Here is a 114,042-nt window from a genome sequence, read left to right on the forward strand (position 1 = left end):
CGCTTCCCAAATTGAGACCTCAATGGTGTCACCTATCCCTAATTGCTGCTGAAACGCAACACCATCACCGAGCGTCGATACGAAATCCGCGCGGGCTCGTTCAGAATACAACTTGCGAGCGACGTCGTCCGTCACATCGACGATCTGGATGCCGGCCGCATTGGAACCACTCGCCGCCTGATTGATCTGGGCACGATTGGGCCCCGAGGTAGGGATTGAGGAACACCCGAACAGGAACAACAGCCCACCGAGCAATCCCGCCCGGAGAGCGTTACGAGACAAACTCGACATTTTTTCGAACGTGATAATTTATAAGGTCGGCGCGAATTGTCTCACGTTGTAAAATGAAAGAGAACGTTGCCAACAAAAAAACCACGCTTTCCGCGCCCCTAGGGTAGCGAAAATTGTTCAAACTACCACAACATTCTTGCAATTTCGTGTCGACCATTTTTCTGGACATCTCCCGGCTTTTGTCGCGCCTCTATGACGGATTACTGCCGACCGGCGTCGATCGCGTCGGCCTTGCCTATATCGAAAGGTACGGCGCGCAGGCGAGAGCAGTGCTCAGCGAGCGCGGCTTTTCCGTTGTGATGTCGAAAAATGAGTCACAGCGTGCGTTCGACTTGCTTACCGCGCAGACACGCAACCGCGTCGCTATATCCAAACTCGTGGCCCGGGCCGTGATCGGTCAAGTGCGCCACCAGTCCACGGGTAGCGGCATCCTGTTGCATACAAGTCACGCCGGAATGGAACACCGGCGCTACTATGAGGCGATGCGCAAGAACGGAATCCAGACGGCCTTCGTCGTTCACGATCTGATCCCTCTGACACATGCGGAATATTGTCGCCCCGGCGTAGACGCAATCCATCGGAATCGAATTCATACGGCTCTGCGACATGCGAATGGTCTCATTGCCAACTCGCAGGTAACACTCGACTCGCTGATCGCCGAAGCACGCCGCGCAAACATTACGCCACCGCCGAGCACCGTGGCCAGATTGGCGTCTGGCGTCATACCATTTCGACGCTCAAGCTGCCCCATCGACACACCGTATTTCGTCATGCTGGGCACGATCGAACCGAGAAAAAATCACTGGTTCATCCTGCACGTTTGGCGAAAACTTGTTGAGCAACTCGGCAAATTGGCACCCAAGCTGGTCATCATCGGTCGCCGTGGCTGGGAATGCGAGAACGTTACGGACATGCTCGAACGATGCGAGCGACTCAAGGGGACCGTAATCGAGGAGCAGGAATGCTCCGATGAACGTTTGCATACATGGCTTCAACATGCACGCGCCCTCATCTTTCCGTCGTTCGTCGAAGGCTACGGAATGCCGCTCGTTGAGGCGCTTGCTCAGCACGTGCCTGTCCTCGCAAGTGACATCGATGTGTTTCACGAAATCGCTGCAGATATTCCCGACTACCTCGATCCATTGGACGGTCCTGGTTGGCTCGACCGAATCCATGCCTATTCGGCGGCCGACAGCCCACTGCGAAGCGCACAACTACAGCGAATCAAACTGTTTCGGGAGCCTACCTGGGCCGAACACTTCACAAAGGTTGATCACTTTTTGGCAACGTTGGAAAAATGAGCAGAGCGACTGCCGAATTCGACAGCGCGAATTGCGCGAAACGATGCGACGCACCCTCCTCGGGCACCATTCCCCCTCGCCGCTCGCGCGCTTCGGGATCGCATTACATTCGCATAAACACATGGTACAAACGCGTAGCATGCCGGATGACCGGCGATCCATCGGCCGCTGTCTGGCCGACCGCAATGATGCCGCGCGACAAACGCACAGATCCGATCGTGTCGTGGTTTGCCCCCTCACTGTCAAGCCTTACGCCAGAATCATGGATCGAAGCAATCGATAACGAACTGGTCGCTGATCTCACGGCTGGATCCTCCGACCTCATCCGCGTATTGATGAATCGAGTCAGCAACACTCACGTATTCGATCATATACATCGACTGAATTGCTGCCCCCATGTGCTGCAAACTCCGACGGACAAAGTACGCGTCATGCTGATCGACGAACCATCGTCGGTCGACGGAATCGACCTCTCTTCCACACAACGCAAAGCCCGCTTCCGTCAAATGGTCGAGGTGGCCCGGGAAACCCACCCCGATGCAGAGTTCTGGCTAGCGCAATCAGCAGCGTCAGGCCACGGACGATGGCTATCCTCGTCCACAACGCATCTGCCGCATGGCTTGCGTCGACTAAGCCGTGACGATTCCCTTGGCGCGTCACTCAGCCACTTCGATCATGTATATACGGTCTCCGCTCCCGAAGGTATGCAGGCACTGCTGTCCCGCGTCCCGCTGCATGTATTCGGCATGCCGTACTATGCGGGATGGGGGTTGACTGACGATTACAATCAGCAACCGGACCGCGCTGCGCGTCCAACGCTCGCGGCATTGTTTGAGGTGGTTTTCACGCGACTTGCGTTTCATCTGGATCCTGCCACTCACTCACCTGGCTCGCTGGACGCCCTGCTAGACTCGATCGACCTGCAACGAGCTGTCGTGCGTCGATTCAGTCATCTTCGGCATGTCGTTGGCATCAGCTTTCAGCAATGGAAACGTCCGTTTGTTACACCGTTCCTGAGAGCCGGCGGAGGCAGCCTCCGCTGGACGCATCACCCCGAAACACTCAACGCGAACGAATGCGCGGCTCTATGGGGCGCTCGCAATGCGGATGCGCTGCCCAAGGGCTCAACCTATGTGCGAATCGAAGACGGCTTCATTCATTCGACCGGCCTCGGCTCTGACATGAATGCGCCGTACAGCCAAGTCATCGACAGTTGCGGTCTGCATTTCGACCCTACCGCCCCCAGCGATCTAACCGCGATATTGAATGAGACGGACTTCGACGATATCGAGCTCGCCAGGGCTGCGGCATTGAGGGTAGAAATCGTGCGCAGCGGCCTTACAAAATACAACCTGGGCCGTCGCGCACCGACATGGCGCCCTCCCGTTGGGCGAACAATCGTACTCGTCGCTGGTCAAGTTGCCGACGATGCGTCCGTTCTGCTCGGAACCAAGACAATTCGCACAGCAGAACAGCTTCTTCAGGAAGTGCGCGCGCGCCGCACCGATGCATTCATCGTCTACAAACCTCACCCGGATGTCATGTCCGGTAATCGAAACGGACTGATCGATGCGGCGCGCTTCGCCGATATCGTGGATACCGAAGCTGACATGATTTCACTGATCGAAGCTGCCACCGAGGTACATACACTGTCATCGCTCGCGGGCTTTGATGCGTTGCTGCGCGACAAAGCGGTGTACACCTACGGGCTTCCCTTCTATGCCGGATGGGGATTGACTCACGACGAACAGGCACCGTTGCCATGGCGCCAACGTACGCTGACGATCGATATGCTGATAGCCGGTGCACTGTTGCGATACCCGATCTATTGGGATTGGCGGCTTAGCCTGTACACGACCCCCGAGGCGGTCGTCAGACAGCTTAAGCACAAGGCCTCCCGACAGTTGAAGCGCATTCGAGAAGATCCAACGCGTCCGTTCTTGAAAGCCTTCAGGTGGTCCCGAAACGCACTGTCGCACATTGCATGGCGCTACCGTCAATATCGGGAAAAATCACTCGAAGCGGTACGGGAAAATTAATCTCTGGCTCGAGTGGCGTTAAAATGCCAAAAACCCTTAATGGCCGTGCGAAGCCAATTCGATTTACAATTGGGATAAAATCATGAAAATCTACCCTGTAATCCTGTGCGGCGGAAGCGGCACACGCCTGTGGCCAATGTCCCGCGGAGGCTACCCAAAGCAATACCTTAAATTGACGGGTGATCACACGCTTGTTCAGCAAACCGCACTGCGGACGAATGGCATTCCAAATGTCTCGGCTCCGATCATCGTCACCAATAATGAGCAGCGTTTTCTAGTCGCAGAGCAGCTGCGACAGATTGGCGTCACGCCGTCATCAATCGTGCTTGAACCGATTGGTCGCAATACGGCACCGGCAATCGCCGCCGCCGCACTGCTCGCTCAGCAGGAATCCCCAGATGCATTGGTTCTCATACTGCCATCCGATCACGTGATCCTCGACGAAGCGGCATTCGCCACTGCAGTCCAGACAGCAGCCGAATTCGCCGCGGATCAATATCTCGTTACATTCGGTATCACACCCACGACACCGCACACAGGATATGGCTACATCCGCCGCGGCACGTCGCTTGCGGGTTCAAGCGACGTGTACAAGGTCGAGTCGTTCGTCGAGAAGCCGAACGCAGAAACGGCGGAACACTTCGTCAACGACGGTGGCTACTACTGGAATAGCGGTATGTTCATGCTGAAAGCAGCGAACTACATGACGGAGTTAGGCCGTCATGCGCCAGATATCGCACGCCAAGCGGAACTCTCGCTTGCATCAGCGGTACGCGACGATGATTTCATCCGCCTCGACGCAGAATCTTTCTCAGCCAGCCCAAGCGTGTCAATCGACTACGCGGTCATGGAAAAGACCGAGCGCGCAGCTGTAGTCGGCGCTGCCGACCTCGGCTGGAATGATATTGGATCATGGAGCGCTCTCGCTGAAATCGCCGAAAAAGACGAAAACGGCAACGTGATTATAGGCGACGTTTACGCGAACTCCGTGACGAATTCATACATCCGCACGGAACACCGCATGGTCGCTGCAATCGGCTTGACCGATATTGTGATCGTCGAAACGGCGGACGCCGTGCTGATCGCACATCGCGACAAGACTCAGGACGTGAAGAAAATCGTCGAGTGGCTCAACGCGTCAGACCGGCATGAATCAGTCACGCATCGCCGCGTCGTGCGTCCCTGGGGGTCGTATGAGGGCATTGATCAAGGCGATCGCTTCCAGGTCAAACGGATCGTCGTCAATCCAGGCGCCCAACTCAGCCTTCAAATGCACCATCATCGCGCGGAGCACTGGATTGTCGTGAAGGGAACAGCACTTGTCACAAATGGCGACAAGGATATTTTGTTGACGGAAAATCAATCGACCTACATCCCACTCGGCACGACACACCGCTTGAGAAATCCCGGCAAAATTCCGCTCGAGTTGATTGAGGTGCAGTCAGGTGCGTACCTCGGTGAAGACGATATCATACGCTTCCAAGACACATACGGCCGAGTGTCGACGCAGTAGAATCGCGGCAGCAGGCAGGTTAGCCACCTCGGCACAACGCTGCTTCCGCATACGGGGTCGCGCGAATATTCGTGCTACCTCGTTTTTCTTTTTTCGCTAATAGCGTAGATGCAAGATAATTGGTGGAAAAAGGAACAGCTCGAACTGGTGATCGACCGACTTGGACAGCAAATTCCACAAAAAGCAATTTAACAAGAATCACAAACATCGCTAACAATAAAGTGCCGCTTGCAGGTATTGCGGTAGCACTGGACACGTCAAGAGGATGACATGAGGAAAACACTATACATCGCAAGCGAGGTCCGCTCCGGATCGACGTATATTGCAGAATCCATTTCGTACTATCTCAACGAGCGATTTGGATACGAATTCTGGGATTTGGCACAGGAAAAATTTTCCGACTTGCACGAGAATTCAACCGAACAAAATATTATGGAAATTCAGAGTAACTTGTATCTGAATCCGGAGGGATGGGCGTCATCCAAGGTAATGTGCAAAGCGCTATCCATCATAAAACGAGAATCAAGGAAATCAGAAATTGTCCAGGATGCCTTTTTCGGCCAGAACGCATACTGGATTGTAATTAGACGAAAAAACAAGATACAGCAAGCAATCAGCCTGGCAATGGCAAAAAAATCCGGACTCTATCATTTTTATGGCAATCCCGAGGACGCCCCAGACAACGGTATCAGCTCGGATCCGGCGGAAATCGAAGAATCGCTGAAATCCGTCTTACTCTCCGATATCTATCTTGAATCGTTCGCTAGCACACTCCCCGATGATCGTTGCATAGAAATCTACTACGAAGATTTTCTCAAAAATAATGGAAATAACATCAACAAAGTCAATGATTTATGCAATTTCACGACCGATGAAGAAATAACGGGTAAATTAAATCTTGCAAAAATCAAGCAAACCGCCCAAACCGAAAAGCAGGCAACCAAGGCCAAATTCATTGACTGGCTCCTAGAAAATTACCACTGAACTACACCACATCACCGGTTCTGCTTTGCAACGAAACAACGGCGCGAAGCAGACTGGATGGCTCCACCGGCTTGCTGCGAACTCAAACAACAGAACACACGGCGGATATATGGCGCGCTCGGCTTGTGATTTTATTTGCAGCCAATGATGCCCAATCGCGATCTCACTCATGGTTCTCGACTGTACCGGTAGGTCGCTCAACACACATGATGTCTGGAATCGGAAACGCGGCGGGTGGAGTCGGTACCTGTCGATTGAACGCCAACACCTGTGTGCAGGACAGGTACAAGAATGAATGTGCGCTCGACATCTGTCGAGAAGTAATCGACATGCCGCCTTGCCGGGAACATTGACTGCGCCCATCAAAGAAATCAAAGTAGGCGATAGTGCAAACGCATCCCGGACATGAAGTTCAAACTCGAATTGCAACCATACTTAGGTTGCTCCCCCAGCGCATGTCGCGGTATAAGAAACGCGGCGCGTCGTCTCGCACGCGCCCCTTCCCCCCGGAGAACGCATGATCGATCTCGCCACCGCCCAGCAATTCCTGATGACCCGCGGCCTCGACTTCGGCCTCAACCTCCTCGCCGCGATCGTCTTGTGGTTCGTCGGCCGCTGGGCGATCCGCATCGGTACCCGCCTGCTCGGCAAGGTCGTGCGCCGCAGCGGCAAGGTCGACCCGACACTCACCGACTACCTGACCTCCGTCGTCGGCGTGCTGCTGACGATCCTGCTGATCCTCGCGATCCTGCAGATCTTCGGCGTGCAGACCACCTCGTTCGCCGCACTGCTCGCCGGCCTCGGCCTCGCGATCGGTACCGCCTGGGGCGGCCTGCTCGCGCATTTCGCCGCCGGCGTGTTCATGCAGGTGCTGCGTCCGTTCAAGATCGGCGACGTGATCAGCGCGGGCGGCGTCACGGGCACGGTCAAGGAGCTCGGCCTGTTCGGCACGACGATCGTCACGCCGGACAACATCGTGACGATCGTCGGCAACAACAAGATCTTCTCGGACAACATCGCCAACTACAGCGCAACGTCGTATCGTCGCGTCGACCTGACCGCGAAGATCGCGAACGGCGTCGATGCCGTCGACGCGATCAACCGCCTGAAAGCGTCGATCCAGCAGATCCCGAACGTGCTGACCAGCCCGGCGCCGGACGTCGGCGTGCTGCAGTTCACGCCGGAAGGCCCGCTGCTGTTCGTGCGCCCGTCCACGCAACCTGAAAACTACTGGCAGGTGTACTGCGACACCAACCGCGTGATCCTCGAAACGTTCCGCGACGCGCAATACCCGACGCCCGAAACGCCGCTCTTGCATCGCAGCGCATGACGGCAGCACCGGACGAAAAAAAAGCGTGGCACCCGCCACGCTTTTTTATTGCCTGAAACCGAAGCCTCCGGGCTTACCGCCCGCCCGTCTTCTGCGCGTTATCCGACTGCTTCCCGCGCACCAGCTTCCACACCGCGCCGAGCGCGACCGGCACGATCGCCGCACCGATACCGACCAGCACGATCACGTTCAGGTACTGGCGGATGAACGGGATGTTGCCGAAGAAATACCCGAGCAGCACGAGCAGCAGCACCCACACCAGCGCGCCGATCACGTTGAAGAGCTGGAAGCGCGCGACGCTCATCGACGACGCGCCCGCGACGAACGGCGCGAACGTACGCACGACCGGGATGAAGCGCGCGAGCACGATCGTCTTGCCGCCGTGCTTGTCGTAGAACGAGTGGGTCTTCTGCAGCGCGGCGCGGTCAAGGAAGCGCTCGAGCACCGGGATATGCGTATTGAACACCTTCGGGCCGACCCAGCGGCCGATCAGGTAGTTCACGGTGTTGCCGGCGATCGCCGCGACGAGCAGCAGCACGATCAGCGCGCCGACGTTCATTTCGCCCGTCGCCGCGAACGCGCCGCCGATGAACAGCAGCGAATCGCCCGGCAGGAACGGGAACACGACGAGCCCCGTCTCGCAGAACACGATCAGGAACAGCACGAGATAGACCCACGCGCCGTACTGCCGGATGAAATCGCCGAGGAAGGCGTCGATATGCAGGACAAGGTTGACGAAATGAAGCAGCGTATCCAAATGCGATTCCTCGAAGGCGATAGGGCCGGAACGGCCGAAACAGGCCAGACTTGGCGGAAGCGCCCGCCGGCCAAGGCGGCGCGCGAAACGGAGCCATGATACCGAAACTACCTTAAGGCTCCGTGAAAAAACGTAACGCTCCGGCGCCCCGGCACGCATCCGCCGCCTCGCTATAATTCGGCCATGTCCGAAATCACCGAAATGGCCGCGGGCGACACGCCCGCCCCTGCTCCGCGCCCGCTGCGCGCGATCCAGCCCCTGCCCGACCAGCTGATCAGCCAGATCGCCGCCGGCGAGGTCGTCGAACGTCCGGCGTCGGTCGTCAAGGAGCTGCTGGAGAACGCGATGGACGCCGGCGCCACGACGCTGCGCATCGTGCTGGAAGAAGGCGGCGTCAAGCGCATCTCGATCACCGACGACGGCTGCGGGATTCCGCCCGACGAGCTGGCGCTCGCGCTGATGCGCCATGCGACCAGCAAGATCCGCTCGCTCGAGGAGCTCGAGGCGGTCGCCACGCTGGGTTTCCGCGGCGAAGCGCTCGCGTCGATCGCGTCGGTGGCCGAGATGTCGATCACGAGCCGGACGGCCGATGCCGCGCATGCGATGAAGATCGACGCGCAGACGGGCGTGCTGTCGCCCGCCGCCGGTGCGACCGGCACGACGATCGAGGTGCGCGAGCTGTACTTCAACACGCCCGCGCGGCGCAAGTTCCTGAAGAGCGAGCAGACCGAGTTCGGCCACTGCCTGGAAATGATCCGCCGCGCGGCGCTCGCGCGGCCGGACGTCGCGATCTCGGTGCTGCACAACGGCAAGGCCGTCGAGCACTGGAATGCGACCGAGCCCGCGCAGCGCGTCGCGAAGATCCTCGGCGACGGCTTCGCGACCGCGCACCTGCCGCTCGACGAGCAGGCCGGCCCGCTCGCCGTCTACGGCTGCGCCGGGCTGCCGACCGCAAGCCGCGGGCGCGCCGACCAGCAATATTTTTTCGTGAACGGCCGCTTCGTGCGCGACAAGCTGCTGACGCACGCGGTGCGCGCGGCCTATGAGGACGTGCTGCACGGCGACCGCTACCCGTCGTACGTGCTGTTTCTCGACCTGCCGCCGGAAGCCGTCGACGTGAACGTGCATCCGTCGAAGATCGAGGTACGCTTCCGCGATTCGCGCTCGATCCACCAGTACGTGTTCCATGCGGTCCAGCGCGCGCTCGCGCGCCATGCGGGCGCGTCGCCGGAAACCACGGCGGGTGGCCATGCCGCGCATATCGAACCGGCTCCGCGCGGGCCGTCGTCGTTCCTGGACACGCCGCTCGGGCAGAGCCAGGGCCACGCGACCGGCAGCATGGGTGGCACGGGCGGCAGCGGCTTCTCGTCGCCGTCGTCCTCGTCGGCAGGCAACACCTGGATGCGCCAGGCGCGGATGACGCAGGGCACGCTGCCCGTCGCGCAGCCGCTCGCGCTCTACGACGCGATGTTCGGCCGCAAGGATAGCGGCGCCGGCACACCGGACGGCACGACCACCATCGCGCGCGACTCGGCCGATACGCCGCTCGCACCGCTGCCCGGCTTCACCGTATCGCCGATCGCCGCCACCGCGCACGACGAGCAGCCGCTCGGCTTCGCGCTCGGCCAGATCCACGGTATTTACGTGCTCGCGCAGAACGCGCACGGGCTCGTGATCGTCGACATGCACGCGGCACACGAGCGGATCCTGTACGAACAGTTCAAGAACGCGCTCGCCGACCGCTCGGTCGCCGTGCAGGCGCTGCTGCTGCCGATCTCGATGACGGCCACGCCGGTCGAGATCGGCACGGTCGAGGAAGAGCGCGACACGCTCGAATCGCTCGGTTTCGACCTGGCGGTGCTGTCGCCGACGACGCTCGCGATCCGCGCGGTGCCGGCGCTGCTGAAGGATGCCGACCTGCAGTCGCTCGCGCGCGCGGTGCTCGCCGACCTGCACGCGTTCGGCGGCTCGCGCGTGCTTACCGAGCGCCAGCACGAACTGCTCGGCACGCTCGCCTGCCACCACGCGGTGCGCGCGAACCGGCGCCTGACGCTCGACGAGATGAACGCGCTGCTGCGGCAGATGGAGGCGACCGAACGCGCGGACCAGTGCAATCACGGCCGGCCGACGTGGTATCAGCTCACGCTGAACGATCTCGACCGCCTGTTCATGCGCGGACAATGAGCGCTTCACCGCAGACCTCTCCGACGACGATCGCCTGCCTGCTCGGCCCCACTGCCTCGGGCAAGACGGCCGCGGCGCTGGCGCTCGCCGCGCGCCGCCCGATCGAGATCGTCAGCGTCGATTCGGCGCTCGTCTACCGCGACATGGATATCGGCACCGCGAAGCCTTCGCGTGAAGAGCGCGCGAGCGTGCCGCACCACCTGATCGACATCATCGATCCGGCCGACGCGTATTCGGCCGCGAGTTTCCGCGCCGACACGCTGCGCCTGATCGGCGAGATCGCCGCGCGCGGCCGCACGCCGCTGCTCGCGGGCGGCACGATGCTCTACTACAAGGCACTGACGCAGGGGCTCAACGACCTGCCCGGCGCCGATCCGGACGTGCGCGCGACCCTCGATGCGGAAGCCGCACGCGATGGCTGGCCCGCGCTGCACGCGCGACTCGCGCAGGTCGATCCCGACACGGCCGCGCGGCTCGCGCCGAACGATTCGCAACGGATCCAGCGGGCGCTCGAAGTGTTCATGCTGAGCGGGCAGCCGATGTCGGTACTGCTCGCCGCCCCGCGACGCAACGACGATGCAGCCGCCGCTTACCGCTTCGTGCCGGTCGCGCTCGAGCCGTCCGATCGCGCGGTACTGCACGCACGGATCGCGCAGCGCTTCGATGCGATGCTCGACGCGGGCTTCATCGACGAAGTCGAGCGGCTCCGCCGTCGCGAGGATCTCCATCCCGACCTGCCGTCGATGCGCTGCGTCGGCTACCGGCAGGCATGGGAATTCCTCGACGGCGACACCGACTACCGGACGATGCGCGACAAGGGCATCTTCGCGACGCGCCAGCTCTGCAAGCGCCAGATCACCTGGCTGCGCGCGATGCCGGAGCGGATCGTCGTCGACTGCATCGCGCCGGACGCCACGGCCCGCGCGCTCGACGCGCTCGAACGCGTGCTCGACGGCGGCACGCCGGCCTGACCGTCAGCCGCGCGCGCGTGCTGCCAGGCGCGCGCGGGCGCCGTCGACGATCAGCGCGACGCCGCGCTCGAACGCTTCGTCTCCGCCGCGTGCACGCAGCGCGGCCCAGCCCTTGGCGAGCAACGGATACTCGGCCGCGTCCGGCAGCGGCGCATCGGCCTCGCCTTCGGGTTCCGCCTGTTCCTCCAGCACCCATCCAACCACGAAGCGGCCCAGCGCATACATCACGTCGACCGCCTCGTCCGGCGCGAAACCCGCTTCGCCGAGCAGCGCGACCTTGCGTTCGATCGAGCTGAAATGCAGCGCCCGCGGCCGGGTACCGGCATGCAGGCGCGCGCCGTCGCGATAGGCCAGCAGCGCGCGCCGGAAACTGCGCGCGTTGTCGAGAAGCCACGCATCCCACGCCTCGCCCGGCCGCGGCAGCGACGCATCGTGCCGCTCGAGCATGATCGCCTCGGCCATCGCGTCGAGCAGTTCGGCCTTGTTCCGGAAATGCCAGTAAAGCGTCGGCGACTGCACGCCGAGCCGCTCGGCGAGCCGCCGCGTCGACAGCCCATCGATGCCGACTTCATCGAGCAGGTCGAGCGCCGCGCGCAGTACCGTGTCGCGCGTCAGCCGCGCCCCTGTGTCCTTCATCTCTATCACCGATAGGGAAAGTTGTGGAATAATCGCCACTCTATCACCGATAGAGTTACACCCTTGAATCCGTCCCTGATTGCCATTCTGGCCACGGTCCTGCTCGACGCGATCGGCGTCGGGATCGTGATGCCGATCCTCCCCGGGCTCCTGCGCTCGCTCGCCGATGCGGGCAGCACCGACACCCACTACGGGATCCTGCTCGCGCTGTACGCATTCGCGCAGTTCCTGTGCGCACCGCTGCTCGGCGCGCTGAGCGACCGCTTCGGCCGCCGGCCCGTCCTGCTCGTGTCGCTCGCGGGCGCCGCGCTCGACTACCTGCTGATGGCGCTCGCGCCGACGCTCGCCTGGCTCTACGTCGGGCGGCTGATCGCGGGCATCACCGGCGCGAACGTCGCGGTCGCGACTGCATACGTCACCGACGTCACGGCCGAACCCGACCGCGCGCGACGCTTCGGCCAGCTCGGCGCGATGATGGGCATCGGCTTCATCGCGGGCCCGTTGATCGGCGGCCTGCTCGGCGCGCTGCATGTGCGCGCGCCGTTCGTCGCGGCCGCCGTGCTCAACGCGCTCAACCTCGTGCTCGTCTGGCGCGCGCTGCCGGAATCGCGGCCGCGTTCGGCCCGCAAAGGCCAAACGGCCGGCGCGCTCAACCCGTTCGCCAGCCTGCGCCGGCTGACCGGCTCACCGGCGCTCGTGCCGCTGATCGGCATTTACGTGATCGTGGCGCTGGTGTCGCAGGCGCCCGCCACGCTGTGGATCCTGTACGGCCAGGAACATTTCGGGTGGTCGACACCGATCGCGGGGCTGTCGCTGGCAGGCTACGGCGCGTGTCACGCGCTCGCGCAGGCTTTCGCGATCGGGCCGCTGATCGCGCGGCTCGGCGAGCGCCGCGCGCTCGCACTGGGCCTCGCGGGCGACGCGCTCGGGCTCGTGGCGATTGCGTTCGCGACCGCCGCGTGGGTGCCGTTCGCGCTGCTGCCGCTGTTCGCGGCGGGCGGCATGACGTTGCCGGCGCTGCAGGCGATGCTCGCGCGGCAGGTCGACGATGCGCGCCAGGGTGAACTGCAAGGCGCGCTCGCGAGCGTGGCGAGCCTGATCGGTGTCGCGGGGCCGCTGGTCGTCACCGCAACCTATGCGGCGACACGCGCGACCTGGCCGGGGCTCGTCTGGGCCGCGGCCGCGCTGCTTTATCTGCTCGTCCCGCCGTTGCTGGCCGGTGCCCGGCCAGCGGGCGCGGCGCGGCCGTCCGCCTGAGCGCCGGCCGGCACCGTCACGCCCGCCGCCGTGCTCAATGCGCGAGCGTCACGAGATTGGCATCGCGGACGAGCTGCCAGCGGCCGTCGGCCTTGCGGAAGATCGTCAGCGTATGGCCCGAACGGCGGATCGTCTCGCCGCCCGGCGGAGTCGCCTCGATCTCGATGAAATTGCGCATGTACGCCCAGTCGCCCAGCACGCGCAGTTCGTCGATCCGGTAACGGCCGTCGATCGTCGGCGCGGGCCCGCCCCCGGCGTTCGCGTCACGCGATGCGGCCGCAAACGCCGCCTTATCGAACGGCGGCCTGCCGGCCACCATGAAGATCGCGTCGTCGGCGATCAGGTCGAGCACGGTCGCCAGGTCGCCGCGGCGGCTCGATACGAACCAGTTGTCCACGAGCTCACGGATCGCGCGTTCGTCTTCGGTCATCGTCGCTCCTCCTTCATCGGCGCGCGCCCGTACGCCGCGCGGCGCCCGAAAAAAAAGCCGCCCGGATCGACTCCGGGCGGCTTTCCTTGCTGCATCTGCTGCGGCCGTGCGTCAGACCACGACGGTCTGCGCCTCGCCTTCGCGGGTCGCACGGACGGTGCCGATCTTCCACACCTGTTCGCCGGCGGCGGTCAGGTCGGCGATCGCTGCGTCGGCATCGGCCGCCGAAACGATCACGGCCATGCCGATCCCGCAGTTGAACACGCGGTGCATTTCCGCGTCGGCGACGCCGCCGTGCTCCTGCAGCCACTTGAACAGCGGCGGCAGCGGCCACGCGTTCTGGTCGAGCTCGGCGGTGAGGCCTTCGCGCAGCACGCGCGGAATGTTCTCGACGAGGCCGCCGCCGGTGATGTGCGCCATGCCCTTCACCGACAGCTTCTGCATCAGCGCGAGCAGCGGCTTCACGTAGATGCGCGTGGGTGCCATCAGCGCGTCGGCGAGCGAGCGGCCGTGGAAATCGGCCGACAGGTCGGGGTTCGCGCGCTCGATGATCTTGCGCACGAGCGAGAAACCGTTCGAGTGGATGCCGCTCGATGCGAGGCCCAGCACCACGTCGCCCTCGGCGATCGTGCTGCCGTCGATGATCTTGCTCTTCTCGACCGCGCCGACCGCGAAGCCGGCCAGGTCGTATTCGCCGTCCGGGTACATGCCCGGCATTTCGGCCGTTTCACCGCCGATCAGCGCGCAGCCGGACAGTTCGCAACCCTGCGCGATGCCCTTGACGACCGTTGCCGCGGTATCGACGTCGAGCTTGCCGCACGCGAAGTAGTCGAGGAAGAACAGCGGCTCGGCGCCCTGCACGAGGATGTCGTTCACGCTCATCGCGACGAGATCCTGGCCGACGGTGTCGTGTTTGTTCAGATGAAAGGCCAGCTTGAGCTTGGTGCCCACGCCGTCGGTGCCCGACACGAGCACGGGCTCCTTGTACTTCTTCGGTACTTCGAACAGCGCGCCGAACCCGCCGATGCCGCCGAGCACGCCGTCGCGCAGGGTTTTCTTCGCAAAAGGCTTGATCTTGTCGATGAGCGCGTCGCCCGCGTCGATGTCGACGCCTGCGTCGCGATAGGACAGACCTTGGGCGTCGGGAGCGGATTTCGGAGGATTCATGGGGGAATGCGAGAAGGTCGGTAAAATGCGATTTTACCCGAAGCCGGCCCGTTGGCCGGAATTCCCAGCACCGAATCGTCAGGGATTGCATCTTGGTCAACACGTCCCCGTTTTCATCGCCGAGCGAACCGCGCCGAAACCGGCGTGGCGCCGTGCGTGCGGGCGCGCGTGAAGCCCGCGAAGGCGCAGTTCCCGGCGCGTGCCCGGCGTACGGCACGCGTATTTTCAACCGACCCGCATTGTGACTGTTGTGTCCCGTCAACTGACGCTCGATCTCGGCACGCCGCCGCCCGCCACGTTCGACAACTTCATCATGAACGATGAGAACGACGAGCTCATCTCGCGCCTGCAGAAGCTCGACCTCGCGCTCGCGGCGGGCCCCGTGCCGGACCGGTCGTTCTATATCTGGGGCGAGCCCGGATGCGGCCGCACCCATCTGCTGCAGGCGCTCGTGAGCGACGCCTCGTACGGCTATGCGCGTTATCTCACACCGCAAAGCCCGCTCGGCGCGTTCACGTTCGACCCGCGCATCGGCATCTACGCGATCGACGACTGCGACCGGATGAGCGACACGCAGCAGGTCGCGCTGTTCAACCTGTTCAACGAAGTGCGCGCGCACCCGTCGAGCGCGTTCGTCGCGGCGGGCCCCGCGGCGCCGCTCGCGCTCGACGTGCGCGAGGATCTCCGCACGCGCCTCGGCTGGGGGCTCGTGTTCCACCTGTCGCCGCCGTCCGATGCCGGCAAGATCGCCGTGCTCAAGCTCGCGGCGAAGGAACGCGGGATCGCGCTCACCGACGACATCGCCGCCTACCTGCTGACCCATTTCCGCCGCGACATGCCGAGCCTGATGGCGCTGCTCGACGCGCTCGACCGCTTCTCGCTCGAGCAGAAACGCGCCGTCACGCTGCCGTTGCTGCGCCGCATGCTGGCGCGTCCCGGCGACGACATCACCCCACCGGGCACGGGCCCGAACCGCTTCGAGTAAAATGCGCTTCCATGACTAATCTGGCACTCTTTGACCTCGATCACACGCTGATCCCGACCGATAGCGACCACGAATGGGGCCGCTTCATGGTGAAGCTCGGCATCGTCGACGCGGAAAGCTTCTCGCGTCAGAACGACCAGTTCTTCGCCGACTACAAGGCCGGCAAGCTCGACATCCACGCGTACCTCACGGCGATGCTCACGCCGCTCGCGAAGTATTCGCGTGCGCAGCTCGCGCAATGGCACGAGCAGTACATGCACGAGGTGATCCGACCCGCAATGACGCCCGCCGCGCTCGAACTCGTGCGCAAGCACCTCGATGCAGGCGACCTGTGCTGCGTCGTGACGGCGACCAACGAATTCATCACGCGCCCGATCGCCACCGCGTTCGGCGTCGACACGCTGATCGCCTGCGAGGTCGAGACGACCGACGGGCATCCCGATTCGCCGTACACGGGCCGTCCGACCGGCACGCCGAGCTATCGCGAAGGCAAGATCGTGCGGACCGAAGCGTGGCTCGCGTCGCTCGGCAAGCAATGGAGCGACTTCACGCACACCTACTTCTACAGCGACTCGCACAACGACATCCCGTTGCTCGAGAAAGTCACCGACCCGATCGCGACCAACCCTGACGACACGCTGCGCGCGCATGCAAGCAACCGCGGCTGGCGCATCCTCGATCTCTTCTGAACGTCGTGATCAAAAAATTCATTCGCAAACTGCTCGGCCAGGACGAAACCGAGCAAACCTCTCCCGCAGCGGCCCCGGCCGACGAAGCGGCCCCTGCTACCCCGCGTGCCCCGAAAGGCGCCCGCGGCGGCACGAAAAAGCCGCGCAGCAACCATGAGCCGACCGTCGTGCCGGCCAGCGTGCACGGCATCAACCCGGCGCTGATCTCGAAGAATGCCGTGCGCGTGACCGACACGCTGCAGCAGGCGGGCTTCCGCGCCTTCATCGTCGGCGGTGCGGTACGCGACCTGCTGCTCGGCATCGCGCCGAAGGACTTCGACGTCGCGACCGATGCGACGCCGACCGAGGTGCAGCGCCTGTTCCGCCGCGCGCGCCTGATCGGCCGCCGCTTCCAGATCGTCCACGTGCAGTTCGGCCAGGAACTGATCGAGGTGTCGACGTTCCGCGCGCTGGTCGACGCGCCGCCCGAGGCGTCCGCGGCAACGGCCGAGCCGCCGAGGCGCCTGAAGCGCGACGAACTCGATCGCCGCACGCATGCGGTCGATGCGAGCGGCCGCGTGCTGCGCGACAACGTGTGGGGCGAGCAGCACGAGGACGCCGCGCGCCGCGACTTCACGATCAACGCGATGTACTACGACCCGTCGACGCAGACGGTGCTCGACTATCACGACGGGATGGCCGACGTACGCGCCCGCCTGTTGCGGATGATCGGCGATCCGGCCACGCGCTTCCGCGAGGATCCGGTGCGGATGCTGCGCGTCGTGCGCTTCGCGGCGAAGCTCGGTTTCGAGATCGAGCCGCACACGCGCGAGCCGATCAACGCGCTCGCCGACCTGATCAACAACGTGCCGGCCGCGCGCCTGTTCGACGAAATGCTGAAGCTGCTGCTGTCGGGCCACGCGCTCGCGTGCCTGAAGCAGCTGCGCAAGGAGGGTCTGCATCACGGGCTGCTGCCGCTGCTCGACGTCGTGCTCGAACAGCCGCAGGGCGAAAAGTTCATCACGCTCGCGCTGAACAACACCGACGCGCGCGTGCGCGCCGGCAAGACGGTATCGCCGGGCTTCCTGTTCGCGACGCTGCTGTGGCACGACATGCGCCAGCGCTTCGAGCAATACACGGCCGAAGGCGAAATCCCGGTGCCGGCGCTCCATCGCGCGATGGACGACGTGCTCGACATGCAGACCGAGAAACTCGCGATCCACAAGCGCTACTCGGCCGACATGCGCGAGATCTGGGGCCTGCAGCTGCGCCTCGAGAAACGCTCGGGCCGCAGCGCGATGAGGCTGCTGGAACACCAAAGGTTTAGAGCGGGGTATGATTTCCTCCTGTTACGCTGCGAATCCGGCGAGCTCGATGCGGAAGTCGGACAGTGGTGGACGGATTTCATCGAAGGCGACGCGGCCGCTCGCGAGGCATTGCTCACGCAGGGCGGCTCGAAGGAAAAATCGCCCCGCAAGCGGCGCCGCCGCGGCGGTGCGCGAAACCGCAAGCCGGGTGAAGGTGCCGCCGAGCAGGCACCGGACACCTCGGGCGGTTCCGACGACTGACGCGCACGACGGCGAACGACGTAGGAAGTGATGCCATGACGGTTGCATATATCGGACTGGGGGCGAATCTCGGCGATGCGCGCCAGACCCTGAAGGACGCGGTGGTGTGCCTCGCGCAGCAGCGCACCATCTCGATCCTCGGCAAATCGAGCCTGTATCGCACGGCGCCCTTCGAAGCGGGCGGCGACGACTACTACAACTGCGTCGTCAAGCTCGACACGACGCTGTCGGCGCGCGAGCTGCTCGCGCTCTGCCAGAAGATCGAACATCACTTCGGCCGCGAGCGCCCGTATCGCAACGCGCCGCGCACGCTCGACCTCGACATCCTGCTGTTCGGCGCCGACTCGATCGACGAACCCGACCTGATCGTCCCGCACCCGCGCCTCACCGATCGCGCGTTCGCGCTCGTGCCGCTCGTGGAGATCGAGCCCGCACTCGACATTCCCGCGCGCGGCCGTGCCGATACCTTCCTCGCCGCCGTCGCGGATCAGCGCGTCGAGAAGGTGCAGACCTGCCAGTGCCTGATGCAGAAGGCGCTCGCCGCCAGCGCAGACGCCGACAAGAACCGCTGCCGATGACCCCGACACCCCTCACCGTCACTGCGCCCGACCTGCGCGCCCCGCACCGCTATCTCGTGATCGAAGGCCCGATCGGCGTCGGCAAGACGACGCTCGCGCGCCTGCTCGCCGAACGCTGGTCGATGCAGACGCTGCTCGAGCGCCCGCAGGACAACCCGTTCCTCGAACGCTTCTATCGCGATACCACGCGCTACGCGCTGCCCGTGCAGCTGTCGTTCGCGCTGCAGCGTGCGCAGCAGGCACGCGAGCTGATCGGTGCGCTCGAAACGGGCCGCCCGGTCATCGCCGATTTCATGCCGCAGAAAAACGACATCTTCGCGCGGCTGAACCTGCCGGAAGACGAGTGGCAGCTCTACCGTTCGGTCGCCACGCACGTGGACGTGCCGCAGGCGCCGTCGCCCGACCTCGTCGTCTACCTGCAGGCGAGCCCCGAAGTGCTGTTCTCGCGCATCCAGAAGCGCGGGCTGCCGATGGAGCTGCAGATCAGCGACGCGTACCTGCGCTCGCTCGTCGACGCGTACAACGAATTCTTCTACCACTACGACCGCACGCCGGTGCTGACGGTCGCCGCGGAACACCTGAACCCGCAGGATTCCCCCGAAGATCTCGCCCTGCTGGTCGAGCGCATCGAGACGATGCGCGGCCGCAAGGAATTCTTCGTCAAGGGCGAGACGACGCGCTGACGCGTCCTCGCCTGTCGTTCCTTACCCATCCGAACCGGATTTCCCATGACCTATCTCCAGGAATCGAGCCGGCCTGCCGTCACGGTGCCCAAGCTGCAGGCAATGCGCGTCGCCGGCGAGAAGATCGCGATGCTCACCTGCTACGACGCGAGCTTTGCCGCCCTGCTCGACCGTTCGGGCGTCGACGTGCTGCTGATCGGCGATTCGCTCGGCAACGTGCTGCAGGGCCAAACGACCACGCTGCCCGTCTCGCTCGACGACATCGCGTATCACACCGCCTGTGTCGCCCGCGCGCAGCCGCGCGCGCTGGTCGTCGCCGATCTGCCGTTCGGCACGTACGGTACGCCGGCCGAGGCGTTCGCGAGTGCCGTCAAGCTGATGCGTGCCGGCGCGCAGATGGTCAAGCTCGAAGGCGGCGAATGGCTCGCCGAGACGATCCGCTTCCTCGTCGAGCGCGCGGTGCCCGTATGCGCGCACGTGGGCCTCACGCCGCAATCGGTGCACGCGTTCGGCGGCTTCAAGGTGCAAGGCAAGACCGAAGCCGGTGCCGCCCAGTTGCTGCGCGACGCGCGCGCGATCGAGGATGCGGGCGCGCAGCTCGTCGTGCTCGAAGCCGTGCCGACGCTGGTCGCCTCCGAAGTCACGCACATGCTCAAGATTCCGACGATCGGCATCGGCGCGGGCGTCGACTGCTCGGGCCAGGTGCTCGTGCTGCACGACATGCTCGGCGTGTTCCCCGGCAAGCGGCCGCGCTTCGTGAAGGATTTCATGCAGGGTCAGCCGAACATCCAGGCGGCCGTCGAAGCGTACGTGCACGCGGTGAAGGATGGTTCGTTCCCTGGGGCGGAACATTCGTTCTGATCGGGAGGGCAGCGCCGCGGGCGCGCTGTCGGCGATCGCCGACGCACACTCGCTGACGTGGCCGGCAATGCGGTACGCCGTTTCTCATACTGCATTGTCGGACAACGTGTACTTTCTAACTCGTCCTATTTCCGCTCTTCTTCGTCGCTGCGACCATCAAGCCTTCGTCAATCGAAGGCGTGTGAAAGATGGCTCATGTGTATGAAAAGGCAGCTGACCTCGTCGGGCAAAAGCTGGCAGGCGACGGAGAATGCGTCGCACTGGTCAAAATTTATACGTCCGTCGGCCCCACCGCCATCTGGCGACCGGAAAGGAAGGCAGCGGGCGACCGGAGTATCCGCGTCGGGACCGTCATTGCAACTTTCGAGAACGATCGCTACCCAAGCCGATCGCATGGCAATCATGCTGCGTTCTATCTGAGCCAGGATGTACGCGGTATCTACGTCGTTGAACAATGGCGCTCACTCAAGGCAATTCAGAGACGATGCATTCCGTTCAAAGGCAAGGACAAAAATGGCCGTTACATCGATCCGAGCAATAACGCCGATGCATTTTCGGTCGTGAAATGACGATGCGCATCCGCCAAGCACCGTATCGGCAGCTCGCCATCGCCATGCTCGCATACGGTCCGCTCATCACGTTACCTGCGTCCGCTGCGACAACAGATTGCCCCGCACGCGTCGCCGTTACTCAGCAGCTCGACGGTCAACCACCCGACGGCTGGAAAAACTTCGACACGCAAAGCACATATCCGCTTGCCAGCGTCACCTTCTGGTCGGGGCCACCGGACCGGATGACTTCGTTGCTGCCGAACCGCTCGCGCTCCGAGTCCCAGAGCGACATTTATGTCTGGTCGCTCGCCGAAAACCGTGAAGACTACTGGGTCTCATGTGACTACGGCAATACGAGCGTCGTGATCGCACGGCCGCTCGGCAAACAGGCACAGACTTGCGTCGCGCGTTACAGGCACGGGCACGCCATCGTGCAAAGCTGGCAATGTACGCCGCGGAAATAATCCGCGTTCAGGTCGGTGTTCAGCCGTGAATCAGCCGCGCCACCATCGGCCCGCGCAACGCGTTGCAGATCATCAACTCATCCGCGTTCAGCACATCGTCGAGCGTCAGCGCACGCTCTTTTGCGCCTAGTGCCGGATCGTCGAGCAGTACACCACGCATCACGCCCGGCAGCACGCCGGACGCCAGCGGCGGCGTTCCCCACTGGCCGTCAAGCTTCACGAACACATTCGAGCGCCCGCCTTCCGTCACCTCGCCGCGCTCGTTGACGAACAGCATGTCGAAGCACCCGAGCGCCTCCGCCGCCTGCCACGCGCGATCGTATTCGGCGCGGCGCGTCGTCTTGTGCAGCAGCAGCGCATCGCTCGCACGGGTCGATGCGAAGCCGTGCGCGGACGCCAGCAACACGCCGACCGGCCCCGCCGGCAGCGGCTTGAGCAGTGCCGCGACGATCTCGACCGTGCCGTCCTTCGCGAGCGCGAGCTTCATCCGGTAGGTGACGTCGCCGTCGAGCGCCGCGCAGCGCGCGTCGATCTCGCGGCGTAGCGCCTCGGGGTCGAAGCGGAAGCCGAATGCATCCGCGCTACGCTGCAGCCGCGCGAGATGACGATCGAGGTGCCGGATACCGTCCGCACGCGTGGCGGCGGTCGTTTCGAACAGCTGGAAGCCGGGATCGGCATCCGTCAGGAATCGTGCTTTCAATTCGCACTCCGCATATTCGTCGGCCGCGACACTGTCGAGCACGATGCCCGCGCCGACCCCCATCGTGCCACGGCGCCGGCCGGCGATTAGCGTTGCCGGATTGCGTGCTTCGGCACCGGTCGCACCTTCACTGGTAGCACCGAGCGTCAGCGTCCGGATCGCGACCGACAGGCAAAAATCGCCACAACCGGCGAGGCGCTCACCCGGCACGTCGGAATCGGCGCCTTGCTTAGCGGCGTCAAGCCAGCCGATCGCGCCCGTATAGAGGCCGCGCGGTGTCGACTCGATCGCATCGATCAACTGCATCGTCTTGTACTTCGGCGCGCCCGTGATCGATCCGCACGGAAACAGCGCACGCAGCATCTGCGCGAACGTCGTCCCTTCGCGCCAGCCGGCCTCGACCGTCGACGTCATCTGCCACACCGACGCATACGGCTCGACGGAGAACAGCGCCGGCACGCGAACCGTCCCGGTGCGCGCGATCCGCGATACGTCGTTGCGCAGCAGGTCGACGATCATCACGTTTTCCGCGCGGTTCTTCGGATCGCTCGCGAGGAACGCGGCCGCCGCCGCATCGTCGCGAAGGTCGGCCGAACGGGGTGCGGTGCCCTTCATCGGCCGCGCGCGCAGCACGTCGCCGTGCTTCTCGACGAACAGCTCGGGCGAACACGACACGACCCACGCCCCGTCGGGCAACGCAACCAGCGCGCCGTAGCGCACCGGCTGGCGCGCACGCAGCCGCCGGTACAGCGCGAGCGGCGTGCCGAACACATCGAAGTTCAGCCGGTACGTGTAGTTGACCTGATACGAATCGCCCGCGCGCAGCGCGTCGTGCACCGCGGCGATCGCCGCATCGAACGCATCGCGCGACACGCTCTTCGCGACATGCGCGACACCCGCGATCGACGGCGCGTCGCTGCCGCCGTCCTGCCGCGCGAGCCACGCGTCGACTTCGTCGCGCGACAGGCGTTCGCAGCGCGCATACAGCAAAAAGCGCAGCGGGGCATGGCCCGGCTGCGCCCGTTGCAGGTTGCGTCCGAATTCGTAATCGCCGACGACGACCGCATGCAGCCCGTCGCGCAGGTCCTGCGCCACCGCCGCATCGACTGCGTCGAGCCGCGCCGGATCCGTGCACACGCGTTCGCGCACGAATCCCGAATACAAACGACTCGACCGCGCGGACGCGGTCGAGTCGCAATCGTCCAAGAGCGCGAACGACGCGCTCTCGTTGCCTTCAGTCATGCTGTTACTCGAGTTACTCGAAGAAGCTCTTCACACGGTCGAACCAGCTCTTGCTCTGCGGGCTGTGACGCGCGCCGCCCTCGGCCAGCGACTTCTCGAACTGCTTGAGCAGGTCGCGCTGGTTGTCGGTCAGCTTCACGGGCGTCTCGACCTGCACGTGCACGTACAGATCGCCCGCGATGCTCGAACGCAGCCCCTTGATGCCCTTGCCGCGCAGCCGGAACGTCTTGCCCGACTGCGTGCCTTCCGGCACCGGGAACGATGCACGGCCGGCCAGCGTCGGCACCTCGATCTCGCCGCCGAGCGCGGCGGTCGTGAACGGGATCGGCATCTGGCAGTGGAGATCGTCGCCGTCGCGCTCGAACACCGAGTGCGGCTTGATGTGGATCTCGACGTACAGGTCGCCCGGCGGCCCGCCGTTGATGCCCGGCTCGCCGTTGCCGGCCGAGCGGATGCGCATCCCGTCGTCGATCCCGGCCGGGATCTTCACTTCGAGCGTCTTGGTTTCCTTCACCTTGCCCGACCCGTGGCAATGCACGCACGGCTCGGGGATGTAGGTGCCCGTGCCGTGGCACTTCGGGCAGGTCTGCTGGATGCTGAAGAAGCCCTGCGACATGCGCACCGTGCCCTGGCCATGACAGGTCGGGCAGGTTTCCGGCTTCGTGCCGGGCTTCGCACCCGACCCGTGGCAGACCTCGCACGACACCCAGCTCGGCACGCGGATCTGCGTGTCGTAGCCGTGGGCGGCCTGCTCGAGCGTGATTTCCATGCTGTAGCGCAGGTCGGCACCGCGATACACCTGCGGGCCGCCACGGCCGCCGCGCGCGGCGCCGCCCGCGGCCTGGCCGAAGATGTCGCCGAAGATGTCGCCGAACGCATCCGCGAAGCCGCCGAAGCCCTGTGCGCCCGCACCGCCCATGTTCGGATCGACGCCCGCATGGCCGTACTGGTCGTACGCGGCCCGCTTCTGGCTGTCCGAGAGCATTTCGTAGGCTTCCTTCACCTCCTTGAAATGCTCTTCCGCATCCTTGTTGTCCGGATTGCGGTCAGGGTGATACTTCATCGCAAGCTTGCGATATGCCTTCTTGATTTCGTCGTCGCTCGCATTCTTCGCGACGCCCAGAACCTCGTAGTAATCCCGTTTCGCCATATCGATTCACTGTGCCGCCACGCATCGCGCACGCGGCGGCTCCTTTCGCCCGCAGTAAAGTCTCTCGACTCGTCTGGCGCTGCGCCCGTCCGCGGACGGCTCGTGCAGCACCCGCCAAAAAACAAATGTGCCCGGAGGGCCGCAAAGCCCGCCAGGCGTGGAGTCGATCCGGCCATCCGGAAGGAAAGACAGACCGCTTGTCAGCCAGCCCGTCAGCCGCGCCGCGCGCGTGTTGCGCGCGCGGCGTGCGGCACCGGGGCAACCCGGCTTAGTCCTTCTTCACTTCCTTGAACTCGGCGTCGACGACATCGTCGGCAGCCTGTTGCGCGCCGCCCGCGTGGGCCGCACCTTCCGCTGCACCCGCTGCGCCGGCCGCACCCGCTTGCTGGGCCTGCATGTCGGCGTACATCTTTTCGCCGAGCTTCTGCGAAACCTTGCCGAGTTCCTCGACCTTCGCGTCGATCGCAGCCTTGTCGGCCGACGTGTCCTTCAGCACTTCCTCGAGCGACTTCAGCGACGCTTCGATCGCTTCCTTCTCGCCCGCGTCCAGCTTGTCGCCGTACTCGGTCAGCGCCTTCTTCGTGCTGTGGACCAGCGCATCGCCCTGGTTGCGCGAATCGGCCAGCTCGCGCAGCTTGTGATCTTCCGCTGCGTTCGCTTCCGCGTCCTTGATCATCTGGTCGATTTCAGCCTCGGACAGACCCGAGTTCGCCTTGATCGTGATCTTGTTTTCCTTGCCGGTCGCCTTGTCCTTCGCGCCGACGTGCAGGATGCCGTTCGCGTCGATGTCGAAGGTCACTTCGATCTGCGGCACGCCGCGCGGTGCGGGCGGGATGCCTTCGAGGTTGAACTCGCCGAGCAGTTTGTTGCCGGCTGCCATTTCGCGTTCGCCCTGGAACACCTTGATCGTCACGGCGCCCTGGTTGTCGTCCGCCGTCGAATACACTTGCGCGTGCTTCGTCGGGATCGTCGTGTTCTTGCTGATCATCTTCGTCATCACGCCGCCGAGCGTCTCGATACCGAGCGACAGCGGGGTCACGTCGAGCAGCAGCACGTCCTTGCGGTCGCCCGACAGGACCTGGCCCTGGATCGCCGCGCCAACCGCGACGGCTTCGTCCGGGTTCACGTCACGGCGCGGGTCCTTGCCGAAGAACTCCTTCACCTTCTCCATGACCTTCGGCATGCGCGTCTGACCGCCGACCAGGATCACGTCGTCGATGTCCGACACCTTGACGCCTGCGTCCTTGATCGCGATGCGGCACGGTTCGATCGTGCGCTCGACGAGATCTTCCACCAGCGCTTCCAGCTTCGCGCGGGTGATCTTCAGGTTCAAGTGCTTCGGGCCCGACGCGTCCGCCGTGATGTACGGCAGGTTGATTTCGGTCTGCTGGCTCGACGACAGCTCGATCTTCGCCTTTTCAGCGGCTTCCTTCAGGCGCTGCAGCGCGAGCACGTCCTTCGACAGGTCGACGCCCTGCTCCTTCTTGAACTCGCCGATGATGTAATCGATGATGCGCTGGTCGAAGTCTTCGCCGCCGAGGAACGTGTCGCCGTTGGTCGACAGCACTTCGAACTGCATTTCGCCGTCGACGTCCGCGATTTCGATGATCGACACGTCGAACGTACCGCCGCCGAGGTCATACACGGCGATCTTGCGGTCGCCCTTCTCGGCCTTGTCGAGGCCGAACGCGAGCGCGGCTGCGGTCGGCTCGTTGATGATCCGCTTGACTTCGAGGCCCGCGATGCGGCCGGCATCCTTGGTTGCCTGGCGCTGGCTGTCGTTGAAGTACGCCGGCACCGTGATCACGGCTTCCGTGACCGGCTCGCCGAGGTAGTCTTCGGCCGTCTTCTTCATCTTGCGCAGCACTTCCGCCGAAACCTGCGGCGGCGCGAGCTTTTCGCCGTGCGCTTCGACCCATGCATCGCCGTTGTCGGCCTTGATGATGCTGTAAGGCATCAGGCCGATGTCCTTCTGGACTTCCTTCTCTTCGAAGCGGCGGCCGATCAGGCGCTTCACTGCGAACAGCGTGTTCTTCGGGTTGGTCACCGATTGACGCTTGGCCGGCGCGCCGACGAGCACTTCGTTGTCGTCCATGTAGGCGATGATCGAAGGCGTGGTGCGCGTGCCTTCCGAGTTCTCGATGACCTTGACCTGGTTGCCTTCCATGATGGCAACGCACGAGTTCGTGGTGCCGAGGTCAATACCGATGATCTTTCCCATTTTTCCTAATCTCCAGAAATGCTTGTTTGCTGCGCAAAACCCCTCGTTTTGGGGCGGTTTCGCGCGCCAGAATTCAACTCTGTTCCCGAAATGCGTCCGGCCGATCCGTTTTCAAGACCCGCCGAGCGATGCGGATATTAAATTTTTTCAATCGCCGCCGGCTAGGGGATCGCTGCCCGCCGCTGCGATTTTCGCGCGCGCCGCCGACACGGCCGCCTGGAACTGCGCGAGGCCATGCCAGCCCGTCGCGCGGCCGAGCCGCTTGCCGCGGTGGAAGAAGAACCAAGTCGGCACACCGTGCAGCCCGAAGCGGCGCCCCAGCTGGTGGTGTTCGTACACGTTGCAATGGAACCACTTCAAGCCCAGCGCGCGGATGGCGTCGGGCTGGGCGAGCATCGCCTTCTTCGCGATCTCGCAGTTGAAGCAGTCGACGCCCCAGAAGAACACCACCGCAAGCGCGTCCCCCGCGCCGTCGATCGCCGCGTCGAACGTGCCGGCGTCCAGCGCCTGCATGTCGAACGCGTCAAATGCGGCCGGATCGACGCCGGCGGGCACCATCGCGACGCCCTTACTTCGGCTGCGAGACGGTGACGAGCGCCGGACGCAGCACGCGGTCGGCGATCGTGTAGCCTTTCTGCAGCACCGTGACGACGGTGTTCGGCTCCTGCTCGGCCGGCACCATCGAAATCGCCTGGTGCTGGTGCGGATCGAACTTCTCGCCGACCGGGTTGATCGCGACGACGCGGCCCTTCTCGAGTGCGCTCGTCAGCTGGCGCAGCGTCAGCTCGACGCCTTCGCGCACCTTCGCGATGTCGCCGGACGTGTCGTTGACGGCTGCTTCCAGGCTGTCCAGCACGGGCAGCAGGTGCTCCGCGAAGCTCTCGATCGCGAACTTGTGCGCCTTCGAGACGTCGTCCTGCGCGCGGCGGCGGACGTTCTCGGTCTCGGCCTTCGCCCGCAGGTAGCTCTCCTGCAGCTCGGCGACCTTGGCTTGAGCCTCCGCGAGCGCCGCGTCGGCTGCTTCGGCGGCGGGAGCAGCGCCTTGCGCCGCCTGCTTCTCGCTGCCGATATCTTCGGCCGATTGGGTAGACGGGTTCTCTTGCGTGTTTTCCATGTCGCTGAAAGTCGATTAGAGGTTGAAGCCAAATCGGCAACCGCCGGACCGTATACCCGGCGGCACCGCACATTGCTGGTGCAAATAAGGGTGAAAACTGCGATTTCAAGAGGGTTATTCGCCGGCATTCTCCAATGCCGCGAAACAACCGCGCGTCGCACCGGTGCATCGCACGCATAGTCCGCCAAAGCAGGCGAAACGGGCTGTAACAACGCTTACCTGGCAAGTACTAGCTTGGCACAGTCCCGCTGCACTACACTCCACTCAAGCGTCGGAAAAGCGTGTTTACCCTTAGCTGACCGACGCCTTACAACCACCACCTGGCGCCGTTTTCACCCCTTCTCGAGGGGAGTACCGTGAAACTGACCTTTGCGATATCGGTGGTCGCGCTGGTACTCATTGCCGGCACCACCACCATCTGCCTGTCGGGAGCCGTCACCGACCGCACGACCGAATACGGGAGCGCGCGGGCGACGTTCGACCAGATGTTCAGCTCCCACCAGAAAATCTGTCGATGATGCGCCGGTCGCGCTTCGTCGGCCGGCCGTGCAATTCGGCCGCCGGCTCGCGATACGTGCGGCGCCGCTCCAGTTCGGCGAGCCGTGCGGCCCGCCCCGCTTCCGTTTCCTCGTAAAGCGTCTGCGCGACGCTCGCCGGCCCGCGCACGTCGCACACGCCGAGTACGGCAATGTGCCAGACGATGCCGTCGATCGCAATTTCGACCTCGTCGCCCACGCGCACTTCCTTCGCCGGCTTGACTGCAGCCCCGCCGATCTTCACGTGCCCCTTGTCGACCGCATCGGTCGCAAGCGAGCGCGTCTTGAAGAACCGGGCCGCCCACAGCCATTTGTCGATGCGCAGCTTCGCGCCCGGTTCGGTCGAAATCTTGTAATTCATCGCACCTCACCCACCGTTTCGGGCTGCGCGGCCTTGACCGGCCAGCCCTGCAGATTCTCGGCGACGATCTCGCCGAGCGCGCCGATCCACGCGGGCGCGCCATTCAGGCACGGAATCCGGTGGAATGCCTTGCCGCCACCGGCGAGGAACTCGTCGCGCACCTCCATGCCGATCTCCTCGATCGTCTCCAGGCAATCGGCCGTGAAACCGGGACAGAACACGTCGGCCCGCTGTACGCCGGCCTCGCCGAACTCGCGCAGCGTCGGCGCGGTATAAGGCTGCAGCCATTCGGCCTTGCCGAAACGCGACTGGAACGTGACGCGGCACTCGGTCGTCGACAACCCGAGCGCGGCCATCAGCAGCGCGCCCGTCTGCTGGCACTGGTCGTGATAGGGATCGCCGAGGTCGAGCGTGCGCTTCGGCACGCCGTGAAAGCTCAGCACGAGCTTGTCGCCGGCCGCGAAGTCCGGCCGGCCGTGCTGCGCCCAATACTGGCGCACCTGCTCGGCCAGCGCGTGGATATAGGCCGGATGGTCTGCGTAGTGCCGTATCGTGCGCACCTCCGGCTGGTTGCGCATGCGCGAGAGCGCGTCGAATGCGGCGTCGAATGCGGTGGCCGTGGTCGACGCCGAGTATTGCGGATACATCGGCATCAGCAGCACGCGCTCGACGCCGGCGCGCTTGAACTGCGCGAGCGCGTGCGAAATGTTCGGACTGCCGTAGCGCATCGCGTAGTCGACCTGCACTTGATAACCGTTCGACGCGAGCAGGTGCCGCACGCCGTCGGTCTGGCGCACGGTATGCACGCGCAGCGGCGAGCCCTCGGGCATCCAGACGGCCGCGTATTTCTTCGCGGACGCGCGGCCGCGCAGCGGCAGGATCAGCGTGCGCAGCAGCACTTGCCAGATGGCCTGCGGAATCTCGACGACTCGCGGATCCGACAGGAATTCGGCCAGATAGCGCCGCACGGCACGCGGCGTGGGCGCATCGGGCGTGCCGAGATTGATCAGCAGCACACCGATGCGATGGGCGGCCGCGATACTCGAAGGCGGCTCAAGATCGAAACGCATGGGCAAGAACGTGCTCGGGGCACGGGACCGGACGGCTCTCAATTATAGCGGGCCGCCTCGCGCCGGTCGGCTGGCCGTTCGGCCGACTGTCGGCCCACGCGGCGCCGCGGCACGATGACGGGGCGGGATCGGGCTGGGCTCGCAGGCTACTGCTGGCTCAGCGTGAGCGACAGCAGCCGCGCGGTGATGTCGACGATCGGGATCACGCGGTTGTACGCCATGCGGGTCGGGCCGATCACGCCGAGCGTGCCGACGATCTGCCCGTTCACCTCGTAAGGGGCGGTAACGACGCTCATTTCCTCGATCGGCACGAGCGTCGATTCGCCGCCGATGAAGATCTGCACGCCCTGGGCGTGGCTCGACACGTCGAGCAGTTGCAGGAGGCCCGTCTTTTGGTCGAATACGTCGAACAGCTTGCGCAGCCGCGCCATGTCGGACGAGAGATCCGCCACCTCGAGCAGGTTGCGCTCGCCGGAAATCAGCACGGTGTCCTCGGTGTCGGGCACCTCGGTGCTGGCCGTCACGGCCGCATGCATCAGCGTGGTCATGTCGCCGCGCAACTGGTCGATCTCGTCGCGCAGGCGACGGCGCACCTCGTCGAACGACAGTCCGGCGAAATGCGCGTTGATGTAGTTGGACGCCTCGGTCAGTTGCGACGGCGAGTAGTCGCGCGGCGTCGCGAGCATCCGGTTCTGCACGTCGCCCTCGGGCGTCACGATGATCAGCAGGATGCGCTTGTCCGACAGGCGCATGAACTCGATCTGCTTGAACACGTGGCTGCGGCGCGGCGTCAGCACGACGCCCGCGAACTGCGACAGGTTCGACAGCACGCTCGCGGCGGCCGCCACGACGCGCTGCTGCGGCTCGCCGGCCTGCAGCGTGTTCTGCACCTGCCGCGCGACGGCCTCGGCGTCGATCGGCACCTCGACCGTCAGCATCGTGTCGACGAACAGCCGGTAGCCGCGCGGCGTCGGCACGCGGCCGGCCGACGTGTGCGGGCTCGACACGAGGCCGAGTTCCTCCAGGTCGGACATCACGTTGCGGATCGTCGCCGGGCTCAGCTCGAGCCCGGAGTAACGGGACAACGTGCGCGATCCGACTGGCTGACCGTCGGCGATATACCGTTCGATCAGGGTTTTCAGGAGGGTTCGTGCGCGAGGATCTAGCATGGTGGAAAATTTTAGCGCAACCGCGCGACCGCGGCGAGTGGCGTCGGCCACCGATGCGCGGGCCGACCCGATCCGGCCCCGTCAGCGCACAGCCGGTTCTTTTCGTCAACGAGCTATGGTGTAATGCCGGCATGAAAACCGGTAATCAGTTCAACACTGTCGCGCTCGTCGGCCGGAGCAACACGCCGAACATCGCCGAGCCGCTCGCCACGCTGGCCGCCTGCATCGCCAAGCGGGGCTTCGAGGTCGTCTTCGAAGCCGAGACCGCGCGCGAGATCGGCATCACCGGCTACCCGGCGCTGACCCCGGCCGAAATCGGGGCGCGCGCCGACGTGGCGGTCGTACTGGGCGGCGACGGGACGATGCTCGGCATCGGCCGTCAGCTCGCGCCATACAAGACACCGCTGATCGGGATCAACCACGGGCGGCTCGGCTTCATCACCGATATCGCGGCCGCCGACATGCAGGCACTCGTCCCGGTGATCCTGTCGGGCAAGTTCGAGCGCGAGGAGCGCTCGCTGCTCGAGGCCCGGATCATGCGCGACGGCGAACCGATCTACCACGCGCTCGCGTTCAACGACGTCGTCGTGAACCGCAGCGGCTTCTCCGGGATGGTCGAGCTGCGCGCGTCGGTCGACGGCCGGTACATGTACAACCAGCGTTCGGACGGCCTGATCGTCGCCACGCCGACCGGCTCGACCGCTTACGCGCTGTCGTCGGCCGGCCCGATCCTCCATCCGCAGCTGCAGGGCATCGTGCTCGTGCCGATCGCGCCGCACGCGCTGTCGAACCGGCCGATCGTACTGCCTGACGATTCGAAGATCGCGATCCAGATCGTCGGCGGGCGCGACGTCAACGTGAACTTCGACATGCAGTCGTTCACGTCGCTCGAGCTGAACGACACGATCGAGGTGCGCCGCTCGAAGCACACGGTGCCGTTCCTGCACCCGATCGGCTACAGCTACTACGCGACGCTGCGCAAGAAGCTGCACTGGAACGAACACGCCTCGAACGAAGACGACAAGGCGTCCTGACGCCGCTCCGCCCGACACCATGCTCCGCCACCTCTCGATCCGCGACTTCGTCATCGTCGCCGCGCTCGATCTCGAATTCGACAGCGGCTTTTCCGTCTTTTCCGGTGAAACCGGCGCCGGGAAATCGATCCTGATCGACGCCCTCGCCCTCGCGCTCGGCGAACGTGCCGACGCGAGCGTCGTGCGCACCGGCTGCGGCCGCGCCGACATCACCGCCGAATTCACGCCGCACGACCGCGTCGCGCGCTGGCTCGACGAACACGCGTTCGACACCGAGGACACCGTGATGCTGCGCCGCGTGATCGACGCGAACGGCCGGTCGCGCGCATTCATCAACGGCACCAGCGCGACGCTCGCGCAGCTGCGCGAACTCGGCGAAATGCTCGTCGACATCCACGGCCAGCATGCGCACCAGCTGCTGATGCGGCCCGACGCGCAGCGCGAGCTGTTCGACACGCACGCGGGGCTCGTCGCCGATGCGGCGAACGTCGCGCGCGCGTGGCGCGTGTGGCGCGACGCGACGCAGGCGATCGAGGCCGCGAAGGCGCACGAGCGGGAGCTGCAGCTCGAACGCGAAAAGCTCGCGTGGCAGCTCGCCGAGCTCGACAAGCTCGCGCCGCAGCCCGGCGAATGGGACGAAGTCAGCAACGAGCACAAGCGCCTGTCGCATTCGGCGAACCTGATCGACGGCGTGCGCGGCGCACTCAACGCGTTGTCCGAGGCCGACGACGCGATGCTCGCGCAGCTCGGCGCAATCGTGTCGAAGCTGCGCAGCCTGGCCGACTACGACACCGCGCTCGGCGACGCGCTCGCGTCGCTCGAACCGGCCGAGATCCAGCTGCAGGAAGCCGTCTACTCGCTGTCGCACTATGCGCAGCGCGTCGATCTCGATCCCGAGCGGCTCGCGCAGGTCGAAACGCGCCTCGATGCGCTGCACTCGACCGCCCGCAAGTTCCGGTTGCCGCCCGACACGCTGCACGAAGAACACGCGGCACGCCGCGCGCAGCTCGCCGCGCTCGACGCGGCCGCCGATCTCGGTGCGCTCGAGGCGACGCAGGCCAAGGCGCGAGAGGCCTACCTCGCCGATGCCGGGCATCTGTCGAAGGCGCGCGCGCAGGCCGCCAAGGCGCTCGGCACGGCCGTCACGGCCGGCATGCAGGAACTGTCGATGGCGGGCGGAAGCTTCGAAGTCGCGCTCGTCCCGCTCGCCGACGGCGGCCCGCACGGGCTCGAGCAGGTCGAATTCCGGGTCGCCGGCCACCCCGGCGTGCCGCTGCGGCCGCTCGCGAAGGTCGCGTCGGGCGGCGAACTCGCGCGGATCAGCCTCGCGCTCGCGGTGATCGCAAGCGCGGCGAGCCCGACGCCGACGCTGATCTTCGACGAAGTCGATACGGGGATCGGCGGCGGCGTCGCCGAAGTGGTCGGCCGCCTGCTGCACCAGCTCGGGCGCGATCGCCAGGTGCTGTGCGTGACGCACCTGCCGCAGGTCGCCGCGCGCGGCGACCACCACTTCCAGGTCGCGAAGGGCGCCGACGAGCGCGGCGGCACGGTGTCGACGGTCGTCGCGCTCGACCGCGCCAACCGGATCGAGGAAGTCGCGCGGATGCTCGGCGGGCTCGAGATCACGGCCACGACGCGCAAGCACGCGAAGGAAATGCTGGCGGCCTGACGCGGGCATCGCATCGGCCGAATGCAAAAAGACCGGCGCATGCGCCGGTCTTTTTTCCGCACGGCCGCTCGCCCGATTGCGCCCGCCCTGCTCCACGAATTCGAACACCCGATTCGAACGTCCGATTCGAACGCCCGACTCAAACGCCCGTTTCAGCCGTCCCGAACACGCGCGCCCACAGCGCCGTCACGGCTGCGCGCTCGTCGGCCACCACGGCCGGATCGACCCGCGCCTTCTCCATCCCGTCGAGCCGCAGCTTGTGCTGCAGCTTCCGGTACTTCCGGTAGGCCGCGCCGACGCGCTCGGCCTCGTCCTCGCCCATCAGCCCGAAGCGCGCGACCTCGCGCAGCAGCGCGATGTTGCCCGTGTTGCGGATCAGCTCGGCGTCGCTCGACGCGTGCAGCAGCACCCAGTACTGGACGATGAATTCGATGTCGACCATCCCGCCGCGATCGTGCTTCAGGTCGAACAGATCGGTCTGGTTCGGATGGCCGGCAAACACCTTGCCGCGCATGTCGACGATCTCCTTCGCGAGCACGCCGCCGTCGCGCGGCGTCGTCAGTACCTGCTGGCGGATCGCCTCGAAGTCCGCGCCGATCTGCGCGTCGCCCGCGCTGTAGCGGGCACGCGTCAGCGCCTGGTGCTCCCACACCCACGCGGTGTTCGCGGCGTCGCCCTCGCGCAGCTGGTAGCGGCGGAACGCATCGAGATCGGTGACGAGCAGCCCGGCCTCGCCGTTCGGCCGCAGCCGCAGGTCGATGTCGAACAGCGCGCCGGCCCCGGTCGCCGTGGTGAGCCACGTGATGAGCCGCCGCGTGAAGGTCGTGTAGACGTCCGCCGAGCGCTCGTCCGCGTCGTCGTACAGGAAGATCAGGTCGAGATCGGATGCGTAGCCGAGCTCCTTGCCGCCCAGCTTGCCGTACGCGATCACCGCGAACTTCGGCACGTCGCGATGGCGTTTCGCGAGCTGGGACCAGACGACTTCGATCGTCACGTCGAGCACGGCGTCGGCCAGCTCGGACAGCCGGTCGCTCACGTGCTCGACCGACAGCTGCCCGGCCAGGTCGATCAGCAGGATCCGGAACACCTCCGCGTGCTGCGCGTGCCGCAGCAGGTCCATCTGCTGCTCGGGGCCGTCGGCCGCCGCGAGGCGCGCACGCAGCGCGTCCTTGAACGCAGGCCAGTCGAACGGGCTCGCGATCGCCTCGTCGTCGAGCAGCTCGTCGAGCAGTTGCGGGTGGCGGATCAGGTATCCGCCGCCCCAGCGCGTCGCGCCGAGCACCGACAGCACGCGGTCGAGCGCGGCCGGATACTCGGTCAGCAGCGCGAGATAGACGCCGCGCCGGCTGACCGTCTCGAGCAGGTCGAACAGGCGCACGATCGTGTCGTCGCGGCGTGCGGCGTCGATGTTCGGCGCGGCCTCGAGCGCCCGCTGCGCGACGCTGTCGAAGCGCTGCCGGCTCTTTTCCGGCAGGCCCATGTAGCGCGTCGATTGCCAGATCGCACGCAGCCGCGCGAGCACGGCGGCCGGATCGGCGAAGCCGAGGCCGTCGAGGCGCGCGACCAGCGCATCGTCCTCGCCGTCGTCGCCCAACGCGCCGCTCCAGATCCATGCGGCGGCCGTGTCGTCACCCGCCGCGCAAGGGCCGCCGCCCTTCACCTTGTCCGCGAAGATCTGGTCGAACTGCGCCTCGACGAAGTTCCGGTGCTCATCCAGCACCGTCATCAGCGCCGCGTAGTCGGCAAAGCCGAGCGATGCAGCCAGCGCCGCGCGTTCATCCGGCTCGACCGGCATCGCGTGCGTCTGCGCGTCGTTGCGGTACTGCAGCCGGTGTTCGAGCGTGCGCAGGAAGTTGTAAGCATCGGCCAGGCGCGCGCACACGTCCTCGCCGATCAGCCCGCGCGCCTGCGCATGGCGCAGCACCGCGAGCGTCGGCCGCACGCGGAATTCCGCATCCTGGCCGCCCCGGATCAGCTGGAATACCTGCGCGCTGAACTCGATCTCGCGGATCCCGCCGCGCCCGAGCTTGATGTCGTCCGACTTGTCGGGCCGCATCGACGCGCGGCGCGCGGCTTCCTGCCGGATCTGCTGGTGCAGCGAGCGGATCGCGCCGATCACGCCGAAATCGAGATAGCGGCGATACACGAACGGCTTGACGATCGACTCGAGCTGCGACTCCAGCCGTCGCGCCGCGTCGCTGTCGCCTTCCGACACGAGCCGCCCCTTGATCCACGCATAGCGCTCCCACTCGCGCCCTTGCACGTAGAAATATTCCTCGAGCATGCCGAGGCTGCAGACGAGCGGCCCCGAATCGCCGTTCGGACGCAGCCGCATGTCGACGCGAAACACGTAGCCGTCGGCCGTGACCTCGGACAGCACGCCGATCAGGCGCCGGCCGAGCCGCGTGAAGTATTCCTGCGTGGACAGCGGCGAACGCGCGCCGCCGGTCGTCTCGCCGTCGTCCTCGTAGACGAAGATCAGGTCGATGTCCGACGACACGTTCAGCTCGCGGCCGCCGAGCTTGCCCATCCCGACCACGCCGAGCACGACGCGCTGGCCGTCGGCGCCGCGCGGCTCGCCGTACAGCGCCTCGAGTTCAACCGACAGCAGCGCGAGCGAACGCTGCACGGCCACTTCGGCGAGATCGGTCATCGCGCCCGTGACCTCGGCGACGTCCGCCAGCCCGCGCAGGTCGCGTTCCGCGACCGCGCCGAACGCCTCGACACGCAACTGCCGCAGCGCGCGCTTCAGTTGCTCCTCGGTCGGCGCGGCCGTGCCGGCCGGCGTCGCCAGCAGCTCGGTGAGGCGCGCGTCGAGCTGCACGCGGCCGAGCGGCGCGGCGGCCCACGCGGCGACCTGTTCGGCCAGCGCGGGCCGCGCGGCAGCCGCGCGAGCAAGGTATCGGGAATAGGACGTGCTGATCAGGGCGGAAGCGTCGGTCATCGAGAAGCGGGCCTGGCGGAAAGACTGGCCGGCAGCGGCCGGCGCGTGCGCGCCCCGCTATCGGCCAGCCCCATGGATTCGGCGCGGCATCGCGGGACGCGCGTGCGCCCGCCGCGAAACCGCGCGCCGGAAAGCCCGTGCCGCGCTGCCGCAACGGCCGCCGGCACGAACCCGTGTGATACATTTCAACGTCAGTCTGCAAAACTACCATATCGCCGCCCGTCCGCCGCATGTCCGACCGTCAGGAATCCGCCGTAGCTGCGCCCGAAGCGGGACCTCCGAAGCACGATCATCCGGTCCTGCGCCGCGTGTTCCGGGTGACGCTGGCAGTCGGGCTCGGCACCTACTTCGTCGCGTCCGGCGCGTTCCTCGGGCTGCGCTACGTACTGCTGCCCCGCATCGACGAATTCCGCCCGCGCATCGAGCGCGCGGTGTCCGACAAGCTCCACACGCAGCTTTCGATCGGCAAGCTTTCCCCGAACTGGTCCGGCATGCAGCCGGGCGTCGAACTCACGAACCTGACGATCCGCGGCCACGACGGCAAGGTCGCGCTGTCGGTGCCGCATGCAACGGCCGCGCTGTCGTGGATGTCGCTGCTGCGGCTGTCGCCCGCGCTGTCGAGCCTGATCGTCGACCAGCCCGACCTCGTCGTCGCGCGTGCGGCCGACGGCTCGCTGAGCGTCGCGGGCGTCGGCGTGGCAACCACTCACGGCGGCAACGACACGTTCGGCACGTGGCTGCTGAAGCAGGAAGCGATCGTGCTGCGCGGCGGCACGCTGCGCTGGCGCGACGCGCAGCACGACGCGCCGGAGCTCGTGCTGTCGGGCATCCGGCTCGCGGTGCTCAACGACGGCCGCGTGCACAAGGCCGCGCTGCAGGCGCCCGCGAACGGCACGCTGCTGCTCGGCCCGCTCGATTTCCGCGCGCGCTTCAGGCACAAGCCGCTCGCACCGGTCGGCAAGCCGTCGAACTGGTCGGGCGACGCGTACCTGTCGACGGGCCCGGTCGACCTGCAGACGCTCGGGCGCTACCTCGACATGCCGCTCACGATCCACGCGGGCCGGATCGACAACGCGATCTGGGCCACCTTCAGCGACGGCCACCTGCATTCGGCGGGCGGCGACCTGCAGGGCGCGGACGTCGCGCTGCGCGTGCGCCCGACGCAGCCGCGGCTCGACGTGCCGACGGTCGGCTTCGGCTGGGACATGCAGCTCGATGCCGGCCACGACTACACGCTGCACCTGACACGCTTCAACGCGGAGCTCGGCCAGCCGCCGCTGCCGGACGGCACACCGCTCGCCCGCTCGCTCGCGCTGTCGACGCTGACGGCCCGCTACCGTGTGCCGACCGCCAGCCAGGGGCAGCTGTTGAGCGTCGTCGGCGACCGCGTCGATCTCGGCATTCTCAGCGAGTTCATTCGCGGGCTGCCGCTGCCGGCGCGCCTGCGCAACGAGCTGATCAAGATCGACCCGCGCGGGATGGTGTCGAACTATCACATCGAGGTCGAACGCGCGAAGCCCGCGCGGGCCGACCTCGCCGACGAGGAGCGGCGCATGGGCGCCGCGCCGATCGTCCGCTATCGCTTCCTCGGCGATCTGCAGGGCATCAGCTTCGCCGCGCAGGAGCCGCCGCCCGGGCTGTCGCCGCGTGGCCACCCGCGGGCCGGCTGGCCGGGCGTCGAGAACCTGTGGGGCCGCGTCGATGCGAACGAGACGGGCGGCAGCGCGCATTTCGATACGGTCAACGCGGCGGTCACGGTACCCGGCGAATTCGACGAGCCGCGCCTGACGTTCGACCGGTTGCGCGGCAACGCAAGGTGGGTGATCACGCCCGCTGCCGGCGAAAAGCATGCGCGCGTCGACGTGACCCTGCCCGACCTGCTCGTCTCGAACCCCGATGCCGAAATCGCGGTATCGGGCTCGTACACGAACCCCGGCCACGGCCGCGGCTCGCTCGACCTGCGTGCCGATTTCGCCCGCGCGTCGGTGGCGCGCATTCCGCGCTACCTGCCGACCGGGATGTCCGAACACCTGCGCGACTATCTCGGCCACGCGCTGCAGGCCGGCCAGGTGACCAAGGGTGCGTCGATCGTCGCGCGCGGCCCGCTCGAGAAATTCCCGTTCGAACACGAGCCGGACGCCGGCGTGTTCCACATCGTCGCGCCGTTCACCGGCGGCCGCTTCGAACCGACGCCGTACCCGCCGCGCAAGCTCGCGAACGGCACGCCGAGCGTCTGGCCGGCGCTCGACGGGATCAACGGCGTGTTCGAGCTCGCGCAGAACAAGCTGCGCTTCGACATCGATCGTGCGCACTACAAGCGCGTCGCGCTGACGAAGGTCGCGGGCCGCATCGACGATCTCGGCAACCCGAGCCACTCGCCGCTCATCATCGACGGTCATGCGCAGGGCCCGCTCGCCGACCTGATCGACTACGCGGACAACAGCTCGCTCGGCACGATGAGCGGGCATATCGGCCAGCGGATCGATGCGCAGGGGCCCGCGTCGCTCGCGCTCAAGATCATGATTCCGCAGCACGTTCCGCATCCGCACACGCACATCGAAGGCGCGCTCGCGTTCGGCGGCAACACGCTGACGACGAGCGGCGTGCCGCCGCTGTCCGCGCTGCGCGGCAGTGTCCGGTTCACCGAGGCCGGCGCATCGCTGCACGACCTGTCGGGGCGCTTCCTCGGCGGCCCGGTGCGCGCGAGCGGCAACTTCCAGTCGCACGGCCCGTATACGGTGGACGTCGACGGCCGGCTCGCGCTCGACGCCGCGCGCGGCCTGAACCTGCACGGCCCGGCGGCCGCGCTGCTCGAGCACGTGGTCGGCGACGCGCCGTACAAGGTCGCCGTGCGCGGCGCGCCGGGCCGCCTGCCCGACATCAGCGCGCATTCCGACCTGACCGGCGTGGCACTGAATTTCCCCGCGCCGTTCGCAAAACCGGCCGGTACGCCGATGCCGTTCAGCTTCACGCTGCAGCCGGCGCCGCAGGCGGACGGCAAGCGCCTCGAGCACGCCGACCTGACGCTCGGCCCCGTGTCCGCGACCTACCTGCTCGACGCGACGCGCGGCCAGCCGCTGCGCGCGGTGCGCGGCGCGATGGGCATCCACCGGATGCCCGACATGCCGCAGGACGGCGTGAGCGCGGCCGTCGACGTCAACGAACTGGACGCCGATGCGTGGCTCGCGCTGGCCCATACGCTGAAGCCCGACACGCCGCGCGCGCAGGAGCCGCAAGCCGCGCCGCGCGTCGATTTCGCGAGCTTCGCGCCGAAGCGTTTCGCGCTCCATTTCGGCACGCTGAAGCTGCTCAAGCGTAACTGGGAAAACGTGATCGTCGGCGCGTCGCACGTCGACGAGCTCTGGCAGGCGAACATCGCGTCGAACCAGGTGTCGGGCTACCTGTCATGGGCGCCGGGCGGCGGCCACAACGGCGCGGGCGTGCTGAACGCGCGGCTCGCGAAGCTCGTGGTGCCCGACAGCGCGCAGCACGATCTCGTCGGCCGCGCGATGAACCTGCCGACGCCGACCGACCGCCCGATGCCGTCGATCGACCTGATCGTCGACCAGGTCGTCGCGCGCAACCACGACATCGGCCGTCTCGTCGTCAACGCGCGCAACATCGACGAAGCCGGCACGCCGGTCTGGCAGCTCGACAAGCTGGAGCTGTCGAACCCGGCCGCGAAGCTGACGGCGACCGGCAACTGGCGCACCTCGCGCCGCGCGCTTGCCCGCGGCGCCGACGAAAACGACGCACCGCGCCGCACCGTGTTCGACTTCAAGCTCGACATCGACAACGCGGGCGCGCTGCTCGACCGCGTCGGCCTGCCGCGCACGCTCGCGGACGGTCACGGCACGGTCACCGGCAAGGTCGGCTGGCGCGGCGGCCCGACCGCGGTCGACCTGCCGTCGCTCGGCGGCCAGATCGCGCTCGACCTCGAACACGGCCAGATCCTGAAGGTCGATCCGGGCGCGGCGAAGCTCCTCGGCGTGCTGAGCCTGCAGAGCCTCGCGCGCTTCCTGACGCTGAATTTCCGCGACGTGATCGGCAAGGGGCTGCCGTTCGACAAGATCACGGGCACCGGCCGGATCTCGAACGGAATCGCCCGCACCGACGACTTCTCGATGATGACCGGGCCCGCGAACGTCACCGTGCGCGGCGCGGTGGATCTCGGCACCGAGACGCAGGACCTGCACGCGCACGTCGCGCCGAAAATCAGCGCGGGCGCGGCCGCGATCGGGGCGGCCATCGTCAACCCGCTGCTCGGCGTCGGCGTGCTGGCCGCGAACTACGCGCTGTCGGAGACGCTGTCGCGCGCGTTCGCGCTCGACTACACGATCACCGGCTCGTGGGCGCACCCGCACATCGAGCGGGTGCGGGGCGATCAGGGTAAGATGAATCACGGTCCGGCCGATGCGGCGAGCCATTGAGCCGCGCGTCGGGCCGCGCACGGTGCCGGGCCGCACCCCATTTATGACGCAACCGATCCAGCGATGACCGACCACACCCGTTCCGCCACGCCCTTCCAGGTCGCCGCGCTGCAGATGGTGAGCACGCCGGACGTCGCGCGCAATCTCGCCGAGGCGCGCCGCCTGATCGCGGAAGCCGCCGGCGAAGGCGCGCAGCTCGTGCTGCTGCCCGAGTACTTCTGCTTCATGGGTCACCGCGACACCGACAAGCTCGCGCTCGCCGAACCTTACCGGGACGGCCCGATCCAGCATTTCCTCGCGGACGCCGCGCGTCGCCACGGCATCTGGGTGATCGGCGGCACGCTGCCGCTGAAGGCCCCGGAGCCCGATCGCGTGCTCAACACGACGCTCGTGTTCGATCCATCCGGCAACGAAGCCGCGCGCTACGACAAGATCCACCTGTTCAACTTCGAGAAAGACGACGAGTCGTTCGACGAGGCGCGCACGATCCGCGCGGGCGATACGGTCGTCACGTTCGACGCGCCGTTCGGGCGGGTCGGCCTGTCCGTCTGTTACGATCTCCGCTTTCCGGAGCTGTATCGCAGGATGGGCGACTGCGCACTGATCGTCGTACCGTCGGCGTTTACGTATACGACCGGCCGCGCGCACTGGGAAACGCTGCTGCGCGCGCGGGCCGTCGAGAACCAGTGCTACGTGCTCGCGGCCGCGCAAGGCGGCAAGCACGAGAACGGCCGGCGCACCTGGGGCCACAGCATGCTGATCGACCCGTGGGGCGAGATCGTCGCGGTTCGCGACGCGGGCGCAAGCGTCGTGCGCGGCGCGCTCGATCCGCAGCGCATCGCCGACGTGCGCCAGAGCCTGCCCGCGTGGCGGCACCGCGTGCTGACCTGAATCCGCCGCACCGCTTGAAACACCGCGCGGCCAACCCATCTGCCCAGAAGCACCCGACAACTTTTTGAGAAACCCCGATATCCGCATGAACATCATCGAACCCGGCATCCGCAACCTCGCGCTGGCGAAGGACATCCTGCTCACGCCGTACGGCCTCGACGAAAGCCTGCTCACGCGCACGATCGCCGACATCTTCACGCATCGCGTCGACTACGCGGACCTGTACTTCCAGGCGACCCGCAGCGAAGCGTGGAGCCTCGAGGAAGGCATCGTCAAATCGGGCAGCTTCAGCATCGACCAGGGCGTCGGCGTGCGCGCGGTCGCGGGCGACCGCACCGCGTTCGCGTACTCGGACGACCTGTCGCCGGAGGCGATCGCGCAAGCCGCTGCCGCCACCAAGGCGATCGCGGCAGCCGGCGGCGGCCGCCAGAAGATCAAGGCGGCCACGTCGCTGAAGGGCATCTCGGGCCGCGACCTGTACCTGCCGTCCGATCCGCTCGCGTCGCTCGACGCGACGGCCAAGGTCAAGCTGCTCGAGCGCATCGAGCAGATGGCGCGCGGCCGCGACCCGCGCGTCACGCAGGTGATGGCCGGCCTCGCCGGCGAATACGACGTCGTGCTGGTCGCGCGCAGCGACGGCGCGCTCGCGGCCGACATCCGCCCGCTCGTACGCGTGTCGGTCACGGTGATCGCCGAGCAGAACGGCCGCCGCGAAATCGGCTCCGGCGGCGGCGGCGGCCGCTTCGACTACGGCTACTTCACCGACGAAGTCCTGTCCCGCTACGTCGACGACGCTGTGCATGCGGCGCTCGTGAACCTCGACGCACGCCCCGCGCCGGCCGGCGCGATGACGGTCGTGCTCGGGCCGGGCTGGCCGGGCGTGCTGCTGCACGAAGCGATCGGCCACGGCCTCGAGGGCGACTTCAACCGCAAGGGCTCGTCCGCGTTCGCCGGCCGGATCGGCGAGCAGGTCGCCGCGAAGGGCGTGACGGTGGTCGACGACGGCACGCTGCCGAACCGCCGCGGCTCGCTGAACATCGACGACGAAGGCAACCCGACGCAGTGCACGACGCTGATCGAGGACGGCATCCTGAAGGGCTACATCCAGGACACCCTGAACGCGCGCCTGATGAAGATGCCGGTCACGGGCAACGCGCGGCGCGAATCGTACGCGGCGCTGCCGATGCCGCGCATGACCAACACGTACATGCTGAACGGCGACAAGGATCCGCAGGAAATCATCGCGTCGGTGAAGAACGGCCTGTACGCGGTGAACTTCGGCGGCGGCCAGGTCGACATCACGAACGGCAAGTTCGTGTTCTCGGCGTCCGAGGCGTACATGATCGAGAACGGCAAGATCACCTACCCGGTGAAGGGCGCGACGCTGATCGGCAGCGGCCCCGAATCGCTGAAGTACGTGAGCATGATCGGCAACGACATGTCGCTCGACACGGGTGTCGGCGTATGTGGCAAGGAAGGCCAGAGCGTGCCGGTCGGCGTCGGCCAGCCGACCCTGCGGATCGACAAGATGACGGTCGGCGGTACGGCATAACCGCATCGCGGCGCAGACATTCCGCGCATTTTGAAGAAAATGCGCGGAATGTCCGCATTTTCGACGCTCCCCGGTTGCCAGCCGCCCGGCGACGGGGTATAAATTCCGAATCAACTTTTTTGACGAACCGAATCTCCGTCATGTCCGCCAAGTTTTACTTTTACTTTTTTTGGCATCTCAGACCGCTGGCGGATCGAGAGGGTTGATGGCGCGTAAAGCGCAACCGAAATTCCCGAAAAAACCGCCGGCGAACCCGGCGGTTTTTTTTCGCCCTTCGCTTCCCGGTCGCCGCCGCAGCGGTTCCGCGGCCCCGACCGAAACCACTGAATCGCTTGAATTGATGAATCTGCCGCACGCCCACTGATCGAACGGCGCCCGGAACCAAGGAGAAACAGCATGCCCCCGCACAATACCGACGACGTCCGCATCCGCGAACTCAAGGAACTGACGCCGCCCGCCCACCTGATCCGCGAATTCGCGTGCTCCGAAGCCGCGTCCGAGCTGATCTACAACTCGCGCCAGTCGATGCACCGCATCCTGCACGGGATGGACGACCGGCTGATCGTGGTGATCGGGCCGTGCTCGATCCATGACACGAAGGCGGCGATCGAGTACGCGGGGCGGCTCGTGAAGGAGCGCGAGCGCTTCAAGGGCGAGCTGGAAATCGTGATGCGCGTGTACTTCGAGAAGCCGCGCACGACGGTCGGCTGGAAGGGGCTCATCAACGATCCGCACCTCGACAACAGCTTCAAGATCAACGAAGGACTGCGCACCGCGCGCGAGCTGCTGCTCCAGATCAACGAGATGGGCCTGCCGGCCGCGACCGAATACCTCGACATGATCAGCCCGCAGTACATCGCCGACCTGATCTCGTGGGGCGCGATCGGCGCGCGCACGACCGAATCGCAAGTGCACCGCGAGCTCGCGTCGGGGCTGTCGTGCCCGGTCGGCTTCAAGAACGGCACCGACGGCAACGTGAAGATCGCGGTCGACGCGATCAAAGCCGCATCGCAGCCGCACCATTTCCTGTCGGTGACGAAGGGCGGCCATTCGGCGATCGTGTCGACGGCCGGCAACGAGGATTGCCACGTGATCCTGCGCGGCGGCAAGACGCCCAACTACGACGCGGAAAGCGTGAACGCCGCGTGCGCGGACATCGGCAAGGCCGGCCTCGCCGCACGCCTGATGATCGACGCGAGCCACGCGAACAGCTCGAAGAAGCACGAGAACCAGATCCCCGTCTGTGCCGACATCGGCCGCCAGATCGCGGCCGGTGATGCCCGCATCGTCGGCGTGATGATCGAGTCGCATCTCGTCGAGGGGCGCCAGGACCTGAAGGAAGGCTGCGAACTGACCTACGGCCAGAGCATCACCGACGCGTGCATCGCATGGGACGACAGCGTGAAGGTGCTCGAAGGCCTCGCGGAATCGGTGAAGGCACGCCGCGTCACGCGCGGCAGCGGGAACTGATCGTCCGCGCCTGCACCGAAACGAAAAACGCCCGGCTCGCGCCGGGCTTTTTTTCGCAGGCCGCAGACTGCCGGTCAGCGCATCACTCGAGCGCGCCCGAACCGAAGATCTCGGTGTTGATGCGTTCCGGCGCGACGCCGAGCGCGACCAGCGCATCGCGTTGTGCCTTCATGAACGCGACCGGGCCGCAGACGTAGTAGTCGGCGTCCGGCACCAGCGCGTAGTGCCGCACGCGCTCCGGCGTGAGGCGCCCTTCCAGATCGTGGTCGACGCCGACGCGATCGTTCGGGCCGACCAGCTCGTACAGCACCGTGCGCTTGACGTTCGCATGCTCGCGCACCGTATCGTTCAGCCAGTCGCGGAACGCGTGCACCGCGCCCGAGCGGCATGCATGGACGAACCGCACGTCGCGCTTGCTGCCTTCGTCGACCAGCGTCGACGCCATCGACACCATCGGCGTCAGGCCGACACCGCCGGAAATCAGCACCACCGGCGTCTCGACGCCGCGCGTCAGCGAGAATTCGCCCATCGGCGCGGTGACCTCGACGATCGCGCCCTCTTCCACGCCGTCGTGCATCAGCGTCGACACCTTGCCGGCCGGAATGACTTCCGGCCTGCCGGCTTCGCGCTTCACCGAGATGCGCAGCCACTTGCCGTGCGGCGCGTCGGACAGGCTGTACTGGCGCGGCTGGTCGACGCCGAGATCGCCGACGAAACGCTTCACCGTGATGTACTGGCCGGGCTCGAACGTCGGCGCCGCGCCGCCGTCGGCGGGCGTCAGGTAGAACGACGTGATCTCGTCGCTTTCGCGCACCTTGCGCTCGACCTTGAACGGACGGAACCCGCTCCAGGCGGCACCCGCGTACAGGTCGGCCTCGGCGCCGATCAGGATCTGCGCGAGCTGGCCGTAAGCCACGCGCCACGCCTCGAGCGTGTCGGCATCGACCGCGTCGCCCAGCACCTCGACGATCGAGGCGAGCAGGTTCTCGCCGACGATCGGGTAATGCTCGGGGCGGATGTTCAGGCTCGCGTGCTTGTGCGCGATGTGCGACACAGCCCCGCCCAGCGCACCGAGATTGTCGATGTTCGCCGCATACGCGTAGACGGCCTTCGCGAGCGCTTCCGGCTGGCCGCCCGTCTTCTGGTGCGTCTGGTTGAACAGGTTCTTCAGTTCCGGATGGCGCGCGAACATGCGCTGGTAGAAGTGCTTCGTGATCGTCGCGCCGTGCACGGCGAGGACAGGGGCAGTGGCCTTCACGCGAGCCATCTGGTCAGCGGTGATGTGGGTCATGTTCGTTCTCCGTTAAACATGCACACACAATACCTTTTTAAAAATTCGATGCCCCTCGGGCAAATTGTCGCAGCGCGGCAAGGGTAAGGGGGCGAATCGTCAGCGGTCAGCGGACACGGCCGCGTTCCCACAGCACGTCCGATCCGCCGTCGGCACGGTTCAGCACGCGCGCCAGCACGAACAGCAGGTCCGACAGCCGGTTCACGTAGCGTCGCGGCGCATCGTTGAGCGTTTCGGTGCGCCCGAGCGCGACGATCGAACGCTCCGCGCGACGGCATACGGTTCGACACACGTGCGCGAGCGACGCCGCGCGCGAGCCGGCCGGCAGGATGAATTCCTTCAGCGGCGGCAGCGTCGCGTTGTAGTCGGCGAGCCAGCGATCGAGACGCGCGAGATGCGTGTCGTCGAGCACCGTATGGCCGGGAATGCACAATTCGCCGCCGAGATCGAACAGGTCATGCTGGATCGTCACGAGCGCCGTGCGGATATCGTCCGGCAGCGTTTCGGCGAGCAGCACGCCGAGGTTCGAGTTCAGTTCGTCGACGTCGCCGATCGCGGCGATCCGCGTATCGTCCTTGCCGATACGCCGGCCGTCGCCGAGGCCGGTGGTGCCGTCGTCGCCGGTACGCGTGGCGATCTTGCTCAAGCGGTTGCCCATGCGGATGTCCTCTCGTGCGCGGCCGCGACGCGGCCCGGTTGCGTTCGAACGCGATTATCGCAGCCCGCGACGGCGGGCGCAGCAGGCGTTACAGCGTAGAATGGGCCGAAACCCAGCAGCACGGGAGCCGGGTCGGCGCCAACGCGCTCATCCGGATCGACAAGGAGACGTTCGTGAATCACCCTGCCCCGCCGGCCGCCACGCGCCGCCCCCTTCCCCCCGCCATGCTCGATGCGCTGCGCGCCGCCTTCGGCGAGCGCGTGTCGACCGCCGACGCCGTTCGCGCCCACCACGGCCGCGACGAATCGCCGTTCGATCCGCAACTGCCCGACGCCGTCGTGTTCGCGCACAGCGCGGACGACGTGCGCGAAGTCGTGTCGCTGTGCTCGCTGTACAGCGTCCCGCTGATCCCGTACGGCGCCGGTTCGTCGCTCGAAGGCCACCTGCTCGCGGTGCGCGGCGGCATCTCGCTCGACCTGTCGGAAATGAACCGCGTGCTGTCGATCAACGCCGAAGACCTGACCGTGACGGTCGAGCCGGGCATCACGCGCAAGGCGCTCAACGAGGCGCTGCGCGACACCGGCCTGTTCTTCCCGATCGACCCGGGCGCCGACGCCAGCATCGGCGGGATGACCGCCACGCGCGCGTCGGGCACCAACGCCGTGCGCTACGGCACGATGCGCGAGAACGTGCTCGGCCTGACCGCCGTGCTCGCCGACGGCCGTGTGGTGAAGACCGGCTCGCGCGCCCGCAAGTCGTCGGCCGGCTACGACCTCACACGCCTGTTCGTCGGCTCCGAAGGCACGCTCGGCGTGATCACCGAGATCACGCTGCGCCTGCATCCGCTGCCCGAAGCCGTATCGGCCGCGATCTGCACGTTCCCGTCGATGGGCGACGCGGTGCGCACCGTGATCGAGACGATCCAGATCGGCGTGCCGATCGCGCGCGTCGAATTCGTCGATGCGCTCGCCGTGCGCTCGATCAACCGCCATTCGAACCTGACGCTCACCGAAGCGCCGACGCTGTTCTTCGAATTCCACGGCACCGAGGCCGGCGTGAAGGAACAGGCCGAGCTCGTGCAGGCGCTCGCGGGCCAGAACAACGGCCAGGGTTTCGAATGGGCAACCCGCCCCGAAGACCGCACGCGCCTCTGGGCCGCACGCCACAACGCGTATTTCGCGATGCTGCAATTGAAACCCGGCTGCCGCGCGGTGACGACCGACGTCTGCGTGCCGATCTCGCAGCTCGCCGCGTGCGTCGAGGAAACCGAAGTCGACCTGCGCGCCTCGTCGCTGCCCTGCCCGATCGTCGGCCACGTCGGCGACGGCAATTTCCACGTGGCGATCCTGATCGACCCCGACAAGCCCGAGGAAATCGCGGAAGCCGAGCACATCAACGACCGGATCGTCGAGCGCGCGCTGCGCCTCGGCGGCACCTGCACGGGCGAGCACGGCGTCGGGCTGCACAAGATGCGCTTCCTGCCGAAGGAGCACGGCGACAACGCGATCGACACGATGCGTGCGATCAAGCTCGCGCTCGATCCGCGCAACCTGATGAATCCGGGCAAGATTTTCACGTGCTGACACGGCGGCGCGACGCCGCGCCGCCTGCTGCAGGAGACCCCATGAACGCTCCCGTCGAACTGTCGAGCGCGGCACGCGCGCAGCGCCAGCGCGAAGTTGTGCAGGCGCTGATGGCCGTGCTGCCGACGCACTGCCTGCTGTACCGCGACGAAGACACGGCGCCGTACGAATGCGACGGCCTGTCCGCGTACCGCCGCCTGCCGCTCGCGGTCGCGCTGCCCGAAACGGAATCGCAGGTGCAGCGGATCGTGCAGATCTGCCGCCGCATGGAGGTGCCGATCGTGCCGCGCGGCGCGGGCACGAGCCTGTCGGGCGGCGCGTTGCCGATCGCGCTCGGCGTCGTGCTGTCGCTTGCGCGCTTCACGCGCATCGTCGAAGTCGATCCCTACGCCCGCACGGCGACCGTGCAGCCCGGCGTGCGCAACCTCGCGATCTCGGAGGCCGCCGCGCCGTACGGCCTGTACTACGCGCCCGATCCGTCGTCGCAGATCGCGTGCACGATCGGCGGCAACGTCGCGGAAAATTCCGGCGGCGTCCATTGCCTGAAATACGGGCTGACCGTGCACAACGTGATGCGCGTGCGCGCGGTGACGATCGACGGCGAGATCGTCGAATTCGGTTCGCTGGCGCTCGACATGCCGGGCCTCGACCTGCTCGCCGTGATGATCGGCAGCGAAGGGATGTTCGCGATCGTCACCGAGGTCACGGTGAAGCTGATCCCGAAGCCGCAGACGGCCCAGCTCGTGATGGCGAGCTTCGACGACGTCGTCAAGGGCGGCGAGGCCGTCGCGGCGATCATCGCGTCGGGGATCATCCCGGCCGGGCTCGAAATGATGGACAAGCCGGCCACGCAGGCCGTCGAGGCGTTCACGCACGCGGGCTACGATCTCGAGGCGAAAGCGATCCTGCTGTGCGAATCGGACGGCACGCCGGAAGAAGTCGCGGAAGAGATCGTGCGAATGACGGCCGTGCTGCGCGAGCATGGCGCGACACGCATCCAGGTATCGCGCAACGAGCACGAGCGGCTGCGCTTCTGGTCGGGCCGCAAGAACGCGTTCCCGGCCGCCGGCCGCATTTCGGCCGACTACTACTGCATGGACGGCACCGTGCCACGCCGCGCGATCGGCCCGCTGCTCGCGCGCATCGAGCAGCTCGAAACGCGCTACGGGCTGCGCTGCATCAACGTGTTCCACGCGGGCGACGGCAACATGCATCCGCTGATCCTCTACAACGCGAACGATCCGGACGAACTGCACCGCGCCGAGCAGTTCGGCGCGGAAATCCTCGAATGCTGCGTGGAATTCGGCGGCAGCGTGACGGGCGAGCACGGCATCGGCATCGAGAAGCTCAATTCGATGTGCGTACAGTTCTCGCCGCAGGAGCGCGACGCGTTCTTCGCGGTCAAGCGCGCCTTCGATCCGGCGGGGCTGCTGAACCCGGACAAGGGCATCCCGACCCGCGCGCGCTGCGCCGAATACGGTCGCCAGCACGTGCGCGGCGGGCTGCTGCCGCACCCCGACCTGCCGCGCTTCTGAGCGGCCCGCGCGGGTCGCGGCCGGTGCCCGCGGCCATGCCGCGGCGTTCGACCGTGCCCGCACGGCCTGTTCATGCGGCGACGCGGGCAGACGGCCCGCGATACCGGTCTTAGGGATAGTCGCGATGTGGAATCGCGCCACCCCGGTACAATCGACCGAACAACAAGTCGAGGCAGCAACAGAACATGGAAGAGGACGACATCGTCGCCGGATGGGCCGACCGCGTCCGCGCCGCCAGCGCCGACGGCCGGCCGCTGCGGATTCGCGGCGGCGGCACCAAGGACTGGTACGGCCAGGCGCTCGAGGGCGAAATTCTCGACACGCGCGCGTTTCAGGGCGTCGTGTCGTACGACCCGGCTGAACTCGTCGTCACGGTCCGCGCGGGCACGCCGCTCGCACAGCTTGAAACCGTCCTCGCCGAGTGCGGCCAGATGCTGCCGTTCGAGCCGCCGCACTTCGGCCGCGCGGCCACCGTCGGCGGCTGCGTCGCGGCCGGCCTCGCGGGCCCGCGCCGGGCCACCTGCGGTGCGCCGCGCGATTTCACGCTCGGCGTCACGCTGATGAACGGCCGCGGCGAAGTGCTGCGCTTCGGCGGCCAGGTCGTGAAGAACGTCGCCGGCTACGACGTGTCGCGGCTGATGGCCGGCGCGCTCGGCACGCTCGGGCTGATGCTCGACCTGTCGCTCAAGGTGCTGCCGATGCCCGTCGCCGAAGTCACGCTGAAGTTCGAGATGACCGCGACCGACGCGGTGCGCAAGCTCAACGAATGGGGCGGCCATCCGCTGCCCGTCAGCGCGAGCGGGTGGCGCAACGGCACGCTCGTCCTGCGCCTGTCGGGTGCCGAAGCGGCCGTGAAATCCGCGAAGACCCTGCTCGGCGGCGAAGTCGTCGACGCGGTCGAGGCCGAGCGCTTCTGGGCCGGCCTGCGCGAGCATACCGACCCGTTCTTCCACGGCATCCCGCCCGGCTATGCGCTGTGGCGTCTCGCGCTGCCGTCGATCACCGAACCGATGCACCTGCCCGGCACCCAGTTGATGGAATGGGGCGGCGCGCAGCGCTGGTGGATCACCGACGCCGATGCGCAGACCGTGCGGATGAGCGCCAAGCAGGCCGGCGGCCACGCGACGCTGTTCCGCGCGGGCGACGCGTACGACCGCAGCGCGGGCGTGTTCACGCCGCTCCCCGCCCCGATGATGAAAATCCACCGCGGGTTGAAAGCCGCGTTCGATCCCGCGCGCATCTTCAACCGCGGCCGGCTCTATCCGGATCTCTGAGATGCAGACGAACCTCGCCGATTTCATCCGCAATACGCCCGACGGCGACGAAGCCGACGCGATATTGCGCAAGTGCGTGCATTGCGGGTTCTGCACCGCGACCTGCCCGACCTACCAGTTGCTCGGCGACGAACTCGACGGCCCGCGCGGCCGCATCTACCTGATCAAGCAGATGGTCGAAGGCGCGCCCGTCACGCGCAGCACGCAGCAGCACCTCGACCGCTGCCTCACGTGCCGCAGTTGCGAGACGACCTGCCCGTCCGGCGTCCAGTACGGCCGGCTCGTCGAGATCGGCCGCAAGCACGTCGAGGCACAGGTTCAGCGCCCCGTGCAGCAGCGTCTCGTGCGCCGCGTGCTCGCGAGCCTCGTGCCGAACGCCGCGCTGTTCTCGCCGGTGATGCGGCTCGGACAGCACGTCCGTCCGCTGCTGCCGAAGCGGCTGCGCGACAAGGTGCCGCCGCGCACGCGGCTGCTCGAATGGCCGCACCTGACGCATACGCGCAAGATGCTGATGCTCGGCGGCTGCGTGCAGCCGTCGATGCTGCCGAACATCAATATCGCGACCGCGCGCGTGCTCGACGCGCTCGGCATCGAGACCGTCGTCGCGCCCGATGCCGGCTGCTGCGGCGCGATCCGCCTGCACCTGAACTATCACGACGAAGCGCTCGACGACGCGCGCCGCAACATCGACGCGTGGTGGCCCCATGTCGAACAGGGTGTCGAGGCGATCGTGATGAACGCGTCGGGCTGCGGCGCGACGGTGCTCGAATACGCGCACCTGCTGCGCGACGACCCGGCCTACGCGGAGAAGGCGCAGCGCATCGTGTCGCTGACGCGCGACATCTCCGACGTGCTGCTCGCGTTCGAGGCCGAACTCGCGACGCTCGCGCGCCGCCGTGCGGTCCATACGGTCGCGTACCACCCGCCGTGCACGCTGCAGCACGGCCAGCAGTCGCGCGGCAAGGTCGAACGCCTGCTCGAGACCCTCGGCATCGACGTGCGGCTGCCGGCGGACAGCCATCTGTGCTGCGGCTCGGCCGGCACCTATTCGCTGACGCAGCCGTCGCTGTCGTACCGGTTGCGCAAGCAGAAGCTGCTGAAGCTGCAGGCGCTCGAGCCGCAGATGATCGTCTCCGGCAACGTCGGCTGCATCGCGCACCTGCAGAGCGGCACGCAGATTCCGGTGGCCCACTGGATCCAGCTCGTCGAGCACCTGCTGTATGGCTAGGGCCTGTTCATACGAATGACGGGCGGGCCCTGGGCCTCGCTCCCGGCGTCCGTATAATGGGCGGATCGATGCGCCGCGTGCCGCGGCGCATCTGCTACATGCCTGCTTCCGTGCCTGCTTTCGTGCCCGTCATGTCCGATCTCGCCGCCCGCCTCGAATCCGTTCATCGCCGCATCGCCGACGCCGCCCGCGCGGCCGGCCGCGATCCCGCCACCGTATCGCTGCTCGCCGTCTCGAAGACGTTTCCCGCCGCCGACGTGCGCGCCGCGCATGCGGCCGGGCAGCGCGCATTCGGCGAAAACTACGTGCAGGAATCGATCGACAAGATCGACGCGCTCGCCGACCTGCGCGCGAGCCTCGAATGGCATTTCATCGGGCCGCTGCAATCGAACAAGACGCGCCCGGTTGCCGAACGCTTCGACTGGGTCCATTCGGTCGACCGGCTGAAGATCGCGCAGCGCCTGTCGGAACAGCGCCCCGCGCACCTGCCGCCGCTCAACGTGTGCGTGCAGGTGAACATCAGCGGCGAGGCGTCGAAGAGCGGCGTCGCACCGGCCGACGTGGCCGAGGTCGCGCGCGCGGTCGCCGCGCTGCCGTCGCTGCGGCTGCGCGGCCTGATGGCGATTCCCGAACCGGCCGGCGACACCGACGCGCAACGCGTGCCGCATCGCGCGCTGCGCACGCTGTTCGACGCGTTGCGCGCCGACGGTCTGCCGCTCGACACGCTGTCGATGGGCATGTCCGCCGATCTCGACGCGGCCGTGCTCGAAGGCGCGACGATCGTGCGCGTCGGCACCGCGATCTTCGGCGCGCGCGATTACTCGCACTGAACGCCGCGCCCTTTCCGCCCTCCTGTTCACTCACTCGCTCAATCGAACACCATGAAAATCGCATTCATCGGCGGCGGCAACATGGCCGCGGCCCTGATCGGCGGCCTGATCAAGCGCGGCGTCGCCGCTGACGGCCTGTATGCCATCGACGTCAACGAAGAGGTGCGCGCACGCGCCGCGCAGCAATTCGGCATCCGCACCGGCGCGGCCGTCGACGCAACGCTCGCCGACTACGACGCGATCGTGCTCGCGGTGAAGCCGCAGGTGCTGAAGGACGTCGCGCAGGCGCTCGCGCCGCACCTGAAGACACAGCTCGTGATCAGCATCGCGGCCGGCATCCGCGGCAGCGATCTCGCGCGCTGGCTCGGCGACTACGCACGCGTCGTGCGCACGATGCCGAACACGCCCGCGCTCGTCGGCATGGGCGTGACGGGCCTCGCCGCACTGCCGGGCGTCGATGCGGCGGGCCGCGAACTCGCGTCGAACGTGCTCGGCGCGGTCGGCGAGATCGTCTGGTTCGACGACGAGTCGAAGCTCGATGCCGTCACGGCCATTTCGGGCAGCGGCCCCGCGTACGTGTTCTATTTCATCGAAGCGCTGCAGGAAGCCGCGCGCCAGCTCGGCATGAACGACGAACAGGGACGCGCGCTCGCGGTCGCGACGTTCACGGGCGCCGCCCAACTCGCCGCGCAATCGGGCGAGCCGGCAAGCGTGCTGCGCGAGCGCGTGACGTCGAAGGGCGGCACGACAGCCGCCGCGCTCGCATCGTTCGACGCGCAGGGCGTGAAGGACGCGATCGTGCGCGGCGCGCTCGCGGCCGAAGCGCGTGCGAAGGAAATGGGCGACGAGCTCGGCCGCGCGTAAGCGCCGCGCCCGCCCCGGGGCCTCCCCTCCGGCACCGGCAACAAAAAAGCGGCCTCGGCCGCTTTTTTGTTGGCATCGCGCATCGCGTCGCGCGCCGGCGCGCGGCCGCTTCAGTTGGCCGCCGGACCCGCCAGCAGGTAGTGCGCGGCGATCCCCGCGAACAGCACGCCGCCGAGCCAGTTGTTGTGCCGGAACGCGGCGAAGCACGGCATCCGCTCGCGGCCCTTGATCAGCGTGTAGTGATACAGCGCGCAGCCGACCGCCGCCGCCCAGCCGGCCCAGTACGCGAGGCCGAAGCCGAGCGTCACGCCGATCCACACGTAGATGCCGAGCGTCGCCGCATAACACGCCATCACGGCCGCGACGTCGAAGCGGCCGAACGTCAGCGCCGACGTGCGGATCCCGATCTTGATGTCGTCGTCGCGATCGACCATCGCGTATTCGGTGTCGTACGCGACCGACCAGAAAATGTTCGCGACCAGCATCACCCACGCGATCGTCGGCACCGTGTCCTGCACGGCCGCGAACGCCATCGGAATGCCGAAGCCGAACGCGATCCCGAGATACGCCTGCGGAATCGCGAAGAAACGCTTCATGAACGGATACGAACCCGCGACGAACAGCGCGACGACGGACAGTTCCTTCGTCAGCGTGTTGAGCGGCAGGATCAGCAGGAACGAGATGAATGCGAGCCCGACGGCGATCGCAACGGCTTCCCACGCACGGATCTTGCCCGACGTCAACGGCCGGTCGGCCGTGCGCTTCACGTGGCGGTCGAAATCGCGGTCGGCGTAGTCGTTCATCGCGCAGCCGGCCGAGCGCATCAGCAGCGTGCCGAGCGAGAAGATCACGAGCAGCGGCCAGCGCGGATGGCCGTCGGACGCGATCCACAGCGCGTTGAGCGTCGGCCACAGCAGCAGCAGGCTGCCGATCGGCTTGTCCATCCGGACGAGCCGCAGATACAGGGGAAAGCGGGCAAGCATGGCGAGGCACCGGGAAGATAACCCCGGCATTTTAGAGCCGAGCGGTGCTTCGCGTCATGTCGGGCGGCCCGCGGCGGCAGCCGCCCGGCGCGCCCGGGCCGCCCGGGCCCGCTGCGCAGGGCCGGGCCACGATTTGCGCCAATCAAGGGACGGATTCGATCACTCCGGATCGGGCGAGTCAGCGCGCCCTCCCCGGCCGCACCGCACTTACGCGAGCAGCGAGCGCAGCATCCACGCGGTTTTTTCATGCGTCTGCAGGTCGGCGGTCGGCTCGCCGCGTCGGCGATCGGAAAGATCGCGCGCGGGTTCGCACGACGGCCTCGTGCCCTTCGACGAGCGGGCGGATCATGTCTTCCGCCGCCGGCACGCCCTTCGCTTCCGGCACCGACGACAGTTTCGCGAAATCGCCGAAGGTACGCGTTCCTGTCCTTCCGGATTCGACGCTACGCGCCGAACCGGATCGCGCCGTTCTCGATGACAGCCTGGCTGCCGTATTGCCAGGTGATGTTGCGGTGTTCATGTCCGATCGGCAGACCCGAGTAGATCGGCAGGCCGAAGCCGCCCAGCACGTCGACAAGCATCTGCTCGAGCGTGAAATCCGCGCCGTCCGGGATCGGGCAGCGCGTGAATTGCCCGAGCACGAACGCACGGGCTCCGTCGAACGCGCCGCTCAGACGCAGTTGCGTCAGGCTGCGGTCGAGCCGGTAGCCCAACTCCGTCACGTCCTCCAGCAGCACGATCGCGTCGCGTGAGCGAAGCGACCAGCGCGTACCCGCGACGCTCGCGAGTACCGTCACGTTGCCGCCGCACAAACGTCCCCGCACTGCACCAGGGGCGCCGGACAAATGCCGCAGACTCAGCGCGGCGCGTTCGTCGCCGGTCAGCACAGCGCGAATGTCGGCGCGCGTCGCGTCGTCGACCTTGGTCGCCAGACTGTGAAATGTCGGGCCATGCAGCAAACGCACGCCGGGCCGATCCGCGAGTGCGCAGAACAGTGACGTTGCGTCGGAAAAGCCGATGATCGTCTTTGGCGTTGCGATCTCGTCGGGCAAGTGCTCAAGCAAATGCGCACAACCGAATCCCCCCCGCGCGAGCCACACGATCTCGATCGACGGATCCATCAGGGTGCGCCGCAGGTCGTCCGCGCGCTCCTCGGCGGTACCGGCGAAATAGCGGTACCGGCTGCCGAGATGCGCGCCCGCCCTGACCTCGAAGCCCCAACTTTCGACGAGCGCAATGCCACGCGCGATGCCTTCCGGATCGGGCACACCCGCAGGCGCGACCACGCCCACTGCCTTGCGTCGTGATTCCATTGAATGGCTACCTGGATGATGGAGAACCTGCCGAATATATCCGACACCGCTTGCTGACGGCTCGGCCTTGTCACGCAGCGTCGTGCGCGCGGGGATGACGATCGCCGGCGTCCGCGAAACCGCTGCGTTGCCAGCGCCGCTTGAGAATCACCGTCGCGGCAAAATCGCCGACCGATCGACGAACCAGGCGGCACGTCGAGCGGATGCACCTCGGAACCGCCGGCGTTGCGGGCCCTTCCCGGCGTCAACGCGTCGGTCGGTAACCAGTCAGCCATGTCGAACGCAGGGAATCGTACCCATCCCATCGGACGTACGCGCAAGCATTCAAGCAGGATGTGATCAGGGAGACGTTGGCGCCCGGCATGTCGGTGTCGATTGTTGCGCGCCGGCACGACATCAACGCCAATGTGGCGTCCGGATGGCGCGAGCAATATCGTCAGCGCACCGTCAACCGGGTAGATCTGGATAGATCGTGGGTCTTCGTGGGCATGTTGCGGACTCCTCACTCAACGAACCGGAGCAATTCACGCGAATCTGTTGCCCTGCATGCAGACACCGCACCACCCGTATGGCTCGCCACTGCAGCGTGGCGTGCGCTCCGCCGCGCTCAGGCGGCGGCGATCGCGTGCAGCGCCTGCGACACCAGTTCGGCCGCACCGCCGACGACGATCGCGAATCCGACTACGTACCGCGCGATCTCGGCCGGCGCCCGCACCTTCGGTGCCGCCAGTGCGGCGCGCATGTTCAGCATCATTTGCGTCATGATCGTCACTCCTTCAATGAAATCCAGGATCGGGACGAAACGGCCGGCCGGACGACCGGCCGTTTCCCGTTACTGCCTCACCGTGCTACTGCACGGCAACGCTCACGCGAGGTCGAAGCGGTCGAGGTTCATCACCTTGTTCCAGGCCGCGACGAAGTCGCGCGCGAACTTCTCCTTCGCATCCGCGCTGCCGTACACCTCGGCCAGCGCACGCAGCTGCGCATGCGAGCCGAAGATCAGGTCGACGCGCGTGCCGGTCCACTTCACCTTGCCCGTCGCGCGATCGCGCCCTTCGAACACGTCGTTCGCGGCCGACACCGGCTTCCATTCCGTGCCCATGTCGAGCAGGTTCACGAAGAAGTCGTTCGTCAGCGCTTCCGGACGGTCGGTGAACACGCCGTGCTTCGCCTCGCCGGCGTTCGCACCGAGCACGCGCAGGCCACCGACGAGCACCGTCATCTCGGGCGCGCTCAGCGTCAGCAGTTGCGCCTTGTCGACCAGCAGCGCCTCGGCCGGCGTCTTGAACGCGCTCTTCAGGTAGTTGCGGAACCCGTCAGCCACCGGCTCGAGCACGGCCATCGCTTCGATATCGGTCTCTTCCTGCGATGCATCCGCACGGCCCGGTGCGAACGGCACCGTCACCGCGACGCCCGCGTTCTTCGCGGCCTGCTCGACGCCGGCCGCACCGGCCAGCACGATCAGGTCGGCGAGCGACACCTTCTTGCCGCCCGTCTGCGCGTCGTTGAACGCCTTCTGCACGCCTTCGAGCGTCGCGAGCACCTTCGCGAGTTCAGCCGGACGGTTCACTTCCCAGTCCTTCTGCGGGGCGAGGCGGATACGCGCACCGTTCGCGCCGCCGCGCTTGTCCGATCCGCGGAACGTCGCGGCCGACGCCCATGCCGTCGACACGAGCTGCGACACCGACAGGCCCGTTGCCAGCACCTTCGCCTTCAGCGCGGCAACGTCGGCGTCGTCGATCAGCGGGTGATCGACTGCCGGGATCGGGTCCTGCCACAGCAGGTGTTCCGCCGGCACTTCCGGGCCGAGATAACGGGAGCGCGGGCCCATGTCGCGGTGCGTGAGCTTGAACCACGCACGCGCGAACGCATCGGCGAACTCGGCCGGGTTCTCGTAGAAACGGCGCGAGATCTTTTCGTAGGCCGGGTCGAAACGCAGCGACAGGTCGGTCGTCAGCATCGTCGGGCGATGCTTCTTCGACGCGTCGAACGCATCGGGAATCACTTCGCCGGCGTCCTTCGCGACCCACTGGTGCGCACCGGCCGGGCTCTTCGTGAGCTCCCACTCGTAGCTGAACAGGTGCTTGAAGAAGTCGTTGCTCCACTTCGTCGGCGTCGACGTCCACGTGACTTCGAGGCCACTCGTGATCGCGTCCTTGCCCTTGCCCGTGCCGAACGTGCTCTTCCAGCCGAGACCCTGCTCCTCGAGGCCCGCGGCTTCCGGCTCGGGGCCGACGTTCGACGCCGGACCGGCACCGTGCGTCTTGCCGAACGTATGGCCGCCCGCGATCAGCGCGACCGTCTCTTCGTCGTTCATCGCCATGCGCGCGAACGTCTCGCGGATGTCATGCGCGGCGGCGACCGGGTCGGGGTTGCCGTCCGGGCCTTCCGGGTTCACGTAGATGAGGCCCATCTGCACGGCAGCGAGCGGGCTTTCGAGCTCACGCTTGCCCGAGTAGCGGCTGTTCGGGCCGCCGCTCAGTTCCAGCCAGATCTTTTCCGAGCCCCAGTAGACGTCGTCCGGTTCCCACGTATCGACGCGGCCGCCGGCATAGCCGAAGGTCTTGAAGCCCATCGATTCGAGCGCGACGTTGCCGGTCAGGATCAGCAGGTCGGCCCACGAGATGTTGCGGCCGTACTTCTGCTTGATCGGCCACAGCAGCCGGCGCGCCTTGTCGAGGCTGACGTTGTCCGGCCAGCTGTTGAGCGGCGCGAAGCGCTGCTGCCCGCCGCCCGCGCCGCCGCGGCCGTCGGCCGTGCGGTACGTGCCGGCGCTGTGCCAGGCCATGCGGATGAACAGGCCGCCATAGTGGCCGAAGTCGGCCGGCCACCAGTCCTGCGACATCGTCATCAGGGCGTGCAGGTCCTTCTTCACCGCCGCGAGGTCCAGCTTGCTGAACGCTTCCGCGTAGTCGAAATCCTTGTCCATCGGATCGGACAGCGCCGAATGGCGGTGCAGGATGTTCAGGTTGAGCTGATTCGGCCACCAGTCCTTGTTCGTCGTGCCGCCACCAGCGGTGTGGTTGAACGGGCACTTCGTTTCGTTCGACATGCGATTTCTCCTTGGCTTGCTCGTATGACTCCACCGGTTCGCTCCGGCGGCATGCCGGGTGCGGTTGGTGGAGTGTCATTGCGGGGATGGGAAACGGAACAGGTTGATTCTCCTGTCGTACTACGGGATGTCGCGCGGGGCCTGTAACGCGCGTTCCCGCTGCGACGCGCCGCGGGCGGGACGCTCGGGGAACCGGCTGCCGGCAGGCGTCGTGACGACGCCACGGGCGGAATTCCAGCTTTCGGACATGCGATGCTCCCTCATGGCTTGATGGCGGGTGAATCGGGGGAACACTGAACCGGCGCGCGGCGGCGTTCAACCGCCATACACACGGTCCGCGAGGTACGCGAACGCAATCGGACGCAGGCTGCGAACCGCCGCCCTGGCGCGATGTACGACCGCGTCGCGCGGCGGGATGTTCCGCTGCGCGTGCTGCAATACCGACCGCATCATGACATCCTCCTTTGACGCTTGCACTCAGCGTGCAGACCGGTCGTCGACAGGACACCGATCCATGGAGAGGATTCTATATGCGTCTATCGATTACTTGAATTTAATTAATTTCATCTATGCGATAGAGAAAAATAAACGGGGTCGCAAGACCCCGTTCATCGGGCTGCCGCACGCGCATGCCGCAGCGTGCTCAGTTCATCGTCGCCGGCATGTCGAGCTTCGCGACACCCGGCAGCTCGCAGGCGGAAATCGCGTCGCTGATCGCGTCGATCGCGGGCATCCGCGTGAAGCTCTTGCGCCACACGAGCACCACGCGGCGGTCGGGCACCGGCTCGTTGAACGGCACGTACGACAGCAGTTCGGCATCGGGGCCGTTCGCGCGCGGGCCGACCTCGGCAACCGACATTCGCGGCAGCACCGTGATGCCGACGCCGCTCGCGACCATGTGGCGGATCGTCTCGAGCGACGAGCCCTCGAAGGTCTTCTGGATGCCGTCGGCCGTCTGCGAGAAGCGCATCAGCTCCGGGCACACGCCGAGCACGTGATCGCGGAAGCAGTGACCGTTGCCGAGCAGCAGCATGGTTTCCTGCTTCAGGTCCTCGGCGTCGATCTCGTCGCGCTTCTCCCACGGATGGCCGGCCGGCAGCGCGACGACGAACGGTTCGTCGTACAGCGGGCGCACCATCAGGCCGGTTTCCGGAAACGGCAGTGCCATGATCGCGGCGTCGATCTCGCCCTGCTTCAGCAGTTCGAGCAGCTTGAGCGTGTAGTTTTCCTGCAGCATCAGCGGCATCTGCGGGACACGCTGGATCATCTGCTTGACGAGCGTGGGCAGCAGGTACGGCCCGATCGTGTAGATCACGCCAAGGCGGAACGGGCCGACCAGCGGATCCTTGCCCTGCTTCGCGATCTCCTTGATCGCGAAAGTCTGCTCGAGTACGCGCTGCGCCTGCGTGACGATCTGGTCACCGATCGGCGTCACGCTCACTTCGCTCGCACCGCGCTCGAAAATCTGCACGTTCAGCTCGTCTTCGAGCTTCTTGATCGCCACCGACAGCGTCGGCTGGCTCACGAAGCAGGCTTCGGCCGCACGGCCGAAATGCCGTTCGCGCGCGACCGCGACGATGTATTTCAATTCAGTCAGCGTCATTGTGGGTCAATCAGAGATATACAGGCGATAGGTTTAATTTATACACCCTGTGACACCGGTTCGCCAAGTTTCTCTGCATCGGAATGCGTCGAATGGCGATTCCGGATCCGGCCCCAGCCCGCGGATCAGGCTTTCAGATACTGCTCCCGCGCGCCGAGCCAGCGCGCGAGATGCTGCGTGACGATTTCGGGATACGCGGCAATCAGCCGCGTCGCGGCTTCGCGGGCCGGATCGATCAGCCAGCCGTCGGTCTCCAGGTTCGCGAAGCGCAGCATCGCCGCGCCCGACTGGCGGGCGCCGAGGAATTCGCCGGGGCCGCGGATCTCGAGGTCGCGCCGCGCGATCTCGAAGCCGTCAGTCGTCTCGCGCATCGTCTTCAGCCGCTCGCGGCCGGTGAGCGACAGCGGCCCCGTGTACAGCAGCACGCACACCGACGCCGCGGTGCCGCGCCCGACCCGGCCGCGCAACTGGTGCAGCTGCGCGAGGCCGAAGCGCTCCGCGTGCTCGATCACCATCAGCGACGCGTTCGGCACGTCGACGCCGACCTCGATCACGGTCGTCGCGACGAGCAGCTGCACTTCGTTGCGCGTGAACGCTTCCATCACGGCCGCCTTGTCGGCCGGCGACAGCCGGCCGTGCACGAGCCCGACCTTCAGCTCCGGGAGCGCGGCGGCCAGCGTCTCGTAAGTCTCGACGGCCGTCTGCAGCTGCAGCGTCTCGCTCTCCTCGATCAGCGGGCACACCCAGTACACCTGGCGCCCGGTCAGCGCGGCCTCGCGCACGCGGGCGATCACCTCCTCGCGCCGCGCATCGCCGACGAGGCGCGTCAACACCGGCGTGCGGCCCGGCGGCAGCTCGTCGATCGTCGAGACCTCGAGATCCGCGTAATACGTCATCGCGAGCGTGCGCGGAATCGGCGTGGCCGACATCATCAACTGGTGCGGCTGGAAGTCGCGCGCGCCGTTGGCCGCGTTCGCGGCCTTCGCCCGCAGCGCGAGCCGCTGCTCGACGCCGAAGCGGTGCTGCTCGTCGACGATCACGAGGCCGAGCCGGGCGAATTCGACCGTGTCCTGGATGATCGCGTGCGTGCCGATCACGAGCTGCGCGGTGCCGAGCGCGGCCGCCTCGATCGCCGCGCGCTTCTCTTTCGCCTTCAGGCTGCCCGCGAGCCACGCAACCGTGACGCCGAGCGGCTCGAGCCACGCGCGCAGCTTGCGCGCGTGCTGCTCCGCGAGGATTTCGGTGGGCGCCATCAGCGCGGCCTGGTAGCCGGCGTCGATCGCCTGCGTGGCGGCCAGCGCCGCGACCACCGTCTTGCCGCTGCCGACGTCGCCCTGCAGCAGGCGCTGCATCGGGTGCGCGAGCGTGAGATCGCGCGCGATCTCGTCGACGACGCGCGCCTGCGCGCCCGTCAGCGTGAACGGCAGCGCGGCATAGAGCCGGGTCGTCAGCGCATCGGCATCGCTCGCGGTGCGGCGCGGCATCGCGGGCGCCGCGCGCGTGCGGCGCTCCTCGTGCGCGCGCTTGAGCGACAGCTGCTGCGCGAGCAGTTCCTCGAACTTGATGCGCGTCCACGCCGGATGCGAGCCGTCCATCAGCGCGGCTTCGTCGGAATCGACGCGCGGGTGGTGCAGGATGCGCACCGCCTGCTCGAGCGTCGGCACGTCGAGCGGCTTCAGGTAGTCGCGCTGGATCTCGGGCGGCAGCAGCTCGGGCAGCGGCGTGCGCTCCACCGCGTTCTCGATCGCCTTGCGCAGGTACGCCTGCGACACGCCGGCCGTGCTCGGATAGACGGGCGTGAGCACCTGCGGCAGCGGCGCATCGGCTTCAACGACGCGCACCGCCGGATGCACCATCTCCATCCCGAAAAAGCCGCCGCGCACGTCGCCGCGCACGCGCAGCCGCTGGCCGACGGCCATCTGCTTGACCTGCGAGCCGTAGAAATTGAGGAAGCGCAGCACGAGCTGCTCGCCGTCGTCGTCCTGGATCTTCACGACGAGCTGGCGGCGCGGGCGATACGCGACCTCGTTGTCGAACACGACGCCCTCGGTCTGCGCGATGCCGCCCGGCAGCAGCTCGCCGATCGGCGTGAGCGTGGTTTCGTCCTCGTAGCGCATCGGCAGATGCAGCACGAGATCGATCGAGCGCGTGAGGCCGAGCTTCGCGAGCTTGTCGACGGTCTTCACGGGCTTGTCGGCGGCCGGCTTCTTCTTGCGCTTCGCACTGGCCGGGCCTGCCGCGCCGGCCTCGCCCGCTGCATCGTCCGCGGCGGCGCCGTCGGCATCGGGCGCGGCGGCCGCCGGCTGCGCGAGCCTGCCGTCGGCGCCGCGCTTCGGGCCGGCACGGCGTGGCACGGTGCGCGCCGCCGTGTCGTGCACGGGCGGCGCAGCATCCTCCGCGTCGAACGGATCGGCGGAATCGGCAACGGCAGCGGAGGAACGGCGTGGTGACACAGGCATCGGATCGTCTGGGTGCTTCGCAAGGCAAGTACAATAGCGGCTTTCACGTCGTCCGAACGAACGACGCCGGCCAGGCCGCGCATCCCGCCATCATAGCGGCTCGCGCGCCCCATTCATGCGTTTCCGCCCTGTCGGCGGCGCCCGCCGGCCGTTTCGAACCAGCCCGCATGTTCACGCTTTCCGATTTCGATTTCAATCTGCCGCCCGAGCTGATTGCGCAAACCGCGCTGCCCGACCGCACCGCGAGCCGCCTGCTCGAGGTCGACGGCACCGTCGAGCCCGCACGCCTCGTCGACCGCCGCTTCGCCGAGCTGCCGTCGTGCATCGCGCCCGGCGACCTGCTCGTGTTCAACGATACCAAGGTGCTGAAGGCGCGGTTCTTCGGCCAGAAGGCCAGCGGCGGCAAGATCGAGGTGCTGGTCGAGCGCGTGACCGGCACGCACACGGCGCTCGCGCAGATCCGCGCAAGCAAGTCGCCGGGCGCCGGCACGACGCTGCGTCTCGCCGATGCGTTCGACGTGACCGTCGGCGAGCGCGTCGAACCGTTCTTCACGCTGATCTTCCCCGAGCCGTGCCTCGATCTGATCGAGCAGTACGGCCGCCTGCCGCTGCCGCCCTATATCGAGCACGATCCGGACGCGACCGACGAGACGCGCTACCAGACCGTCTACGCGAGCAATCCGGGGGCGGTCGCCGCACCCACGGCCGGCCTGCACTTCGACCAGCCGATGCTCGACCGGCTCGACGCGATGGGCGTCGAACGCGCGACGCTGACGCTGCACGTCGGTGCCGGCACGTTCCAGCCGGTGCGCGTCGACAACATCGCCGAGCACAAGATGCACAGCGAGTGGTACGACCTGCCGCAGTCGCTCGTCGACAAGATCGCCGCGACCCGCGCGCGCGGCGGCAACGTGATCGCGGTCGGCACGACGTCGATGCGCGCGCTCGAAGCCGCGGCGCGCGCCGCCGACGAAGCGGGCCGCCCGCTCGCGGCGACGCAGGCCGAGACCGACATCTTCATCACGCCGGGCTATCGTTTCCGCGTGGTCGACCGGCTCGTCACGAACTTCCACCTGCCGAAGTCGACGCTGCTGATGCTGGTGTCCGCGTTCGCGGGCGTCGAGACGATCCGGGCCGCGTACCGTCACGCGATCGCCGAACGCTACCGCTTCTTCAGCTACGGCGACGCGATGCTGCTCACGCGGCGCGACACGCCGGAGACGCCGCGCGCGTAGCACGACAGGCGCGAAAATGCGGCGGCCCGCGATTGCGCAGCGGCCGTTGCGCCTCGCGCTGCCGCACGCCGCGTGGGTGTCTCCGCGCTGTTACCCCCGCGCGGTTGCCCCGTTTCCCTTGGTACGCGCTACGATGGCGCGCACCTGTTTTTCCCCGCCGCCGGCCTGCCGGCGGCGTTTCCAACATGCGCCGGACTGTTCTCCGGTGGCAAGGAGAATGACGCGATGACCGAAGGTTCATCCCACGATACGCACGCCCCCGTGCAGGACCGCCCCGCAAACGGGCTCGAATTCGAACTGCTGACGACCGACGGCCACGCGCGCCGCGGCCGTGTGAAGCTCAATCACGGCGTGGTCGAGACGCCGATCTTCATGCCGGTCGGCACGTACGGCACCGTGAAGGCGATCCAGCCGCGCGAGCTGCACGAGATCAAGGCCCAGATCATTCTCGGCAACACGTTCCACCTGTGGCTGCGCCCGGGCCTCGACACGATCGACGCGCACGGCGGCCTGCACGGCTTCATGGGCTGGAACAAGCCGATCCTGACCGACTCGGGCGGCTTCCAGGTGTTCTCGCTCGGCGACCTGCGCAAGATCACCGAGGACGGCGTCACGTTCGCGTCGCCGATCAACGGCGACAAGCTGTTCCTGTCGCCGGAAGTGTCGATGCAGATCCAGAAGGTGCTGAACTCCGACGTCGTGATGCAGTTCGACGAGTGCACGCCGTACGCGACCAACGGCGTGCCGACCACGCACAAGGAAGCAGCCGACTCGATGCGCATGTCGCTGCGCTGGGCGAAGCGCTCGCTCGACGAATTCAACCGGCTCGGCAACCCGAACGCGCTGTTCGGGATCGTCCAGGGCGGCATGTTCGAGGACCTGCGCGACGAATCGCTCGCGGGCCTCGCGGAACTCGGCTTCCACGGCCTCGCGATCGGCGGGCTGTCGGTCGGCGAGCCGAAGGAAGACATGATGCGCGTGCTGCGCCACGTGGGCCCGAAGCTGCCGGCCAACAAGCCGCACTACCTGATGGGTGTCGGCACGCCGGAGGACCTGGTCGAGGGCGTCGCGAACGGCGTCGACATGTTCGACTGCGTGATGCCGACCCGCAACGCCCGCAACGGCTGGCTCTTCACGCGCTTCGGCGACGTGAAGATCCGCAACGCGACGCACAAGAACTCGCTGAAGCCGCTCGACGCGAGCTGCACGTGCTACACGTGCCAGAACTTCTCCCGCGGCTACCTGCATCACCTGCACCGCGTCGGCGAGATTCTCGGCGCGCAGCTCAACACGATCCACAACCTGCACTACTACCTGCAGCTGATGAGCGAGATCCGCGACGCGATCGAGACCCACACGTTCGACGCGTTCCGCCAGCGCTTCGCGGAGGATCGCGCGAGAGGCGTCGACTGACGGGCCGGCTGCCCGCGCCGCGGCCCGTCACATAGGACGAGTACTAAATAACGCGTCCCAACTGTCGAATCCGGCCGCCAAACATTACAATTGCCTTTCCAAACGAGTCGCAACGGTACCGGTTCGCGCTTTAACGGCTTGATCCGAAAGCGCATTTGCCGAGCCGTTTGCGCATGGGGCCGGTGGTAGAATAACCGGCTTATTTTTCGATCTTCCCCTACGGAGAGACCAACGTGCCGTTCATTTCCAACGCGTTCGCGCAAGGTGCCGGTGGCGCCGAATCGAGCCTGATGAGCTTCCTGCCGCTCATCCTGATGTTTGCCGTGCTCTACTTCATCATGATCCGTCCGCAGATGAAGCGTCAGAAGGAGCACCGCAACATGCTCGCGGCCATGGCCAAGGGCGACGAAGTCGTCACGAGCGGCGGCCTCGTGGGCAAGGTGACGAAGGTCACCGAAGGCTACATCGGCGTCGAGATCGCCGAAGGCACCGAAATCACCGTGCAGAAGGCCGCGGTCACGACCATTCTGCCGAAGGGCACGATCAAGTCGCTGTAAGCCCTTCACCGAGCGTCCGGCATCCCGCGCCGTGCCCGCCTGAGAGAGCGGGCCGCCGCGGCGCCGGACGCGACGCTTTCACGCCAACCACCCGTTCGGCTCCCTCATGAATCGTTATCCACTCTGGAAATATGTCGTGATGGTCGTGGCGCTCGCCATCGGCCTTCTGTACACATTGCCCAACTTCTTCGGCGAAGCGCCGGCGGTGCAGGTGTCGAGCGGCAAGGCCACGGTCAAGCTCGACTCGACCACGCTGACCCAGGTCGAATCGGCGCTCGCCGCCGCGCAGATCACGCCGGACGACGTCACCTTCGAGAACACGGCGACCAACGCGAACATCCGCGTGCGCCTGAAGGACACCGATACGCAGCTGCGCGTCAAGGACCTGCTGCAGAAGTCGCTGAACGCCGACCCGAACGATCCCCAGTACGTCGTCGCGCTGAACCTGCAGAGCGCGTCGCCGCGCTGGCTGACCGCGCTGCACGCGCTGCCGATGTATCTCGGCCTCGACCTGCGTGGCGGCGTCCACTTCCTGCTCCAGGTCGACATGACGGGCGCGCTCACGAAGAAGCTCGATTCCGACGCGTCCGACGCGCGCACGCTGCTGCGCGACAAGAACATCCGCGACGGCGGCGTGAGCCGCGTCGACCAGTCCGTGGTCGTCAATTTCAGCGATGCGCAGACGGCGGAAGACGCCCGCAAGGTGCTCGCGCTGTCGATCACCGAACTGCAATGGGCGACCCAGCCCGGCGGCGGCGGCACGCAGGTCGTCGGCACGTTTACGCCGGCCGTGCAGAAGTCCGTCGAGGACGCCGCGCTCAAGCAGAACCTGACGACGCTCCACAACCGCGTGAACGAACTCGGCGTGTCGGAGCCGATCCTGCAGCAGCAGGGCAGCGACCGTATCGTCGTCGAGCTGCCGGGCGTGCAGGACACCGCGAAGGCGAAGGACATCATCGGCCGCACCGCGACGCTCGAGGCACGCCTCGCCGACCCGATCAACACGCACCCGAACCCGAACGACCCGGTGCCGCCGGGCGAAGAGCTGTTCACGCAGGGCAACCAGGCGCCCGTGCTGCTGAAGAAGGAAGTGATCTTCACGGGCGACCGCATCATCGATGCATCGGCCGGTTTCGACGATCACCAGCGTCCGTCGGTCAACATCCGCCTCGATTCGGCGGGCGGCCGCTCGGTGCGCGCGGTGTCGCGCGAGAACATCGGCAAGCCGATGGCGATGGTGCTGTTCGAGAAGGGCAAGGGCGAGGTGCTGACGGTCGCGACGATCCAGTCTGAGCTCGGCGACCGCTTCCAGATCACGGGCCAGCCGACGCCGCAGGCCGCAGCCGACCTCGCGCTGCTGCTGCGCGCCGGTTCGCTCGCCGCGCCGATGGACATCATCGAGGAACGCACGATCGGCCCGAGCCTCGGCGCCGACAACATCAAGATGGGCGTCCACTCGGTGATCTGGGGCTTCTGCGCGATCGCCGTGTTCATGATCGCGTACTACATGCTGTTCGGCGTGATCTCGGTGATCGGCCTGTCGGTGAACCTGCTGCTGCTCGTCGCCGTGCTGTCGCTGATGCAGGCCACGCTGACGCTGCCCGGTATCGCCGCTATCGCGCTCGCCCTCGGTATGGCGATCGACTCGAACGTGCTGATCAACGAGCGCGTGCGTGAAGAACTGCGCGCCGGCCAGCCGCCGCAGCTCGCGATCCAGTCGGGCTACGCGCACGCATGGGCGACGATTCTCGACTCGAACGTCACGACGCTGATCGCCGGCCTCGCGCTGCTCGCGTTCGGCTCGGGCCCGGTTCGCGCGTTCGCGATCGTGCACTGCCTCGGTATCCTGACGTCGATGTTCTCCGCGGTGTTCTTCTCGCGCGGGATCGTCAACCTCTGGTACGGCGGCCGCAAGAAGCTGAAGTCGCTCGCGATCGGCCAGGTGTGGAAGCCGGAAGGCGCCGCTGCCGCCGCACCGTTCGCCGAGGCGGACGATGCGACCGACACCGCGCGTGCCGCGAAGCTCGCCGCGCCCGCGAAGGGCAACGCGCCGCGCACCGGCAAGCCGCAGCTGCGCAACCGCGCGCAGCAAGGCGTGTCGCCGAAGAAACCGGGCTCGACCCAATAAGGCCCCGGAGAAGACCATGGAATTTTTCCGCATCCGTAAAGACATTCCGTTCATGCGGCACGCGCTGGTGTTCAACGTGATCTCGCTGGTCACGTTCCTCGCCGCCGTGTTCTTCCTGTTCCACCGCGGGCTGCATCTGTCCGTCGAATTCACCGGCGGGACGGTGATCGAGGTGCAGTACCAGCAGGCCGCCGAACTCGAACCCGTGCGCGCGACGCTCGGCAAGCTCGGCTACGTCGACGCGCAGGTGCAGAACTTCGGCACGTCGCGCAACGTGCTGATCCGGCTGCAGCTGAAGGAAGGCCTCACGTCCGCTCAGCAGAGCGACCAGGTGATGAGCGCGCTGAAGGCACAGAGCCCGGACGTCACGCTGCAACGCGTCGAATTCGTCGGCCCGCAGGTCGGCCGCGAACTCGCGACCGACGGCCTGCTCGCGCTCGCGTGCGTCGTGATCGGCATCGTGATCTACCTGTCGTTCCGCTTCGAGTGGAAGTACGCGGTGGCCGGCATCATCGCCAACCTGCACGACGTCGTGATCATTCTCGGCTTCTTCGCATTCTTCCAGTGGGAGTTCTCGCTGGCGGTGCTCGCGGCCATCCTCGCGGTGCTCGGCTACTCGGTCAACGAGTCGGTCGTCATCTTCGACCGGATCCGCGAAACGTTCCGCCGCGAACGCAAGATGACCGTGCAGGAAGTGATCAACCACGCGATCACGACCACGATGTCGCGTACGATCATCACGCACACGTCGACCGAAATGATGGTGCTGTCGATGTTCTTCTTCGGCGGCCCGACGCTGCACTACTTCGCCCTCGCGCTGACGGTCGGCATCATGTTCGGCATCTACTCGTCGGTGTTCGTCGCGGGCTCGCTCGCGATGTGGCTCGGCATCAAGCGCGAAGACCTGATCAAGGAAAAGAAGACCGCGCACGATCCGGACGATCCCAACGCAGGCGCGCAGGTTTAAGCGCCACGCTGCTTCGGCACGGACGAAAAGCCGGCCCGGTTGGGCCGGTTTTTTTTCGCCCGTATGTTCGCCCGTACCGCCGGCGAGGAACGCGCAGCCCGCTCGCTCGGCCCGGTCACTCGCGTCGGCTACAATCGTGACCGTCCCGCCGGCCGTGCGCCGGCGGGACAGCACCTTCGCCCTCCGTTCCAACGTGCGGTCCCGATGATGCCTTCTACGCGTGCCGTTCTTCGCCTTGCCGTTTGCGCAGCCGCCACGGCCGCGTTCCTGCCGTGCGCGTCACCGGTCGGTGCGCAACAGCCGGCGCCCGCCCGGCCCGCTTCTGCTCCCGCCGCCTCATCCTCGTCATCCGCCTCACCCGCCACCGCCCGGCCGCCTTCGCCCTGCCCGCCCGACTGGGAGCCGCAGATCTGCGAGCTCAAGGCGGCGGTGGAAGTGCTGAAGCGGCAGCACCTGACCGACGTCGACATCGGCGCGCTGCTCGACGCCACGACCCACGCGGGAATCAGGACGCTGCCGTACGCGCGTTTCTTCGATGCGAAGGAGGAGCAGGAGCGGCGCGAAGACGAACGGCGCGCGCGCGACGGCACGCCCGGCATCGGCATCGTCTTCGAGACGCGGCCCGACGGGCTGCACATCGTCGACGTGATTCCCGACGCGCCCGCGGAACAGGCCGGCGTGCGCCCCGACGATCTCGTCGTCGCGATGAACGATACGAGCGTCGTCGGCATCGATGCCGCCGACCTGACCAAACTCGCCAAGGGCGACGCGGGTGTGCCGCTGAAGCTCACGGTACAGCGCGGCCCGTCGCACGCGATGCTGAGCTTCGCGCCCGTGCGGACGATCCTCAAGCCGCACCCTGCGACCGCGAAACGGCTCGCCGGCGACGTCCTGTACACGCGGCTGTCGAGCTTTCCGGAACCCGCCGTCGGCGCCTACATCGACGCGGTGCAGGCCGCACGCCGCGCGGGGCCGCCCGTGCAAGGCGTGATCCTGGACCTGCGCATCAACGGCGGCGGCGCGCTCAATGCGGCGATCGGCATCACCGCGCTGTACGCGGGCCGCGATCGCACCGCGATGGTAACGGTCGAGCGCGGCGACGCCAACCGGCGCCGCTACACGACCAACTGGCCCGATTACGCGTTGCCGGTCATGCACGGACAGGATCCGCTCGCGCCGTTGCAGGCCGACGACTGGTGGCGCACCGTGCCGCTCGTCGTGCTCGTCGACGGACAGAGCGCGTCGGCCGCCGAGGCGACCGCGGCGGCGCTGAAGGATCTCGGCCGCGCGAAGCTGCTCGGCATGCCGACCTACGGAAAGGGGCTCGCGCAGACGGGCGTCGACCTGATCGACGGCACGCGCCTGAATTTCACGTTCGCGCGCAACCTGCGGCCGAACGGCTGCCCGATGGACGGCTACGGCGTCGTGCCCGACTGGCTGGTGCCGCCGCGCCGCGACTCGGACGTCGACGGCGTGCTGCTGTGGTACCGCGAAGCCGATCTCCCGCGCGCGCCGTATGCGGACCGGCTGGCGCCCGACCCGTTCGCGAAGGTGCGCAAGGAGCGGCAGAAGCTGCGCGAGCAGCGTGCGCTTGCAAAGATCGACTCGGCGAAGAGCGCGGCGCTGCCGCAGCGCGAGTTCGGCACGGCCTCCGACTGGCAGCTCGGGCAGGCCCTTGCCGCGCTCGCGGGGCGCCCCGTGCGAACGGTCGACGCCAAGCCGCAACTGATGCCCGCGCAACCCGTGTGCGAGCGCGCCGGCAACTGACGCGCGCCGCCTGCCCCGTTACCGGAAGCCGAACCGCCGGCGCAGCACGACCAGCGCCGCGAGGCTCAGCACGGCCGCGAACATCAGGTAGAAGCTCGGCGCCGTCTTCATCCCGGTCGCCTTGATCAGCCACGCGATGATGAACGGCCCGAAGCCGCCGAAGATCGTCACCGCGACGTTATAGGCGAGCGACATCCCGGTCGTGCGCGTCTGCACCGGGAACACTTCGGACAACAAACCCGGCAGCGCCGCGAAGTAACCCGTCATCAGGAATGCGAGCAGCACCTGCAGGGCGATCAGCGTGCCGAAGCCCGGATGGGCGACCAGGTACGCGAATGCCGGATAGATCAGCACGAGGATGCCGATCGCCGGCGCGATCATCACGCGCACGCGGCCGTAAGTATCCGACCAGTGGCCGACGAGCGGTGCGAACACCATCTGGATCACGCCGACGACGAGGATCGCCGCGAACGCGGCCGACGGCGCGAGGCCGAGCTGCTTCACGCCGTAGGTCGGCATGAACAGCACGAGATAGGTCGCGACGGTGCCGAGCACGACCACGCCCATCGCGGCGACGAGACGCGCCTTGTGCGACGCGAACGTGTCCCGCAGCGGGTTCGCGGTGCCTTCCGCCGCGAGGAATTCGGGCGTCTCATCGACCTTCGTGCGGATGTAGTACGCGACCGGCCCGAGCAGCAGGCCGAAGAAGAACGGCACGCGCCAGCCCCACGACGCCATCTGCTCGGCCGAGAGCTGCGCGTTCAGCACGGTGCCGAAGCCGGCGGCGAGCAGCGTCGTGAGCCCCTGGCTCGCGACCTGCCAGCTCGCGAAGAAGCCGCGCCGGCCCGGCACGTGTTCGGCGAGGAACGCGGTCGCGCTGCCGAATTCGCCGCCGGCCGAGAAGCCCTGCATCAGCCGCGCGGCGACGAGGATCACCGGCGCCGCGACGCCGATCGCCCCGTAGGTCGGCAGCACCGCGATGATCAGCGTGCCGGCCATCATCAGCAGGATCGACAGCGTGAGCGCGGCCTTGCGGCCCGCGCGGTCGGCGTACGCGCCGAGCACGATCGCGCCGAGCGGGCGCATGAAGAACGACACGCCGAACGTGCCGAGCGTGAGCAGCAGCGACACGGTGTCGTTGCCGGCCGGGAAGAACAGCTTCGAGATCGTCACCGCGAAAAAACCGTAGACGACGAGATCGAACCACTCGAGCGCATTGCCGATCGACGCGGCGACCACCGCGCGCCACACGCGCGGCGACGAGGCAATGGGACGGGACTGCGTGACGGCATGCATCGGCGATCTCCTTGTCGTTGTACGTTCTGTTCGAGGCGGCCGCGGCCACGCGCGCGCCGTCGGCGCCGCCCGGGCGCCGCGAGCGGCGCTCGGGCGATTATAGGCGCGCAAAAAAAACCGCCGCGCCCGTGGAACGGGAACGCGGCGGTTGGCGCGCGACGGGCCGGCGCGGCGGCCGGCCCGGCTGGCGGCATTACTGCTGCTTGACGGCTTCGGCCGTGATCAGCAGCTTCGTCTTCATCTTGAAGCCGTACTGCTTGCCGTAGTCGAGGCCGAAATCGTCGCGGCTGAATTCGCCGACCGCGTCGACGCCGCACACTTCACGCTTGAGCATCGGATGCGGCATGCACTTGAACGAGTCGATCTTCAGCGTCAACGGCTTCGTGACGCCATGCAGCGTCAGGTTGCCGACCACCGACACCGGCTTGTCGCCGTCGAACTTGATCGTGCCCTTGTAGTTCGCCTGCGGGAACTTCGCGACGTCGAAGAATTCGTTCGTCTGCAGGTGCTCGTCGAGCTTCGCGCTGCCGGTGTGGATCGACGCGATGTCGGTCGTCACGTCGACCGTACCCGTCTTCGCCGCGCGATCGAGCGTCACGGTGCCGCTCGACTTGTCGAACTTGCCGCGCCAGACCGACAGGCCGCCGAAGTGGTCGGCCTCGAAGCTCGGGTACGTGTGGGACGGATCGAACTGGTAGGTTGCGCTGTCGGCGAATGCCGAGAACGACAGCGTGGCAGCCAGTGCGCCCGCGGCGATCATCAGATGCTTTTTCAACTCTTTCTCCTTGGAACGGTGCCGCGCCCTCGCGCGGCATTCGGGTGATGCGATGGTTCGCCGCTTACTTCGTGGCGACGAGATGGAACTTGATCTGCACTTCGTCCGCGACGACCGACGTGTCCTTCCATTCGCCGGTGCCGACGTTGAAGGCCGAACGCTTGATCGGCAGCACGCCGTCGAACGTCTGCGTCGCGCCGTTCTGCGTGACCGTGACGGGCACCGTGACGGTTTCGGCCTTGCCCTTGATCGTCAGCTTGCCGGTCACGTTGTACTTGTTGCCGCCGGCCGGTGCGATCGCCGACGACACGAACGTCGCCTGCGGGAAAGCCTTCGCGTCGAACCAGTCCTTGCCGGCGACCTGGTCGTTGTACATCTTGTCGCCGAGGTCATAGCTCGCGACGTCGATCGTCATCTGGGCGCTGCCCTGCGCGGCCTTCGCCGGATCGAACTTCACCTGCGCGGAAAACTTCTTGAACGCGCCTTCGGTCGGCACGTTCATCTGCTTCGACACGGCAGACACCTTGCTCTTCGCGAGATCGACATCGGCGTGCGCCGCGCCCGACGCGACAAGTGACACCGCGGCGAGCGCGGTCAGCATGGAGCGGGAGAAAGACACTTTCATGGGATCCTTCATTTGGCAAAGGGAAGCATCCGCGACAGCAGGCCGTCGCGGTCCAACAACTGGTGCTTGAGCGCCGCGAGCACGTGCATCGCGACGAGCGCAAGCAGAATGTAATTCAAGGACACGTGGAGCGTCTTGAAGGTTTCCTTCAGCACCGGATCGGGGTCGATCAGCCGCGGCAGCGGCACGATGCCGAGGTAGACGACCGGGATGTTCGAGGCCGAGCTGTACAGGTAGCCCGTCACGGGGATCACGATCATCAGCACGTACAGCAGCATGTGCACGCCGTGCGATACCACGCGCTGCCACGCCGGCGTATCGGCCGGCAGCGGCGGCGGCACGTGGGTCGCCCGCCACAGCACGCGGATGACGGCCAGCGCGAACACCGTCACGCCGATCCACTTGTGCCACGAGAAGTACTTCAGCTTGGTCGGCGTGAAGCCGGGGATGTCGGTCATCACCCAGCCGAGCGCGAAGCCGCAGATGATCAGCAGCGCGATCAGCCAGTGCAGCGCGATCGCGGTATGCGCATAACGTGCCGGCACGGCCGGCGGCGATTTCGATACCATCCTGGATTCCTCAGTTCAGCGAACAGCCGCGCCGGCCATTCGTCCGACGCTTGTCAAGGGCGCCATGCTACCGCAACCTTTTGACGCGCGCGGACTCTGAGGACAGTCATGTCAGCCGGCTGACGGCTTCCCGTCATGTTACCGGCCGGTCACAAACCGCACGATCCTTGACACGCCGAAAAGGCCCTTTTGGTAAGATTGGCGCGGGTTCCGGCCCCGTCGACGCGTGTCCCCGGCCGTCGCACAACTGCCTTTTCCATGCAACGATACGACCTGATTGCCTGTCACGAGTGCGACGCACTGTTGCACAAACCGCGCCTGAGCGGCCGCGAAATCGCGCGTTGCCCGCGCTGCGACGCGCTGCTTTACCGCAACAGCGCGGCGCAGATCGAGCGGATCTGCGCGCTCGCGCTCGCGGCACTGATCACGTTCACGATTGCCCAGGCGTTCCCGATCCTCGAAATGGACGTGAACGGCAACCGCGTGCAGACCACGCTGATCGGCGCGATCGACTCGCTGTGGCGCCAGGACATGGCGATCGTCGGCGTGATGGTGTTCTGCTCGACCGTGCTGTTCCCGCTCGTCGAGATGGCCGCGCTGCTGTACCTGCTGCTGCCGATCCGCCGCGGGGTCGTGCCGCCCGGTTTCAACCTCGTGCTGCGCGCGATCGAGATGGTGCGGCCGTGGGGGATGATCGAGGTGTTCATGCTCGGGATCCTCGTCACGATCGTCAAGATGGTGAGCCTCGCGCGCGTCGTGCCGGAAGCCGCGCTGTTCGCGTTCGCCGCGCTCACGCTGATGATCGCCGTGGTGCTGATGTTCGATCCGCGCACGCTGTGGGACATCGTCGACGACCTGCGCGCCGGGCGCTCGCCCGGGCAGCCCGACGCCACCCCGTTGCCGGAAGCCGCCCGCCGATGACGATCCCGACCGCCGCCCGCGAGGGCTACGTCAGCTGCCACACGTGCGGGCTCGTGCAGACGCTCGACCATCCGCACGCGCATTGCGCGCGCTGCGGCAGCGCGCTCCATTTCCGCACGCCGAACAGCCTGATGCGCACGTGGGCGCTGCTGCTCGCGGCCGCGATCCTGTACATTCCGGCGAACCTGCTGCCGATCATGCGCACCGCGTCGATCGTCGGCTCGCAGGAAGACACGATCATGAGCGGCGTCATCTATTTCTGGGTGTCGGGCGACTGGCCGCTCGCCGTCGTCGTGTTCGTCGCGAGCATCCTCGTGCCGATGCTCAAGCTCGGCGTATTGCTGATCCTCGTGATCAGCGCGCAGCGCCGCACCGCATGGCGGCCGCAGCAGCGCACGCGGCTGTTCCGGATCGTCGAGCGCATCGGCCGCTGGTCGATGCTCGACATCTTCGTCGTGACGCTGACCGTCGCGCTCGTCCATTTCCGTTCGCTCGCCGTCATCACGGCCGGCCCCGGCGCACTCGCGTTCGGTTCCGTCGTGATCCTGACGATGCTCGCGTCGATGCAGTTCGATCCCCGCCTGATCTGGGATCCAGTCGAAACCTCAGGGAATCACCATGAATAGTCCACAAGGCCCGCAGCACGACGCGCCCCGGCCGCCCGATCCGACGATCTCGACGAAAAGCGGCTGGCTGCCGTCGCTCGTCTGGCTCGTGCCGCTGATCGCCGCGCTGATCGGCATCGGCCTCGTGATCAAGTCCGTGCGCGAACGCGGCCCGGAAATCACGATCAGCTTCCACAGCGCCGAAGGGCTCGAGCCCGGCAAGACCCAGGTCAAGTACAAGGACGTCGAGATCGGCATGGTCAAGACGATCAAGCTGTCGAAAGACCTGTCGCGCGTGCTCGTCCAGGTGCAGCTCAAGAAGGAAGCCGAGGACTTCGCGGTCAAGGGCTCGCGCTTCTGGATCGTGCGGCCGCGCGTCGGCGCGACCGGCGTGTCGGGGCTCGGCACGCTGCTGTCGGGCGCGTACATCGGCGTCGACGCCGGCCGCGGTCAGGACACGCTGACCGATTTCACGGGCCTCGAGACGCCACCGGCCGTCACGGGCGACCAGAAAGGCACGCAGTACGTGCTGCGCGGCGATTCGCTCGGCTCGGTCGACATCGGCTCGCCGGTCTACTACCGCCGCGTGCAGGTCGGCCAGGTGGTCGGCTTCTCGCTCGACAAGGACGGCACGGGCGTCACGTTCAACGTGTTCGTCAATGCGCCGTACGACCAGTACGTCGGCATCAACTCGCGCTGGTGGCAGGCGAGCGGCGTCGACCTGCGGCTCGATTCGAGCGGCCTGAAGCTGAACACGCAGTCGCTCGCGACGGTGATCCTCGGCGGCATCGCGTTCCAGACGCCGCCGAACCAGGGCTCCGGCACGACGGCGCCGAACAACACCACGTTCCGCCTCGCGTCCGACGAGGGCGACGCGATGCGCGACCCGGACGGCCAGCCGCTGCAGGTCGTGATGAACTTCAACCAGTCGCTGCGCGGGCTCGCCGTCGGCGCGACGGTCGACTTCCGCGGCATCGTGCTCGGCGAAGTGACGAACATCGGTATCGACTTCGATCCGAAGACGAAGAACTTCCTGATGCCGGTGACGATGAACATCTATCCGGAACGCCTCGGCCGGCGCTTCCGCGAAACGATCGAGAGCAAGGGCGAACCGGCCCGCCGCGAGATCGTCGAGCGGCTCGTCCAGCACGGGCTGCGCGGCCAGTTGCGCACCGGCAACCTGCTGACGAGCCAGCTGTACGTCGCGCTCGACTTCTTCCCGAAGGCGCCGGCCGTGAAGATCGACACGGCCCGCCAGCCGCTCGAGCTGCCGACCGTGCCGAACACGCTCGACGAGCTGCAGCTGCAGGTCGCCGACATCGCGAAGAAGCTCGACAAGGTGCCGTTCGACCAGATCGGCGCGAACCTGAACAGCGCGCTCGCGAACGCCGACAAGCTGTTCAAGCAGCTCGACACGCAGGTCGCGCCGGAAGCGCGCGACACGCTGTCGGCGGCGAAGCAGACCTTCTCGACCGCCGAAGCGACGCTGCAGCAGGATTCGCCGCTGCAGTCCGACGTGCGCGGCGCGCTGAAGGAACTCACGCGCACGCTGCAATCGCTGAACGCGCTCGCCGACTACCTCGAGCGTCACCCCGAATCGCTGCTCAAGGGCAAGCCAGGAGATCAACCATGACGACACGCGTGAACGGTTTCGCGAGCGGTGCTGCGGCGGTTGCCGCCGCCCTCGCGCTCGCCGCGTGCAGCTCGCCGCCCGCGCGGTTCTACACGCTCAGCCCGGCCGACGCCGCGGCGCCGCTGCGCACCGCGCCGGCCAACCCGGCGTTCCTGATCGAGGTGCCGTCCGTCGGCGTGCCCGAGCAGGTCGCGAAGAACCAGCTGGTCGTGCAGAAGAACGCCGCGCAGGTCGACGTGCTCGAGCAGGAACGCTGGGCGTCGCCGCCCGCCGACGAGATCCGCCGCGCGCTGTCGGACGATCTCGCCGCGCGGCTCGGCACGATCGACGTCGCGAATTCCGCGTATCCGCCCGGCGTGCCCGTGTATCGCATCAGCGTGAACGTGCAGCGCTTCGAGTCGTGGCCGGGCAAACGCGCGGCGGTCGATGCGGTGTGGAGCGTGCGCTCGCTCGCCACGCAGGCCGTGATGACCTGCCGCACGAGCGTCGCCGAACCGGTCGCCGACGGCTACGACGCACTCGTCGCCGGCCACCGGCGCGCGCTCGACGTGATCGCCACGCAAGCCGCGGCCGGCGTGCGTGCCATGGCCGCGCGCCGTGGCGCATCGGCTGCCGCGGCACCCGCGGCCGGCGGCAAGACGGCCGCCGCGCCGGTCGTGCCGTGCCCGGCCAATCCGGCGCCGGGCGGCGACGCCGGCGCGACGGGCAAGTCCGGCGCGTAAGCGTGCGGCGCGCAGGCGAACGCTCGACGGCGTACGCGCCTGCGCGGCTTCGTCCAGCGCGGCGCGTCCGATAGCGACCGCCGGCCGCCATCGGCGATGCGCTGCCGCGGCCGGCCCCCGGCCCCGCATCGCGCTCCCCGGCCGGACGGCCATGACATTGTTTGTCAAAGTCGGCCGGAACCGGCTTCGTGCAACGCGGTCGGCTTGCGTTTTCCGGCCCGATTGACGATCCTACGCACTTTCAGGCCCGCGCCGCTCGTCGTGCGCGCCAGCCAGCGGCGCCGGGCCGTGTTCGGCCCGACCGCCGTGCCGCCCGGCGCCCGCACCGTGCACCGCAGCGGGGCAGCCGCATCGCGGGTCGCCTCGCATCGTCCGGCAACCTGCCCCGTCTCACCCGTTCTCCCCGGCGCCGCGCCGTTTCCCGGCCGGCATCCCGAACCCGCCCGCCGAGGGCTTTCGCTATTCCGTTTATGTTTCGTTCCCTGACGACCCTGATCAAGAAGTGGCGCGCGTCGCGCAATGCCGGTCACCAGCTCGATGCGCTGCTCGCGCACGCCGACGCCGATGCGTCGTACGCCGAGCGCAGCGAATGGCTGATCGAGCTCGCGCACTGGCTGCGCCGCACCGGCACGATGCAGGACGCGCCGGCCGATCGCGACGCCGATGCGCGCGCGTATCCGGCCCACGCGCGCTTGCGCTACCTGTTCCACGTGCTCGATCGCAACCCCGCATGGAAGGCGCACGCCGCGCGCATCCTGCGCGGCATCCTGCGCGAGTGCGACGGCATCTCGCTCCTGTGCGACGCCGGCATGCCCGTGCACTCGGGCTTCTTCGGCGCGCTGTTCGAGCGGATCGACTCGTCGCTGATCCCGCCGGCGCCGAACCGCCGCGAGCTGTCGGCGCTCTTCACGCTGATGTTCCCGACGCCGGAAGACGCGCAATGGATCGACGCGCTGCCCGACGATCTCCTCACGCGCCTCGCCGACCTGTTCTCGTTCGACGTCACCGACGAAGAGCGCCACGAGCCGGGTTCGTTCTCGCGCGACCTGCTGGCCGCGCTGCACAACCTGACCTGCCAGATCAGCTCGACCGGCCTGTCGCAGACGGTGCGCAGCCGGCTCTCCGACGACGACGCGCGCAAGCCGCTGGAACGCCAGCCGCTGGAAACGCAGCCGTTCTACCGCCTCACGCGCGCGATGCTCGCGGTCGAGACCGCGCACGCGGCCGTCGAGGACGGCGGCGACCCGAGCAAGCTGCTGCACGAGGTCAACTACCTGCGCGTGCTGCTCGACGAATGCCGGATCGCCGTCGACGAGGTGTTCTCGCACCTGTACCGCAACGGCGTGTCGGTCGACATCGTGTTCCAGGTCGAGCGGATGCGCATGCGCATCCTGCGCGCCGAGATGCTGCTCAACGCGTGGATGGCGCGCGACGACCTGCACGGGATGGCGCACCTGACGGCCGAGCTCGTCGACGCGAACCACAACAGCCAGAGCGTGTCGCACCTCGTGCGCAGCAACTTCTCGCTGTTCGCGCGCAAGCTCGTCGAAACCAACGCGGACACCGGCGAGCACTACATCTCGCGCGGCCGCGCCGAGTACCTGAAGATGCTGCGGATGGCCGCGGGCGGCGGCCTCGTCACCGTCGTGACGGTGTGCGTGAAGTTCGCGATCACGGGCGCGCACCTGCAGTCGATGCTCGAAGGGCTGCTCGCGGGCATCAACTACGCGGCCAGCTTCATGCTGATGCACTTCCTGCACTTCACGCTCGCGACCAAGCAGCCTGCGATGACCGCGCCGACGCTCGCGCGCGAGCTGGACGACACGGGCCACGACGAAGGCGTGAAGGCGTTCGTGGCATCGGTGATCGCGCTGATCCGCACGCAGGCCGCCGCGATTTCGGGCAACGTGCTCGTCGTGCTGCCCGTGTGCCTGCTGGTGCAGCTGTTCGCCAGCAACCTGCTGCATGCGAACCTGATCTCGCCGGAGAAGGCGCACGCGACGCTGCACTCGTTCTCGCTGCTCGGCCCGACGCCGCTCTACGCGGCGCTGACCGGCGTGCTGCTGTGGGCGTCGAGCCTGCTTGCGGGCTGGGCCGACAACTGGTTCGTGCTGCACCGGGTCGGCGACGCGCTCACGTACAACCGCCGGCTGCGCCTCACGCTCGGCGCGGCCGGCGCCGCGAAGCTCGCGCATTTCTGCCGGTCGAACGTGGCCGGCGTGGTCGCGAACGTCGGCCTCGGCCTGATGCTCGGTCTCATCCCCGCGATCGTCACCGTGTTCATGTTCCCGTTCGAGGTGCGGCACGTGACACTGTCGGCCGGCTCGATCGGGATCGCGCTCGGCGTGCTGGGCAAGGACGCGCTGGGCACCCCCGAGCTGTGGTGGGCCGGCGCCGGCGTGCTCAGCATGGCGATCCTCAACGTGCTCGTGAGCTTCGCGCTCGCGTTCACGATGGCCGTGCGCTCGCGCAGCCTGCGCCCGACCAAGGTGCGCGCGCTCGTCGCCGCGATCGTCCGCACGGTGCTGTCGAATCCGCTCGCGCTGTTCTGGCCGGGCAGCAGCCCGGCCGCCCGCGCCGGCCAGCCGGGCTCGCACTGAGCCCGCGGCGGCCTGGCGGTGCCCGCCCGGGCGCCGCCGGGCCGCCCCCGGCACGCATGCGCGGCGCCCGGGCCCGCGCCGCGGCACCGAAACGCGACGCAACGCCGGCCCCGGCCGCCCGCGCCGCGTACAATAGTGGACTTTTGCACGTCCTCACCCGCCTTATGTCCTCGCCCACCCTGTACGAATTCTTCGCCCCCTGCCCGCGCGGCCTCGAAGCGGCGCTCGCCGCCGAGCTGGCCGAAATCGCCGGCCGCCACCTGAACGGCGCGCCGTTCACCGCGGGCGCGCAGGTGCCGGGCGGCGTCCACTTCAGCGGCGGCTGGGCCGCCGGCATGGCCGCGAACCTCCATTCGCGGATCGCGAGCCGGGTCCTGCTGAAGATCGCGCACCGCGCCTACCGCAACGAGCAGGACGTCTACGCGCTCGCGCTCGAGCAGCCGTGGGAGCGCTGGTTCGCGGCGACGCAGACGCTGCGCGTCGACATCACCGCGATCAAGTCGCCGCTGAAGAGCCTCGAATTCGCGACGTTGCGCGTGAAGGACGCGATCTGCGACCGGATGCGCGAGAAGACCGGCGCGCGCCCGAGCATCGATACCGGTGCGCCCGACGTGCGCGTGTTCGCGTTCCTGACGGCCAACGAGTGCACGCTGTACCTCGACACGTCGGGCGAGCCGCTGTTCAAGCGCGGCTGGCGCCTCGACAAGGGCGCGGCGCCGCTGCGCGAGAACCTCGCGGCCGGCATCCTGCGCCTGACGGGCTGGACGCCCGGCACGGCGCTGTACGACCCGATGTGCGGCAGCGGCACGTTCCTCGCGGAAGCCGCGCAGATCGCGCTCGGCGTGGCACCCGGCGTCGAGCGCCGGTTCGGCTTCGAGAAACTCAAGCAATACGACATCACCGCATGGCAGGGGCTGAAGGTCCCGGCGCTGGACGCGAAGCGCGCGGCGCGCGGCAAACGCGGCGAGGCGCTCGGCGTGTACGGCAGCGACATCTCCGGCGACATGCTCGAGAAGGCACGCGCGAACCTCGAGCGCGCGGGCGTGCCGTCGGTGTGGCTCAAGCAGGTCGACGCGCGCGGGATGACGCCGCCGTGCGACGGCCCGGGCATCATCCTCGCGAACCCGCCGTACGGCGAGCGGATCGAGGTGCGCGGCCGCAGCGCGCGCGGCGAGGTGCGCGAGACGGGCCGCAACCGCGGCAACGACGACGCGTTCCGCCGCACCCACACCGACGCACCGGACAGCGAGTTCTTCAACGCGCTCGGCGATGCGCTGAAGCAGCGCTTCACGGGCTGGCAGGCGTTCCTGCTGACGTCCGACCGTTCGCTGCCGGGCCAGCTGCGGCTGCGCGAATCGGCCAAGACGCCGCTGTTCAACGGCGCGCTCGAATGCCGGCTGTTCCGCTTCGACCTGATCGCCGGCAGCGTGAAGGCGCGCCCGGCCACGCCGGAAGGCGACGCGTAATCCGCATCATGGTCGCGACGGGGCCGCCGATACGGCCCCTGCGCGACAACCGGAACGACGCCGTTACCGCATCCGCGGCAACGGCGTCGTTCCGTTTCAATGCTTCGACTTCTCCCGGCGCCCCGTCGTGAACGGCAGCGCCTGCCCCGTCTCGAGCAGCGTCTTGCGGCTCGACGGCACGACCGGCCACCCGCCGCGAATCCCGCGATCCCTCTTCCATCTTCGAGCCCGGCACCAGCCCGTCGTGCGTGACGGTCGGCTTCACGACGCAGGTCACGCGCGATTCCCCACTCTCCCCCGACGGCATGCGCCACGTGACGACCAGCCGGTGCGGCGGATCGTTCCCGACCTCTACTGACAATACGGTGTCAGCAGACCGCGATCACACTGCAATCCCGGCGCAATGCAAGGCTGGTTTCCGCACCGAACCCGAACAACAACGCAACAAGGAACTCGTCATGACGTCCGCAACTGCAACTGCCACCGCCACTGCCACCCCCGAGCGCGCGATCGCGTGGTTCGACATTCCGTCCCTCGATTTCGACCGGGCGATCCGCTTCTACGAAACCGTGCTGCAAACGACGCTGCAGCGCGAAGTCATCGGCGGCGTGCCGATGGCCACGTTCGACCGCGACGCATCGAGCACGGGCGGCAGCATCGTGTTCGATCCGCAGCAGATCAAGCCGAGCGCGAACGGCGTACTCGTCTACCTGAACGCCGGCGAATCGGTCGTCGCGGCGCTCGAACGCGCGAAGCGCGCGGGCGGCGTCGTGCAGGGCTCCGTCGTCGAGCTGCCGAACAACTACGGCTACGTCGGCTACCTGATCGACACCGAAGGCAACCGCGTCGGCCTGCACGCGCCGAAATGCCACTGAGCGCAGCGGCCATCGGGCGCGCGCGGCGCTATCATCGCGAAGTCCCCATTGCCGTTGGAGCCGAGGTGCCGTCATGACGCGCCGTGCCGACCGCCTGTTCCAGATCGCCGAGCTGCTGCGCGGGCGTCGTCTCACGACCGCGCAGCAGCTGGCCGACTGGCTGTCGGTGTCGCCGCGCACGGTCTATCGCGACGTGCGCGACCTGCAACTGTCAGGGGTACCGATCGAAGGTGAAGCCGGCATCGGCTACCGGCTGAACCGCAACGCGAGCCTGCCGCCGCTCACGTTCACGGCCGAGGAGCTCGCGGCGCTCGCCGCCGGCGCACGCATGCTCGAAACCTGGGGCGGTGCGCGCTTCGCGAGCGGCGCACGCTCGGCGCTCGCGAAGATCGCGTCGGCGATGCCGGCCGACAAGCGCACGGCGCTCGACCGCCTGCCCGTGTTCGCGCCGTCGTTCCACATCGACGAGACGTTTTGCGCGAAGGTCGATGCGATCCACCAGGCCATCGATACGCGCCACGTCGTCAGCTTCGACTACCGCGACCGGCTCGGCGCGCATTCGCAACGCCGCGTGTGGCCGCTCGGGCTCGTCTACTGGGGCGGGCGCTGGACGATCGGCGCGTGGTGCGAGCTGCGCGGCGATTTCCGCACCTTCGACATCGCGCGGATGGGCGACATCGTCGTGCACGAGCAGTTTCCGGACATGGAAGGACGGCGGATCGCCGATTACATGCGGATCGCGGAAGCGCCGATGCGCTGATGCGGCACGGCGGCGGGCGCACCGCCGCCGTCCCTGTTCCGGGCCGCCCGCCGCCCGCCGTGCGGCGCCCGGCCCGCCTTTCCCTACGCGCCGAACACCACCGTGCGCTTCGGCCGCTCGTCGACGTGCAGCGAGAACACGTCGGGCCGCGCGTAATGCCCGACCACGTCGAAGTCGTAGCGCGCCCGCACGAGTTCGTCGGTATCGATACGCGCGGTCACGAGCCCGGCCGTGCCGATCAGCGGCTCCGTCAGCAGGTCGCCGAGCGGCCCGACGATCACGCTGCCGCCGCGGATCAGCGGCCGCTCCGGATCCCAGCCCGGCACGTCGATCCCGAGCGCGCGCGGCGACGGCTGCACCTGACACGCGCTGACGACGAAGCAGCGCCCCTCGTGCGCGATATGCCGCATCGAGCTCTGCCACACGTCGCGCTCGTCGACGGTCGGCGCGCACCAGATCTGCACGCCTTTCGCGTACATCGCGCAGCGCAGCAGCGGCATGTGGTTCTCCCAGCAGACCGCGGCGCCCGCGCGGCCCGCGGCCGTGTCGACGACGGGCAGCGTCGAGCCGTCGCCCTGCCCCCAGATCAGCCGCTCGGTGCCGGTCGGCATCAGCTTGCGGTGCTTCGCGACGAGCCCGTCGCGCGGATCGAAGAACAGCGCCGTGCAATACAGCGTGCTGCCGCCGCGCTCGATCACGCCGACCACGAGGCTCGCGCCCGTGCGCTGCGACAGCGCGGCCAGCTCGTCGGTTTCCGGCCCCGGCACGTCGATCGCCTGCGCGGCGTAGCGCGCATACGCGTCGCGGCCCTCGGGCAGCCGGTAGCCGAGCCGCGTGCCGAAGATCTCGCCTTTCGGATAGCCGCCGAGCACGGCCTCGGGCAGCACGACGAGCGACGCGCCGCTGTCGCGGATCGCGGTTTCGTAGCCGAGGATCGTGTCGAGCGTGGCGCGCGTGCCGTCGGGCGATGCGCCGATCTGCAGCGCGGCGATGACTGAAGTGGACATGAAGGCGTCTCCGGTGAATGGGGTAACGCCATCTTTATCGATATGATGTCATCGATCAAATCGATAGAACGATAAGTGTCATGAATACGGATGATATCGCCAGTCTCGACCTGAACCTGCTGAAAGTGTTCGAGGCGCTGTACGAGGAAGGCGGCGCGAGCCGGGCGGCGCTGCGGCTCGGTCTCACGCAGTCGGCGGTGAGCGCGGCGCTCGCGCGGCTGCGCGTGATCTATGCCGATCCGCTGTTCGTGCGCACCGGCCGCGGGCTCGCGCCGACGCCGCGCGCGGACGAACTGAAACCGATCCTGTCCGACGCGCTCGACCGTTGCCGCGAAAGCCTCGCGATCGCGGCCGACGGCGGCGACCGCATCGGCCGCACGATCTCGATCGGGCTGTCGGACGACTTCGAGATCGCGCTCGGCCGCGCGCTGATCGACGCCGTTGCACGGGAAGCCGCCGGCATCCGGCTGATCTTCCGGCAGACGCACAGCGGCATCGCCGGCGACGCGCTGCTGCGCCACGGCGTCGACCTCGCGATCGCATCGGGCGGCTTCTCGGCGAACGGGCTCAGCCGGCGCGCGGTCGCGACGGGCGGCTACGCGTGCCTGATCGACCCGGCCGCCCGCCCACGGCCGCCGCGCACGCTCACGCTCGCCGATTTCCTGCAGCGCGACCACCTGCTCGTGTCGTCGGGCGGCGTGATCGGGATCGTCGACGAGGCGCTGGCCACGCTCGGCCACAAGCGGCGCGTCGCGGCGTCGACCACGCATTTCGCCGCGTTGCCGTACCTGCTCGCCGGCTCCGACGCGGTGGCGACGATTCCCTCGCACGCGGCGCGCGCGATCGCGCGATCCACGCCGTTGCGCGCGCTCGCCTGCCCGGTCGACTTGCCGCACTACCCGGTCGAAATCGGCTGGCGCTCGAGCACGCAGCGCGACCCGGCGATCGTGCGCGTACGCGACACGATCGCCGCGTGCATCGCGAACCTCGTCGCACCATGAAAACGGCCCGGCCGGCTTGCGCCGGTCGGGCCTGTCCTTCGAGGCTGCCCGTGAATCGGGGCAGGCCGCCTGCGTTGCCGGCGCATGCGTCAGTCGACCGCCTTCACCATGTCCTCGATGACCTTTTTCGCATCGCCGAACACCATCATCGTCTTGTCCATGTAGAACAGGTCGTTGTCGAGGCCCGCGTAGCCGGCCGCCATCGACCGCTTGTTGACGATCACCGTGCGCGCCTTGTACGCCTCGATGATCGGCATCCCCGCGATCGGCGATGCCGGGTCGTTCTTCGCGGCCGGGTTCACCACGTCGTTCGCGCCGAGCACGAGCACGACGTCGACCTGGCCGAATTCGCCGTTGATGTCGTCCATCTCGAACACGATCTCGTACGGCACTTCCGCTTCCGCGAGCAGCACGTTCATGTGGCCCGGCATCCGCCCCGCGACCGGATGGATCGCGTACTTCACGTCGATGCCCTTCTCGACCAGCTTGTCGGTCAGTTCCTTCAGCGCGTGCTGCGCACGGGCGACGGCCAACCCGTAGCCCGGCACGATCACGACCGTTTCCGCGTTGCCGAGCATGAACGCCGCATCGTCGGCCGAACCCGATTTCACCGGCCGCTGCTCCTTCGCGCCCGCGGCACCGCCGGCCGCCGCCTCGCCGCCGAAGCCGCCGAGGATCACGTTGAAGAACGAGCGGTTCATTGCGCGGCACATGATGTACGACAGGATCGCGCCCGACGAGCCGACCAGCGACCCCGCGATGATCAGCATCGCGTTGTTCAGCGAGAAGCCGATGCCGGCCGCCGCCCAGCCGGAGTACGAGTTCAGCATCGACACGACCACCGGCATGTCCGCGCCGCCGATCGGGATGATGATCAGCACGCCGAGCGCGAACGCGATCGCCGTCATGATGATGAACGGCAGCCACGACTGCGTGATGAAGAACAGGATGCCGAAGCCGAGCATCCCGAGCGCGAGCATCAGGTTGAGCAGGTGCTGGCCCGCATACACGACCGGCGCGCCCTGGAACAGCCGGAACGTGTACTTGCCCGACAGCTTGCCGAACGCGATCACCGACCCGGAGAACGTGATCGCACCGACGAACGTGCCGATGAACAGCTCGACGCGATTGCCGTACGGAATGAAGTCCGGCGCGACGGCGTCCTGCGGCACGAGCCCGAACGCTTCCGGCTCCGACACCACCGCGTACGCGATGCACACGGCCGCGAGACCGATCAGCGAGTGCATCGCCGCGACGAGCTCCGGCATCTTCGTCATCTCGACGCGCGCGGCGACGAACGCCCCCACGCCGCCGCCGACGATCAGCGCGCCGAGCACCAGCGCGAGGCCGAGCGGCAGGTTCGCGCCGAGCCAGGCCGCCTGCCTGGCGATCAGCGCGATCGTCGTGAGGATCGCGACGGCCATCCCGGCCATCCCGAACAGGTTGCCGCGCCGCGCGCTCGTCGGGTTCGACAGGCCCTTCAGCGCCTGGATGAAACACACCGATGCGACGAGGTACAGCAGCGTGACGACGTTCATGCTCATCGCGCGCCCTCCTTGCCGCGCCCGGGCTGCCGGGGCGCCTTCTTGCGGAACATCTCGAGCATGCGCCTCGTCACGAGGAAGCCGCCGAACACGTTGACCGCCGCGAGCGCGACCGCGAGCGTGCCGAACACCTTGCCGGTCGCGCCGACGGTGAGCGCGGCCGCGAGCATCGCGCCGACGATCACGATCGCCGAGATCGCGTTGGTCACGGCCATCAGCGGCGTATGCAGCGCCGGCGTGACGTTCCACACCACGTGGTAGCCGACGTACACCGCCAGCACGAAGATGATCACGTCGATCACCGTGTGATTGACGACTTCCATGGTCTCCTCCGTTATCGGCGCGCGACTTCGCCGTCGCGGCACAGGAGCGTCGCGGCGACGATGTCGTCGGTCAGGTCGATGTTCAGCGTGCCCTCCTTCGTGACGATCAGCTTCATGAAGTCGAGCAGGTTGCGCGCATACAGCGCCGATGCGTCCGAGGCGACCATCGACGCGAGATTCGTGTAGCCGGCGATCGTCACGCCGTGGTGCGCGATCACCTGGTCGGCGACCGTCAGCGGGCAGTTGCCGCTCTTGCGGCCGTCGAATTCCGGGCCGCGGCCGGCCGCGAGATCGACGAGCACCGAGCCCGGCTTCATCGACTGCACGGTTTCGACCGAGATCAAGGTCGGCGCCGGGCGCCCGGGAATCAGCGCGGTGGTGATCACGATGTCGGCCTGCTTCGCGCGCTCGTGCACGAGCGCGGCCTGGCGGCCGAGCCACGACGGCGGCATCGGGCGCGCGTAGCCGCCCACGCCCTGCGCAGCGTCGCGCTCCTCGTCGGTTTCGAACGGGACGTCGAGGAATTTCGCGCCGAGCGACTCGATCTGCTCCTTCACGGCCGGCCGCACGTCGGACGCCTCGATCACCGCGCCGAGTCGCTTCGCGGTCGCGATCGCCTGCAGGCCCGCGACGCCCGCGCCGAGGATCAGCACGCGCGCGGCCTTCACCGTGCCCGCGGCCGTCATCAGCATCGGAAAGAAGCGCGGATACAGCGCCGCGGCAACCAGCACGGCCTTGTAGCCCGCGATGTTCGCCTGCGACGACAGCACGTCGAGCCCCTGCGCGCGCGTCGTGCGCGGCGCGGCTTCGAGCGCGAAGCCCGTCACGCCGGCCGCGGCGAGCTTCGCCGCCTGCTCGCCGTTGAACGGATCGAGCATGCCGACCAGCACGGCGCCGCGCTTGAGCGACGGCAGCTCGGCGTCGGTGGGGGCCTGGACCTTCAGCACGATGTCGACGTCGAACGCGGCCGACTGGCCGGTCAGTTCGGCACCGGCGGCCGCATAGGCTGCGTCGGGATAACTGGCCGCGAGGCCGGCCCCTCTCGCGATACTGACCCGATGCCCGGCCGCCGCGTATTTCTTCACGGTTTCCGGCGTCGCGGCCACCCGCGCCTCGTTCGCCCGCGTTTCGGCAGGCACGCCAATATGCATCGTCAGTCCCTCCAGTCATCGCCGGCAGGTCGTTTCCGGCGATTTCCACCGCGCAACGAGCCGGGCAGCCGGACTACCGGCTCGCGAGCGACGGCACTCACGTTTCACTTTAGGCGAAAGCGGCGGCCGCACCCGCCTTTGCGCGCGATCGCGCGAGATCGACGCGCCAGCCTGGCCGGCGTGGCCGCGCACCGGCGCGACGGACGATTACGAGGGTCGGATTCGTCTGACCGAACGCCGGGCAGCGTTCGGGCGCAACCGGTAAAATGCCGAACCATGAAACCCGAAATCTGGACCCCGCATGTGACGGTCGCGGCGCTCGTCGAGCATGCCGGCCGCTTTCTCGTGATCGAGGAAGAAACCTCGTCGGGCCTGCGCATCAACCAGCCGGCAGGCCATCTCGAAGCCGGCGAAACGCTGGCCGACGCCGTGATCCGAGAGACGCTCGAGGAAACCGCGCACCCGTTCACGCCCGACGCGCTCGTCGGCGTCTATCTGGCGCACTACGACCGTCCCGGCACCGCCGGCGCGACCTACCTGCGCTTCACGTTCTGCGGCACGGCCGGCGAGCCGGTCGCGGGCCACGCGCTCGACGACGGCATCGTCCGCACGCTGTGGATGACCGCCGACGAACTGCGCGCGTGCAGCGAGCGCCATCGCTCGCCCGCGGTGATGCGCTGCGTCGACGATTACCTCGCCGGGCGGCGCATTCCGCTCGATTTCGTGCATACGCATTCGGTCGCGCCGCGCCCCGAAGCATTCGAACGTCAGGCGGTCAACAAATGAGCAAGCGCCGTGTAGTGGTGGGCATGTCGGGCGGCGTCGATTCGTCGGTGACCGCGTGGCTGCTGAAGGAACAGGGTTACGACGTGGTCGGCCTGTTCATGAAGAACTGGGAAGACGACGACGACGGCGAATACTGCTCGACGCGCCAGGACTGGATCGACGTCGTGTCGGTAGCCGACCTGATCGGCATCGACGTGGAAGCCGTCAACTTCGCGGCGGAATACAAGGATCGCGTGTTCGCCGAGTTCCTGCGCGAATACTCGGCCGGCCGCACGCCGAACCCCGACGTGCTGTGCAACGCCGAAATCAAGTTCAAGGCGTTCCTCGATCACGCGATGTCGCTCGACGCGGAAATGATCGCGACGGGCCACTATGCGCGCGTGCGCGAGCGCGACGGGCGTTTCGAGCTGCTGAAGGCCTTCGACCATACGAAAGACCAGTCGTACTTCCTGCACCGGCTGAACCAGGCGCAACTGTCGAAGACGATGTTCCCGCTCGGCGAGATCCCGAAGACGAAGGTGCGCGAGATCGCAGCGCAGATCGGGCTGCCGAACGCGAAGAAGAAGGATTCGACCGGCATCTGCTTCATCGGCGAACGGCCGTTCCGCGATTTCCTGAACCGCTATCTGCCGACCAAACCCGGCCCGATGAAGACGCCGGACGGCAAGGTCGTCGGCGAGCATATCGGCCTCGCGTTCTACACGTTCGGCCAGCGCAAGGGCATCGGCCTGGGCGGCAGCAAGAGCGGCAGCGGCGAACCGTGGTTCGTCGCCGCGAAGGACATCGCGTCGAACACGCTGTACGTCGTGCAGGGCCACGATCATCCGTGGCTGCTGTCGCGCGAGCTCGTTGCCGGCAACGTGAGCTGGGTCGCCGGCGAGCCGCCGGCCGAGGGCTTCGCGTGCGGCGCGAAGACGCGCTACCGGCAGGCCGACGCGGCATGCGCATTCGGCGCCGCCGTGCCCGGCCCGGCAGGCGAAGCACGCTTCTCGCTCGCGTTCGACGACGCGCAGTGGGCCGTCACGCCCGGCCAGTCGGCCGTGCTGTACGACGGCGAGATCTGTCTCGGCGGCGGCATCATCGAAAGCGCGGCAACCAGCGACCGGCAGGCGCTCGACGCGTCGGCACTCGCGGCCGCACGCTGACGCGCCGCCGGCGCCGGCCGAAAGCGGCCGCGCCCGCTACCGCCCGCCTGTTCAGCGCATGTGCTGCACGGCCGCGTCGTAGCGCTCGCGCGCCGCGTCGAGTACCGGGAAATGGCGCTCGGCCCAGCGATCGAGCGCCACGAGCGTGTCCACCAGCGATTCCGCCACCGGCGTCAGCCGGTATTCGACATGCGATCGCCGCGCGGCGATCGCGATCCGTTCGATCAGCCCGTTGCGCTCCAGCTCGCGCAGCGTCTGCGTGAGCACCTTCTGCGAGATGCCGCCGATGCGCCGCAGCAGTTCGCCGTTGCGCAGCGGCCGCTCGGCCAGCGCCGGCAGGATCAGCAGCGTCCATTTGCCGGCGATCAGCGCGAGCGCGTCGCGTGCCGAACAGTCCGCCGCATAGACGTCGCCGGGAAATGCCATGGTTACCTCCGGGTGCGTGATTGCGCGGCCCCGCTGCCGCCGGCCATCATCGTCGCATACTCACGGAGCCCGCCATGCATGCGCTGATCGTCGTCGCCCATCCCGAACCGCAGTCGTTCAACGCGGCCCTCTCCCATGCGGCGGCCGATACGTGGCGCGCCGCCGGCCATACCGCGACCGTCGCGGACCTGTACGCCGACGGGTTCGACCCGAGCGAGGCGCCGCGCCATTACGCCGATCGGCTCGACACGGCACGCTTCGACGCGCAACGCGAGCAGCGCCACCACTGGGAGCGCGGCACGCTCGCGCCGGAGGTCGGGCATCACGTCGGGCTGCTGCAACAGGCCGACGCGCTGATCCTGCAGTTCCCGCTGTGGTGGTTCGGCGCGCCGGCGATCCTGAAGGGCTGGATGGATCGCGTGTTCGTCTACGGCGGCCTCTACAGCAGCCGCCGGCGCCATGACAGCGGCGTGTTGCACGGGCGCCGCGCGCTGCTGAGCGTGACGACCGGATCGTCGGCCGCCGCCTGCGCGCCCGACGGCCGCGAGGGCGACACGCGCCTGCTGCTGTGGCCGCTCATGCATGCGCTGCGCTACGTCGGCTTCGACGTGCTCGAACCGCACCTGATCCACGAGGTCCGCAGCGATCCGGCCGGCGACGCCGCGCGGCACCGCGACGCGCGCCTCGCGCAAGCGCTCGCGGACTACCGCGCGCGACTGCGCGCCTGGCACACGTGGCCGCGGGTGCCGTTCAACCGCGACACGGACTTCGAAGCCGGCGTCAGGCTGAAGCCCGACGCACCCGCATACGGCCCGTTCATCCGTCACGCGGGCCCCTGACGCGGCGGGCCGGCTCGGCAACGCGAGCTTCACGGGACCCGTAGTAGACTCTCGACCATCGTGGGCGCCGGCGGCGGCCAGGCACGGCTCGGGCACCCTGCCCGCCGGCCCGGCGCAACGCCGAGGGCGCCGACCTGCCGGCCGCCGCGCGACCGCTCGCGAGCGATGGCCATCCAGATAATTACGACGGAGTCCCCATGTTTTCCCGACGCTATCTCGCGATGTGGTGCGCGGTCCTGCTGTTCGTGGCCGTCGCGGCACTCGCCGCGCGGCACGCGATCGCGTGGCTGTGGATCCTGATTCCCGCCGCCCTCGTCGCGCTCGGCCTGTACGACCTGAAGCAGGACCGCCACGCGATCCTGCGCAACTACCCGCTCTGGGGCCACTTCCGCTTCCTGTTCGAATTCATCCGACCTGAAATCCGCCAGTATTTCGTCGAGGACGACACCGACGAGAAACCGTTCTCGCGCGCGCAGCGCAGCCTCGTCTACCAGCGCGCGAAGAACGTCGCCGACAACCGCCCGTACGGCACCGAGCTGAACGTGAAGGCCGTCGCGCACGAATGGATCAGCCACTCGCTCGCGCCGACGAAGCTGCCGAACCATGATTTCCGTGTCCGCGTCGGCGCGAATCGCGCGCAACCGTACGACATTTCGATCTTCAACATCTCGGCGATGAGCTTCGGCTCGCTGTCCGCGAATGCGATCCGCTCGCTGAACCTCGGCGCGAAGAAAGGCGGTTTCGCGCACGACACGGGCGAAGGCTCGCTGTCGAAGTACCACCGCGAGAACGGCGGCGACATCATCTGGGAAATCGCGTCCGGCTACTTCGGCTGCCGTAACGACGACGGCACCTTCAACCCCGACAAGTTCGCGAAGCAGGCCGCCGATCCGCAGGTCAAGATGATCGAGGTCAAGCTGTCGCAGGGCGCGAAGCCCGGCCACGGCGGCGTGCTGCCGGCCGCGAAGATCACGCCGGAGATCGCCGAGACGCGCGGCGTGCCGATGGGCAAGGACTGCATCTCGCCCGCGACGCACTCGGAATTCTCGACCCCGCGCGGGCTGCTCGAATTCGTCGAACGGCTGCGCACGCTGTCGGGCGGCAAGCCGACCGGCTTCAAGCTGTGCGTCGGCCATCCGTGGGAATTCTTCGGGATCGCGAAGGCGATGCTCGAGACCGGCATCGTGCCGGACTTCATCGTCGTCGACGGCGCGGAAGGCGGCACGGGCGCGGCGCCGCTCGAATTCACCGACCACGTCGGCGTGCCGCTGCAGGAAGGGCTGCTGCTCGTGCACAACACGCTCGTCGGGATCGGCGTGCGCGACCGCGTGAAGATCGGCGCGAGCGGCAAGATCATCACGGCGTTCGACGTCGCCCGCACGCTCGCGATCGGCGCGGACTGGGTGAACTCGGCGCGCGGCTTCATGTTCGCGGTCGGCTGCATCCAGGCGCAGACCTGCCACACGGGCCGCTGCCCGACCGGCGTCGCGACGCAGGACCCGGTGCGCCAGCGCGCGCTCGTCGTGCCCGACAAGGCCGACCGCGTGTACAACTTCCACCGCAACACGCTGCACGCGCTGCAGGAGCTCGTGCAGGCGGCCGGCCTCGCGCATCCGTCGGAGCTGCGCGCGCATCACATCGTGCAGCGCATCGCGCCGCACGAGGTCCGGCTGATGTCGCAGCTGCTGAAGTACCTGAAGCCCGGCGCGCTGCTCGACGGCAACACCTGCGGCTTTACGCTGTACGACAAGTGGTGGCCGATTTCGCGCAGCGATTCGTTCACGCTCGGCGAGGCCGTCTACGCGTCGATCGAATGATGCACGCGAACGCCCCCGCCGCGGGGGCGGCCCGGCAAAAAGAAAAGCGCCCCGCGGGGCGCTTTTCTTGTCTGCCGAATGCGTGAATGCGTGTACGCGTCGCGCGCGGCTCAGTTCTGCGGCAGCGTGTCGGCGAACGACGGCCGCTGCAGCAGCTTCACGAAGTGCTTGTCGAGGTTCGGGTGGCGGTCGCGCCAGTTGAGCTCGGGCATCCGGAAGTCGAGATAGCCGAGCGCGCAGCCGAGTGCGATGTCGGCGAGCGTGTAATGATTACCGACGCACCACGTCTTGCCGCCGAGCCCTTGCGACATCGCGACGAGCGCGTCGTCGATCTTGCGCTGCTGACGCGCGATCCAGCTCGCGCTGCGCTGCGCTTCGTCCCGCTGCGTGTATTCGAGACGAATCGCCACGGCCGCGTCGAGCACGCCGTCGCCCAGCGCTTCCCAGCAGCGCACTTCGACACGCTCGCGCCCCGACGGCGGAATCAGCTTGCCGACCGGCGACAGCGTGTCGACGTATTCGCAGATCACGCGGGAATCGAACACCGCGGCACCATCCTCCATCACGAGGCACGGGACCTTGCCGAGCGGATTCGAAGCATGAATATCCGTCTCCGGCGCCCACACGTTCTCGAGCTCCAGCTTGTAGTCGATCTTCTTTTCAGCCAGCACGATCCGCGCCTTGCGGACGTACGGGCTGCTGAGCGAACCGATTAATTTCATCATCTGCCTTTTTAAGGGAACCGCCGAGAGTATACGTTGTCGCCGATCATAACCGGCCGGCGTCGCGCGACAGAAAATCGCCCGACCGGCCTGTGGATGGTTTGCAACAACCGTCACGCGGGCCGCCCGGCGCGGCTTCCCGCCCCCTCTCTCACGCGCGGCGTCACGCGGCGCTACAATCGCACGAATGAACGCGCCCCTCGATACCGCCATCGCCGTCGACGTCTACCGCCAGCGCCGTGAACGCGTGCTTGCCGCACTGCGTGCCGCCGGCGGCGGCGTCGCCATCGTCCCCACCGCGCCGGAACTGCTGCGCAACCGCGATACGGCCTACCCGTACCGGTACGACAGCTACTTCCATTACCTGACGGGCTTCACCGAGCCGGATGCCGTGCTCGTGCTGAACGCGGCCGCGCCGCACGGCGCGCCGGAGTCGATCCTGTTCTGCCGCGGCAAGAATGCCGACCGCGAGATCTGGGAAGGCTTCCATTACGGGCCCGAAGCCGCGCGCGATGCGTTCGGCTTCGACGCGGCGTTCGCGGTCGACGTGATCGACACGGAGATGCCGCGCCTGCTCGCCGACTCCGGCACCGTGCACTACCGGTTCGGCGCATCGGCCGACTTCGACCGCCGGCTCGCGGGCTGGATCGACGCGGTGCGCGCGCTGGCGCGCACGGGCGTCGCCGCACCGGACGCGATGCTCGACCTCACGCCGCTCCTCGACGACATGCGGCTCGTGAAGGACGAGCACGAGCTCGCGATCATGATGCGCGCCGCGCACATCTCCGCGCTCGCGCACCGCCGCGCGATGCAGGCGTGCCGCCCCGGCATCCGCGAATACGAACTCGAAGCCGAGCTGCTGTATGTGTTCCGCAAGCACGGCGCGCAGTCGCCCGCGTACGGCTCGATCGTCGCGGCCGGCGCGAACGCGTGCGTGCTGCACTACCCGGCCGGCAACGCAACCGCGAAGGACGGCGACCTGATCCTGATCGACGCCGCGTGCGAACTCGACGGCTACGCGTCGGACATCACGCGCACGTTTCCGGCCAACGGGCGCTTCTCGCCCGCGCAACGCACGCTGTACGACATCGTGCTCGCCGCCCAGCAGGCCGCGATCGAAGCGACGCGCGCCGGCGTGCCGTTCGAAGCACCGCACGACGCCGCCGTGCGCGTGCTCGCGCAGGGGCTGCTCGACACCGGCATCATCCCGAAAACGCGCTTCTCGAACGTCGACGACGTGATCGCCGAGCGTGCGTACACGCGCTTCTACATGCACCGCACCGGCCACTGGATCGGCATGGACGTGCACGATTGCGGCGACTACCGCGAGCGGCTCGCCGAGCGCGACGGCAACGGCGCGCTGCCATGGCGCACGCTGAAGGCCGGCATGACGCTGACGGTCGAACCCGGCCTGTATGTGCGCGCCGCCGACGACGTGCCGCCCGAGTACTGGAACATCGGCATCCGCATCGAGGACGACGCGATCGTGCGCGAGCAGGGCTGCGAGCTGATCACGCGCGGCGTGCCCGTCGCGGCGGACGAGATCGAAGCGCTGATGCGCGCACTCGCATGACCGGCTGCCGCCGACCGTTACCTCCGTTTCACGAATCAAGATGACGACCGCCTCCTCCCCGGCCACGCCGGACTACGACCTCGCCATCGTCGGCGCGGGCCCCGTCGGGCTCGCGCTCGCCGGCTGGCTCGCGCGCCGCAGCGCCACGCAGCACGCATCGATCGCGCTGATCGATGCGCGTGAACCGGCCGCGAGCGCGAACGATCCGCGCGCGATCGCCGTGTCGCACGGCAGCCGCGTGCTGCTCGACACGCTCGCGTGGCCCGCCGACGCGACGCCGATCGAACACATCCACGTATCGCAGCGCGGCCATTTCGGCCGCACGCTGATCGACCGCGACGAACACAACCTCGCCGCGCTCGGTTATGTCGTACGCTTCGGCTCACTCGTGCAGGCGCTCGCCGGCGCCGTGCGCGGCACCCGCGTCGACTGGCTCACGTCGACCACCGCGCGCGAGCCGCAGCAGGATGCCGACGGCGTCACGCTGACGCTCGATGGCCCGCTAGGCGAGCGCACGCTGCGCGCACGCATCGTCATCAATGCCGAAGGCGGGCTGTTCCACGAACAGCGGGCCGATACCGGCAAGCATCGCCGCGACTACGGCCAGACCGCGATCGTCGGCACGGTCACGGTATCGGCGCCGCGCCCGAACGTCGCGTGGGAACGCTTCACGCACGAAGGCCCGCTCGCGCTGCTGCCGCTTGGCGGCCCGCGCCAGGCCGAGTATTCGCTCGTGTGGTGCTGCACGCCCGACGAAGCGGCGCGCCGCGCCGCGCTGCCCGACGACGCGTTCCTGCGCGAACTCGGCAGCGCGTTCGGCGAGCGCATGGGCGACTTCGTCTCGATCGCGGGCCGCGCGTCTTTCCCGCTCGGCCTGAACGCCGCGCAGACGCTCGTCAACGGCCGCGTCGCGATCGTCGGCAATGCCGCGCAAACCCTGCACCCCGTCGCGGGCCAGGGGCTCAACCTCGGGCTGCGCGATGCGCATACGCTCGTCGACACGCTGTCCACGCAAGGCTTCGAAGCGACCGCGCTCGCCACCTTCAACGCGCGCCGCGCACTCGACCGGCGCTTCACGATCGGCGCGACCGACACGCTGGCACGCCTGTTCACGATCGACTCGGGCCCGCTCCCGCTGCTGCGCGGTGCCGCGCTCACCGCACTCGAGTTCGTGCCGCCGCTCAAGAAGGTGATCGCGCGCCAGATGATGTTCGGCCAGCGCAACTGACGCGCGGCGCGCACAGTCGCGCCACTCAAACCGGGTCAAATCGGCGGGGCATGGGAATACGGTAAAATGCGCGTTTCCGTCTGCCCTTTTCATGCCCGCGCCCGCCGCGGGCGGTGCCATTGCGATGCCCGTTATCGGCTCTCACGTATTGCGTAACAACCTGTTCGTCGCCCCGATGGCCGGCGTGACGGATCGTCCGTTCCGCCAGCTCTGCAAGCGGATGGGGGCCGGTTACGCCGTGTCCGAGATGGTCGCGTCCAACGCGCAGCTGTGGAAAAGCGCGAAGACGATGCGGCGCGCGAACCACGAAGGCGAGGTGGAACCGATCGCGGTCCAGATCGCGGGCGCCGATCCGGCGATGATGGCCGAAGCGGCCCGCTACAACGTCGACAACGGCGCGCAGATCATCGACATCAACATGGGCTGCCCGGCGAAAAAGGTCTGCAACGTCGCGGCCGGCTCCGCGCTGCTGCAGAACGAGCCGCTCGTGCAGCGCATCGTCGAGGCGGTGGTCGCGGCGGTCGGCACGGGGCCCGATGCGGTGCCCGTCACGCTGAAGATCCGCACGGGCTGGGATCGCGAGCACAAGAACGCGATCACGGTCGCGCGCCTGGCCGAAGCCGCCGGCATTTCGATGCTCACCGTGCACGGCCGCACGCGCGCCGACCTGTACCGCGGCGACGCCGAATACGACACCATCGCGGCCGTGAAGGCGGCGGTGCGGATTCCGGTGGTCGCGAACGGCGACATCACGTCGCCCGCGAAGGCGAAGGCCGTGCTCGACGCGACCGGCGCCGATGCCCTGATGATCGGTCGCGCTGCGCAAGGTCGACCATGGTTGTTCCGCGAAATCGATCATTTCCTGCAAACCGGCGAGCTGCTGCCCCCGCCGCGGATCGACGAGATTCAGCACGTGATGAACGAACACCTGGAAGACCACTACGCCTTCTATGGTGAATTCACGGGAGTCCGTACTGCGCGCAAGCACATCGGCTGGTACACTCGCGGCCTTTCCGGTGCCAACGGGTTCCGGCACAGGATGAACACGCTCGATTCCACCCGCGAGCAGCTCGCCGCCGTCAATGCATTCTTCGAGGCGCAAAAGGCGCTGTCGGACCACCTCGTCTACGTCGACGACGAAGAGGAAAACGGCCAGGGCGAGTCGGACGACCATAACCAGTTAGCAGCATGAGCAAGCACAACATCGAACAATGTGTCCGCGAGAGCCTGGACGTGTATTTCCGGGATCTAGACGGCTCCAATCCGCACGACGTCTATGAAATGGTGATGTCCTGCGTCGAAAAGCCGATGCTCGAGGTCGTGCTCGTACAGGCAGGCGGCAACCAGTCGCTCGCCGCGGAGTACCTCGGCATCAATCGCAATACGCTGCGCAAGAAGCTGCAGCAGCACGGCCTGCTGTAGGCAGCCGTCCCGTCCCCGTTTCCCTGGCTATTGGTGGTTCCATCATGATCAAGCAAGCGCTCATTTCCGTTTCCGACAAGACCGGCATTGTCGACTTCGCGAAGTCGCTGTCCGACCTCGGCGTCAAGCTGCTGTCGACGGGCGGCACCGCGAAACTCCTCGCCGACGCCGGCCTGCCCGTGACCGAAGTGGCCGATTACACGGGCTTCCCGGAGATGCTCGATGGGCGCGTGAAGACGCTCCACCCGAAGGTGCACGGCGGCATCCTCGCCCGCCGCGACCTGCCCGAGCACATGCAGGCGCTGGAGCAGCACGGCATCCCGACGATCGACCTGCTCGTCGTGAACCTGTATCCGTTCGTCGCGACGATCGCGAAGGACGACTGCACGCTCGCCGACGCGATCGAGAACATCGACATCGGCGGCCCGACGATGCTGCGCTCGGCCGCGAAGAACCACCGCGACGTGACGGTCGTCGTCGATCCGGCCGACTACGCGGTCGTGCTCGATGAAATGAAGGCGAACGGCAATGCGGTGGGCTACGCGACCAACTTCCGCCTCGCGACGAAGGTGTTCGCGCACACCGCGCAATATGACGGCGCGATCACGAACTACCTGACGAGCCTGACCGACGAGCTGAAGCACGCCTCGCGCAGCACGTACCCGGCCACGCTGAACCTGGCGTTCGACAAGGTGCAGGACCTGCGCTACGGCGAGAACCCGCACCAGAGCGCGGCGTTCTACCGCGACCTCGCGACGCCGGCCGGCGCGCTGGCGAACTACCGCCAGCTGCAAGGCAAGGAACTGTCGTACAACAACATCGCGGATTCCGACGCGGCGTGGGAATGCGTGAAGACGTTCGACGCACCGGCCTGCGTGATCATCAAGCATGCGAACCCGTGCGGCGTTGCAGTTGGCAACGATTCGGCCGATGCGTACGCGAAGGCGTTCCAGACGGATCCGACGTCGGCCTTCGGCGGCATCATCGCGTTCAACCGCGAAGTCGACGAAGCGGCTGCCCAGGCCGTCGCGAAGCAGTTCGTCGAAGTGCTGATCGCCCCGTCGTTCTCCGACGCCGCGAAGCAGGTGTTCGCCGCGAAGCAGAACGTGCGCCTGCTCGAGATCGCGCTGGGCGACGGCCACAACGCATTCGACCTGAAGCGCGTGGGCGGCGGCCTGCTCGTGCAATCGCTCGATTCGAAGAACGTGCAGCCGAGCGAGCTGCGCGTCGTCACGAAGCGCCAGCCGACCGCGAAGGAAATGGACGACCTGCTGTTCGCGTGGCGCGTCGCGAAGTACGTGAAGTCGAACGCGATCGTGTTCTGCGGCAACGGCATGACGCTCGGCGTCGGCGCCGGCCAGATGAGCCGCGTCGATTCCGCGCGCATCGCAAGCATCAAGGCGCAGAACGCGGGCCTGACGCTGGCCGGTTCGGCCGTCGCGTCGGATGCGTTCTTCCCGTTCCGCGACGGCCTCGACGTCGTCGTGGCGGCCGGCGCGACCTGCGTGATCCAGCCGGGCGGCTCGATGCGCGACGACGAAGTGATCGCCGCAGCCGACGAGCACGGCATCGCGATGATCCTGACGGGCGTGCGTCACTTCCGTCACTGATCGCGGCATGCGGCCCGCGCGGCCGCTGCACGACAACCCGGCGGCATTGCACCCGCCGGGTTTTTTATTGCGTTGCGCCGGCGCACGCAACCGTGCGGCCGGCGCCGCACACCATTCGTTGTAGTATCGCTGCATCACGCCATTCTCCTCACTCATGCGAATTCTCGGCATCGACCCCGGCCTGCGCGTCACCGGTTTCGGCATCATCGACGTCAGCGGCCACCGGCTCGCCTATGTCGCGAGCGGCGTGATCCGTACGCCGACCGCCGACCTGGCCACCCGGCTCGGCACGATCTTCCAGGGCGTCTCGACCATCGTGCGCGAGCACGCACCCGATCAGGCCGCGATCGAAAAGGTGTTCGTCAACGTGAACCCGCAGTCGACGCTGCTGCTCGGCCAGGCGCGCGGCGCCGCGATCTGCGGCCTCGTCGCGGGCGGCCTGCCCGTCGCCGAATACACGGCGCTGCAGCTCAAGCAGGCCGTGGTCGGCTACGGCCGCGCGACCAAGACGCAAATGCAGGAGATGGTCACGCGGCTGCTCAATCTCTCCGGACAGCCGGGCTCCGACGCGGCCGACGCGCTCGGCATGGCGATCTGCCACGCGCACGGCGGCGACACGCTCAGCACGCTCGGCGGCCTCGCGCCGGCGCTCGCGAAGAAAGGGCTGCGCGTACGGCGCGGGCGGCTGGTCGGCTGACCTCGCGCGTGCCGGCGTGCGGTCCGCCGGATCGACCGTGTTGAGCGTTTCGACCGTTTCGACCGGACGCGGCACACCCACGACACCCGTTGCCCCGGCCTGACGGCCGATCCCGTCGGCATTGCGCCGCACGTGCGCTACACTCGCGCTTTATTCCTCGCATCCCGCCCTCCATGATCGGTCGCATCGCCGGCATCCTGCTCGAAAAGAACCCGCCTCACCTGCTCGTCGACTGCAACGGCGTCGGCTACGAAATCGACGTGCCGATGAGCACCTTCTACAACCTGCCGCAAACGGGCGAGCGCGTCGTGCTGCTCACGCAGCAGATCGTCCGCGAGGACGCGCACCTGCTGTACGGCTTCCTGACGCCTCAAGAGCGCACGACCTTCCGCGAACTGCTGAAGATCACCGGCATCGGTGCGCGCATGGCGCTCGCCGTGCTGTCCGGCATGAGCGTGCAGGAACTCGCGCAGGCCGTGACGATGCAGGACGCCGCACGCCTCACGCGCCTGCCCGGCATCGGCAAGAAGACGGCCGAACGCCTGCTGCTCGAACTGAAGGGCAAGCTCGGCGCCGATCTCGGCGCGCTCGCCGGCGCCGCGTCGCCGTCCGACCACGCAACCGACATCCTCAACGCGCTGCTTGCGCTCGGCTATTCCGAAAAGGAAGGCCTGGCCGCGATCAAGAACGTGCCGGCCGGCACCGGTGTATCCGAAGGCATCAAGCTCGCACTGAAGGCGCTGTCGAAGGCGTAACGCGCGTTCAATCCGGCCGTCGAAACCAGTGTCGCGCGGCGCGGCATTGCGCGCCAGTCGGCCGTTCGGCCAGGTGGGCCCGAGTGCGGCGCGCGGTACAATGGCCGCATGATTGAAACCGACAAACTCGCCACCGAGCAGCGGATCATCGCCGCCACGCCCGCCTCGTCGCACGAGGAGGTGTTCGAACGTGCGCTGCGGCCGCGCCAGCTCGACGACTACGTCGGCCAGGAAAAGGTGCGCGGCCAGCTCGAGATCTTCATCGAAGCCGCCAAGCGCCGCTCCGAGCCGCTCGACCACGTGCTGCTGTTCGGGCCGCCGGGCCTCGGCAAGACGACGCTCGCGCACATCATCGCGCGGGAGATGGGCGTGAACCTGCGCCAGACGTCCGGCCCCGTGCTCGAGCGCGCGGGCGATCTCGCCGCGCTGCTGACGAACCTCGAGGCGAACGACGTGCTGTTCATCGACGAAATCCACCGGCTGTCGCCGGTCGTCGAGGAAATCCTGTATCCGGCACTCGAGGATTACCAGATCGACATCATGATCGGCGAAGGCCCGGCCGCGCGCAGCGTGAAGCTCGACCTGCAGCCGTTCACGCTGGTCGGCGCCACCACCCGCGCCGGGATGCTGACCAACCCGCTGCGCGACCGTTTCGGGATCGTCGCGCGCCTCGAGTTCTACGACGCCGATCAACTGTCGCGCATCGTGCGGCGCTCGGCATCGCTGCTGAACGCGCAGATCGATCCGAACGGTGCGCTGGAAATCGCGAAGCGCTCGCGCGGCACGCCGCGGATTGCGAACCGGCTGCTGCGCCGCGTGCGCGACTTCGCGGAAGTGAAGGCCGATGGCCAGATCACCGCGGCCGTCGCCGATGCCGCGCTCGCGATGCTCGACGTCGATCCGGTCGGCTTCGACCTGATGGACCGCAAGCTGCTCGAGGCGATCCTGTACAAGTTCGACGGCGGCCCGGTCGGTATCGACAACCTCGCGGCGGCGATCGGCGAAGAGCGCGACACGATCGAGGACGTACTCGAGCCCTACCTGATCCAGCAGGGCTTCCTGCAGCGCACGCCGCGCGGGCGCGTCGCGACGCTGCTCACGTATCGCCACTTCGGGCTTTCCGTGCCCGACGCCGGCCGCACCGAACGCGGCGAGTGGGATACCCCCGACGGGAAGTAACCCGTCGCCCGAGCCGCACCCGCCATGACGACGCCGCCCAGCCGCCACCCCGCCGCACCCGCACCGGGCCCGCGCTGGGCCGAGCCGATCCGCAAGCGGCTCGTGGCCGGCGTCACGCACCTGACGGCGGGCGGCGGCGGCCCGTCGCTCGACCTCTCCTCTCCGCCCGGAGATCCGGGGCTGTTCGGCCCCGACGCCGTCTGCTGGCGCGTACATGCCGACTTCACGTCGATGATGACGGGCGGCATCGCCGCACTGCTGCTGCAGGCGCTCCATCCGCTCGCCCTCGCGGGCGTCTGGGATCACTCGTCGTTTCGCACCGACATCCTGGGTCGCTTGCGGCGCACCGCCACGTTCATCACCGGTACGACCTTCGGCAGTCGCGCGGACGCACTCGCACTGATCGAGCGCGTGAAATCGATCCACGCGCACATATCGGGCACCGCACCGGACGGCCGGCCGTATCGCGCCGACGATCCGGCGTTGCTGACCTGGGTGCACGTCGCGGAAGTATCGAGTTTCCTCGCCGCGCATCTGCGCTACGTGAATCCGGCCCTGCCGGGCGAATTGCAGGATCGCTACTACGCCGAGACCGCACTGGTCGCCGAACTGCTCGGTGCACACGAGGTTCCCCGTTCGCGTGCCGAGGTGGCCGCGTATCTCGCGCGCATGCAGCCCGAACTCGAGGCCGGGCCGCGTACGTTCGACGTGATGTCCATCCTACTGAACGTGCCGGTCGCGAAGCCTGCGCTGCGGCCGGCCGCATCGCTGGTGATGCATGCCGGAATCGACCTGCTGCCGCCGTGGGCGCAGCGCATGCTCGGCGTGTCGACGTTCGCGCCGCTGCGGCGCGCGGTGGTCCGGCCCGGCATACGGGTCGTCGCGCCCGTGCTGCGCTGGGCGCTCGTGAACGGCGCGTCAAAGCGTGCGCGCCGCCGCGCGACGGCAGCACCGCCCGACGGCACCTCGTCCACCTGACGATCCGCTTCTTCCCGTCATTTCAATTTGCTGTCAAATACCTGTGACAAGCTGACGGGCTTGCACCCGCGCATGGTCGCACGCGCCGTCCGTCCCGCCTGTCCGTGACCCGCGCGGGGTTCCGCCAATCCGACCGACACCCGATGCCCGCGATGCCACGCCTGCCGATCCGTTTCGCCCTCGCCGCCAGCCTGTCCGCCGTCCTCGCCCTCGGCGCCTGTGGAGGCGACGATGTCGCCGCCGTCGCGCGTTCGGACGCGCAAACGCCGTCCGGCGGCACCCCGACCGCGCCTGCCCCGGCGCCGCCCGCCACCGTCACGCCGCAACCGGGCAAGTGGAAGGCCGCCCGTGCGGGCGACCTGATCGACGTGACGCTCGGCGACCTCCATCCGACGCAGGGTGCAATCGGTTACGACCAGATCTACTACAAGCTCGGCCGCTACGAACTGCAGCCCGACAAGAAATTCGACGACTTCTGCGCGGACGAAGGCCTCGGCGGTATCGCTTCGGCGGGCTACACGGCCAGGTCGGTGCTGCGCGATCCCGCCAGCTACGCGTGCAAGACGACCGACGCGAACGCCCGCGACCGGTCGGTGCTGAACCCGGTCGTGATCGGCCCGAACGGCGATGCGCTGTACCTGACCGACGGCCACCACGGCCTGTCGACCTACTACGAGACGCCCGACGGCGGCCCGGCGCTGCACGTGCACGTCGTCGTCAAGGACAACCTCAGCGACTACTCGGGCGACGCGTTCTGGCAGCAGATGCAGAGCCGCGGTTATCTGCGCCTCAAGAACGGTGACGGCAAGCCGATCGCGGCCGCCCAACTGCCGACCGGGCTCGGCCTGAAACTCGGGATGACGAACGACCGCTACCGCTCGCTCGTCTATTTCACGCGCGACATCGCCTACAGCAAGCCCCCACAAGCCACCGACTACCTCGAGTTCTACTGGGCCGACTGGCTGCGCGCGCAACCGGGCACGTTCTCGCTCGACGGCTACGACCTGACGCGCGCCGGCGCAACCGATCCCGATCCGGCAAAGGCCGACACGGGCTACCTGAACGCGGTCTGGAATGCGTCTGCGCGCATGGTCGCGGCCACGGACCCCGTGATCGACGGCAAGACGGGCGCCGACCTCGGGCGCGCGGACGCGATCAACGGCGGGAAGAAATACAACAAGGGGGAATTCGACAAGCTGCGCCAGCCGATCGCGGCGGACAAGCCCGGCAAGATCGCGTACGCGCTCGACTACAAGACCCGCCACGCGCTGCCGCAGTAAGCGGCGAGCGCCACGCAGGAAGGAAACCCCGGCCGGCCATGGCGGACGGGGCCTGCCGGTTCAGAGCACCTTGCGGTACCCGTCGTCGTCGCTTGCGGCGTCCAGGTGCGAGACGTCGGCCCACTGCACGACCTGCGCGCGGCCATCCACGTAATCGACGACGTTGATGCTCGTGTTGAGCAGCTGATAATTGCGGGGCGCCGACAGTTCGATGCCGTTTGCAAACCGGTACACGCTGTCGAGCACGCCGCCGTGCGCGACACACGCGATCCGGCCGCCCGGGTGCGCGGCCACGATCGGCTCGAGCGCGTGCAGCACGCGGTGATAGAACTCACGCTGCGACTCGCCGCCTTCCGGCGCGAAACCCGGATCGCGCGTCTGCCACGCCGCGTATGCGTCCGGAAACAACGCCTCGATCTCGGTACTGTCGTGCCCCTGGAATGCGCCGTACGAGCGTTCCCGCAGCCCTTCCCGCAGCAGCAGCGGCAACCCGAGCGCATCGGCGAAGGGCTGCGCGGTCTGTTGCGCGCGCATCAGGTCGCTCGAATAGACCGCGTCGATCCGTGCACCGTCACGCGCGTCGCGTGCGAGCCGCGCGGCCAGCTTTTGGGCCTGCGCGAGCCCGGTGTCGGCCAGCGGGATGTCGATATGGCCCTGGATGCGCTTGATGCGATTCCAGGCGGTCTCGCCATGGCGGATGAAAAGAATCTGCGTGGTGGCCATCGCGGGGCGTCTCCGGGGAAGAATCAGGGCCGAACTTGCAGCCAGAATGTCACGGGGCCGTCGTTGACGAGCGACACCTGCATGTCGGCGCCGAACTCGCCCGTCTCGACGACCGGATGGCGCGCACGCGCGGCCGCGACGAAATAGTCGAAGAGCCGCGCGCCTTCGTCGGGCGGCGCGGCCGGCGTGAAGCTCGGACGCAGCCCGCTGTTGGTATCGGCCGCGAGCGTGAACTGCGACACGAGCAGCAGGCCGCCTGCGCGGCCCTCTCCGTCGATATTCGACACCGGCAGGTTCATCTTGCCGGCGGCATCGCTGAACACGCGGTAGCCGAGCATTTTCGCGAGCAGCTTGTCGGCCGCTGCGTCGGTGTCGCCGCGCTCCGCGCAGACGAGCGCGAGCAGGCCCGCGCCGATCTCGCCCGTCGTGCGGTCGCCGACGCGCACGTCGGCGCGCTTCACGCGCTGGATCAGCGCGATCATGCGGTCAGCGTGACGCGCGCGAAGCGGCGCTTGCCGACCTGGACGACGAACTCGCCGGCTTCGATCTTCAGGCCCTTGTCCGACACGGTCGCGCCGTCGATCTTCACGCCGCCCTGCTCGATATTGCGCAGCGCTTCGCTCGTCGACGGCACGAGGCCCGCCTGCTTCAGCAGCTGGCCGATCGCGAGCGGCGCGCCCGCGAGCGTGACCGACGGGATGTCGTCCGGCACGCCGCCCTTCGCGCGGTGGTTGAAGTCCTCGAGCGCACGTTCGGCGTCGGCCTGCGAGTGGAACCGCGCGACGATTTCCTGCGCGAGCAGCACCTTGAAGTCGCGCGGGTTGCGGCCGCCTTCGGCCTCGCGCTTGAAGCCGGCGATCTCGTCAAGGCCGCGGAACGACAGCAGTTCGAAGTAACGCCACATCAGCGTGTCCGAGATGCTCATCAGCTTGCCGAACATGTCGGTCGGCTTCTCGCTGATGCCGACATAGTTGCCCTTCGACTTCGACATCTTCTCGACGCCGTCGAGGCCTTCGAGCAGCGGCATCGTGAGAATGCACTGCTGTTCCTGGCCGTACTGCTTCTGCAGCTCGCGGCCGACCAGCAGGTTGAACTTCTGGTCGGTGCCGCCCAGCTCGAGATCGGCGTTCAGCGCGACCGAATCGTAGCCCTGCATCAGCGGGTACAGGAATTCGTGGATCGAGATCGGCACGCCGCCCTGGAAGCGCTTCGTGAAATCCTCGCGTTCGAGGATCCGCGCAACCGTGTAGCGCGACGCGAGCTTGATCATCCCGTCCGCGCCGAGCGGCATCGACCATTCGCTGTTGTAGCGGATCTCGGTCTTCTCGCGATCGAGCACGAGCGCGGCCTGCTCGAAGTAGGTCTTCGCGTTCGACTCGATCTGCTCGCGCGTGAGCGGCGGGCGCGTCGCGTTGCGGCCCGACGGATCGCCGATCAGCGACGTGAAATCGCCGATCAGGAAGATCACCGTGTGGCCGAGGTCCTGCAGCTGACGCATCTTGTTCAGCACGACGGTGTGGCCGATGTGGATGTCGGGCGCGGTCGGGTCGAGGCCGAGCTTGATGCGAAGCGGCGTGCCCGTGGCCGCGCTGCGCGCGAGCTTCTGCGCGAACTCTTCCTCGATCAGCAGTTCGTCGACGCCGCGCTTCGTGACGGCGAGCGCATGCCGGACTTCGTCGGTGATCGGGAAAACAGGCTTGGAACTGGGTTCGGTGCTCATCGGTGCCAGGAAGAATGTCGCAAAAACAGGGATTTTCCCATAACTTGCGCGCCCATCGCTTAACGGCGCGCCGCGTTGCGCGGATAATCGGGCGCAAGGCGCGCGGCACCGGCCCGCGCCGCACGATCCAGGAGAACCCAACGTGCCGCAACGACAGCCGCAAAACGCCCATCCGGCCGACGGCATCTACTTCGGGCTGATGTCGGGAACCAGCATGGACGGCGTCGATGGTGTCGCCGTGCGTTTCGAGGCCGGCAAGGCGCCGGTCGTGCTCGCGGAAGCGTTCGTCGGCTTCGCGCAATCGCTGCGCGACGTGCTGTTCGCGCTGCAGCAGCCCGGCGACGACGAGATCGACCGCGAATCGCTCGCCGCGAACGCGCTGGTCGCGCGCTATGCGGTGTGCTGCCACGAATTGCAGCGCACGGCCGGGCTGTCGCGTGACGAGATCCGCGCGATTGGCGTGCACGGCCAGACCGTGCGCCATCGCCCCGAGCGCGGTTATACGCGGCAGATCAACAACCCGGCACTGCTCGCCGAGCTGGCCCAGGTCGACGTGATCGCCGATTTCCGCAGCCGCGACGTCGCGGCAGGCGGCCACGGGGCGCCGCTCGCGCCGGCCTTCCATGCAACGGTGTTCGGCGCGGCGGGCGAGACGCGCGTCGTCTGCAATCTCGGCGGGATCAGCAACATCACGATCCTGCCCGGCGAAGGCGGCGACGTGCGCGGTTTCGACTGCGGCCCCGCGAATGCGCTGCTCGACGAATGGGCGACCCGCCATCTCGGCAAGCCGTACGACGACGGCGGCAAGTTCGCGGCGCGCGGCACCGTCCATGCAGCGCTGCTCGACGCGCTGCTCGACGAGCCCTATTTCGCCGCACCGCCGCCGAAAAGCACCGGGCGCGACCTGTTCAATCCCGCCTGGCTCGACGCGAAGCTCGCCACGTTCTCACACGTCGCGCCGCAGGACGTGCAGGCCACCCTCACCGCGCTCACGGCCGTTTCGGTCGCGCGCGAGATCGCACAGCATGCAGCGGGCTGCAAGGCCGTGTTCGTATGCGGCGGCGGCGCGCGCAATCCGGTGCTGCTCGATGCGCTCCGGCACGCGCTGCGCGAGGCCGGCGTGCCGGCCACCGTCGATACGACGGCGGCACTCGGCGTGCCGCCTCAGCAGGTCGAGGCACTCGCGTTCGCGTGGCTCGCGTACCGTTTCACCGCGCGCCAGCCCGGCAATCTCGCGACGGTCACCGGTGCGGCCAGCAACCGCGTGCTCGGCGCACTCTATCCGCGCTGATGCGATGCCGGCCGCGCGGCGAGCGCCGCATGGAAAACGGGCACAAAAAACGGGGCATGATGCCCCGTTTTTCATTCCGGCGAACCGGCGTGGATCTGTCGTGCGCTCAGACCGAGAACGACGAGCCGCACCCGCAGGTGGTGGTCGCGTTCGGGTTCTTGATCACGAACTGGGCGCCGTTAAGGTCGTCCTTGTAGTCGATCTCGGCGCCGACCAGGTACTGGTAGCTCATCGAGTCGATCAGGAGCTGGACGCCGTTCTTGTTCATCACGGTGTCGTCCTCGTTGACTTCCTCGTCGAACGTGAAGCCGTACTGGAAGCCGGAGCAGCCACCGCCCTGCACGAACACGCGCAGCTTCAGGTCGGGATTGCCCTCTTCGTCGATCAGTTGCTTGACCTTGTCGGCTGCGGCGTCGGTGAAGACGAACGGAACCGGCATTTCGGCCGTCGTTGCTGCGGATTCGGTAACAGCGTTCATTGCGAACTCTCCAAAAAGCTTTAGCCGCTATTGTAGGGCCGATCAGAAGATCGTGCTGAAGTCCATGAAATCAATAGGTTCTTGTCGATTTCATCAAACACGCATGCGCAGGCCGCGACAGCACGCGCCTGGAAACGGACATAAAAAAACCGCCAGCGCAAAAGCTGGCGGTTTTTCCGGCGGACGCCGCCCGGAAGCGGCGCGGCCATGAAGCGGAATTAACGCTTCGAGAACTGCTTGGCGCGGCGTGCCTTGCGCAGACCGACCTTCTTACGCTCGACTTCACGCGCATCGCGCGTGACGAAGCCTGCGTTCGACAGCGACGGCTTCAGCGTCGCATCGTAGTCGATCAGTGCACGGGTGATGCCGTGGCGCACTGCACCTGCCTGACCCGTTTCGCCGCCGCCGTTCACGTTCACCTTGATGTCGAACGTCTGGCCGTGGTTCGTGAGTTCCAGCGGTTGACGCACGATCATCAGCGACGTTTCGCGCGAGAAGTAGTCAGCGATGGGCTTGCCGTTGACGATGATGTCGCCCTTGCCAGCCTTGATGAAGACACGTGCGACTGCGCTCTTGCGGCGGCCCGTACCGTAGTTCCAGTTACCGATCATGTGGGTCCCCTTAGATCTCGAGCGCCTTCGGCTGTTGAGCCGAGTGCGGATGCGTCGCTTCTGCGTAGACCTTCAGCTTCTTGATCATCGCGTAACCGAGCGGGCCCTTCGGCAGCATGCCCTTGACCGCCTTCTCGAGCGCGCGGCCCGGGAAGCGTTCCTGCATCTTGCCGAACGTCGTTTCATAGATACCGCCCGGGTAGCCCGAGTGACGGTAGTACTTCTTGTCCAGAGTCTTGTTGCCCGTGACCTTCAACTTGCTCGCGTTGATGATGATGATGAAATCACCAGTGTCGACGTGCGGGGTGAACTCAGGCTTGTGCTTGCCGCGCAGACGGCGTGCCACTTCGCTGGCAACACGGCCGAGAACCTTATCCGTCGCGTCAATCACGTACCATTCGCGCGTCACCTCATGGGCTTTTGCGGAAAACGTCTTCATGATCGATCCAAAAAAATTGCTTTGCCCGATGTGTTCTTCCTGCTTGTCTGTGTGCGCTTCGAGGCGCGGTGCAGGCTCTCCCTGTTCTTTTTCCGTGGGCATGAATGCGGAAAAGCCCTGAATTATAAAGGAAATACCGCAACGCGGTCAAAGGGAATCCGCTCCCCGTGTCCACGGCGGCCGAAATGGGCCAAAATCCGGTCGTGCCCCGACAAGCCAGGCGAACCGAGCGCCCGGGGAGGCACCCATCGACACGCGGCACATGACCTTGCCGCGCCAGACCGGCCGAACACGGAAAACAACAAACAAGCATGATGAATCAACGACTTACACCCTTCCTCGCGGCCGTGATGCTGGCCGCCGCGGCACCTGCCGTCGCCGCCCGCGCCGACTGCGAAGCCAAGCTCGAAGCCCTCGATACACGCCTTGCCGAAGCCCGTGCCGCGCATGCCGAGGATCGCGTCGCCCGCCTGCGCGCGGTGCGCGAACGCGTCCGCCACTTCTGCGCACGCGGGCACGGCCATGCATCGGCCGTCCACGCGCCGGCGCCCGATGCGCGCCCGCGCGGCACGCCGCCCGACGCGACCTCGCAGCCTGCCGCAAGGCAGCCCGCGTGACCCTGTCGGCGCGCGCAAACCGCGCGCCGATGTTTGCATGGGACGAAAAAAAGCCCGAACGGCTGGTTCGGGCTTAATCCACCATAGGAGGAGGGTGGAGGAGACATTCGGAGGTTGCCGCAGCGCGACAACCAATGAGGCTCATTATACGAACGCGTCGCCGACTCCACAAGAAAATTTGCATTGCGAAATCAAACGCCACAATATGAAATTTAATGCGGCGCGTTTGAATCACGACTTTTCTCTTTGAAATCAATGGCCTGATTCCGGAAAGCACGATCAGGAGCCGCCCTCGTCTAGAGCAAAACCCCTAAGTCCCGAGGGGAATTGGCTGTCCGGGGCGCTGCTCGCGCGGCGCCCGCGTTGCGCGTCGTGCACCGCATCAGCCGGCCGTTGCGCCGCGGGCTACAATGCCGGATCGAATCCGAATCAGGCAACGCTGGAGTGCAAGCATGGAATGCAAAGTAAGCTGGATGGGCCAGGACGGCATGGCGTTTTCCGCCGAGACCGGCAGCGGCCACCTCGTCGCGATGGACGGCGCGCCCGAAGGCGGCGGTCACAACCTGGCGCCGCGCCCGATGGAGATGGTGCTGCTCGGCACCGGCGGCTGCACGGCCTATGACGTCGTGCTGATCCTGAAGAAGAGCCGCCAGGAAGTCAGCGGCTGCTCGGTCACACTGAAGGCCGAACGCGCGAGCGAAGACCCGAAGGTGTTCACGAAAGTGCACTTCCACTTCACCGTCACCGGCCGCAACCTGAACCCGGCCACGGTCGAACGCGCGATCAACCTGTCGCATGACAAGTATTGCTCGGCGTCGATCATGATCGCGAAGACGGCCGAACTCACGCATTCGTTCGACATCGTCGCCGGCTGACCGCACGGCCAGCGCACATGAAAAAAGGGCCGGCGCTCCGTTGGGAGACGCCGGCCCTTTCGCATTCGAACGGCAAAGCAGGCCGATAAGCCGGATTCTGTGCACGCTGCGCGCCGAAGCACGCAACGCGTGGCAGCCATTCCTCTAGGCGCGCCATTGCTGACGCGCTCAAGCTTCCTACCCGCAGACGAGACGGGGGCCCCGTCCTGCATCCGAAGACGCGCGCCTGCCTACTTGGAATTGCTCCGGGTGGAGGTTACCGTGCCGGCGAACGTCGCCGTCGCCGCGGTGCGCTCTTACCGCACCGTTTCACCCTTACCTGATCCCGGCTTGCGCCGGGCCATCGGCGGTTTGCTTTCTGTTGCCCTGTTCCGCGTGTCGCCACGGATGGCCGTTAGCCATCACCCTGCCCTGTGGAGTCCGGACTTTCCTCGCCCCCGCGCGCCCGAAGGCGGCGAGGCCGCGACTGCCTGGCCTGCTTTGCGACGCGCATTCTAGCACTGCGCGCCGCCGCCGGCAGCGCGCGAGCGGCGGCCGCTGCGAAATACGGCCGGATCGTCGTAGAACGCGGGCTCGACATTCGCATCGCACCAGCCCGGCACGCCGAGCACCGGAAGCGGCGCGAAATCGCGGCTCGTCAGCGCGCGCGTCGCGAGTTCCGCGGCAACACGGGCGTCGACATGCGCAATGCGTTGCGTGTCGGGCCACGAAAAATAGTCGGCGCCCACTTCGACGATCCACGTGTGCGCGGTGCAGGATTTGTAAGGCGCGACGAGTTTCTCGAGCAGCGCATGGCCGACCAGCCGCGCCTCGCAGCGCGTGCCCCACGCATCGCGCGCGGCGACCAGCAGCCGCGGCCAGTCGAACCCGCGCAGCGCGTCGGCGAGCGCACGGTCGGCCGTCACGAACAACGCGGCGTTCTCGTCGAACAGCGTGAGCGCGTCGCGCAACGTGCCGCGCACGGGGCCGACCCCGCCCGCCGCGTCGATCGCCGCGGCCTGGCGCGCGTTCAGTGCGGCCTTGACGCGCGGATACGCGAACCAGACGAGCGCGTTGAAGAAGTCGTGCAGATTGTGGCGGGTCGGGACACCGCCCGTCTCCGCGATATGGGTCTCGTACGCGACGCCGGGCGGCAATGCTGCCTGCGGCACGAACCGCAGCGGCCGGCCACGGCCGCTGGTGCGCGGGCCGTCGGGCCCGGTATCGCCCAGGGTGCCGTTCAGCGCGTCGAGCAGCGCGGCCTCGCCCGCCCTTGCGGCCGCCTGTACAACGCGGCCGGGGCCCGCGTACGGCGCGAGCCACGGCACGGACCAGTCGATCCGCGCAAAATCCGCCGCCCCGCTACCGGCCGCCTGGCCAGATTCGCGCGGCGGCGCGGAGGTCACGCCAGTTTCCAGCCGATCGTCTCGCCGCCGCGCAGCGGCACGACGGGCGTATCGCCCGCGAA

At 67.3% G+C, this 114,042-nt stretch carries 102 protein-coding genes, 1 other RNA gene and 2 pseudogenes (2 of these 105 cut by a window edge); 62 read left to right on the forward strand and 43 right to left on the reverse strand.

Features of this window, described 5'->3' with window-relative positions:
- Positions 1–291, reverse strand: the start of a protein-coding gene (locus tag ABIC51_RS12485) for a polysaccharide biosynthesis/export family protein (protein WP_124919036.1). The gene continues 876 nt to the left of window position 1, outside the view; 291 of the gene's 1,167 nt are visible here — the first part of the coding sequence; its start codon is at positions 289–291; the stop codon falls past the left edge of the window.
- Between the two features lie 146 nt (positions 292–437).
- On the opposite strand from ABIC51_RS12485, the gene ABIC51_RS12490 reads away from it, so the two are divergent.
- The 5 genes from ABIC51_RS12490 (at position 438) to ABIC51_RS12510 (ending at position 7,458) form a co-directional block, all read left to right on the forward strand.
- A complete protein-coding gene (locus tag ABIC51_RS12490; RefSeq protein WP_176096515.1) occupies positions 438–1,592 on the forward strand; it encodes a glycosyltransferase family 4 protein in 1,155 nt (384 codons plus the stop codon).
- A gap of 146 nt (positions 1,593–1,738) precedes the next feature.
- Entirely contained in the window at positions 1,739–3,631 is a 1,893-nt protein-coding gene (locus ABIC51_RS12495) for a capsular polysaccharide export protein, LipB/KpsS family (RefSeq protein WP_226129616.1), read from the forward strand.
- Positions 3,632–3,713: 82 nt separating this feature from the next.
- Positions 3,714–5,144 (forward strand): mannose-1-phosphate guanylyltransferase/mannose-6-phosphate isomerase, encoded by a 1,431-nt coding sequence (locus ABIC51_RS12500; protein WP_124919033.1) that lies wholly within the window; start codon positions 3,714–3,716, stop codon positions 5,142–5,144.
- A 270-nt stretch (positions 5,145–5,414) separates the two neighbouring features.
- The gene (locus ABIC51_RS12505) at positions 5,415–6,128 is read left to right on the forward strand and encodes a Stf0 family sulfotransferase (RefSeq protein WP_226129618.1); all 714 of its coding nucleotides are present in this window, start codon (positions 5,415–5,417) and stop codon (positions 6,126–6,128) included.
- A gap of 517 nt (positions 6,129–6,645) precedes the next feature.
- Complete coding sequence (locus ABIC51_RS12510; protein WP_027788301.1) at positions 6,646–7,458, forward strand: mechanosensitive ion channel family protein; 813 nt, start codon at positions 6,646–6,648, stop codon at positions 7,456–7,458.
- Positions 7,459–7,531: 73 nt separating this feature from the next.
- Here the strand turns inward: ABIC51_RS12510 and ABIC51_RS12515 are convergent, their stop codons facing one another.
- The gene (locus tag ABIC51_RS12515; protein ID WP_021162200.1) at positions 7,532–8,215 is read right to left on the reverse strand and encodes a DedA family protein; all 684 of its coding nucleotides are present in this window, start codon (positions 8,213–8,215) and stop codon (positions 7,532–7,534) included.
- Positions 8,216–8,398: 183 nt separating this feature from the next.
- Here ABIC51_RS12515 and mutL point away from each other — a divergent pair, with 183 nt between their 5' ends.
- Together mutL and miaA are read left to right on the forward strand one after the other, a co-directional pair.
- A complete protein-coding gene (mutL, locus tag ABIC51_RS12520) occupies positions 8,399–10,399 on the forward strand; it encodes a DNA mismatch repair endonuclease MutL (RefSeq protein ID WP_226129113.1) in 2,001 nt (666 codons plus the stop codon).
- On the forward strand, positions 10,396–11,370 hold the full coding sequence (gene miaA / locus ABIC51_RS12525; RefSeq protein WP_124533939.1) for a tRNA (adenosine(37)-N6)-dimethylallyltransferase MiaA: 975 nt from the start codon (positions 10,396–10,398) through the stop codon (positions 11,368–11,370). Before mutL ends, miaA begins: the two co-directional genes overlap by 4 nt.
- Before the next feature lie 3 nt (positions 11,371–11,373).
- On the opposite strand, the gene tetR is transcribed toward miaA, so the two are convergent.
- Positions 11,374–12,006: a tetracycline resistance transcriptional repressor TetR gene (gene tetR, locus ABIC51_RS12530; protein WP_027788304.1), complete on the reverse strand. Its 633-nt coding sequence runs from the start codon at positions 12,004–12,006 to the stop codon at positions 11,374–11,376.
- Between the two features lie 63 nt (positions 12,007–12,069).
- On the opposite strand from tetR, the gene tet reads away from it, so the two are divergent.
- On the forward strand, positions 12,070–13,263 hold the full coding sequence (tet, locus tag ABIC51_RS12535; protein ID WP_146253372.1) for a Tet(A)/Tet(B)/Tet(C) family tetracycline efflux MFS transporter: 1,194 nt from the start codon (positions 12,070–12,072) through the stop codon (positions 13,261–13,263).
- 34 nt (positions 13,264–13,297) lie between these two features.
- On the opposite strand, the gene ABIC51_RS12540 is transcribed toward tet, so the two are convergent.
- Positions 13,298–13,693 carry a YybH family protein gene (locus ABIC51_RS12540; protein WP_027788306.1) on the reverse strand — a complete coding sequence of 132 codons (396 nt, stop codon included), beginning with the start codon at positions 13,691–13,693 and terminating at the stop codon, positions 13,298–13,300.
- A 111-nt stretch (positions 13,694–13,804) separates the two neighbouring features.
- A complete protein-coding gene (gene purM, locus ABIC51_RS12545; protein WP_006484927.1) occupies positions 13,805–14,860 on the reverse strand; it encodes a phosphoribosylformylglycinamidine cyclo-ligase in 1,056 nt (351 codons plus the stop codon).
- Between the two features lie 250 nt (positions 14,861–15,110).
- Between purM and hda the strand changes: the two genes are divergently transcribed.
- The 8 genes from hda to ABIC51_RS12585 all read left to right on the forward strand — a co-directional run bounded on the left by hda (position 15,111) and on the right by ABIC51_RS12585 (position 21,218).
- On the forward strand, positions 15,111–15,845 hold the full coding sequence (gene hda / locus ABIC51_RS12550; protein WP_217483926.1) for a DnaA regulatory inactivator Hda: 735 nt from the start codon (positions 15,111–15,113) through the stop codon (positions 15,843–15,845).
- 11 nt (positions 15,846–15,856) lie between these two features.
- Positions 15,857–16,534 (forward strand): histidinol-phosphatase, encoded by a 678-nt coding sequence (locus ABIC51_RS12555; protein WP_021162206.1) that lies wholly within the window; start codon positions 15,857–15,859, stop codon positions 16,532–16,534.
- Positions 16,535–16,539: 5 nt separating this feature from the next.
- Positions 16,540–18,081 carry a polynucleotide adenylyltransferase PcnB gene (gene pcnB / locus ABIC51_RS12560; protein ID WP_226129116.1) on the forward strand — a complete coding sequence of 514 codons (1,542 nt, stop codon included), beginning with the start codon at positions 16,540–16,542 and terminating at the stop codon, positions 18,079–18,081.
- Positions 18,082–18,116: 35 nt separating this feature from the next.
- Positions 18,117–18,659, forward strand: coding sequence for a 2-amino-4-hydroxy-6-hydroxymethyldihydropteridine diphosphokinase (gene folK / locus ABIC51_RS12565; RefSeq protein WP_059698831.1), 543 nt, complete (start codon positions 18,117–18,119; stop codon positions 18,657–18,659).
- Positions 18,656–19,342, forward strand: a complete 687-nt coding sequence (locus ABIC51_RS12570; protein ID WP_060359589.1) for a deoxynucleoside kinase — start codon at positions 18,656–18,658, stop codon at positions 19,340–19,342. The genes folK and ABIC51_RS12570 overlap by 4 nt, the downstream gene beginning before the upstream one ends.
- A 45-nt stretch (positions 19,343–19,387) precedes the next feature.
- Entirely contained in the window at positions 19,388–20,203 is an 816-nt protein-coding gene (gene panB, locus ABIC51_RS12575) for a 3-methyl-2-oxobutanoate hydroxymethyltransferase (protein ID WP_027788311.1), read from the forward strand.
- A 188-nt stretch (positions 20,204–20,391) separates the two neighbouring features.
- Positions 20,392–20,772, forward strand: coding sequence for a BPSL0067 family protein (locus ABIC51_RS12580; RefSeq protein ID WP_080981970.1), 381 nt, complete (start codon positions 20,392–20,394; stop codon positions 20,770–20,772).
- Positions 20,769–21,218, forward strand: a complete 450-nt coding sequence (locus ABIC51_RS12585; protein ID WP_060078892.1) for an STY0301 family protein — start codon at positions 20,769–20,771, stop codon at positions 21,216–21,218. Before ABIC51_RS12580 ends, ABIC51_RS12585 begins: the two co-directional genes overlap by 4 nt.
- A 19-nt stretch (positions 21,219–21,237) precedes the next feature.
- On the opposite strand, the gene ABIC51_RS12590 is transcribed toward ABIC51_RS12585, so the two are convergent.
- From ABIC51_RS12590 to grpE, 5 genes are all read right to left on the reverse strand, one after another.
- Positions 21,238–23,160, reverse strand: coding sequence for a chorismate-binding protein (locus ABIC51_RS12590; RefSeq protein ID WP_175897902.1), 1,923 nt, complete (start codon positions 23,158–23,160; stop codon positions 21,238–21,240).
- A gap of 13 nt (positions 23,161–23,173) precedes the next feature.
- Complete coding sequence (gene dnaJ, locus ABIC51_RS12595; RefSeq protein WP_021162212.1) at positions 23,174–24,310, reverse strand: molecular chaperone DnaJ; 1,137 nt, start codon at positions 24,308–24,310, stop codon at positions 23,174–23,176.
- 268 nt (positions 24,311–24,578) lie between these two features.
- Positions 24,579–26,531: a molecular chaperone DnaK gene (gene dnaK, locus ABIC51_RS12600; protein ID WP_021162213.1), complete on the reverse strand. Its 1,953-nt coding sequence runs from the start codon at positions 26,529–26,531 to the stop codon at positions 24,579–24,581.
- 147 nt (positions 26,532–26,678) lie between these two features.
- Positions 26,679–27,089: a thioredoxin family protein gene (locus ABIC51_RS12605; protein ID WP_059528987.1), complete on the reverse strand. Its 411-nt coding sequence runs from the start codon at positions 27,087–27,089 to the stop codon at positions 26,679–26,681.
- A 10-nt stretch (positions 27,090–27,099) separates the two neighbouring features.
- The gene (grpE, locus tag ABIC51_RS12610) at positions 27,100–27,645 is read right to left on the reverse strand and encodes a nucleotide exchange factor GrpE (protein ID WP_146253369.1); all 546 of its coding nucleotides are present in this window, start codon (positions 27,643–27,645) and stop codon (positions 27,100–27,102) included.
- A gap of 356 nt (positions 27,646–28,001) precedes the next feature.
- Between grpE and ABIC51_RS12615 the strand changes: the two genes are divergently transcribed.
- Positions 28,002–28,163: a hypothetical protein gene (locus tag ABIC51_RS12615; RefSeq protein ID WP_006476841.1), complete on the forward strand. Its 162-nt coding sequence runs from the start codon at positions 28,002–28,004 to the stop codon at positions 28,161–28,163.
- Here ABIC51_RS12615 and ABIC51_RS12620 read toward each other — a convergent pair.
- The 3 genes from ABIC51_RS12620 to hrcA form a co-directional block, all read right to left on the reverse strand.
- Entirely contained in the window at positions 28,135–28,542 is a 408-nt protein-coding gene (locus tag ABIC51_RS12620) for an RNA-binding S4 domain-containing protein (RefSeq protein ID WP_021162216.1), read from the reverse strand. The two genes, ABIC51_RS12615 and ABIC51_RS12620, sit on opposite strands and share 29 nt — an antisense overlap.
- Entirely contained in the window at positions 28,539–29,612 is a 1,074-nt protein-coding gene (hemH, locus tag ABIC51_RS12625) for a ferrochelatase (RefSeq protein WP_059698977.1), read from the reverse strand. Before hemH ends, ABIC51_RS12620 begins: the two co-directional genes overlap by 4 nt.
- 146 nt (positions 29,613–29,758) lie before the next feature.
- Positions 29,759–30,781 (reverse strand): heat-inducible transcriptional repressor HrcA, encoded by a 1,023-nt coding sequence (gene hrcA, locus ABIC51_RS12630; protein WP_021162218.1) that lies wholly within the window; start codon positions 30,779–30,781, stop codon positions 29,759–29,761.
- Between the two features lie 131 nt (positions 30,782–30,912).
- On the opposite strand from hrcA, the gene ABIC51_RS12635 reads away from it, so the two are divergent.
- Complete coding sequence (locus tag ABIC51_RS12635) at positions 30,913–31,815, forward strand: NAD kinase (protein ID WP_027788318.1); 903 nt, start codon at positions 30,913–30,915, stop codon at positions 31,813–31,815.
- A gap of 19 nt (positions 31,816–31,834) precedes the next feature.
- Positions 31,835–33,484 carry a DNA repair protein RecN gene (gene recN, locus ABIC51_RS12640; RefSeq protein WP_059698824.1) on the forward strand — a complete coding sequence of 550 codons (1,650 nt, stop codon included), beginning with the start codon at positions 31,835–31,837 and terminating at the stop codon, positions 33,482–33,484.
- A gap of 139 nt (positions 33,485–33,623) precedes the next feature.
- Here the strand turns inward: recN and glnE are convergent, their stop codons facing one another.
- Positions 33,624–36,428, reverse strand: coding sequence for a bifunctional [glutamate--ammonia ligase]-adenylyl-L-tyrosine phosphorylase/[glutamate--ammonia-ligase] adenylyltransferase (gene glnE, locus ABIC51_RS12645; protein WP_059698823.1), 2,805 nt, complete (start codon positions 36,426–36,428; stop codon positions 33,624–33,626).
- Between the two features lie 230 nt (positions 36,429–36,658).
- On the opposite strand from glnE, the gene ABIC51_RS12650 reads away from it, so the two are divergent.
- The 3 genes from ABIC51_RS12650 (at position 36,659) to tldD (ending at position 43,301) form a co-directional block, all read left to right on the forward strand.
- Entirely contained in the window at positions 36,659–40,858 is a 4,200-nt protein-coding gene (locus tag ABIC51_RS12650) for a YhdP family protein (protein ID WP_226129118.1), read from the forward strand.
- A 63-nt stretch (positions 40,859–40,921) separates the two neighbouring features.
- Positions 40,922–41,749, forward strand: coding sequence for a carbon-nitrogen hydrolase family protein (locus tag ABIC51_RS12655; RefSeq protein ID WP_226129120.1), 828 nt, complete (start codon positions 40,922–40,924; stop codon positions 41,747–41,749).
- An 85-nt stretch (positions 41,750–41,834) separates the two neighbouring features.
- A complete protein-coding gene (tldD, locus tag ABIC51_RS12660; RefSeq protein ID WP_021163847.1) occupies positions 41,835–43,301 on the forward strand; it encodes a metalloprotease TldD in 1,467 nt (488 codons plus the stop codon).
- Between the two features lie 110 nt (positions 43,302–43,411).
- Here the strand turns inward: tldD and ABIC51_RS12665 are convergent, their stop codons facing one another.
- Positions 43,412–43,699, reverse strand: a complete 288-nt coding sequence (locus tag ABIC51_RS12665; protein WP_162269110.1) for a hypothetical protein — start codon at positions 43,697–43,699, stop codon at positions 43,412–43,414.
- Here ABIC51_RS12665 and aroG point away from each other — a divergent pair.
- Positions 43,698–44,771 (forward strand): 3-deoxy-7-phosphoheptulonate synthase AroG, encoded by a 1,074-nt coding sequence (gene aroG, locus ABIC51_RS12670; RefSeq protein ID WP_027788323.1) that lies wholly within the window; start codon positions 43,698–43,700, stop codon positions 44,769–44,771. The two genes, ABIC51_RS12665 and aroG, sit on opposite strands and share 2 nt — an antisense overlap.
- 82 nt (positions 44,772–44,853) lie before the next feature.
- Here the strand turns inward: aroG and hmpA are convergent, their stop codons facing one another.
- Positions 44,854–46,062, reverse strand: coding sequence for an NO-inducible flavohemoprotein (gene hmpA / locus ABIC51_RS12675; RefSeq protein WP_060207021.1), 1,209 nt, complete (start codon positions 46,060–46,062; stop codon positions 44,854–44,856).
- Between the two features lie 106 nt (positions 46,063–46,168).
- A complete protein-coding gene (locus tag ABIC51_RS12680) occupies positions 46,169–46,720 on the reverse strand; it encodes a cob(I)yrinic acid a,c-diamide adenosyltransferase (RefSeq protein WP_027788325.1) in 552 nt (183 codons plus the stop codon).
- Between the two features lie 173 nt (positions 46,721–46,893).
- Between ABIC51_RS12680 and ABIC51_RS12685 the strand changes: the two genes are divergently transcribed.
- From ABIC51_RS12685 to proC, 6 genes are all read left to right on the forward strand, one after another.
- Positions 46,894–48,303, forward strand: coding sequence for an FAD-binding oxidoreductase (locus ABIC51_RS12685; RefSeq protein ID WP_027788326.1), 1,410 nt, complete (start codon positions 46,894–46,896; stop codon positions 48,301–48,303).
- Between the two features lie 41 nt (positions 48,304–48,344).
- Positions 48,345–49,838 (forward strand): FAD-linked oxidase C-terminal domain-containing protein, encoded by a 1,494-nt coding sequence (locus ABIC51_RS12690; protein WP_354006497.1) that lies wholly within the window; start codon positions 48,345–48,347, stop codon positions 49,836–49,838.
- A 185-nt stretch (positions 49,839–50,023) separates the two neighbouring features.
- Positions 50,024–51,112: a glycolate oxidase subunit GlcE gene (glcE, locus tag ABIC51_RS12695; RefSeq protein WP_027788327.1), complete on the forward strand. Its 1,089-nt coding sequence runs from the start codon at positions 50,024–50,026 to the stop codon at positions 51,110–51,112.
- Position 51,113: 1 nt separating this feature from the next.
- A complete protein-coding gene (gene glcF, locus ABIC51_RS12700; RefSeq protein ID WP_021163859.1) occupies positions 51,114–52,340 on the forward strand; it encodes a glycolate oxidase subunit GlcF in 1,227 nt (408 codons plus the stop codon).
- Positions 52,341–52,471: 131 nt separating this feature from the next.
- A complete protein-coding gene (locus ABIC51_RS12705; RefSeq protein ID WP_027788328.1) occupies positions 52,472–53,170 on the forward strand; it encodes a YggS family pyridoxal phosphate-dependent enzyme in 699 nt (232 codons plus the stop codon).
- 51 nt (positions 53,171–53,221) lie between these two features.
- Positions 53,222–54,034: a pyrroline-5-carboxylate reductase gene (proC, locus tag ABIC51_RS12710; RefSeq protein ID WP_027788329.1), complete on the forward strand. Its 813-nt coding sequence runs from the start codon at positions 53,222–53,224 to the stop codon at positions 54,032–54,034.
- A 110-nt stretch (positions 54,035–54,144) separates the two neighbouring features.
- On the opposite strand, the gene ubiA is transcribed toward proC, so the two are convergent.
- The 3 genes and pseudogenes from ubiA to ABIC51_RS12725 all read right to left on the reverse strand — a co-directional run bounded on the left by ubiA (position 54,145) and on the right by ABIC51_RS12725 (position 56,309).
- Positions 54,145–55,017, reverse strand: coding sequence for a 4-hydroxybenzoate octaprenyltransferase (ubiA, locus tag ABIC51_RS12715; protein WP_048022305.1), 873 nt, complete (start codon positions 55,015–55,017; stop codon positions 54,145–54,147).
- A 207-nt stretch (positions 55,018–55,224) separates the two neighbouring features.
- Positions 55,225–55,432 (reverse strand): annotated as a pseudogene (locus ABIC51_RS12720) (DNA starvation/stationary phase protection protein); the annotation flags it as partial.
- A gap of 28 nt (positions 55,433–55,460) precedes the next feature.
- Positions 55,461–56,309, reverse strand: a complete 849-nt coding sequence (locus tag ABIC51_RS12725) for a S66 peptidase family protein (RefSeq protein ID WP_319000332.1) — start codon at positions 56,307–56,309, stop codon at positions 55,461–55,463.
- 338 nt (positions 56,310–56,647) lie between these two features.
- Here ABIC51_RS12725 and ABIC51_RS12730 point away from each other — a divergent pair.
- Positions 56,648–56,758, forward strand: a pseudogene (locus ABIC51_RS12730) (transposase); the annotation flags it as partial.
- 179 nt (positions 56,759–56,937) lie between these two features.
- On the opposite strand, the gene ABIC51_RS12735 reads toward ABIC51_RS12730, so the two are convergent.
- From ABIC51_RS12735 to recG, 4 genes are all read right to left on the reverse strand, one after another.
- A complete protein-coding gene (locus ABIC51_RS12735; RefSeq protein WP_021163864.1) occupies positions 56,938–57,093 on the reverse strand; it encodes a hypothetical protein in 156 nt (51 codons plus the stop codon).
- Between the two features lie 102 nt (positions 57,094–57,195).
- A complete protein-coding gene (gene katG, locus ABIC51_RS12740) occupies positions 57,196–59,382 on the reverse strand; it encodes a catalase/peroxidase HPI (protein ID WP_060193627.1) in 2,187 nt (728 codons plus the stop codon).
- A 643-nt stretch (positions 59,383–60,025) separates the two neighbouring features.
- Positions 60,026–60,985 (reverse strand): hydrogen peroxide-inducible genes activator, encoded by a 960-nt coding sequence (locus ABIC51_RS12745; RefSeq protein ID WP_021163869.1) that lies wholly within the window; start codon positions 60,983–60,985, stop codon positions 60,026–60,028.
- 125 nt (positions 60,986–61,110) lie between these two features.
- Positions 61,111–63,444: an ATP-dependent DNA helicase RecG gene (recG, locus tag ABIC51_RS12750; RefSeq protein ID WP_175897908.1), complete on the reverse strand. Its 2,334-nt coding sequence runs from the start codon at positions 63,442–63,444 to the stop codon at positions 61,111–61,113.
- Between the two features lie 167 nt (positions 63,445–63,611).
- Here recG and queA point away from each other — a divergent pair, with 167 nt between their 5' ends.
- The 6 genes from queA to ABIC51_RS12780 all read left to right on the forward strand — a co-directional run bounded on the left by queA (position 63,612) and on the right by ABIC51_RS12780 (position 71,511).
- Positions 63,612–64,679, forward strand: a complete 1,068-nt coding sequence (gene queA, locus ABIC51_RS12755) for a tRNA preQ1(34) S-adenosylmethionine ribosyltransferase-isomerase QueA (RefSeq protein ID WP_060084060.1) — start codon at positions 63,612–63,614, stop codon at positions 64,677–64,679.
- 225 nt (positions 64,680–64,904) lie between these two features.
- The gene (gene tgt / locus ABIC51_RS12760) at positions 64,905–66,092 is read left to right on the forward strand and encodes a tRNA guanosine(34) transglycosylase Tgt (protein ID WP_085041765.1); all 1,188 of its coding nucleotides are present in this window, start codon (positions 64,905–64,907) and stop codon (positions 66,090–66,092) included.
- A 233-nt stretch (positions 66,093–66,325) separates the two neighbouring features.
- Positions 66,326–66,649, forward strand: coding sequence for a preprotein translocase subunit YajC (gene yajC / locus ABIC51_RS12765; protein ID WP_006476868.1), 324 nt, complete (start codon positions 66,326–66,328; stop codon positions 66,647–66,649).
- A 106-nt stretch (positions 66,650–66,755) separates the two neighbouring features.
- Complete coding sequence (secD, locus tag ABIC51_RS12770) at positions 66,756–68,777, forward strand: protein translocase subunit SecD (protein ID WP_021163786.1); 2,022 nt, start codon at positions 66,756–66,758, stop codon at positions 68,775–68,777.
- A gap of 16 nt (positions 68,778–68,793) precedes the next feature.
- Positions 68,794–69,744 carry a protein translocase subunit SecF gene (gene secF, locus ABIC51_RS12775; RefSeq protein ID WP_027788337.1) on the forward strand — a complete coding sequence of 317 codons (951 nt, stop codon included), beginning with the start codon at positions 68,794–68,796 and terminating at the stop codon, positions 69,742–69,744.
- Positions 69,745–69,948: 204 nt separating this feature from the next.
- Positions 69,949–71,511, forward strand: coding sequence for a S41 family peptidase (locus ABIC51_RS12780; protein WP_175897909.1), 1,563 nt, complete (start codon positions 69,949–69,951; stop codon positions 71,509–71,511).
- Between the two features lie 18 nt (positions 71,512–71,529).
- On the opposite strand, the gene ABIC51_RS12785 is transcribed toward ABIC51_RS12780, so the two are convergent.
- The 4 genes from ABIC51_RS12785 to ABIC51_RS12800 all read right to left on the reverse strand — a co-directional run bounded on the left by ABIC51_RS12785 (position 71,530) and on the right by ABIC51_RS12800 (position 74,776).
- Entirely contained in the window at positions 71,530–72,807 is a 1,278-nt protein-coding gene (locus ABIC51_RS12785; RefSeq protein WP_027788339.1) for an MFS transporter, read from the reverse strand.
- A gap of 193 nt (positions 72,808–73,000) precedes the next feature.
- The gene (locus ABIC51_RS12790) at positions 73,001–73,582 is read right to left on the reverse strand and encodes a YceI family protein (RefSeq protein WP_027788340.1); all 582 of its coding nucleotides are present in this window, start codon (positions 73,580–73,582) and stop codon (positions 73,001–73,003) included.
- A gap of 64 nt (positions 73,583–73,646) precedes the next feature.
- A complete protein-coding gene (locus ABIC51_RS12795; RefSeq protein WP_027788341.1) occupies positions 73,647–74,207 on the reverse strand; it encodes a YceI family protein in 561 nt (186 codons plus the stop codon).
- Between the two features lie 8 nt (positions 74,208–74,215).
- The gene (locus tag ABIC51_RS12800; RefSeq protein ID WP_027788342.1) at positions 74,216–74,776 is read right to left on the reverse strand and encodes a cytochrome b; all 561 of its coding nucleotides are present in this window, start codon (positions 74,774–74,776) and stop codon (positions 74,216–74,218) included.
- Between the two features lie 258 nt (positions 74,777–75,034).
- Between ABIC51_RS12800 and ABIC51_RS12805 the strand changes: the two genes are divergently transcribed.
- From ABIC51_RS12805 to ABIC51_RS12845, 8 genes are all read left to right on the forward strand, one after another.
- Positions 75,035–75,697, forward strand: coding sequence for a paraquat-inducible protein A (locus ABIC51_RS12805; protein WP_060084063.1), 663 nt, complete (start codon positions 75,035–75,037; stop codon positions 75,695–75,697).
- Entirely contained in the window at positions 75,694–76,323 is a 630-nt protein-coding gene (locus ABIC51_RS12810) for a paraquat-inducible protein A (RefSeq protein WP_021156371.1), read from the forward strand. The genes ABIC51_RS12805 and ABIC51_RS12810 overlap by 4 nt, the downstream gene beginning before the upstream one ends.
- Positions 76,316–77,935, forward strand: coding sequence for a PqiB family protein (locus tag ABIC51_RS12815; protein ID WP_027788344.1), 1,620 nt, complete (start codon positions 76,316–76,318; stop codon positions 77,933–77,935). The genes ABIC51_RS12810 and ABIC51_RS12815 overlap by 8 nt, the downstream gene beginning before the upstream one ends.
- Entirely contained in the window at positions 77,932–78,657 is a 726-nt protein-coding gene (locus ABIC51_RS12820; RefSeq protein WP_027788345.1) for a PqiC family protein, read from the forward strand. Before ABIC51_RS12815 ends, ABIC51_RS12820 begins: the two co-directional genes overlap by 4 nt.
- A 470-nt stretch (positions 78,658–79,127) precedes the next feature.
- Positions 79,128–81,257: a site-specific recombinase gene (locus ABIC51_RS12825; RefSeq protein ID WP_027788346.1), complete on the forward strand. Its 2,130-nt coding sequence runs from the start codon at positions 79,128–79,130 to the stop codon at positions 81,255–81,257.
- A gap of 164 nt (positions 81,258–81,421) precedes the next feature.
- Positions 81,422–82,723, forward strand: coding sequence for a THUMP domain-containing class I SAM-dependent RNA methyltransferase (locus ABIC51_RS12830; RefSeq protein ID WP_021164196.1), 1,302 nt, complete (start codon positions 81,422–81,424; stop codon positions 82,721–82,723).
- A 458-nt stretch (positions 82,724–83,181) separates the two neighbouring features.
- Positions 83,182–83,598 (forward strand): VOC family protein, encoded by a 417-nt coding sequence (locus tag ABIC51_RS12840; RefSeq protein WP_059649531.1) that lies wholly within the window; start codon positions 83,182–83,184, stop codon positions 83,596–83,598.
- Between the two features lie 73 nt (positions 83,599–83,671).
- Positions 83,672–84,358 carry a helix-turn-helix transcriptional regulator gene (locus tag ABIC51_RS12845; RefSeq protein ID WP_027788348.1) on the forward strand — a complete coding sequence of 229 codons (687 nt, stop codon included), beginning with the start codon at positions 83,672–83,674 and terminating at the stop codon, positions 84,356–84,358.
- Positions 84,359–84,441: 83 nt separating this feature from the next.
- Here the strand turns inward: ABIC51_RS12845 and ABIC51_RS12850 are convergent, their stop codons facing one another.
- Positions 84,442–85,365, reverse strand: a complete 924-nt coding sequence (locus tag ABIC51_RS12850) for a carbon-nitrogen hydrolase family protein (RefSeq protein ID WP_059693802.1) — start codon at positions 85,363–85,365, stop codon at positions 84,442–84,444.
- Positions 85,366–85,445: 80 nt separating this feature from the next.
- On the opposite strand from ABIC51_RS12850, the gene ABIC51_RS12855 reads away from it, so the two are divergent.
- A complete protein-coding gene (locus tag ABIC51_RS12855) occupies positions 85,446–86,366 on the forward strand; it encodes a LysR family transcriptional regulator (protein WP_060193640.1) in 921 nt (306 codons plus the stop codon).
- A gap of 89 nt (positions 86,367–86,455) precedes the next feature.
- Here the strand turns inward: ABIC51_RS12855 and ABIC51_RS12860 are convergent, their stop codons facing one another.
- The 3 genes from ABIC51_RS12860 to ABIC51_RS12870 are packed head-to-tail and all read right to left on the reverse strand — an operon-like array spanning position 86,456 to position 89,384.
- The gene (locus ABIC51_RS12860) at positions 86,456–87,910 is read right to left on the reverse strand and encodes an NAD(P)(+) transhydrogenase (Re/Si-specific) subunit beta (RefSeq protein ID WP_060207123.1); all 1,455 of its coding nucleotides are present in this window, start codon (positions 87,908–87,910) and stop codon (positions 86,456–86,458) included.
- Complete coding sequence (locus tag ABIC51_RS12865; RefSeq protein WP_027788352.1) at positions 87,907–88,233, reverse strand: NAD(P) transhydrogenase subunit alpha part 2; 327 nt, start codon at positions 88,231–88,233, stop codon at positions 87,907–87,909. The genes ABIC51_RS12860 and ABIC51_RS12865 overlap by 4 nt, the downstream gene beginning before the upstream one ends.
- A gap of 11 nt (positions 88,234–88,244) precedes the next feature.
- Positions 88,245–89,384, reverse strand: a complete 1,140-nt coding sequence (locus ABIC51_RS12870) for a Re/Si-specific NAD(P)(+) transhydrogenase subunit alpha (protein WP_060193644.1) — start codon at positions 89,382–89,384, stop codon at positions 88,245–88,247.
- Between the two features lie 276 nt (positions 89,385–89,660).
- Here ABIC51_RS12870 and ABIC51_RS12875 point away from each other — a divergent pair, with 276 nt between their 5' ends.
- Both ABIC51_RS12875 and mnmA read left to right on the forward strand, forming a co-directional pair.
- Positions 89,661–90,170, forward strand: coding sequence for an NUDIX hydrolase (locus tag ABIC51_RS12875; RefSeq protein WP_021164203.1), 510 nt, complete (start codon positions 89,661–89,663; stop codon positions 90,168–90,170).
- Positions 90,167–91,315, forward strand: coding sequence for a tRNA 2-thiouridine(34) synthase MnmA (mnmA, locus tag ABIC51_RS12880; protein WP_175862019.1), 1,149 nt, complete (start codon positions 90,167–90,169; stop codon positions 91,313–91,315). The genes ABIC51_RS12875 and mnmA overlap by 4 nt, the downstream gene beginning before the upstream one ends.
- Before the next feature lie 51 nt (positions 91,316–91,366).
- Here mnmA and ABIC51_RS12885 read toward each other — a convergent pair whose 3' ends face one another.
- A complete protein-coding gene (locus ABIC51_RS12885; protein WP_027788355.1) occupies positions 91,367–91,741 on the reverse strand; it encodes a winged helix-turn-helix transcriptional regulator in 375 nt (124 codons plus the stop codon).
- A gap of 74 nt (positions 91,742–91,815) precedes the next feature.
- Between ABIC51_RS12885 and ABIC51_RS12890 the strand changes: the two genes are divergently transcribed.
- Positions 91,816–92,580, forward strand: coding sequence for an NAD(P)H-dependent oxidoreductase (locus ABIC51_RS12890; protein ID WP_334054243.1), 765 nt, complete (start codon positions 91,816–91,818; stop codon positions 92,578–92,580).
- 197 nt (positions 92,581–92,777) lie between these two features.
- Positions 92,778–94,397, forward strand: coding sequence for an FMN-binding glutamate synthase family protein (locus ABIC51_RS12895; RefSeq protein ID WP_021162498.1), 1,620 nt, complete (start codon positions 92,778–92,780; stop codon positions 94,395–94,397).
- A gap of 110 nt (positions 94,398–94,507) precedes the next feature.
- Here ABIC51_RS12895 and ABIC51_RS12900 read toward each other — a convergent pair whose 3' ends face one another.
- Positions 94,508–95,119, reverse strand: a complete 612-nt coding sequence (locus tag ABIC51_RS12900) for a glutathione S-transferase family protein (RefSeq protein ID WP_060082816.1) — start codon at positions 95,117–95,119, stop codon at positions 94,508–94,510.
- A gap of 187 nt (positions 95,120–95,306) precedes the next feature.
- Between ABIC51_RS12900 and ABIC51_RS12905 the strand changes: the two genes are divergently transcribed.
- The 10 genes from ABIC51_RS12905 (at position 95,307) to ABIC51_RS12950 (ending at position 105,841) form a co-directional block, all read left to right on the forward strand.
- Positions 95,307–96,692 (forward strand): aminopeptidase P N-terminal domain-containing protein, encoded by a 1,386-nt coding sequence (locus tag ABIC51_RS12905; protein ID WP_175897911.1) that lies wholly within the window; start codon positions 95,307–95,309, stop codon positions 96,690–96,692.
- Between the two features lie 40 nt (positions 96,693–96,732).
- Positions 96,733–97,920: a UbiH/UbiF/VisC/COQ6 family ubiquinone biosynthesis hydroxylase gene (locus ABIC51_RS12910; RefSeq protein ID WP_175897912.1), complete on the forward strand. Its 1,188-nt coding sequence runs from the start codon at positions 96,733–96,735 to the stop codon at positions 97,918–97,920.
- A 124-nt stretch (positions 97,921–98,044) separates the two neighbouring features.
- Positions 98,045–99,112 (forward strand): tRNA dihydrouridine synthase DusB, encoded by a 1,068-nt coding sequence (gene dusB / locus ABIC51_RS12915; protein WP_042977079.1) that lies wholly within the window; start codon positions 98,045–98,047, stop codon positions 99,110–99,112.
- Positions 99,109–99,342 (forward strand): Fis family transcriptional regulator, encoded by a 234-nt coding sequence (locus ABIC51_RS12920; RefSeq protein ID WP_006476892.1) that lies wholly within the window; start codon positions 99,109–99,111, stop codon positions 99,340–99,342. The genes dusB and ABIC51_RS12920 overlap by 4 nt, the downstream gene beginning before the upstream one ends.
- A gap of 44 nt (positions 99,343–99,386) precedes the next feature.
- The gene (gene purH, locus ABIC51_RS12925; protein WP_021162493.1) at positions 99,387–100,952 is read left to right on the forward strand and encodes a bifunctional phosphoribosylaminoimidazolecarboxamide formyltransferase/IMP cyclohydrolase; all 1,566 of its coding nucleotides are present in this window, start codon (positions 99,387–99,389) and stop codon (positions 100,950–100,952) included.
- Between the two features lie 154 nt (positions 100,953–101,106).
- Positions 101,107–101,649: a crossover junction endodeoxyribonuclease RuvC gene (gene ruvC, locus ABIC51_RS12930; RefSeq protein WP_021162491.1), complete on the forward strand. Its 543-nt coding sequence runs from the start codon at positions 101,107–101,109 to the stop codon at positions 101,647–101,649.
- A gap of 173 nt (positions 101,650–101,822) precedes the next feature.
- Positions 101,823–102,404, forward strand: a complete 582-nt coding sequence (ruvA, locus tag ABIC51_RS12935) for a Holliday junction branch migration protein RuvA (protein WP_021162490.1) — start codon at positions 101,823–101,825, stop codon at positions 102,402–102,404.
- Between the two features lie 108 nt (positions 102,405–102,512).
- Positions 102,513–103,583 (forward strand): Holliday junction branch migration DNA helicase RuvB, encoded by a 1,071-nt coding sequence (gene ruvB, locus ABIC51_RS12940; RefSeq protein ID WP_021162489.1) that lies wholly within the window; start codon positions 102,513–102,515, stop codon positions 103,581–103,583.
- A 24-nt stretch (positions 103,584–103,607) separates the two neighbouring features.
- Positions 103,608–104,561, forward strand: coding sequence for an oxygenase MpaB family protein (locus tag ABIC51_RS12945; protein WP_175853451.1), 954 nt, complete (start codon positions 103,608–103,610; stop codon positions 104,559–104,561).
- 152 nt (positions 104,562–104,713) lie between these two features.
- Positions 104,714–105,841: a ParB/Srx family N-terminal domain-containing protein gene (locus ABIC51_RS12950; RefSeq protein ID WP_175897948.1), complete on the forward strand. Its 1,128-nt coding sequence runs from the start codon at positions 104,714–104,716 to the stop codon at positions 105,839–105,841.
- 60 nt (positions 105,842–105,901) lie between these two features.
- Here the strand turns inward: ABIC51_RS12950 and ABIC51_RS12955 are convergent, their stop codons facing one another.
- From ABIC51_RS12955 to tyrS, 3 genes are read right to left on the reverse strand one after another with little or no spacing between them, the layout of a single operon-like run.
- Complete coding sequence (locus ABIC51_RS12955; protein WP_027788364.1) at positions 105,902–106,564, reverse strand: histidine phosphatase family protein; 663 nt, start codon at positions 106,562–106,564, stop codon at positions 105,902–105,904.
- 23 nt (positions 106,565–106,587) lie between these two features.
- Positions 106,588–107,046, reverse strand: coding sequence for a D-aminoacyl-tRNA deacylase (dtd, locus tag ABIC51_RS12960; protein WP_011350959.1), 459 nt, complete (start codon positions 107,044–107,046; stop codon positions 106,588–106,590).
- Positions 107,043–108,284 carry a tyrosine--tRNA ligase gene (gene tyrS / locus ABIC51_RS12965; RefSeq protein ID WP_146253352.1) on the reverse strand — a complete coding sequence of 414 codons (1,242 nt, stop codon included), beginning with the start codon at positions 108,282–108,284 and terminating at the stop codon, positions 107,043–107,045. The genes dtd and tyrS overlap by 4 nt, the downstream gene beginning before the upstream one ends.
- Before the next feature lie 142 nt (positions 108,285–108,426).
- On the opposite strand from tyrS, the gene ABIC51_RS12970 reads away from it, so the two are divergent.
- Complete coding sequence (locus ABIC51_RS12970) at positions 108,427–109,575, forward strand: anhydro-N-acetylmuramic acid kinase (protein ID WP_146253351.1); 1,149 nt, start codon at positions 108,427–108,429, stop codon at positions 109,573–109,575.
- Between the two features lie 106 nt (positions 109,576–109,681).
- On the opposite strand, the gene erpA is transcribed toward ABIC51_RS12970, so the two are convergent.
- The 3 genes from erpA to rplM form a co-directional block, all read right to left on the reverse strand.
- The gene (erpA, locus tag ABIC51_RS12975; RefSeq protein ID WP_006751888.1) at positions 109,682–110,053 is read right to left on the reverse strand and encodes an iron-sulfur cluster insertion protein ErpA; all 372 of its coding nucleotides are present in this window, start codon (positions 110,051–110,053) and stop codon (positions 109,682–109,684) included.
- A 218-nt stretch (positions 110,054–110,271) separates the two neighbouring features.
- Positions 110,272–110,664, reverse strand: coding sequence for a 30S ribosomal protein S9 (gene rpsI, locus ABIC51_RS12980; protein ID WP_011883283.1), 393 nt, complete (start codon positions 110,662–110,664; stop codon positions 110,272–110,274).
- Between the two features lie 10 nt (positions 110,665–110,674).
- Positions 110,675–111,103 carry a 50S ribosomal protein L13 gene (rplM, locus tag ABIC51_RS12985; protein WP_009687896.1) on the reverse strand — a complete coding sequence of 143 codons (429 nt, stop codon included), beginning with the start codon at positions 111,101–111,103 and terminating at the stop codon, positions 110,675–110,677.
- Between the two features lie 311 nt (positions 111,104–111,414).
- On the opposite strand from rplM, the gene ABIC51_RS12990 reads away from it, so the two are divergent.
- Positions 111,415–111,720 (forward strand): DUF1090 family protein, encoded by a 306-nt coding sequence (locus ABIC51_RS12990; protein ID WP_027788366.1) that lies wholly within the window; start codon positions 111,415–111,417, stop codon positions 111,718–111,720.
- 410 nt (positions 111,721–112,130) lie between these two features.
- A complete protein-coding gene (locus tag ABIC51_RS12995) occupies positions 112,131–112,595 on the forward strand; it encodes an OsmC family protein (protein ID WP_027788367.1) in 465 nt (154 codons plus the stop codon).
- 70 nt (positions 112,596–112,665) lie between these two features.
- Here ABIC51_RS12995 and rnpB read toward each other — a convergent pair.
- The 3 genes from rnpB to pyrC form a co-directional block, all read right to left on the reverse strand.
- An RNA gene (rnpB, locus tag ABIC51_RS13000) (RNase P RNA component class A) lies at positions 112,666–113,077 on the reverse strand.
- Positions 113,078–113,089: 12 nt separating this feature from the next.
- On the reverse strand, positions 113,090–113,980 hold the full coding sequence (locus ABIC51_RS13005; RefSeq protein WP_175897913.1) for a DUF3025 domain-containing protein: 891 nt from the start codon (positions 113,978–113,980) through the stop codon (positions 113,090–113,092).
- Positions 113,977–114,042: the 3' end of a dihydroorotase gene (gene pyrC, locus ABIC51_RS13010; RefSeq protein WP_027788369.1), read on the reverse strand. It continues 999 nt past the right edge of the window; 66 of the gene's 1,065 nt are visible here — the last part of the coding sequence; its start codon lies off the right edge, out of view; it ends in the stop codon at positions 113,977–113,979. Before pyrC ends, ABIC51_RS13005 begins: the two co-directional genes overlap by 4 nt.

The sequence above is a fragment of the Burkholderia sp. 572 genome (assembly GCF_040545135.1).
Lineage (GTDB): Bacteria > Pseudomonadota > Gammaproteobacteria > Burkholderiales > Burkholderiaceae > Burkholderia > Burkholderia cepacia.

Coding starts and splice junctions, on each gene's coding strand:
- ABIC51_RS12495 (WP_226129616.1), top strand. CDS start 1,739: ATGACCGGCGATCCATCGGCCGCTGTCTGGCCGACCGCAATGATGCCG.
- ABIC51_RS12500 (WP_124919033.1), top strand. CDS start 3,714: ATGAAAATCTACCCTGTAATCCTGTGCGGCGGAAGCGGCACACGCCTG.
- ABIC51_RS12505 (WP_226129618.1), top strand. CDS start 5,415: ATGAGGAAAACACTATACATCGCAAGCGAGGTCCGCTCCGGATCGACG.
- ABIC51_RS12510 (WP_027788301.1), top strand. CDS start 6,646: ATGATCGATCTCGCCACCGCCCAGCAATTCCTGATGACCCGCGGCCTC.
- mutL (WP_226129113.1), top strand. CDS start 8,399: ATGTCCGAAATCACCGAAATGGCCGCGGGCGACACGCCCGCCCCTGCT.
- miaA (WP_124533939.1), top strand. CDS start 10,396: ATGAGCGCTTCACCGCAGACCTCTCCGACGACGATCGCCTGCCTGCTC.
- tetR (WP_027788304.1), bottom strand. CDS start 12,006: ATGAAGGACACAGGGGCGCGGCTGACGCGCGACACGGTACTGCGCGCG.
- ABIC51_RS12540 (WP_027788306.1), bottom strand. CDS start 13,693: ATGACCGAAGACGAACGCGCGATCCGTGAGCTCGTGGACAACTGGTTC.
- purM (WP_006484927.1), bottom strand. CDS start 14,860: ATGAATCCTCCGAAATCCGCTCCCGACGCCCAAGGTCTGTCCTATCGC.
- ABIC51_RS12555 (WP_021162206.1), top strand. CDS start 15,857: ATGACTAATCTGGCACTCTTTGACCTCGATCACACGCTGATCCCGACC.
- folK (WP_059698831.1), top strand. CDS start 18,117: ATGACGGTTGCATATATCGGACTGGGGGCGAATCTCGGCGATGCGCGC.
- ABIC51_RS12570 (WP_060359589.1), top strand. CDS start 18,656: ATGACCCCGACACCCCTCACCGTCACTGCGCCCGACCTGCGCGCCCCG.
- panB (WP_027788311.1), top strand. CDS start 19,388: ATGACCTATCTCCAGGAATCGAGCCGGCCTGCCGTCACGGTGCCCAAG.
- ABIC51_RS12580 (WP_080981970.1), top strand. CDS start 20,392: ATGGCTCATGTGTATGAAAAGGCAGCTGACCTCGTCGGGCAAAAGCTG.
- ABIC51_RS12585 (WP_060078892.1), top strand. CDS start 20,769: ATGACGATGCGCATCCGCCAAGCACCGTATCGGCAGCTCGCCATCGCC.
- ABIC51_RS12590 (WP_175897902.1), bottom strand. CDS start 23,160: ATGACTGAAGGCAACGAGAGCGCGTCGTTCGCGCTCTTGGACGATTGC.
- dnaJ (WP_021162212.1), bottom strand. CDS start 24,310: ATGGCGAAACGGGATTACTACGAGGTTCTGGGCGTCGCGAAGAATGCG.
- dnaK (WP_021162213.1), bottom strand. CDS start 26,531: ATGGGAAAGATCATCGGTATTGACCTCGGCACCACGAACTCGTGCGTT.
- ABIC51_RS12605 (WP_059528987.1), bottom strand. CDS start 27,089: ATGGTGCCCGCCGGCGTCGATCCGGCCGCATTTGACGCGTTCGACATG.
- grpE (WP_146253369.1), bottom strand. CDS start 27,645: ATGGAAAACACGCAAGAGAACCCGTCTACCCAATCGGCCGAAGATATC.
- ABIC51_RS12620 (WP_021162216.1), bottom strand. CDS start 28,542: ATGAATTACAAGATTTCGACCGAACCGGGCGCGAAGCTGCGCATCGAC.
- hemH (WP_059698977.1), bottom strand. CDS start 29,612: ATGCGTTTCGATCTTGAGCCGCCTTCGAGTATCGCGGCCGCCCATCGC.
- hrcA (WP_021162218.1), bottom strand. CDS start 30,781: ATGCTAGATCCTCGCGCACGAACCCTCCTGAAAACCCTGATCGAACGG.
- ABIC51_RS12635 (WP_027788318.1), top strand. CDS start 30,913: ATGAAAACCGGTAATCAGTTCAACACTGTCGCGCTCGTCGGCCGGAGC.
- recN (WP_059698824.1), top strand. CDS start 31,835: ATGCTCCGCCACCTCTCGATCCGCGACTTCGTCATCGTCGCCGCGCTC.
- glnE (WP_059698823.1), bottom strand. CDS start 36,428: ATGACCGACGCTTCCGCCCTGATCAGCACGTCCTATTCCCGATACCTT.
- ABIC51_RS12650 (WP_226129118.1), top strand. CDS start 36,659: ATGTCCGACCGTCAGGAATCCGCCGTAGCTGCGCCCGAAGCGGGACCT.
- ABIC51_RS12655 (WP_226129120.1), top strand. CDS start 40,922: ATGACCGACCACACCCGTTCCGCCACGCCCTTCCAGGTCGCCGCGCTG.
- tldD (WP_021163847.1), top strand. CDS start 41,835: ATGAACATCATCGAACCCGGCATCCGCAACCTCGCGCTGGCGAAGGAC.
- aroG (WP_027788323.1), top strand. CDS start 43,698: ATGCCCCCGCACAATACCGACGACGTCCGCATCCGCGAACTCAAGGAA.
- ABIC51_RS12665 (WP_162269110.1), bottom strand. CDS start 43,699: ATGCTGTTTCTCCTTGGTTCCGGGCGCCGTTCGATCAGTGGGCGTGCG.
- hmpA (WP_060207021.1), bottom strand. CDS start 46,062: ATGACCCACATCACCGCTGACCAGATGGCTCGCGTGAAGGCCACTGCC.
- ABIC51_RS12680 (WP_027788325.1), bottom strand. CDS start 46,720: ATGGGCAACCGCTTGAGCAAGATCGCCACGCGTACCGGCGACGACGGC.
- ABIC51_RS12690 (WP_354006497.1), top strand. CDS start 48,345: ATGAACGCTCCCGTCGAACTGTCGAGCGCGGCACGCGCGCAGCGCCAG.
- glcE (WP_027788327.1), top strand. CDS start 50,024: ATGGAAGAGGACGACATCGTCGCCGGATGGGCCGACCGCGTCCGCGCC.
- glcF (WP_021163859.1), top strand. CDS start 51,114: ATGCAGACGAACCTCGCCGATTTCATCCGCAATACGCCCGACGGCGAC.
- ABIC51_RS12705 (WP_027788328.1), top strand. CDS start 52,472: ATGTCCGATCTCGCCGCCCGCCTCGAATCCGTTCATCGCCGCATCGCC.
- proC (WP_027788329.1), top strand. CDS start 53,222: ATGAAAATCGCATTCATCGGCGGCGGCAACATGGCCGCGGCCCTGATC.
- ubiA (WP_048022305.1), bottom strand. CDS start 55,017: ATGCTTGCCCGCTTTCCCCTGTATCTGCGGCTCGTCCGGATGGACAAG.
- ABIC51_RS12735 (WP_021163864.1), bottom strand. CDS start 57,093: ATGACGCAAATGATGCTGAACATGCGCGCCGCACTGGCGGCACCGAAG.
- katG (WP_060193627.1), bottom strand. CDS start 59,382: ATGTCGAACGAAACGAAGTGCCCGTTCAACCACACCGCTGGTGGCGGC.
- ABIC51_RS12745 (WP_021163869.1), bottom strand. CDS start 60,985: ATGACGCTGACTGAATTGAAATACATCGTCGCGGTCGCGCGCGAACGG.
- recG (WP_175897908.1), bottom strand. CDS start 63,444: ATGCCTGTGTCACCACGCCGTTCCTCCGCTGCCGTTGCCGATTCCGCC.
- queA (WP_060084060.1), top strand. CDS start 63,612: ATGTTCACGCTTTCCGATTTCGATTTCAATCTGCCGCCCGAGCTGATT.
- tgt (WP_085041765.1), top strand. CDS start 64,905: ATGACCGAAGGTTCATCCCACGATACGCACGCCCCCGTGCAGGACCGC.
- secD (WP_021163786.1), top strand. CDS start 66,756: ATGAATCGTTATCCACTCTGGAAATATGTCGTGATGGTCGTGGCGCTC.
- secF (WP_027788337.1), top strand. CDS start 68,794: ATGGAATTTTTCCGCATCCGTAAAGACATTCCGTTCATGCGGCACGCG.
- ABIC51_RS12780 (WP_175897909.1), top strand. CDS start 69,949: ATGATGCCTTCTACGCGTGCCGTTCTTCGCCTTGCCGTTTGCGCAGCC.
- ABIC51_RS12785 (WP_027788339.1), bottom strand. CDS start 72,807: ATGCATGCCGTCACGCAGTCCCGTCCCATTGCCTCGTCGCCGCGCGTG.
- ABIC51_RS12795 (WP_027788341.1), bottom strand. CDS start 74,207: ATGAAAGTGTCTTTCTCCCGCTCCATGCTGACCGCGCTCGCCGCGGTG.
- ABIC51_RS12800 (WP_027788342.1), bottom strand. CDS start 74,776: ATGGTATCGAAATCGCCGCCGGCCGTGCCGGCACGTTATGCGCATACC.
- ABIC51_RS12805 (WP_060084063.1), top strand. CDS start 75,035: ATGCAACGATACGACCTGATTGCCTGTCACGAGTGCGACGCACTGTTG.
- ABIC51_RS12810 (WP_021156371.1), top strand. CDS start 75,694: ATGACGATCCCGACCGCCGCCCGCGAGGGCTACGTCAGCTGCCACACG.
- ABIC51_RS12815 (WP_027788344.1), top strand. CDS start 76,316: ATGAATAGTCCACAAGGCCCGCAGCACGACGCGCCCCGGCCGCCCGAT.
- ABIC51_RS12820 (WP_027788345.1), top strand. CDS start 77,932: ATGACGACACGCGTGAACGGTTTCGCGAGCGGTGCTGCGGCGGTTGCC.
- ABIC51_RS12825 (WP_027788346.1), top strand. CDS start 79,128: ATGTTTCGTTCCCTGACGACCCTGATCAAGAAGTGGCGCGCGTCGCGC.
- ABIC51_RS12830 (WP_021164196.1), top strand. CDS start 81,422: ATGTCCTCGCCCACCCTGTACGAATTCTTCGCCCCCTGCCCGCGCGGC.
- ABIC51_RS12840 (WP_059649531.1), top strand. CDS start 83,182: ATGACGTCCGCAACTGCAACTGCCACCGCCACTGCCACCCCCGAGCGC.
- ABIC51_RS12845 (WP_027788348.1), top strand. CDS start 83,672: ATGACGCGCCGTGCCGACCGCCTGTTCCAGATCGCCGAGCTGCTGCGC.
- ABIC51_RS12850 (WP_059693802.1), bottom strand. CDS start 85,365: ATGTCCACTTCAGTCATCGCCGCGCTGCAGATCGGCGCATCGCCCGAC.
- ABIC51_RS12855 (WP_060193640.1), top strand. CDS start 85,446: ATGAATACGGATGATATCGCCAGTCTCGACCTGAACCTGCTGAAAGTG.
- ABIC51_RS12860 (WP_060207123.1), bottom strand. CDS start 87,910: ATGAGCATGAACGTCGTCACGCTGCTGTACCTCGTCGCATCGGTGTGT.
- ABIC51_RS12865 (WP_027788352.1), bottom strand. CDS start 88,233: ATGGAAGTCGTCAATCACACGGTGATCGACGTGATCATCTTCGTGCTG.
- ABIC51_RS12870 (WP_060193644.1), bottom strand. CDS start 89,384: ATGCATATTGGCGTGCCTGCCGAAACGCGGGCGAACGAGGCGCGGGTG.
- ABIC51_RS12875 (WP_021164203.1), top strand. CDS start 89,661: ATGAAACCCGAAATCTGGACCCCGCATGTGACGGTCGCGGCGCTCGTC.
- mnmA (WP_175862019.1), top strand. CDS start 90,167: ATGAGCAAGCGCCGTGTAGTGGTGGGCATGTCGGGCGGCGTCGATTCG.
- ABIC51_RS12885 (WP_027788355.1), bottom strand. CDS start 91,741: ATGGCATTTCCCGGCGACGTCTATGCGGCGGACTGTTCGGCACGCGAC.
- ABIC51_RS12890 (WP_334054243.1), top strand. CDS start 91,816: ATGCATGCGCTGATCGTCGTCGCCCATCCCGAACCGCAGTCGTTCAAC.
- ABIC51_RS12895 (WP_021162498.1), top strand. CDS start 92,778: ATGTTTTCCCGACGCTATCTCGCGATGTGGTGCGCGGTCCTGCTGTTC.
- ABIC51_RS12900 (WP_060082816.1), bottom strand. CDS start 95,119: ATGAAATTAATCGGTTCGCTCAGCAGCCCGTACGTCCGCAAGGCGCGG.
- ABIC51_RS12905 (WP_175897911.1), top strand. CDS start 95,307: ATGAACGCGCCCCTCGATACCGCCATCGCCGTCGACGTCTACCGCCAG.
- ABIC51_RS12910 (WP_175897912.1), top strand. CDS start 96,733: ATGACGACCGCCTCCTCCCCGGCCACGCCGGACTACGACCTCGCCATC.
- dusB (WP_042977079.1), top strand. CDS start 98,045: ATGCCCGTTATCGGCTCTCACGTATTGCGTAACAACCTGTTCGTCGCC.
- ABIC51_RS12920 (WP_006476892.1), top strand. CDS start 99,109: ATGAGCAAGCACAACATCGAACAATGTGTCCGCGAGAGCCTGGACGTG.
- purH (WP_021162493.1), top strand. CDS start 99,387: ATGATCAAGCAAGCGCTCATTTCCGTTTCCGACAAGACCGGCATTGTC.
- ruvC (WP_021162491.1), top strand. CDS start 101,107: ATGCGAATTCTCGGCATCGACCCCGGCCTGCGCGTCACCGGTTTCGGC.
- ruvA (WP_021162490.1), top strand. CDS start 101,823: ATGATCGGTCGCATCGCCGGCATCCTGCTCGAAAAGAACCCGCCTCAC.
- ruvB (WP_021162489.1), top strand. CDS start 102,513: ATGATTGAAACCGACAAACTCGCCACCGAGCAGCGGATCATCGCCGCC.
- ABIC51_RS12945 (WP_175853451.1), top strand. CDS start 103,608: ATGACGACGCCGCCCAGCCGCCACCCCGCCGCACCCGCACCGGGCCCG.
- ABIC51_RS12950 (WP_175897948.1), top strand. CDS start 104,714: ATGCCACGCCTGCCGATCCGTTTCGCCCTCGCCGCCAGCCTGTCCGCC.
- ABIC51_RS12955 (WP_027788364.1), bottom strand. CDS start 106,564: ATGGCCACCACGCAGATTCTTTTCATCCGCCATGGCGAGACCGCCTGG.
- dtd (WP_011350959.1), bottom strand. CDS start 107,046: ATGATCGCGCTGATCCAGCGCGTGAAGCGCGCCGACGTGCGCGTCGGC.
- tyrS (WP_146253352.1), bottom strand. CDS start 108,284: ATGAGCACCGAACCCAGTTCCAAGCCTGTTTTCCCGATCACCGACGAA.
- erpA (WP_006751888.1), bottom strand. CDS start 110,053: ATGAACGCTGTTACCGAATCCGCAGCAACGACGGCCGAAATGCCGGTT.
- rpsI (WP_011883283.1), bottom strand. CDS start 110,664: ATGATCGGTAACTGGAACTACGGTACGGGCCGCCGCAAGAGCGCAGTC.
- rplM (WP_009687896.1), bottom strand. CDS start 111,103: ATGAAGACGTTTTCCGCAAAAGCCCATGAGGTGACGCGCGAATGGTAC.
- ABIC51_RS12990 (WP_027788366.1), top strand. CDS start 111,415: ATGATGAATCAACGACTTACACCCTTCCTCGCGGCCGTGATGCTGGCC.
- ABIC51_RS12995 (WP_027788367.1), top strand. CDS start 112,131: ATGCCGGATCGAATCCGAATCAGGCAACGCTGGAGTGCAAGCATGGAA.